The 115343-nt window shown below is 71.6% G+C and carries 97 protein-coding genes, 2 tRNA genes, 1 other RNA gene and 1 pseudogene (2 of these 101 running past the window's edge); 42 read left to right on the plus strand and 59 right to left on the minus strand.

The genetic code is table 11. The features are described from left to right. Together bcp and IE97_RS0119225 are read left to right on the plus strand one after the other, a co-directional pair. A protein-coding gene (bcp, locus tag IE97_RS0119220; RefSeq protein WP_030241661.1) for a thioredoxin-dependent thiol peroxidase crosses the window boundary here: on the plus strand, positions 1-202 show its end. It extends 266 nt beyond the left edge of the window; only the last 202 of its 468 coding nucleotides appear in the window; its start codon lies off the left edge, out of view; it ends in the stop codon at positions 200-202. Positions 203-241: 39 nt separating this feature from the next. Then, a tRNA-Leu gene (locus IE97_RS0119225) sits at positions 242-328 on the plus strand. A 4-nt stretch (positions 329-332) separates the two neighbouring features. Here the strand turns inward: IE97_RS0119225 and rdgB are convergent. From rdgB to IE97_RS0119245, 4 genes are all read right to left on the minus strand, one after another. Then, positions 333-935: an RdgB/HAM1 family non-canonical purine NTP pyrophosphatase gene (rdgB, locus tag IE97_RS0119230; RefSeq protein ID WP_030241663.1), complete on the minus strand. Its 603-nt coding sequence runs from the start codon at positions 933-935 to the stop codon at positions 333-335. 127 nt (positions 936-1062) lie between these two features. Further along, positions 1063-1461 carry a hypothetical protein gene (locus IE97_RS0119235; protein WP_030241665.1) on the minus strand — a complete coding sequence of 133 codons (399 nt, stop codon included), beginning with the start codon at positions 1459-1461 and terminating at the stop codon, positions 1063-1065. A gap of 145 nt (positions 1462-1606) precedes the next feature. Next, complete coding sequence (rph, locus tag IE97_RS0119240) at positions 1607-2344, minus strand: ribonuclease PH (RefSeq protein ID WP_030241668.1); 738 nt, start codon at positions 2342-2344, stop codon at positions 1607-1609. A gap of 92 nt (positions 2345-2436) precedes the next feature. Continuing rightward, complete coding sequence (locus tag IE97_RS0119245) at positions 2437-2670, minus strand: glucose PTS transporter subunit EIIB (RefSeq protein WP_030241682.1); 234 nt, start codon at positions 2668-2670, stop codon at positions 2437-2439. A 272-nt stretch (positions 2671-2942) separates the two neighbouring features. Here IE97_RS0119245 and IE97_RS0119250 point away from each other — a divergent pair, with 272 nt between their 5' ends. Further along, positions 2943-4205 (plus strand): PTS transporter subunit EIIC, encoded by a 1263-nt coding sequence (locus IE97_RS0119250; RefSeq protein WP_030241685.1) that lies wholly within the window; start codon positions 2943-2945, stop codon positions 4203-4205. Between the two features lie 83 nt (positions 4206-4288). On the opposite strand, the gene IE97_RS0119255 is transcribed toward IE97_RS0119250, so the two are convergent. Further along, positions 4289-5041 carry an MBL fold metallo-hydrolase gene (locus IE97_RS0119255; RefSeq protein WP_030241688.1) on the minus strand — a complete coding sequence of 251 codons (753 nt, stop codon included), beginning with the start codon at positions 5039-5041 and terminating at the stop codon, positions 4289-4291. 212 nt (positions 5042-5253) lie between these two features. On the opposite strand from IE97_RS0119255, the gene IE97_RS0119260 reads away from it, so the two are divergent. Beyond that, entirely contained in the window at positions 5254-5697 is a 444-nt protein-coding gene (locus IE97_RS0119260) for a type II toxin-antitoxin system PemK/MazF family toxin (protein ID WP_030241691.1), read from the plus strand. A 58-nt stretch (positions 5698-5755) separates the two neighbouring features. Here the strand turns inward: IE97_RS0119260 and IE97_RS0119265 are convergent, their stop codons facing one another. From IE97_RS0119265 to clpS, 7 genes are all read right to left on the minus strand, one after another. Further along, positions 5756-6706 carry a PLP-dependent cysteine synthase family protein gene (locus IE97_RS0119265; protein ID WP_030241694.1) on the minus strand — a complete coding sequence of 317 codons (951 nt, stop codon included), beginning with the start codon at positions 6704-6706 and terminating at the stop codon, positions 5756-5758. 6 nt (positions 6707-6712) lie between these two features. Beyond that, the gene (locus IE97_RS0119270) at positions 6713-6991 is read right to left on the minus strand and encodes a MoaD/ThiS family protein (protein WP_030241696.1); all 279 of its coding nucleotides are present in this window, start codon (positions 6989-6991) and stop codon (positions 6713-6715) included. Positions 6992-7106: 115 nt separating this feature from the next. Then, positions 7107-7202, minus strand: a complete 96-nt coding sequence (locus IE97_RS43620; protein WP_324605807.1) for a putative leader peptide — start codon at positions 7200-7202, stop codon at positions 7107-7109. Positions 7203-7322: 120 nt separating this feature from the next. Next, entirely contained in the window at positions 7323-7745 is a 423-nt protein-coding gene (locus IE97_RS0119280; RefSeq protein ID WP_030241699.1) for a Mov34/MPN/PAD-1 family protein, read from the minus strand. 134 nt (positions 7746-7879) lie between these two features. Further along, entirely contained in the window at positions 7880-9304 is a 1425-nt protein-coding gene (locus IE97_RS0119285; protein ID WP_030241702.1) for an amino acid permease, read from the minus strand. Positions 9305-9669: 365 nt separating this feature from the next. Next, positions 9670-10278: a DUF2017 domain-containing protein gene (locus IE97_RS0119290; protein WP_030241706.1), complete on the minus strand. Its 609-nt coding sequence runs from the start codon at positions 10276-10278 to the stop codon at positions 9670-9672. Between the two features lie 39 nt (positions 10279-10317). Beyond that, the gene (gene clpS / locus IE97_RS0119295) at positions 10318-10635 is read right to left on the minus strand and encodes an ATP-dependent Clp protease adapter ClpS (RefSeq protein WP_030241710.1); all 318 of its coding nucleotides are present in this window, start codon (positions 10633-10635) and stop codon (positions 10318-10320) included. 107 nt (positions 10636-10742) lie between these two features. Here clpS and IE97_RS0119300 point away from each other — a divergent pair, with 107 nt between their 5' ends. After that, positions 10743-12089: a nicotinate phosphoribosyltransferase gene (locus tag IE97_RS0119300; protein WP_030241714.1), complete on the plus strand. Its 1347-nt coding sequence runs from the start codon at positions 10743-10745 to the stop codon at positions 12087-12089. 115 nt (positions 12090-12204) lie between these two features. Next, the gene (locus IE97_RS0119305) at positions 12205-12795 is read left to right on the plus strand and encodes a nicotinamidase (protein WP_030241717.1); all 591 of its coding nucleotides are present in this window, start codon (positions 12205-12207) and stop codon (positions 12793-12795) included. Positions 12796-13017: 222 nt separating this feature from the next. Here IE97_RS0119305 and IE97_RS0119310 read toward each other — a convergent pair whose 3' ends face one another. Together IE97_RS0119310 and IE97_RS0119315 are read right to left on the minus strand one after the other, a co-directional pair. Next, a complete protein-coding gene (locus IE97_RS0119310) occupies positions 13018-13359 on the minus strand; it encodes a hypothetical protein (RefSeq protein ID WP_030241720.1) in 342 nt (113 codons plus the stop codon). A gap of 134 nt (positions 13360-13493) precedes the next feature. Further along, positions 13494-15848 carry an immune inhibitor A domain-containing protein gene (locus IE97_RS0119315; protein ID WP_030241723.1) on the minus strand — a complete coding sequence of 785 codons (2355 nt, stop codon included), beginning with the start codon at positions 15846-15848 and terminating at the stop codon, positions 13494-13496. 403 nt (positions 15849-16251) lie between these two features. On the opposite strand from IE97_RS0119315, the gene IE97_RS0119320 reads away from it, so the two are divergent. Next, positions 16252-16530 carry a hypothetical protein gene (locus tag IE97_RS0119320; protein WP_030241726.1) on the plus strand — a complete coding sequence of 93 codons (279 nt, stop codon included), beginning with the start codon at positions 16252-16254 and terminating at the stop codon, positions 16528-16530. Positions 16531-16576: 46 nt separating this feature from the next. Here the strand turns inward: IE97_RS0119320 and IE97_RS0119325 are convergent, their stop codons facing one another. Then, positions 16577-17263, minus strand: coding sequence for an RDD family protein (locus tag IE97_RS0119325; protein ID WP_030241729.1), 687 nt, complete (start codon positions 17261-17263; stop codon positions 16577-16579). A gap of 81 nt (positions 17264-17344) precedes the next feature. Further along, positions 17345-18982, minus strand: coding sequence for an RDD family protein (locus tag IE97_RS0119330; RefSeq protein ID WP_030241733.1), 1638 nt, complete (start codon positions 18980-18982; stop codon positions 17345-17347). Positions 18983-19238: 256 nt separating this feature from the next. Between IE97_RS0119330 and IE97_RS0119335 the strand changes: the two genes are divergently transcribed. Beyond that, on the plus strand, positions 19239-19649 hold the full coding sequence (locus IE97_RS0119335; RefSeq protein ID WP_030241738.1) for an SsgA family sporulation/cell division regulator: 411 nt from the start codon (positions 19239-19241) through the stop codon (positions 19647-19649). Between the two features lie 11 nt (positions 19650-19660). On the opposite strand, the gene IE97_RS0119340 is transcribed toward IE97_RS0119335, so the two are convergent. Beyond that, positions 19661-21076, minus strand: coding sequence for an FAD-binding oxidoreductase (locus IE97_RS0119340; protein ID WP_030241741.1), 1416 nt, complete (start codon positions 21074-21076; stop codon positions 19661-19663). Between the two features lie 92 nt (positions 21077-21168). On the opposite strand from IE97_RS0119340, the gene IE97_RS0119345 reads away from it, so the two are divergent. After that, positions 21169-22608 (plus strand): tetratricopeptide repeat protein, encoded by a 1440-nt coding sequence (locus IE97_RS0119345; RefSeq protein WP_030241745.1) that lies wholly within the window; start codon positions 21169-21171, stop codon positions 22606-22608. 87 nt (positions 22609-22695) lie between these two features. Here the strand turns inward: IE97_RS0119345 and hppD are convergent, their stop codons facing one another. Then, entirely contained in the window at positions 22696-23841 is a 1146-nt protein-coding gene (gene hppD / locus IE97_RS0119350) for a 4-hydroxyphenylpyruvate dioxygenase (protein WP_030241749.1), read from the minus strand. A gap of 122 nt (positions 23842-23963) precedes the next feature. On the opposite strand from hppD, the gene IE97_RS0119355 reads away from it, so the two are divergent. The 7 genes from IE97_RS0119355 to IE97_RS0119385 are packed head-to-tail and all read left to right on the plus strand — an operon-like array spanning position 23964 to position 29043. Continuing rightward, the gene (locus tag IE97_RS0119355) at positions 23964-24434 is read left to right on the plus strand and encodes an Lrp/AsnC family transcriptional regulator (protein ID WP_020277695.1); all 471 of its coding nucleotides are present in this window, start codon (positions 23964-23966) and stop codon (positions 24432-24434) included. A 19-nt stretch (positions 24435-24453) separates the two neighbouring features. Beyond that, the gene (locus IE97_RS0119360; protein WP_030241759.1) at positions 24454-25101 is read left to right on the plus strand and encodes an ABC transporter permease; all 648 of its coding nucleotides are present in this window, start codon (positions 24454-24456) and stop codon (positions 25099-25101) included. Then, entirely contained in the window at positions 25094-26353 is a 1260-nt protein-coding gene (locus IE97_RS0119365) for a betaine/proline/choline family ABC transporter ATP-binding protein (protein WP_030241763.1), read from the plus strand. Before IE97_RS0119360 ends, IE97_RS0119365 begins: the two co-directional genes overlap by 8 nt. Next, positions 26350-27258, plus strand: a complete 909-nt coding sequence (locus IE97_RS0119370) for an ABC transporter permease (RefSeq protein WP_063752204.1) — start codon at positions 26350-26352, stop codon at positions 27256-27258. The genes IE97_RS0119365 and IE97_RS0119370 overlap by 4 nt, the downstream gene beginning before the upstream one ends. Then, on the plus strand, positions 27255-28217 hold the full coding sequence (locus IE97_RS0119375; RefSeq protein WP_030241773.1) for a glycine betaine ABC transporter substrate-binding protein: 963 nt from the start codon (positions 27255-27257) through the stop codon (positions 28215-28217). The genes IE97_RS0119370 and IE97_RS0119375 overlap by 4 nt, the downstream gene beginning before the upstream one ends. A 54-nt stretch (positions 28218-28271) precedes the next feature. Next, entirely contained in the window at positions 28272-28856 is a 585-nt protein-coding gene (locus IE97_RS0119380; protein ID WP_030241775.1) for an ArsR/SmtB family transcription factor, read from the plus strand. Position 28857: 1 nt separating this feature from the next. Beyond that, positions 28858-29043, plus strand: coding sequence for a hypothetical protein (locus IE97_RS0119385; RefSeq protein WP_030241778.1), 186 nt, complete (start codon positions 28858-28860; stop codon positions 29041-29043). Here the strand turns inward: IE97_RS0119385 and IE97_RS0119390 are convergent. The 4 genes from IE97_RS0119390 to IE97_RS0119405 form a co-directional block, all read right to left on the minus strand. Next, the gene (locus tag IE97_RS0119390; protein ID WP_030241781.1) at positions 29040-29831 is read right to left on the minus strand and encodes a S16 family serine protease; all 792 of its coding nucleotides are present in this window, start codon (positions 29829-29831) and stop codon (positions 29040-29042) included. The genes IE97_RS0119385 and IE97_RS0119390 overlap by 4 nt on opposite strands. Positions 29832-30000: 169 nt before the next feature. After that, positions 30001-30642 carry an IclR family transcriptional regulator gene (locus IE97_RS0119395; protein WP_030241784.1) on the minus strand — a complete coding sequence of 214 codons (642 nt, stop codon included), beginning with the start codon at positions 30640-30642 and terminating at the stop codon, positions 30001-30003. A gap of 360 nt (positions 30643-31002) precedes the next feature. Further along, positions 31003-32802, minus strand: a complete 1800-nt coding sequence (locus tag IE97_RS0119400) for a DEAD/DEAH box helicase (RefSeq protein ID WP_030241788.1) — start codon at positions 32800-32802, stop codon at positions 31003-31005. Positions 32803-32978: 176 nt separating this feature from the next. Then, positions 32979-34439, minus strand: a complete 1461-nt coding sequence (locus IE97_RS0119405; RefSeq protein ID WP_030241792.1) for an MFS transporter — start codon at positions 34437-34439, stop codon at positions 32979-32981. A 193-nt stretch (positions 34440-34632) separates the two neighbouring features. Here IE97_RS0119405 and IE97_RS0119410 point away from each other — a divergent pair. From IE97_RS0119410 to IE97_RS0119445, 8 genes are all read left to right on the plus strand, one after another. Beyond that, a tRNA-Cys gene (locus IE97_RS0119410) sits at positions 34633-34704 on the plus strand. Positions 34705-34878: 174 nt separating this feature from the next. Further along, entirely contained in the window at positions 34879-35547 is a 669-nt protein-coding gene (locus IE97_RS0119415) for an HAD family hydrolase (RefSeq protein WP_030241796.1), read from the plus strand. A gap of 270 nt (positions 35548-35817) precedes the next feature. Continuing rightward, the gene (locus IE97_RS0119420) at positions 35818-36660 is read left to right on the plus strand and encodes a helix-turn-helix domain-containing protein (protein WP_234310508.1); all 843 of its coding nucleotides are present in this window, start codon (positions 35818-35820) and stop codon (positions 36658-36660) included. A gap of 147 nt (positions 36661-36807) precedes the next feature. After that, on the plus strand, positions 36808-37014 hold the full coding sequence (locus IE97_RS0119425; RefSeq protein WP_030241806.1) for a hypothetical protein: 207 nt from the start codon (positions 36808-36810) through the stop codon (positions 37012-37014). 118 nt (positions 37015-37132) lie between these two features. Continuing rightward, positions 37133-37789 carry a MauE/DoxX family redox-associated membrane protein gene (locus IE97_RS40495; protein ID WP_324608017.1) on the plus strand — a complete coding sequence of 219 codons (657 nt, stop codon included), beginning with the start codon at positions 37133-37135 and terminating at the stop codon, positions 37787-37789. Then, entirely contained in the window at positions 37698-38249 is a 552-nt protein-coding gene (locus tag IE97_RS0119435) for a TlpA disulfide reductase family protein (RefSeq protein ID WP_030241810.1), read from the plus strand. The genes IE97_RS40495 and IE97_RS0119435 overlap by 92 nt, the downstream gene beginning before the upstream one ends. Beyond that, positions 38246-40099: an ABC transporter ATP-binding protein gene (locus IE97_RS0119440; RefSeq protein ID WP_051705040.1), complete on the plus strand. Its 1854-nt coding sequence runs from the start codon at positions 38246-38248 to the stop codon at positions 40097-40099. Before IE97_RS0119435 ends, IE97_RS0119440 begins: the two co-directional genes overlap by 4 nt. Continuing rightward, positions 40096-40635 carry a S26 family signal peptidase gene (locus IE97_RS0119445; RefSeq protein WP_078603299.1) on the plus strand — a complete coding sequence of 180 codons (540 nt, stop codon included), beginning with the start codon at positions 40096-40098 and terminating at the stop codon, positions 40633-40635. The genes IE97_RS0119440 and IE97_RS0119445 overlap by 4 nt, the downstream gene beginning before the upstream one ends. 27 nt (positions 40636-40662) lie before the next feature. Here IE97_RS0119445 and IE97_RS0119450 read toward each other — a convergent pair whose 3' ends face one another. From IE97_RS0119450 to IE97_RS0119500, 11 genes and pseudogenes are all read right to left on the minus strand, one after another. After that, positions 40663-41838 (minus strand): SUKH-4 family immunity protein, encoded by a 1176-nt coding sequence (locus IE97_RS0119450; RefSeq protein WP_030241818.1) that lies wholly within the window; start codon positions 41836-41838, stop codon positions 40663-40665. Positions 41839-42010: 172 nt separating this feature from the next. Then, a pseudogene (locus IE97_RS38570) lies at positions 42011-42428 on the minus strand (phosphotransferase). Further along, positions 42425-44743, minus strand: a complete 2319-nt coding sequence (locus IE97_RS0119460) for a xanthine dehydrogenase family protein molybdopterin-binding subunit (protein ID WP_030241823.1) — start codon at positions 44741-44743, stop codon at positions 42425-42427. Before IE97_RS0119460 ends, IE97_RS38570 begins: the two are co-directional and overlap by 4 nt. After that, on the minus strand, positions 44740-47166 hold the full coding sequence (locus IE97_RS0119465) for a 2Fe-2S iron-sulfur cluster-binding protein (protein ID WP_030241827.1): 2427 nt from the start codon (positions 47164-47166) through the stop codon (positions 44740-44742). Before IE97_RS0119465 ends, IE97_RS0119460 begins: the two co-directional genes overlap by 4 nt. Then, on the minus strand, positions 47163-48056 hold the full coding sequence (locus tag IE97_RS0119470; RefSeq protein WP_030241831.1) for an FAD binding domain-containing protein: 894 nt from the start codon (positions 48054-48056) through the stop codon (positions 47163-47165). Before IE97_RS0119470 ends, IE97_RS0119465 begins: the two co-directional genes overlap by 4 nt. A 262-nt stretch (positions 48057-48318) precedes the next feature. Next, positions 48319-49941: a beta-N-acetylhexosaminidase gene (locus tag IE97_RS0119475; RefSeq protein WP_030241835.1), complete on the minus strand. Its 1623-nt coding sequence runs from the start codon at positions 49939-49941 to the stop codon at positions 48319-48321. A gap of 1 nt (position 49942) precedes the next feature. After that, positions 49943-50788 carry a carbohydrate ABC transporter permease gene (locus IE97_RS0119480; protein WP_030241840.1) on the minus strand — a complete coding sequence of 282 codons (846 nt, stop codon included), beginning with the start codon at positions 50786-50788 and terminating at the stop codon, positions 49943-49945. Further along, the gene (locus IE97_RS0119485; RefSeq protein WP_051705044.1) at positions 50785-51783 is read right to left on the minus strand and encodes a carbohydrate ABC transporter permease; all 999 of its coding nucleotides are present in this window, start codon (positions 51781-51783) and stop codon (positions 50785-50787) included. Before IE97_RS0119485 ends, IE97_RS0119480 begins: the two co-directional genes overlap by 4 nt. Before the next feature lie 5 nt (positions 51784-51788). Continuing rightward, positions 51789-53087 carry an extracellular solute-binding protein gene (locus IE97_RS0119490; RefSeq protein WP_030241849.1) on the minus strand — a complete coding sequence of 433 codons (1299 nt, stop codon included), beginning with the start codon at positions 53085-53087 and terminating at the stop codon, positions 51789-51791. 211 nt (positions 53088-53298) lie between these two features. Continuing rightward, the gene (locus tag IE97_RS0119495) at positions 53299-53580 is read right to left on the minus strand and encodes a DUF3039 domain-containing protein (RefSeq protein WP_030241853.1); all 282 of its coding nucleotides are present in this window, start codon (positions 53578-53580) and stop codon (positions 53299-53301) included. Positions 53581-53609: 29 nt separating this feature from the next. Next, on the minus strand, positions 53610-54182 hold the full coding sequence (locus IE97_RS0119500; protein WP_030241855.1) for a YqgE/AlgH family protein: 573 nt from the start codon (positions 54180-54182) through the stop codon (positions 53610-53612). A 252-nt stretch (positions 54183-54434) separates the two neighbouring features. Here IE97_RS0119500 and murA point away from each other — a divergent pair, with 252 nt between their 5' ends. Further along, positions 54435-55775 carry a UDP-N-acetylglucosamine 1-carboxyvinyltransferase gene (gene murA, locus IE97_RS0119505; protein ID WP_030241858.1) on the plus strand — a complete coding sequence of 447 codons (1341 nt, stop codon included), beginning with the start codon at positions 54435-54437 and terminating at the stop codon, positions 55773-55775. Between the two features lie 164 nt (positions 55776-55939). On the opposite strand, the gene IE97_RS0119510 is transcribed toward murA, so the two are convergent. The 18 genes from IE97_RS0119510 to ftsE all read right to left on the minus strand — a co-directional run bounded on the left by IE97_RS0119510 (position 55940) and on the right by ftsE (position 76550). After that, positions 55940-56221: an HU family DNA-binding protein gene (locus IE97_RS0119510; RefSeq protein ID WP_003990598.1), complete on the minus strand. Its 282-nt coding sequence runs from the start codon at positions 56219-56221 to the stop codon at positions 55940-55942. 340 nt (positions 56222-56561) lie between these two features. Further along, the gene (locus IE97_RS0119515; RefSeq protein WP_030241861.1) at positions 56562-57995 is read right to left on the minus strand and encodes an NAD-dependent malic enzyme; all 1434 of its coding nucleotides are present in this window, start codon (positions 57993-57995) and stop codon (positions 56562-56564) included. Positions 57996-58328: 333 nt separating this feature from the next. Continuing rightward, positions 58329-60614: a HelD family protein gene (locus IE97_RS0119520; RefSeq protein ID WP_030241865.1), complete on the minus strand. Its 2286-nt coding sequence runs from the start codon at positions 60612-60614 to the stop codon at positions 58329-58331. A 60-nt stretch (positions 60615-60674) separates the two neighbouring features. Then, a complete protein-coding gene (locus tag IE97_RS0119525) occupies positions 60675-61508 on the minus strand; it encodes an anti-sigma factor family protein (protein ID WP_324605804.1) in 834 nt (277 codons plus the stop codon). Then, positions 61508-62029: a sigma-70 family RNA polymerase sigma factor gene (locus IE97_RS0119530; protein WP_019056398.1), complete on the minus strand. Its 522-nt coding sequence runs from the start codon at positions 62027-62029 to the stop codon at positions 61508-61510. The genes IE97_RS0119525 and IE97_RS0119530 overlap by 1 nt, the downstream gene beginning before the upstream one ends. Before the next feature lie 394 nt (positions 62030-62423). Next, positions 62424-63017, minus strand: a complete 594-nt coding sequence (locus IE97_RS0119535) for a CGNR zinc finger domain-containing protein (RefSeq protein ID WP_030241877.1) — start codon at positions 63015-63017, stop codon at positions 62424-62426. Between the two features lie 338 nt (positions 63018-63355). Next, entirely contained in the window at positions 63356-64507 is a 1152-nt protein-coding gene (locus tag IE97_RS0119540; protein WP_030241881.1) for a uroporphyrinogen-III synthase, read from the minus strand. A gap of 194 nt (positions 64508-64701) precedes the next feature. Then, entirely contained in the window at positions 64702-66087 is a 1386-nt protein-coding gene (locus IE97_RS0119545) for a nitrate/nitrite transporter (RefSeq protein ID WP_030241886.1), read from the minus strand. A 188-nt stretch (positions 66088-66275) separates the two neighbouring features. Continuing rightward, positions 66276-67478: an acyltransferase family protein gene (locus tag IE97_RS0119550; protein ID WP_030241890.1), complete on the minus strand. Its 1203-nt coding sequence runs from the start codon at positions 67476-67478 to the stop codon at positions 66276-66278. 2 nt (positions 67479-67480) lie between these two features. Then, positions 67481-69682, minus strand: coding sequence for a bifunctional polysaccharide deacetylase/glycosyltransferase family 2 protein (locus tag IE97_RS0119555; protein ID WP_030241895.1), 2202 nt, complete (start codon positions 69680-69682; stop codon positions 67481-67483). Between the two features lie 285 nt (positions 69683-69967). Beyond that, positions 69968-71002 carry a hypothetical protein gene (locus IE97_RS38575; protein ID WP_234331833.1) on the minus strand — a complete coding sequence of 345 codons (1035 nt, stop codon included), beginning with the start codon at positions 71000-71002 and terminating at the stop codon, positions 69968-69970. Positions 71003-71239: 237 nt separating this feature from the next. Then, positions 71240-72145 (minus strand): hypothetical protein, encoded by a 906-nt coding sequence (locus IE97_RS0119565; protein ID WP_030241901.1) that lies wholly within the window; start codon positions 72143-72145, stop codon positions 71240-71242. Between the two features lie 12 nt (positions 72146-72157). Then, a complete protein-coding gene (locus tag IE97_RS0119570; protein ID WP_030241903.1) occupies positions 72158-72403 on the minus strand; it encodes a hypothetical protein in 246 nt (81 codons plus the stop codon). A 215-nt stretch (positions 72404-72618) separates the two neighbouring features. Continuing rightward, positions 72619-73023: a transfer-messenger RNA gene (ssrA, locus tag IE97_RS39630) on the minus strand. Positions 73024-73137: 114 nt separating this feature from the next. Further along, a complete protein-coding gene (gene smpB, locus IE97_RS0119575) occupies positions 73138-73617 on the minus strand; it encodes an SsrA-binding protein SmpB (RefSeq protein ID WP_030241905.1) in 480 nt (159 codons plus the stop codon). A 46-nt stretch (positions 73618-73663) separates the two neighbouring features. Then, on the minus strand, positions 73664-74833 hold the full coding sequence (locus IE97_RS0119580) for a S41 family peptidase (RefSeq protein ID WP_199807012.1): 1170 nt from the start codon (positions 74831-74833) through the stop codon (positions 73664-73666). Between the two features lie 68 nt (positions 74834-74901). Beyond that, complete coding sequence (gene ftsX / locus IE97_RS0119585; protein WP_030241910.1) at positions 74902-75819, minus strand: permease-like cell division protein FtsX; 918 nt, start codon at positions 75817-75819, stop codon at positions 74902-74904. 41 nt (positions 75820-75860) lie between these two features. Continuing rightward, the gene (gene ftsE, locus IE97_RS0119590) at positions 75861-76550 is read right to left on the minus strand and encodes a cell division ATP-binding protein FtsE (protein ID WP_003990615.1); all 690 of its coding nucleotides are present in this window, start codon (positions 76548-76550) and stop codon (positions 75861-75863) included. Positions 76551-76861: 311 nt separating this feature from the next. Between ftsE and IE97_RS0119595 the strand changes: the two genes are divergently transcribed. Beyond that, positions 76862-77053 (plus strand): hypothetical protein, encoded by a 192-nt coding sequence (locus IE97_RS0119595; RefSeq protein WP_030241916.1) that lies wholly within the window; start codon positions 76862-76864, stop codon positions 77051-77053. Positions 77054-77148: 95 nt separating this feature from the next. Here IE97_RS0119595 and IE97_RS0119600 read toward each other — a convergent pair whose 3' ends face one another. The 4 genes from IE97_RS0119600 to IE97_RS0119615 all read right to left on the minus strand — a co-directional run bounded on the left by IE97_RS0119600 (position 77149) and on the right by IE97_RS0119615 (position 82649). Then, the gene (locus tag IE97_RS0119600; RefSeq protein WP_030241920.1) at positions 77149-77805 is read right to left on the minus strand and encodes an LPXTG cell wall anchor domain-containing protein; all 657 of its coding nucleotides are present in this window, start codon (positions 77803-77805) and stop codon (positions 77149-77151) included. 289 nt (positions 77806-78094) lie between these two features. Next, positions 78095-79201: a peptide chain release factor 2 gene (prfB, locus tag IE97_RS0119605; RefSeq protein ID WP_030241923.1), complete on the minus strand. Its 1107-nt coding sequence runs from the start codon at positions 79199-79201 to the stop codon at positions 78095-78097. 348 nt (positions 79202-79549) lie between these two features. Beyond that, a complete protein-coding gene (locus IE97_RS0119610; protein WP_030241928.1) occupies positions 79550-80797 on the minus strand; it encodes a serine/threonine-protein kinase in 1248 nt (415 codons plus the stop codon). 169 nt (positions 80798-80966) lie between these two features. Then, positions 80967-82649 (minus strand): serine/threonine-protein kinase, encoded by a 1683-nt coding sequence (locus IE97_RS0119615; protein ID WP_030241931.1) that lies wholly within the window; start codon positions 82647-82649, stop codon positions 80967-80969. Between the two features lie 361 nt (positions 82650-83010). Between IE97_RS0119615 and IE97_RS0119620 the strand changes: the two genes are divergently transcribed. From IE97_RS0119620 to IE97_RS0119660, 9 genes are all read left to right on the plus strand, one after another. Next, a complete protein-coding gene (locus IE97_RS0119620) occupies positions 83011-86868 on the plus strand; it encodes an FtsK/SpoIIIE domain-containing protein (protein WP_030241935.1) in 3858 nt (1285 codons plus the stop codon). A gap of 185 nt (positions 86869-87053) precedes the next feature. Then, complete coding sequence (locus IE97_RS0119625) at positions 87054-88466, plus strand: ABC transporter substrate-binding protein (protein ID WP_030241939.1); 1413 nt, start codon at positions 87054-87056, stop codon at positions 88464-88466. 5 nt (positions 88467-88471) lie between these two features. Continuing rightward, on the plus strand, positions 88472-89818 hold the full coding sequence (locus IE97_RS0119630) for a carbohydrate ABC transporter permease (protein WP_030241943.1): 1347 nt from the start codon (positions 88472-88474) through the stop codon (positions 89816-89818). Further along, positions 89815-90729 (plus strand): carbohydrate ABC transporter permease, encoded by a 915-nt coding sequence (locus IE97_RS0119635; RefSeq protein WP_030241947.1) that lies wholly within the window; start codon positions 89815-89817, stop codon positions 90727-90729. Before IE97_RS0119630 ends, IE97_RS0119635 begins: the two co-directional genes overlap by 4 nt. 142 nt (positions 90730-90871) lie before the next feature. Next, positions 90872-93169 (plus strand): bifunctional glycosyltransferase/CDP-glycerol:glycerophosphate glycerophosphotransferase, encoded by a 2298-nt coding sequence (locus IE97_RS0119640; protein WP_030241951.1) that lies wholly within the window; start codon positions 90872-90874, stop codon positions 93167-93169. A gap of 93 nt (positions 93170-93262) precedes the next feature. Next, on the plus strand, positions 93263-95464 hold the full coding sequence (locus IE97_RS0119645) for a bifunctional glycosyltransferase/CDP-glycerol:glycerophosphate glycerophosphotransferase (protein WP_030241956.1): 2202 nt from the start codon (positions 93263-93265) through the stop codon (positions 95462-95464). 8 nt (positions 95465-95472) lie between these two features. Next, positions 95473-97713, plus strand: coding sequence for a bifunctional glycosyltransferase/CDP-glycerol:glycerophosphate glycerophosphotransferase (locus IE97_RS0119650; RefSeq protein WP_030241960.1), 2241 nt, complete (start codon positions 95473-95475; stop codon positions 97711-97713). Continuing rightward, positions 97710-99515 (plus strand): hypothetical protein, encoded by a 1806-nt coding sequence (locus tag IE97_RS0119655; RefSeq protein ID WP_030241964.1) that lies wholly within the window; start codon positions 97710-97712, stop codon positions 99513-99515. Before IE97_RS0119650 ends, IE97_RS0119655 begins: the two co-directional genes overlap by 4 nt. 115 nt (positions 99516-99630) lie before the next feature. Beyond that, positions 99631-101250, plus strand: a complete 1620-nt coding sequence (locus tag IE97_RS0119660) for a hypothetical protein (RefSeq protein WP_051705041.1) — start codon at positions 99631-99633, stop codon at positions 101248-101250. Here the strand turns inward: IE97_RS0119660 and IE97_RS0119665 are convergent. Then, positions 101240-101653, minus strand: coding sequence for an organic hydroperoxide resistance protein (locus tag IE97_RS0119665; protein WP_030241972.1), 414 nt, complete (start codon positions 101651-101653; stop codon positions 101240-101242). The genes IE97_RS0119660 and IE97_RS0119665 overlap by 11 nt on opposite strands. 122 nt (positions 101654-101775) lie before the next feature. On the opposite strand from IE97_RS0119665, the gene IE97_RS0119670 reads away from it, so the two are divergent. Continuing rightward, positions 101776-102264, plus strand: coding sequence for a MarR family winged helix-turn-helix transcriptional regulator (locus tag IE97_RS0119670; protein WP_234310505.1), 489 nt, complete (start codon positions 101776-101778; stop codon positions 102262-102264). Here the strand turns inward: IE97_RS0119670 and IE97_RS0119675 are convergent. Then, positions 102194-103816: a glycosyltransferase family 39 protein gene (locus IE97_RS0119675; RefSeq protein WP_063752205.1), complete on the minus strand. Its 1623-nt coding sequence runs from the start codon at positions 103814-103816 to the stop codon at positions 102194-102196. The two genes, IE97_RS0119670 and IE97_RS0119675, sit on opposite strands and share 71 nt — an antisense overlap. Before the next feature lie 157 nt (positions 103817-103973). Here IE97_RS0119675 and IE97_RS0119680 point away from each other — a divergent pair, with 157 nt between their 5' ends. Both IE97_RS0119680 and galE read left to right on the plus strand, forming a co-directional pair. Beyond that, entirely contained in the window at positions 103974-105692 is a 1719-nt protein-coding gene (locus tag IE97_RS0119680; protein ID WP_051705042.1) for a glycosyltransferase family A protein, read from the plus strand. Between the two features lie 62 nt (positions 105693-105754). Further along, positions 105755-106735 (plus strand): UDP-glucose 4-epimerase GalE, encoded by a 981-nt coding sequence (galE, locus tag IE97_RS0119685; RefSeq protein ID WP_030241983.1) that lies wholly within the window; start codon positions 105755-105757, stop codon positions 106733-106735. A gap of 43 nt (positions 106736-106778) precedes the next feature. Here galE and IE97_RS0119690 read toward each other — a convergent pair whose 3' ends face one another. Then, entirely contained in the window at positions 106779-107405 is a 627-nt protein-coding gene (locus tag IE97_RS0119690; protein WP_030241987.1) for a TetR/AcrR family transcriptional regulator, read from the minus strand. Positions 107406-107597: 192 nt separating this feature from the next. On the opposite strand from IE97_RS0119690, the gene IE97_RS0119695 reads away from it, so the two are divergent. The 4 genes from IE97_RS0119695 to IE97_RS0119710 all read left to right on the plus strand — a co-directional run bounded on the left by IE97_RS0119695 (position 107598) and on the right by IE97_RS0119710 (position 113292). Continuing rightward, positions 107598-108524, plus strand: coding sequence for an ABC transporter permease (locus IE97_RS0119695; protein WP_030241992.1), 927 nt, complete (start codon positions 107598-107600; stop codon positions 108522-108524). Continuing rightward, the gene (locus IE97_RS0119700) at positions 108517-109341 is read left to right on the plus strand and encodes an ABC transporter ATP-binding protein (protein WP_037834206.1); all 825 of its coding nucleotides are present in this window, start codon (positions 108517-108519) and stop codon (positions 109339-109341) included. The genes IE97_RS0119695 and IE97_RS0119700 overlap by 8 nt, the downstream gene beginning before the upstream one ends. Before the next feature lie 103 nt (positions 109342-109444). Further along, complete coding sequence (locus IE97_RS0119705) at positions 109445-111649, plus strand: CDP-glycerol glycerophosphotransferase family protein (RefSeq protein WP_030241996.1); 2205 nt, start codon at positions 109445-109447, stop codon at positions 111647-111649. Further along, positions 111646-113292: a glycosyltransferase family 2 protein gene (locus IE97_RS0119710; RefSeq protein WP_030242000.1), complete on the plus strand. Its 1647-nt coding sequence runs from the start codon at positions 111646-111648 to the stop codon at positions 113290-113292. The genes IE97_RS0119705 and IE97_RS0119710 overlap by 4 nt, the downstream gene beginning before the upstream one ends. 91 nt (positions 113293-113383) lie before the next feature. Here the strand turns inward: IE97_RS0119710 and IE97_RS0119715 are convergent, their stop codons facing one another. Beyond that, a protein-coding gene (locus IE97_RS0119715) for an NAD-glutamate dehydrogenase (protein WP_030242002.1) crosses the window boundary here: on the minus strand, positions 113384-115343 show its end. It continues 2996 nt past the right edge of the window; the window shows 1960 of its 4956 coding nt (coding positions 2997-4956); its start codon lies beyond the right edge, outside the window; its stop codon occupies positions 113384-113386.

The following is a 115343-nucleotide window of genomic DNA, read 5'->3' on the forward strand; positions in this document are numbered from 1 at the left end:
GGTCACCCTCCTCGCCGACCCGGACAAGCAGGTCCTGGAGTCCTACGGCGCCTTCGGCGAGAAGAAGCTGTACGGCAAGACGGTCGTCGGCGTCATCCGCTCCACGATCGTCGTGGACGAGGACGGCAAGGTCGAACGGGCCCTGTACAACGTCAAGGCCACGGGCCACGTCGCCAAGATCATCAAGGATCTGGGGATCTGAGAACGCTGCCCGACCAGTAGCATGGCCGGGCAGCATCAGGCGGCCGTGGTGGAACTGGCAGTCACGCTGGGTTTAGGTCCCAGTGGGGTAACTCCCGTGAGGGTTCGAGTCCCTCCGGCCGCACCAGAACTCAGCCCAACAGCTCCCGCACCACCGGCACCAACGCCCGGAACGCCTTCCCCCGGTGGCTGATCGCGTTCTTCTCCTCGGGGGTCAGCTCCGCGCACGTGCGGGACTCCCCCTCCGGCTGGAGGATCGGGTCGTAGCCGAAGCCGCCCGAACCGGTCGGCTTGTGGCGCAGGACGCCCCTCAGCTGTCCCTCGACCACGCGTTCCGTGCCGTCCGGGAGGGCCAGGGCGGCCGCGCAGGCGAAGTGGGCGCCCCGGTGTTCGTCGGCGATGTCGGAGAGCTGGGCGAGGAGGAGGTCGAGGTTGGCCTTGTCGTCGCCGTGGCGGCCGGACCAGCGGGCGGAGAAGATGCCGGGGGCGCCGTTCAGGACGTCGACGCAGAGGCCGGAGTCGTCGGCGACGGCCGGGAGGCCCGTCGCCCGGGCCAGGGCGTGCGCCTTCAGCAGCGCGTTCTCGGCGAAGGTGACGCCGGTTTCCTTGACATCGGGGATGTCCGGGTAGGCGTCGGCGCCGACGAGTTCGTGGGGCAGGCCGGCTTCGGCGAGGATCGAGCGAAGTTCGGTGATCTTTCCGGCGTTGCGGGTGGCGAGGATCAGGCGGGTCATGGCCCCCAGTATGGCCGGGGCGCGCCCCGTCAGGGGCGCGGGGAACTGCGCGAGCGACCACGACGCACCCGCCCCCGGCCACCCGCGCTACCCGGCAGACGAGAAGCCCTGCCCGGCCGGCGCGGCGCTACGGCGTGCAGACCTTGGTCAGTTCGCCCGCCGCGTCCGTGACCGGGCTGATGTCGGGCGTCTCGTCGCCGTTCTTGATCGACGTGCGGACGTTGTCGACGGCCTTGTTGAGGTCGTCCACGGCCTTGTTGACGTCCGTGTTGTCGGTCTTGTCGCCGATCTCGGTGAGGTTCTTGTCGATGGTGTCGAGGGACTCGTCGAGCTGCGTCGGGTCGTTGGAGGCGCTTTCCACGGCCTGCTGGAGTTCCGTGACGCTGTCGGCGATGGCGTCGGCGGTCTGGACGCAGTCCAGTGCCTTGTCGACGGCGGCGCAGCCGGTGGTGAGTCCGGCGGTGAGCGCGACGGCCGCCAGGGTGGCGGCGGCGGCTGCGGTGCGGCGTCGGCGGCTCGCGGCCATGGAGTGGTCCCTCTCGTTCGGCGGGCCGGTCCGGGCCCGTGTGGCTGGCCGGGAGCACGGGGATGAGCCGTGCGCCCGTATTCCTTCAGACGCGAGGGTGCTCGGCGCGGTTGCCCGTGCCGAGCACCTGTTTTTTGTGCGCCCTTTACTTTTCGAGGACGGTGTCGAGCGCGGTGCGCTGGTGGGCGGCGAGTTCGGCGCAGCCGGTGACGGCGAGGTCGAGGAGGGCGTTGAGCTCGTCGCGGGCGAAGGGTTCGGCTTCGGCGGTGCCCTGGACCTCGACGAAGCGGCCGTCGCCGGTGCAGACGACGTTCATGTCGGTGTCGGCCTTGACGTCCTCCTCGTAGCAGAGGTCGAGGAGGGGGATGCCGCCGACGATGCCGACGGAGACGGCGGAGACGGTGCCGGTGAGGGGCTGGCGGCCGGCCTTGATGAGCTTCTTGCGCTGGGCCCAGGCGACGGCGTCGGCGAGGGCGACGTAGGCGCCGGTGATGGCGGCGGTGCGGGTGCCGCCGTCGGCCTGGAGGACGTCGCAGTCGAGGACGATGGTGTTCTCGCCGAGTGCCTTGTAGTCGATGACGGCGCGGAGGGAGCGGCCGATGAGGCGGCTGATCTCGTGGGTGCGGCCGCCGATGCGGCCCCTGACGGATTCGCGGTCGCCTCGGGTGTTGGTGGAGCGGGGCAGCATGGAGTATTCGGCGGTGACCCAGCCTTCGCCGCTGCCCTTGCGCCAGCGGGGGACGCCTTCGGTGACGGAGGCGGTGCAGAAGACCTTGGTGTCGCCGAAGGAGACGAGGACGGAGCCTTCGGCGTGCTTGCTCCAGCCGCGTTCGATGGTGATGGGGCGGAGCTGCTGGGGGGTGCGGCCGTCGATTCGAGACATGGCGCTGAGCCTATCCGTACCCGCGGAAGGGGCCCCTCCCGCGGTGGGGAGGGGTCCGTTCAGGGTGTGAAGCCGGGGATGATGCCCGCTCTTCAGAGCATGTCTTCGATGTCCGCGGCGATGGGGTCGGCGTCGGTGCCGATGACGACCTGGATGGCGGTGCCCATTTTGACGACGCCGTGGGCGCCGGCGGCCTTCAGGGCGGCCTCGTCGACCTTGGCGGGGTCCACGACCTCGGTCCGCAGGCGGGTGATGCAGCCTTCGACCTCTTCGATGTTGTCGATGCCGCCGAGCCCGGCAACGATCTTCTCAGCCTTGGTGGCCATGTTCGTTCTCCCTGATCCGAACCGCTGTGTCGCAGTAGCCGTTTCCGACTGGTCTACACCACGGATCCACCTCTCGACAAAGCATCGAGGTCTGATCGTCGGTGTGGGTGGAATTGGCGGGTTCCACTCGTTCGGCCTACCGTGCTACAACTGGTCTACACCACTCCCCGGTGGAGGTCGCGCGGTGGAGACCGCGTTCCCCTTTCTTTTGAGACGCCGCCGCTCCCCGTCGCATTCTTCCCGGGCGGCGCCGTGCCCCCTGGAGGAAGCCCATGTCCACAGCCACTGACGCGCCCGCGAGCCCTAAGAAGGGGTCTGCGGTGATGGCGATCCTGCAGCGTATCGGCCGCAGCCTCATGCTGCCCGTCGCCGTGCTGCCGGCCGCCGCCCTGCTGGTCCGCCTCGGCAACACCGACATGCTGGGGCGGGAGTCGTTCCCGGGGTTCATCACCAAGATCGCGAGCTTTATGACCGCGGGCGGCAACGCGCTGCTCGACAACATGCCGCTGCTGTTCGCCGTGGGCATCGCGATCGGCTTCGCGAAGAAGTCGGACGGCTCGACCGCGCTCGCCGCCGTCGCCGGCTACCTGGTCTTCAAGAACGTGCTGGCCACGTTCACCGATCCGACCCTGCCCAAGGTGGCGGCTGCCGTCGACGGCAAGGCCGTCATGGTGGAGGCTCCCGCGGACGCCAAGGTGCTGGGCGGTGTCGTCATGGGCATCGTGGTGGCTCTGCTCTACCAGCGCTTCTACCGCACGAAGCTGCCCGACTGGGCGGGCTTCTTCGGCGGGCGGCGGCTGGTGCCGATCCTGTCCGCCTTCGCGGGCCTGGTCATCGGCGTCGTCTTCGGTTACATCTGGCCGGTCCTCGGCACGGCCCTGCACAACTTCGGCGAGTGGCTGGTCGGCTCCGGGGCGGTCGGCGCGGGCATCTTCGGTGTCGCCAACCGTGCACTGATCCCGGTGGGCATGCACCACCTGCTGAACTCCTTCCCCTGGCTGCAGGCCGGCTCCTACGAGGGGAAGAGCGGCGACATCGCGCGCTTCCTGGCCGGTGACCCCACCGCGGGGCAGTTCATGACCGGCTTCTTCCCGATCATGATGTTCGCCCTTCCCGCCGCGTGCCTCGCGATCGTGCACTGCGCCCGTCCCGAGCGGCGCAAGGTCGTCGGCGGCATGATGTTCTCGCTCGCCCTGACCTCCTTCGTCACCGGTGTCACCGAGCCGATCGAGTTCACCTTCATGTTCATCGCTCCGGTGCTGTACGCGCTGCACGCGGTGCTCACCGGTGTCTCCATGGCGCTGACCTGGGCCCTCGGCATGAAGGACGGGTTCGGTTTCTCCGCCGGGGCGATCGACTTCCTGCTGAACCTGGGCATCGCGACCAACCCGTGGGGCCTGGCCCTGGTCGGTCTGTGCTTCGCGGCGGTCTACTACGTGGTCTTCCGCTTCGCGATCACCAGGTTCAACCTGCCGACACCGGGCCGCGAGTCCGACGAGGAACTCGCCGAGCTGCAGAAGGCGGAGGCGAAGTAGCCCGTACGCGGTGAAGCAGCCCTTACACGGTGAAGGCCCCGGAACCTCTCCTCGGGTTCCGGGGCCTTGGCGCGCGTAGATGTTCAGATGTCGTACGTCTGCCTGGGTGCGGCCAGGTCCACCGGACCGTCGTAGACCGCGCGGGCGTCGGTCAGGTTGGCCTGGGGGTCCGTCCACGGCGGGATGTGGGTGAGGACCAGGCGGCGGGCACCGGCCCGGGCGGCGGTCTCGCCCGCCTCGCGGCCGTTGAGGTGCAGGTCGGGAATGTTCTCCTTGCCGTGCGTGAACGCCGCCTCGCACAGGAACAGGTCGGCGTCCCGGGCGAGTTCGTCGAGGGCGGGACTCACGCCGGTGTCGCCGGAGTACGTCAGGACCTTGCCGTCGTGCTCGATGCGGATGCCGTACGCCTCCACGGGGTGGGCCACCCGCTCGGTGTGCACCGTGAAGGGGCCGATCTCGAAGGTGGACGGCTTGACCGTGTGGAAGTCGAAGACCTCGCTCATGGAGGAGGCGGTGGGAGTGTCCGCGTAGGCGGTGGTCAGCCGGTGCTCGGTGCCTTCGGGGCCGAAGACGGGGAGCGGGTCGCAGCGGCCGCCGTCGTGGCGGTAGTAGCGCGCGACGAAGTACGCGCACATGTCGATGCAGTGGTCGGCGTGCAGGTGGCTGAGGAAGATCGCGTCGAGGTCGTAGAGACCGCAGTGGCGCTGCAGCTCGCCCAGGGCACCGTTGCCCATGTCGAGAAGCAGCCGGAAGCCGTCGGCCTCGACGAGGTAGCTCGAGCAGGCCGATTCCGCGGACGGGAACGACCCCGAGCAGCCGACGACGGTGAGCTTCATGAAGCAGAAACCTCCGCTGGCGGGAATGTCTTTGAGGGGCGTCGGGGGTCGTGCGGTTCGTCGAGCGTAAGGCGCAAAACCTCCGGTAGCTCCTCCGCCAAGGCCTGTTGTGGGCGAACTCACCTGTGGTGTCACCGGTTCGGGCGGCAGGGCCGGGTGTGATCCTTGCGAGGAGGGGCGCGCGGGAGGCGTGGCGCCGGTAACGTCTCAGTATGGACACGTCCTGGTGGCTGGCGCTTGCCGCGGTGGTATTGCTCGCGCTCGTCGCCACGCTCGTCGACGGCTGGGGGCGGCGGTCGCCGGTGCGGCGCTCCCCCGCGGGGGCACCGGCCGCCGTGCTCGCGGGCCGGCCGCAGCCCGCGGAGATCTGGTGGGCGGAGGTCCCTTACGAGGGCGAGGCCGGCGCCAGGGACCGGCCGTGTCTGGTGCTGTCGGTGCGTGGGGAGCGGGCGACCGTCGCCAGGATCACCACCCGGTTCCGGCACGAGCGCCCTGGAGTGATTCCGCTGCCCCCGGGTTCGGTCGGTGACGCCCGGGGCCGTGCGAGTTTCCTGGAGACGGACGAGCTGCGCGAGGTCCCCGTGTGGGGCTTCCGGCGGCGGGTCGGGGTGGTGGATCCGGCGTTGTGGAACCAGGTGCGGTATCTGGCGGGGTGAGAACCGAAAGGGCTGGGGTCACGCCCCCAGCCCTTTCTCTGTGCGTGCTCGCCGTCGGCTACGCCCAGAGCTGGCCCTGGAGCGTCTCGATGGCCTCCTCCGTCGTGGCCGCCGTGTAGACGCCCGTCGAGAGGTACTTCCAGCCGCCGTCGGCGACGACGAAGACGATGTCGGCCGGCTCGCCGGCCTTGACGGCCTTCTTGCCCACGCCGATCGCGGCGTGCAGCGCCGCGCCCGTGGAGACGCCGGCGAAGATGCCCTCCTGCTGGAGCAGCTCGCGGGTGCGGGTGACCGCGTCCGCGGAGCCGACCGAGAAGCGGCTGGTGAGGACGGATGCGTCGTACAGCTCGGGCACGAAGCCCTCGTCGAGGTTGCGCAGGCCGTAGACCAGGTCGTCGTAGCGCGGTTCGGCGGCGACGATCTGGACGTCCGGCTTGTGCTCGCGCAGGTAGCGGCCGACGCCCATGAGCGTGCCCGTGGTGCCGAGGCCGGCCACGAAGTGGGTGACGGACGGCAGGTCGGCGAGGATCTCGGGGCCGGTGGTCGCGTAGTGGGCGCCCGCGTTGTCCGGGTTGCCGTACTGGTACAGCATCACCCAGTCCGGGTGCTCGGCCGAGAGTTCCTTGGCGACGCGTACGGCGGTGTTGGAGCCGCCGGCGGCCGGGGAGGAGATGATCTCCGCTCCCCACATGCCCAGCAGGTCCCGGCGTTCCTGCGAGGTGTTCTCCGGCATCACGCACACGATGCGGTAGCCCTTGAGCTTGGCTGCCATGGCGAGGGAGATGCCGGTGTTGCCCGACGTCGGCTCCAGGATGGTGCAGCCCGGGGTCAGGCGGCCGTCCTTCTCCGCCTGCTCGATCATGTGCAGGGCGGGGCGGTCCTTGACCGACCCCGTCGGGTTGCGGTCCTCCAGCTTCGCCCAGATGCGGACGTCGGCGGACGGCGACAGCCGCGGCAGGCGCACCAGGGGGGTGTTGCCGACCGCGGCCAGGGGTGAGTCGTAACGCATGAGTGATCAGACCATGCCGCCGGCCACGGCCGGCAGGATCGTGACGTTGTCGCCGTCCGACAGCTTGGTGTTGATGCCGTCGAGGAAGCGCACGTCCTCGTCGTTCAGGTACACGTTGACGAAGCGGCGGAGCTGGTCGCCGTCGACGATGCGGGCCTGGATGCCGGGGTGCCGCGTCTCGAGGTCGTTGAAGAGTTCGGCGAGGGTGTCGCCCTTGCCCTCCACCGCCTTCTGACCGTCGGTGTAGGTGCGGAGGATGGTCGGGATGCGGACCTCGATGGCCATGGCTTCAGGGCTCCTGTCGGGAGTAGTCAGTCGGGGCGCGCGGCAGCGCAGGAACAGCGGGGTGGTGCCTGTGTGCAACGCCGCGGCTCACGGCCGTACGGCGGCAGGGGTCGCGTCAACAGATGGCGCTGGCGAGCCTGCACAGGTCGACGTGCAGCCGCGCCACGAGCATCTCGCCCGGCGTCTTGTCGCTCACGTCGTGGAAAACCATGGGGTCATCGTATCGATTCCCGGTCCGGGTTCTGGAATGTGATCCCACATCGCGGACGGTTTCAGGTCGGGGAGTGAGACCGCGCTGCTCAGACAGGCTCAGTACCGACTCGGTGTCGCCTCAGTACGCCTCGACGACGGTGACTTCTTCCTCCGTGACCTCGCCCTCCACGATCCGGAACGAGCGGAACTGGAACTCTCCGGCCCCGTCGGTGTCGGCGGTGGAGACGAGGACGTAGTGCGCGCCCGGCTCGTTGGCGTAGGAGATGTCGGTGCGGGAGGGGTAGGCCTCGGTGGCCGTGTGGGAGTGGTAGATGACCACCGGCTCCTCGTCGCGGTCGTCCATCTCGCGGTAGAGCTTGAGCAGGTCGCCGGAGTCGAATTCGTAGAACGTGGGCGACATGGCCGCGTTCAGCATGGGGATGAAGCGCTCGGGGCGGTCCGAGCCCGCCGGGCCTGCGATGACGCCGCACGCCTCGTCGGGGTGGTCCTTGCGGGCGTGGGCGACGATCTGGTCGACGAGGGCCTGGGTGATGGTCAGCATGCTCGTCAGGATAAGCAGATGGGCCGTTCCGTACCGATGGCTGGTACGGAACGGCCCATATGCCGGACGCCCTGAGCGGCAGCCGCGGGGAGTGCCACGAGTAGTCCCTGCGGCTGGGCGTCCTGGCCGGTTGGTCAGCCGACCTTCTCGAGGTCCGGGTCGCGGCGCTCGGCGATCTGCGGGTTGCGGCTCTTGAGGACCGCCCAGCCGACGGCCAGGGCGACGGCCCAGCCGGCCGCGACGTACAGGCAGATCCGCGCGTCCTTGTCGTACGCGATCATGCAGGTCACGCCGACGAGGAAGAGGAGCGCGACCCAGCTGAAGAGCGCACCGCCGGGGGCGGGGAAGGACGAGGCACGCAGCCGGCCGGCGTCGACGGCGGCGCGGTAGCGGATGTGGCTGACGAGGATCATCATCCAGGTCCAGATGCCGGCCGCGGTGGCGACGGAGGTGACGTAGAGGAACGCCTTCTCCGGGACGACGTAGTTCAGGACGACGCCGATGCCCATGAGTGCCACGGAGACCGTGATGCCGACGGCGGGCGTCTTGCGGGCGTTGAGCTTGCCGAAGGCCTGCGGGGCCTCGCTGTTGGAGGCGAGGTCGCGCAGCATCCGTCCGGTGGAGTACATGCCCGAGTTGCAGGACGACAGGGCCGCGGTGAGCACCACGAAGTTGACGATGCCCGCGGCGAGCGGGATGCCGATCTTGCCGAACGCGTGGACGAAGGGGCTCTCGCCGGCGGAGAACTCGGTCCACTTGACGACGGAGAGGATCACCAGCAGGGCGCCGACGTAGAAGACGATGATGCGCCAGGGCAGGGTGTTGATGGCCTTGGGCAGGGTCTTCTCGGGGTTCTCGGACTCGCCCGCGGTGACGCCGACGAGCTCGACGGCGAGGTAGGCGAACATGACGCCCTGGAGCGTCATCAGGCTGGAGCCGATGCCGTTCGGGAAGAAGCCGTCGTGCGCCCAGAGGTTGGAGACGGCGGCGGTGTCACCGGCGTCGGAGAAGCCGAGGGTGAGCACGCCGAGGCCGATGACGATCATGCCGATGATGGCCGTGACCTTGATCATCGAGAACCAGAACTCGACCTCGCCGAAGATCTTGACGGAGATCAGGTTCACGCCGAAGAGCACCACCAGGAACACCAGGGCGCTGACCCACTGCGGGATCTCGGGGAACCAGAAGTGGATGTAGATGGCGGCGGCCGTGAGCTCGGCCATGCCGGTGACGACCCACATGAGCCAGTACGTCCAGCCCGTGACGAACCCGAAGAACGGGCCGAGGAACTCACGGGCGTACTCGGCGAAGGAGCCGGAGACGGGCCGGTAGAGGAGCAGTTCGCCCAGGGCCCTCATGATGAAGAAGATGACGACGCCCGCGAGGGCGTACATGAGGATGATGCTGGGGCCGGCCTTGGCGATGTTCGCCCCGGCACCCATGAAGAGGCCGACGCCGATGGCGCCGCCGATCGCGATCATCTGGACCTGGCGGCTGCCGAGTCCGCGCTCGTACCCCTCTTCAGGGACGTTTTCCGTGTCGACCTGCGCAGAGGTCATGTGTGGTGCGCCTTTCTCCATGCCGACCCGGACCTGTTGTCGGCCTCGGATCGGGTCTCGATCCCCCCGGATGATGGAGTCGAGCGGGCCTCGCGGGCCCGCTCCTGCCTGTCCGACGATCCGCCGGACACATGGCGCACCCGGCCGAACATTCGGGTGGTGTTCGCCGGGCGGTCGTGAAGATTTATCACGGCCGCAAGACTGATCACATGGCTGATATGTGACGCACCGCACAGGGAGATTTGGACAAAGCGCACCCGAAAGGCCCATAGATGGCGGGCGCGGTGACGCGATCGTTATCCGGATTTGAGTGTCCTCTGAGCGAACACCGATCGATCACCCGGGGGTCACACAACCTGCACGGGTCAGGGCATAAGGGTTTCGACCAGCGTCTCCTGGAGTCCGCCCAGCCACAGGTAGGCCATCACCATCGGCTTGCGCGGGTCCTCGTCCGGGAGGCGGTACAGGAGGTCGGTGTCGTCCTCGGCGGTGATCTCCAGCCGGGAGCCGATCGCGAGCCGCAGGTCGTTCAGGGCGCCGAGCCACTGCTGGGACTCCGCCACCGACAGCTTGAGCACCGCGCCGCCCTCGCCGGCCGAGGCCGAGGCGAGCGCGTCGAGGGAACGGATCACCGCGAGGGCGTTGTCCCGCTTGCCGGCCCGCAGGTCGTTCTCGGTGTAACGGCGGAACTCGGCCGAGTACGCGCGCCGCTCCTCCTCGCCCCGGGACGTGGCGGACTGCTCCGGGTCGCTGTAGGCGTCCGGGAAGAGCCGCTTGAGCACCGGGTCGGAGGGCGGCTCGCTGGGGCCCTCCGCGAACAGCTCGGCGAGCGGGTCGTCGGTGGCGTCCTCGGCGGGGCCGGGCCCGATGAGTTCCAGGAGCTGGACGGCCAGCGACCGGATGATGGAGATCTCGACGTCGTCGAGGGCGACGGCCGCGCCGCCGCCGGGAAGCGGTTCGAAGGTTCCGGGCATGTACGTCTTTTCGCTGCTGGGCGGGCTGCTGGCTACTGGCTACTTGCGGTCCTGCTGGAGGGTGGCCCACAGGCCGTAGCCGTGCATGGCCTGCACGTCGCGCTCCATCTCCTCGCGGCTGCCGCTGGAGACGACCGCCCGCCCCTTGTGGTGGACGTCGAGCATGAGCTTGGTGGCCTTGTCCTTGGAGTAGCCGAAGTACGTCTGGAAGACGTACGTCACGTAGCTCATGAGGTTGACCGGGTCGTTGTGGACGATGGTGACCCAGGGGAGGTCCGGCTCGGGTACGGCGAAGACCTCCTCCGCCGACTCGGTGCGTTCGATCTCCAGGGGTGCGGGTGACGTCACAGTGCCCATGCTGCCACCCGAGGGGGGTAGTCGCACAAACAGGCCTGGCCGTAAGGCGATCGCGTCCCCCGGGACTGCAATCGTCAGATTGACGAAATGGGGGTAGCATCCCGCTCATGAACACAGCGGACCTTGGGCTGCCGGTGGATGTTCCGTCGACGGCGCTCTTCACGGACCAGTACGAGCTGACCATGCTGCAGGGCGCCCTGAAGGCGGGCACCGCCGAGCGGCGGAGCGTGTTCGAGGTCTTCACCCGGCGGCTGCCGAACGGGCGGCGCTACGGCGTCGTGGCGGGCACTGGGCGGGTGCTGGACGCGGTGGAGAACTTCCGGTTCGACCCGGGCGTGCTCAGCTTCCTGCGCGAGCGGGAGATCGTCGACGAGGAGACCCTGGAGTGGCTGGCCGGTTACCGGTTCAGCGGGGACGTCTGGGGCTATCCCGAGGGCGAGGTGTACTTCCCGGGCTCGCCGATCATGCGGGTGGAGGGCACGTTCGCCGAGTGCGTGCTGCTGGAGACCGTGATCCTGTCGATCCTCAACCACGACTCGGCGATCGCCGCGGCCGCCTCGCGCATGTCGGCGGCGGCGGGTGACCGGCCGCTGATCGAGATGGGCGCGCGGCGCACCCACGAGCTGGCGGCGGTGGCCGCGTCCCGGGCCGCGTACGTCGGCGGTTTCGCGACCACCTCCGACCTGGCCGCCGGGTTCCGGTACGGGATTCCCACCGTCGGCACCTCGGCCCACGCCTTCACCCTGCTGCACGACAGCGAGCGGGACGCCTTCCGGGCCCAGGTGAACACGCTCGGTCGGGGCACCACGCTGCTGGTGGACACGTACGACGTCGCCGAGGCGGTTCGCACGGCCGTCGAGGTCGCGGGGACCGAGCTGGGCGCGGTGCGGATCGACTCCGGTGACCTGCTGCTGGTGGCGCACCGGGTGCGGCAGCAGCTGGACGAGCTGGGCGCGACCGACACGAAGATCGTCGTGACCTCGGACCTGGACGAGTACGCGATCGCCTCGCTGGCGGCGGCGCCGGTGGACGCGTACGGCGTCGGCACCCAGCTGGTGACCGGATCCGGGCATCCGACGTCCTCGATGGTCTACAAGCTGGTCGCGCGAGCCGAGTCGCCCGGGGCGAACGCGCCGCTGGTGCCGGTGGCGAAGCGGTCCACGGGGGGCAAGACGTCCGTGGGCGGGCGCAAGTGGGCCGCGCGGCGGCTGGACGCCCACGGGGTGGCCGAGGCCGAGGTGGTGGGCACCGGGCCGGTGCCGGGTGAGCTGGCGGACCGGCAGTTGCTGGTGGAGCTGGTCAAGGGCGGTGAGGTGGTCGCACGTGAGCCGCTGGACGCGGCGCGCGAACGGCACGCGGCCGCTCGCGCGGGGCTCCCGATGTCGGCCACGCAGCTCTCGCGCGGTGAGCCCGTTCTTCCGACGGAGTACCTGGACGGCCCCTCGGGTAGCTAACTGCGGTGTGCCGTGACGCGCCGACCCGTGCCCCCTCCCGACCCCGCAACCAAGGCAATAGGCTCGGAAGTTCACCGGCCGGGCTTGCCGACCTCAGAGCCGAAGGACACCGACCATGCGCCGCGCCTTGATCGTCGTTGACGTGCAGAACGACTTCTGTGAGGGGGGCAGCCTCGCGGTGTCCGGCGGTGCCGATGTGGCCGCCGCCATCACCGAGCTGATCGGACAGGCCGCCGGGTCCGGCTACCAGCACGTCGTGGCCTCGCGCGACCACCACATCGCCCCCGGCGGCCACTTCTCCACCAACCCCGACTACGTCCGCTCCTGGCCCGCGCACTGCGTCGCCGGCACGGAGGGCGTCGGCTTCCACCCGAACTTCGCCCCGGCCGTCGCCTCCGGCGCGATCGACGCCGTGTTCGACAAGGGAGCGTACGAGGCGGCGTACAGCGGTTTCGAAGGCACCGACGAGAACGGGACGAAACTGGCCGACTGGCTCCGGTCCCGCGAGGTCACCGAGGTCGACGTCGTCGGCATCGCCACGGACCACTGCGTGCGCGCCACGGCCCTGGACGCCGTGCAGGAGGGCTTCCGCACGCAGGTCCTCCTTGACCTCACGGCGGGTGTGTCCCAGCACACCACGGAGCGGGCGATCGAGAAACTGCGGGAGGCGGGCGTGGAGCTCTCCGGGAAGCCGGTCGTGCAGTAGGGCGGAGGCGGCGGGGCAGAGCTGCCGGAGAGCGGGCGCCGCCGGTCCGGCCGGGCGCGCGTCCGACCGCCGGGGACGGCGGGGCAGGGCTGCCGGAGAGCCCCTGGTCGAGGAGGCGCTGGGTGGCGCCCTGCCGCCGAGGTGCGCCGTGGCGGTCGGAACGGCCGGACACCGACAGCGCGACGTGTTCCGCGTGCCGGCCGAACCCGGCCGCGCACCGGATCAGGTCTGAGTCGTCGGGCGCCTCAGGAGGGACCTGATCGGGCGCCACAGCTCCGTGGTGAGGTCCGGGGACAGGACACCGTTGTCAGGCGCCGTGCGCCATATCAGGCCGTCGGGGTGGTGCAGGACGGCGGTGACCTCGTCGGGGGACGGCGGGGCGGTGTTGCCTCGCAGGTAGACCGATCGCAGGCCCAGGTTGCGCAGCCTGGTCAGGGCGCGTGCCCGGTTCTGGGCGTGTACGAGGACCCGGACGCCGCCCGGCCCGTCGGCGGCGGGGCTGGGCAGGTTCAGTGCCACCACCACCGTGCCGTTCGGCAGCTTGCAGAAACCTCCTGCGGCCATGTGGTCATACCCCCGTGTCGGTCGGTGTGTCGGTCGGTGTCAATAAGCGAGCCACAGGACGCACCTAAACACGGATCGGCGGTGACCCGCCAGGGGGTCACCGCCGATCACGCTCTGACCTGCAAGGATGCGGATTACCTACCCGCGGGGCCGACCTCCAGCTCGATCGTCGAGCCGTCCTTGGCCTCCTTGAGGATCTTGATCTTCGTGTTGGTGTCAGTGATCTTGACGCCCGCCCTCGGGTTCGACTCGTCGTAGTAGTCGTTCGTCCGGTCGTTGAAGACCGAGACGCCCTTCGAGCCCGGGATGTACTTCGCCACGTCCGCCTTGTGCAGCGTCATGCCGTCCGTGCGGTACTTGCTGAACGGCGCGTCGTAGCTCTGGATGCGGTTGCGCATCAGCGTGCCGTCGGCCCACTTGAGTGCGGTCGGGTGCGAGTCGATCGGCAGGACCAGGCCGGTGCCCTCGTGCTCGCTGGTGTTGTTGTCCGCCTGGGAGGTGTCCCACTTCCAGATCAGCAGGCCGTTCTGGTACGCGTAGTGCTCGACCCAGTCCGGGCGCTCGGTGAAGCCGAAGTTGTACGGGCCGGTCTTCAGCGTCTTGTCGTACGACACGTACTGCCGGTTCTCGGCGATGTAGTACTGCGCGTAGTCCTTGGTGAAGGACGCGCCCATACGGGAGAAGCCGTTCGCCGTCCAGGCCGCGTCCGCGGACTCGGCGTCGTCGGAGAAGACGGTGGTGCCGTCGGCGGTCACGGCGATCCGGTCGGCCACGAAGCCCTTCATCGCCAGGCCGCCGTCGGTCTGGTAGCGGAAGCGCAGGTCGAACTTCTTGCCCGCGTAGGCGTCCAGGGAGTACGCCAGCTTCTTGTAGCCGTCGACCGTGCCGCTCAGGGCCGGCTTGTCGCTGCCGTCACGCGGGATCGGCTTGCCGTCCACGGTGCCGTCGAGCGCGGTCCAGTTGGCGCCGCCGTCGGTCGAGGCCTCGGCGTAGAGGTGGTCGTAGTTGGCCTCGATCTCGTACCAGCCGTCGAGGGTCAGCGACGCCGACTTCTTCCCGGTCAGGTCGACGGAACGGGTCAGCGTGTTCTTCAGGTTGTTGCCGCTGCCGCTCCACCACTGGGTGGCGCCCTGGGCCGGGGTGACGAGCTCGGTGGTGACGGCCTTCTTCGGCAGCTCCACCACGAGGGCCTGCTTGTGCTTGGTGTTGTACGCAGCGAGGCCCAGCTTGTGCCAGGAGTTCACGCCGGCCTTGGCCTTGTCGTAGTTCAGCCAGCCGAGCTGCATCTTGTCCCAGGCGGTCATGTCGCCGGGCAGGTCACCGATCTCGTTCTTGCCCTTGCCGAGCCAGGAGCCGGAGGACATCAGGGTCCAGAACCCGGTGGAGTTCTCGCCGCCGGCGGTGTCGTAGTGGTCCGGCAGGCCGAGGTCGTGGCCGTACTCGTGGGCGTACACGCCGAGTCCGCCGTTCTCCGGCTGGACGGTGTAGTCGCCGACCCAGATGCCGGTGTCGCCGATCTTCGCGCCGCCGAGCTTGTTGTCCGCGGGGCCGGTGGCGCCGGCGTCGGTGCCGAAGGCGTACCAGCGGTGGGCCCAGATCGCGTCCTCGCCCTGGGCGCCGCCGCCCGCCGACTCGTCCTCACCGGCGTGCACGACCTGGAAGTGGTCGATGTAGCCGTCGGACTCGTTGAAGTCGCCGTCGCCGTCGAAGTCGTAGCGGTCCCACTGGTCGTACTGCTTGACGTCCGCCTTGATCTGGGCGTCGGTCTTCCCGGCTGCCTTCTGCTGGGCGACCCACGCGTTCAGACCGTCCTTGACGACGTTCCACACGCTCGGGCAGTTCTTGTCACCACAGGCGTTGTTGCCGTAACGCGCCTCGTTGTAGGGGACCTTGACCCAGTCCGAGACCTTGCCCTCGACCGAGTAGCGGCCCGAGGACTGCTTCTCGTAGTACGTCTTGACCGAGTCGACGCCCTTGCCGGTGCCGAAGTAGAGGTCCTGGAAGTACTTCTGGTCGTAGTCCGCGCGCCAGGCCGTGGAGTTGTCCTTCTTGCGGTCCGGCTTGGGTATCTGGTTGTGCAGCGGGCCGGGCGTGCCGCCGAACTCGCTGATCCGGTCGCCGAACTCGACCAGGATGGTGAAGATCTTGTCGGTCTTCTCCCGGCCGAGTTCGACGTACTTGCTGTCGCCCTTCTTGCTCTTGAGCTGGACGACCTTCGAACCCTCGCGGTTCTTGACCTTGGTCTTGCCGGATATGACCTGCTTCAGGGCCTCTTCGCGCTGGGCCTCCTGGGTCCTGCTCAGCGGACCTTCGAGATTGTGCTCGTCCTGGTGACGATCCGCCGGGTCGTGCCGGTCCACGGTGGTGGGCCTGGGGGCGGAGGTGTTGTCGTCGGCCTGCGCCACACCGTACGCCGAGACGGTCGCGGTGGCCGCCGCGAGCGCCACACCGATGGCGGCCGCCCTGAACGTCCAGGGTCTACTGGTCACTTGAGTTCCTCCCCCGCGTTCGCGCGCGCGGAGGGAAGGGTCCTGGTCAGGTGAGGTTCCGCGCGCGCGTGATCAACGCGTGTAGTCAAGTGACGACATTTGACTAGAGGTTCAGCAGAAAAGACAGACCTTGACTTGCACAAGTGAAGTGCACTATGCGGAGCGCGCGTTCGTTTTGCGGACGGCCAACGGGATGCCCACCCGGCAGTGGGCGCGTGCATATGTCCACTACGTGGACGCCATGACTCCGTGCGCCCCCTGTGCTCCGGCCGTGTCGGTTAGGTCACGCTTACCGCTCGTTCCCGTCGGGCAGCCTGCCCGTGAGAATGTCGTGTGGCGGAACGCCGAAAGCCGGCGGAAAGCCAGGCTGACACCCCCGTGGACCCCCACTTCCGAGGACATGATGGCCATGCCCCGTCCGACCGCCGCACAGCTCGCCTACGGTGCGTGCACCGTGATCCTGTCGACCCTCGCCATGCTGCTGCTGTCACAGACGAGTTCGGGCGTGGGCATCGCGATGATCGCCGTCGCGGCGCTCGCCCTCGGGCTGCTGGTCGCCATGACGGTACCGCTGTCCGGGCAGCGCCGGGCCGCGGCGGCGCAGCCCACGCCCGCGGAGCCCGTACGCGCCGCGGTCGCCGCGCCGGCCCCCGAGCCGGTGCGCGAGCGGGTCATCTCCTGACCGCCCGCTGATCTCCCTTTCCCGTCGGCTGATGCTCTGACGTGCCTCAATCGGTGCTGACCACGACCGTCTTGGCCGCCTTGTCGTGCAGGCCCTGTTTGTAGGGCCGGTCGAAGAAGCTCCAGCCACCCGAGATCGCGGTCCAGACGCAGGCGCAGCAGAAGGCGAACGGGAGCCACAGCACCGCCGCGCGCAGCAGTGCGTTCTGCACGGAGGGCGTCGCCCCGTTGTCCAGGTTGGCCACGCGCATGTGCAGCAGCTTCTTGCCGAGGGTCTGGCCGGTCCTGGCGGTCAGGATGGTGTCGTAGGCGATGTAGAGGACCGCGGCGACCACCGACTGCCAGAGGGAATCGCCGACCTCGACGCGGTCGGTGTCCACGTCGTACTCGCTGACACCGGATCCCCAGGTGATCAGCCAGACGACGACACCCACCAGGATCATGTCGAGGATGCGGGCGAGTGTGCGCTTGCCGCTGTCGGCGAGCGGGGGCATGCCGGCGAGGGGGTCGGTGGGGTAGGAGTCCCCGCCGTACGGGGAACCGCCGTAGGGGCCGCCCCCCTGGGCGCCGCCGCCTTGGCCGCCACCGCCTTGGCCGCCGCCCTGGTACGGCGGGGGTTCGTCGCCGTGGGGCGAGGCCGTGCCCTCGCCGGGCGGCTCGTTCGAGGGCCGCTTCCTGAACGGGTCGTCTTCCGGGGGCTGCTGACCGGAGCCGGGGGGCGGTTCACTGCTCATGGCCCGAGTCGACCGCGAACGCCCCGGCTCCGCATCCGGCAGACGGCCGTCCGAGGTACCGGTCCCGCCCGCTCAGCCCGCTCAGCCCGCCACGAAGGTGTGGGCGGCCTTGTCGTGCCAGCACTGGCGCCACGGCTTGTCGAAGACGCACCAGACGACGCCCACGATCCCGACGACGAGGAGTCCGGGCACGCTGTAGACCAGCCAGCGGCGCAGGGCCGCGCCGAACTCCGGGGCTTCGTGGCCCTCGATGTCCCGGACTTCGAGACCCATCACCTTCTTGCCGAGGGTGCGACCCCACTTGACGGTGGGCAGCACCTCGGCGACGACGCCGACGAGCAGCAGCACCGCCAGGACGATGCCGAGGTACACCGACGTGGTGCCGTCGAGCAGCCAGACGGTGACGGTCTCGCCGGAGAGTCTGGCCGCCTCGATCTTCTCGTTGACATGGTCGACGGCCTTGATGCCGAGCGGTACGGCGGCCCCCGCTGTGAGGCCGGCGAGGACGACGGTGTCCAGCAGCCGGGCGGCCAGCCGCTTGCCGAGCCCCGCGGGGCGGGCCGCCGCCTGACGCCGGGCCGCCGCCTGGAACGGGTCCTCGACCGGCGGCTTCCACGGTGCGACGGGCTGCCCGTCACCGTCGTCGGCTCCGGCGAGCCGGTGCACCTGCTGTGCCCAGGAGGACTGGCCACCGCCGGGGCCGGCGCTGAGGGGGGTGGCGGCGGAGGCGGCACCGGGCTGAGGTCCGCCGGCCGCGCCGGCCTGCGGGGGTACGGCGGCGGCCGACCGGGAGCCTGACAACGCCGTCGGGGCGGCCGCGGAAGCCTGGGCTCCGCCTGCCCCGGCCGTCCCGGGCGGCGCCGTGGCGGCACGGGCGGCGGCCGCCTTGCCGGCGCCGAAGCCGGGACGGTTCGAGGCGTCGGGGGAACCGGCCGTGCCGGGCTGCGCACCGGAGGCGGGTCCCGCCGGGCCGCCCGGGCCGGCCTGAGCACCGAAACCGGAGCCGGAGCCCGCGGAGCCCGGTGCCCCGAAGCCCGGGGCACCGGAGCCGCCTGCCCCGTTCTGTGCGCCGAAGCCGGAGCCCGCCGGGCCGCCGCCCGGGCCACCGGCCGGCTTCGAGCCGCTGCCCGGTGCCGCGTCCCCCGAGCCCGGACGCGGAGCGACCGCGCGGAACGTCATCGTGCCCTCGTCAGGAGCCTCGGCCGGGGTAACGCCCCCGGGGGCCGCCGTCGGGCGGCGGAACATGAACGTGTCGCCGGCGTCCGCCGCGTCGGCCTCCTGTTCCGCGGCACGGGCGGACTCGCCGTCCGGCTGCCGGTCGGCCTGCTGCCCTCCCGGTGCGGCGCCCTGGGCGCCCTGCGCCCCCTGCGGCGCGCCCCAGGAGACGCGGTCCTGGCTGCCGAAGCCGGACTGGCGGGAGCGGTCGGCGCCCCAGGCGGAGGCGGGTTCGGGCCGGCTGCCGTGCTGGGAGTCGGCGGCGGACGGCTGCTCGACCGGGTCCTCGTCGAAGAAGTGCGGGCCGGTCTCCTCCACCGAGGCCGTGGCGGCTCCGGCACCGGGCGGCGGCGCGAGCGTCTCGCCCTCCTCGGGTGCCGGACGGCTGGTGCCCGGCACCCAGGAGGCACCGTTCCAGTACCGGACATATCCAGGAATGGACGGGTCCGGGTAATACCCTTCGCGGGGCCTGTCGTCACCCGGGGCCGGGGTTGGGGCGCTCATCTCCGTCGTCCCGTATCTGCTCGAGGGCCAAATGAGGGCCTCCACATCTATCAGACGAGGGCACCCGGCACCGCCGCTCCCACCGGACCCACCCCTTTCGAGCACCGATGTGCTACGCGCCGTGCGGCCCCGCGCGCGGCCTCCCCGCGGAAAAACTTCCCCGACGCGCGTAATGCCGGGGCCCTCACCCGCTCTCTGCTCCTGACCGGCCCTCGCGGGCTGCCGTTCAGCCGTTCGGGAAGAAGGGAACATCGCCATGCGCACCGTGGTGGAACGTGAACTGGAGCTGAAGCTCGTCCTGTCGCCGGAGCACCGGATCCCGGTGTCCGCCCGGCTCGAGTACGTCACCGACGACCCGTACGCCGTGCACGTCACCTTCCACGTCGGCTCGGCGCACGCCGTGACCTGGACGTTCGCCCGTGACCTGCTGGTGGAGGGGGTGTTCCGGCCGTGCGGGCGGGGGGACGTGCGGGTGTGGCCGGCGAAGAGCGAGGGGCGGTGTGTCGTGCTGATGGCGCTGAGTTCACCCGACGGTGACGCCGTGCTGCAGGCCCCGGTGGCGCACGTGTCGGCCTGGCTGGAGCGCACGCTGCGGCTGGTCCCGCCGGGGACGGAGGCCGAGCGGCTGGGGCTCGACGACGAGCTGGCCCGGCTGCTGGCCCGGTGAGCGTGCCGACCTCAGAACAGCTTGCCCGGGTTCAGGATGCCCAGCGGGTCGAAGGCCTGCTTCACGGCCCGCTGCATCTCCATCCCCACGGGGCCGATCTCGCGCGCCAGCCACTCCTTCTTCAGGACGCCGACGCCGTGCTCGCCGGTGATGGTGCCGCCGAGCTCCAGGCCGAGGGCCATGATCTCGTCGAAGGACGCGCGGGCGCGGCGGGACTCGTCCGGGTCCGCCGGGTCGAAGCAGACCGTCGGGTGGGTGTTGCCGTCCCCCGCGTGGGCGACGACCCCGATGGTGAGCCGGTACTTCCCGGCGATCCGGTCGACCCCCGCCAGCATCTCGCCGAGCCGGGAGCGGGGCACGCACACGTCGTCGATCATCGTCACGCCCTTCACCGCCTCCAGCGCGGTGAGCGACAGCCGGCGCGCCTGGAGGAGCAGTTCGGACTCGGCCGCGTCGCCGGCCGGTACGACCTGGGTGGCGCCTGCGGCCTCGCACAACGCGCCGACGGCGGCGAGGTCGGCGGCCGGGTCGGTGCTGTCGAACGCGGCGAGCAGCAGCGCCTCGGTGCTCTCCGGGAGGCCCATCCGCGCCAGGTCGTTGACGGCCTTGACCGTCGTACGGTCCATGAGTTCGAGGAGGGACGGGACGTGGCCGCCCTCCATGATCCGGCACACGGCGTCGCAGGCGGCGGCCGCGGAGGCGAACTCGGCGGCCAGCACCAGCTGCGCGGGCGGCTTGGGGCGCAGGCCGAGCACGGCCCGTACGACGATGCCGAGGGAGCCCTCGGAGCCGACGAACAGGCGGGTCAGGTCGTAGCCCGCGACGCCCTTGGCGGTGCGGCGGCCGGTGGACATCAGCCGGCCGTCGGCCAGCACCACGTCGAGGCCGAGGACGTACTCGGCGGTCACCCCGTACTTCACGCAGCACAGGCCGCCCGAGGCGGTGCCGATGTTGCCGCCGATGGTGCACATCTCCCAGCTTGAGGGGTCCGGCGGGTAGTACAGGCCGTGTTCGCCGACGGCCCGGGACAGGGCGGCGTTGATCACGCCGGGCTCGACGACGGCGACGCGGTCGACCGGGCTGATCTCCAGGATCCGGTCCATCTTCGTCAGGGAGAGCACGATGCAGCCCTCGGAGGCGTTCGCGGCGCCCGACAGTCCCGTGCGGGCGCCCTGCGGGACGACCGGGACGCGCAGGGCGGTGGCGGTGCGCATCACGTGCTGGACCTGTTCGACCGTGCGGGGCAGCACGACGACGGCGGGCGTGCCGGCCGGGCAGAAGCTGGCCATGTCGTTCGCGTAGGAGGCCGTGACGTCGGGATCGGTGAGGACCGTCTCCGCGGGGAGGCCGCTGAGCAGCAGGTCGACGAGGTTGCCGGTCGTCGCGGTGTCCTCGGAGCTGGGCGCTTCGATACGGCTCATGATCAAAGGGTCGCACCCGGGGCCATCGGTGTGAACCCCGTCGGCGGCACCCTTGGTCTGCCCGGGTGTGGTCGTCGTACTGACGCACAGTGAGCGCCATGGAGAACCAGCAGGAGGGCCTGGACGGGCAGGAGAGCGGTGGGCAGGCACGCCGCTTCCGCGGTCGGCGGGTGGTGCTCGCCTCGGTCGTGGGGTGTGCCGTGCTCGGCGGGGTGCTGGTGCTGCTGCCGTGGGAGCGATCCGCCGGGCCGGCCGGGCCGTCGCCGGGAGCGGTCGCGATGGCGGCGGTCAGTGCCGGGGCGCCGGCCGCGCTGCCCGACCTGGCGGAGCTGATCGACGAGCGGGAGAAGCGGCTGCGGACGCACCCGAAGGACGCGCGCTCCTGGGCGGTGCTCGGGATGGCCCATGTGGAGCAGGGGCGGCGGCTGGCGGACCCGGCGTACTACCCGCGCGCGGAGAAGGCGCTGCGCGCGTCGCTGCGGGTGCGGCCGGAGCGGAACACGGAGGCCCTGGCCGGGCTGGCCACACTGGCCAATGCGCGCCGGGACTTTCCCGCCGCGCGCCGGTGGGGCGAGGCGGCGCTGAAGCTGGAGCCGCGCAGATGGACGACGTATCCACTGCTCATCGACGCGTACTCCGGGCTCGGTGACCACGCGGCGGCCAAGCGGACGCTGGACCGGCTGACGGAGCTGCGCTCGGGTCCGGCCGTGCTGGCACGGGCCGCGGCCGTCTACTGGGAGCTGGGCTGGCGCGAGGACGCGGCGGCCTCCCTCGCGGACGCGGCGGCGGGCGCGCGGGCCCCGGCGGAACGGGCCGCCTACCTGGAGCGCGCCGGGCAGCTGGCCTGGGAGCGCGGTGACCTCCAGGACGCGCTGCGGCACTTCCAGGAGGCGGTGCGCCTCGACCCCGACCAGCGGGCGGCGCAGGCAGGGCAGGGCAGGACACTGGCGGCCCTGGGCCGGACGACGGAGGCGCTGAACGTGTACCGGGTGGCTCTCGCCAAGCAGTCGTGCCCCCGGTACGCCCTGGAGCTGGGTGAGTTGTACGAGTCACTGGGGATGCCGGAGGCCGCCCGGGTGCAGTACGACCTGCTGCGGGAGCGGGTGCGGGAGGCTGCCGCGGGCGGGGCCGACGAGGAGCTGGTGCTGGGGCAGTTCGAGGCGGATCACGGCGATCCGCGGGCCGCGGTGCGGCGGTTGCGTGCGGAGTGGCGGCGGCAGCCCGGGACGGAGGTGGCCGACGCGCTGGGCTGGGCGCTGCACCGGGCCGGGGAGCACGAGGAGGCGCTGCGGTTCGCGGTACGGGCGACGGAGGCGGAGCAGGGGGGCGGGGTGCGCAGCGCGCTGTACGCGTATCACCGCGGCATGATCGAGCGGGAGCTGGAGCGGTACGGGGCGGCCCGCCGGCACCTCGCGGAGGCGCTGCGGATCAACCCGCACTTCTCGCCGTTGCACGGGCGTGCGGCCCGTACGGCGGCGGAGGCACTCGGGGAGCCGCCGGACGAGGAGGTGCCGGAGATGGACGGTGAGCAGGGGTGAACGGGCGGCCGGGGTTCTCCCGGGCGTCGTCCCCGGGGTCGTGCGGGTGCCCCGTGACACCCGCACGACCGAGGCCGGCGATCCGGATCAGAGGTTGCCGCGGCGGGCCTGCTCCCGCTCGATCGCCTCGAAGAGGGCCTTGAAGTTGCCCTTGCCGAAGCCCATCGAGCCGTGGCGTTCGATGATCTCGAAGAAGACGGTCGGGCGGTCCTGGACCGGCTTGGTGAAGATCTGCAGCAGGTAGCCGTCCTCGTCGCGGTCGGCGAGGATCTTCAGCTCGCGCAGGGTGTCGATCGGGACCCGGGTCTCGCCGACCCACTCCCCCAGCGTGTCGTAGTAGGAGTCGGGTGTGTTGAGGAACTCGACGCCGGCCGCCCGCATCGTACGGACCGTCTGCACGATGTCGTTGGTGTTGAGCGCGATGTGCTGCACGCCCGCGCCGCCGTAGAACTCCAGGTACTCGTCGATCTGGGACTTCTTCTTGGCGATGGCCGGCTCGTTGATGGGGAACTTGACCTTGAGGGTCCCGTCCGCGACCACCTTGGACATCAGCGCGCTGTACTCGGTGGCGATGTCGTCGCCCACGAACTCCTTCATGTTCGTGAAGCCCATCACCTTGTTGTAGAAGCCGACCCATTCGTTCATCCGGCCGAGTTCGACGTTGCCGACGCAGTGGTCGATCGCCTGGAAGGTGCGCCGCGCGGGCGGTTCCACCATCGGCTTCGCCGCGACGTAGCCGGGCAGGTAGGGACCGTCGTAGCCGGAGCGTTCGACGAGGGTGTGGCGGGTCTCGCCGTACGTGGCGATGGCGGCCAGGACGACCGTGCCGTGCTCGTCCTTCCGCTCGTACGGCTCGGCGACGGAGCGGGCGCCGTGCTCGAGGGCGTAGGCGTACGCGGCGCGGGCGTCCGGCACCTCGATGGCGAGGTCGATGACGCCGTCGCCGTGTTCGGCCACGTGCTTCGCGAGGAAGTGGCCCCACTCGGTGGCGGGCTTGATGACCGAGGTGAAGACGAAGCGGGCGGAGCCGTTCTCCAGGACGTAGGCAGCGGTCTCGCGGCTGCCGTTCTCCGGTCCGGAGTAGGCGACCAGCTGCATGCCGAAGGCGGTGGAGTAGTAGTGCGCCGCCTGCTTGGCGTTGCCCACGGCGAAGACGACCGCGTCCATTCCCTTGACCGGGAAGGGGTCGGCCTGCCGGGCGGTGTCGGGAGTGTGGTGTGTGGTCTGCGTCATAGCGGCAGGGTCTCCCCGCTCGGCAAGGTGCGCAATAGTTTGCGATTTGGCTGGGCAATCTGTTCAGCGGAACGGGCGCGTCCTCGGCCTTTCTGTACATGATGACCACTCGGGAGGCTGCTGTGGCGATCGATCATCTGGACGGCCGGATCATCCTGCTGCTGGCGCGGGAACCGCGGATCGGGGTGCTGGAGATGTCGCGGCGGCTGGGGGTGGCCCGGGGGACCGTGCAGGCGCGACTGGACCGGCTTCAGTCGAACGGAGTCATCCGCGGATTCGGTCCGGAGGTGGACCCGGCGGCGCTCGGCTACCCGGTCACCGCGTTCGCCACGCTGCAGATCCGGCAGGGGCAAGGCGCGGACGTACGGGCCCACTTGGCGACCGTGCCCGAGGTGCTGGAGCTGCACACCACCACCGGCAGCGGGGACATGCTGTGCCGGCTGGTGGCCCGCTCGAACGCCGATCTCCAGCGTGTGATCGACCGGGTCGTCGGTTTTGATGGCATCGTCCGGGCCTCCACGGCGATCGTCATGGAGAACCCCGTTCCGCTGCGGATCATCCCGCTCGTGGAGCAGGCCGCGGAGGAGACCTGACGCCTTGGGGTGAGCGCGTGTGAACTTCTGGGAGTACGTGGACAACCGGCACCAGCAGCTGCTCACGGACGCCTACCAGCACGCGAGCGTCGTCTTCCAGTGCATGGTCGTGGCGACCGCCCTCGGGGTCCTGATCGGGGTCGCCACCTACCGCAGCGAGTGGGCCGGGAGCCTCGCGACCACGACCACCGCCACCACCCTGACCATTCCGGCGCTTGCCCTGATCGGTCTGCTCGTCCCGGTCGTGGGCCTGGGAGTTCCGCCCACGGTGATCGCGCTGACGCTGTACGGACTGCTGCCGGTCGTGCGCAACGCGATCGTCGGGCTGCGCGGGGTCGACCCGTCGCTGGTGGACGCGGCCACGGGCATCGGGATGTCCGGGACGGCCCGGCTGCTGCGGATCGAGCTGCCGCTGGCCTGGCCGCCGATCCTGACCGGGATCCGGGTGGCGACCCAGATGCTGATGGGCATCGCGGCCATCGCGGCGTACGCCTCCGGCCCGGGCCTCGGCAACGTCATCTTCCGCGGCCTCGCCTCGCTGGGCAGCGCGAACGCGCTCAACCAGGTCCTCGCGGGCACGCTCGGGATCATCGTCCTCGCGCTGCTGTTCGACGCCGCGTACGTGCTGATCGGACGGCTGACCATTCCCAGGGGGATCCGTGCCTGAGACCGGCGACCACGGTGCCTCCATCGAGCTGGAGAGCCTGACCAAGTCCTTCCCCGGCAGCGCACGGCCGGCCGTGGACGACGTCAGCATGGAGATCAAGGCGGGCGAGGTGGTCGTGCTCGTCGGCCCGTCCGGCTGCGGCAAGTCGACCACGCTCAAGATGATCAACAGGTTGATCGAGCCGACCGGCGGCCGGATCCGGATCGGCGGCGAGGACGTCACCGACATGGACCCGGTCGAGCTGCGCCGCGAGGTCGGCTACGCGATCCAGTCCGCCGGGCTCTTCCCGCACATGACGGTCGCGCAGAACATCGCGCTGGTACCGAAGCTGATCGGCTGGCCGAAGGCCCGGATCAGGGAGCGGACCGAGGAACTGCTCGACCTGGTCGGCCTCGACCCGGGCGAGTTCCACGGCCGCTACCCGCGTCAGCTCTCCGGCGGTCAGCAGCAGCGCGTGGGGGTGGCACGGGCCCTGGCCGCCGATCCCCCGGTGCTGCTGATGGACGAGCCGTTCGGGGCCGTGGACCCGATCACCCGCGACCACCTGCAGGACGAGCTGATCCGGCTGCAGCACGAGCTGCACAAGACGATCGTCTTCGTCACGCACGACTTCGACGAGGCGATCAAGATCGGCGACCGGATCGCCGTCCTGCGCGAACAGTCCCGCATCGCCCAGTTCGACACCCCGGAGGCCATCCTCACCAACCCGGCGGACGACTTCGTCTCCGGGTTCGTGGGCGCCGGGGCGGCGCTGAAGCGGCTGAACCTGACCCGCGTCCGGGACGTGGAGATCACCGACTGTCCGACGGTCACGATCGACGACCCGTGGCAGCAGATCTTCAACCGGCTGCGGGCCGGCGGCACCAACGAGGTCCTGCTGCTCGACCGGCGCGGCCGCCCCTGCAAGTGGCTTCGGCGGGGCGACCTGATGCGGGCCCGGGGCTCGCTGGCCCGGGCCGGGACGCCGGTGCACGACACGGTCACCCGGGACGCCACCCTGCGGGACGCACTGGAGGCGGTGCTCACCGACAGCGCGGGGCGGGTGGCGGTGACCGGGCGGCACGGCGAGTACACGGGCGTCGTCGACATGGAGACGCTGCTGAACTCCGTGCACGCCCTGCTGGAGACCGACCGGCTCGACGCGGTGGAGCACCAGCACGAGCTGGAGGAGCTGCGGGCGGCACGGAGGCACGCGGAGCAGGAGGGCGGCGAGCAGGTCACCGGCGTGGGCGGTCCCGGAGGGGCGCGGTGACGGCGTTCGAGGTGGAGGGGACCGAGGGGGCGCAGGCCGAGGGGGCGCAGGCCGAGGGGGCGCAGGCCGAGAGGACGCAGACCGACAAGGCGCAGACCGAGAAGGCACCACCCGAGAAGGCGCGAACGGTCTCCGGGCCGACGCGGGAGGCGCCGCCCCGGACGTCACCACGGCCCCGCATCGGCCGGCAGAAGCTGACCGTCCTGCCCACCGTCCTGGTCGCCGTGCTGCTCGCCACCTGGCTCTGGTTCGAGCAGGCGGACCTGGACGCGCTCACCCGGAACGCCCTGTCCGGCGGCCAGGTCACGAAGGCGCTGTGGCAGCACGTCCAACTGACCTTGATCTCCACGTTCTTCGTGCTGGTCATCGCGATCCCGCTGGGCATCCTGCTGACCCGCGGGACGTTCAGCAAGGCCGCCCCGGTGGTGACGGCGTTCGCCAGCACGGGCCAGGCGACCCCGGCGATCGGACTGCTGGCGCTCCTCGTCATCTGGCTGGGCATCGGCCGCAGCGCCGCCCTGATCGGCATGATCATCTACGCCGTCCTGCCCGTGCTGTCGAACACGATCACCGGCTTGAAGGCGAACGACCCGACCCTGCTGGAAGCGGCACGGGGCATCGGTATGTCCCCCGTGGGCGTGCTGGCCCGGGTCGAACTCCCGCTGGCGGTCCCGCTGATCCTCGCGGGCGTGCGCACGGCCCTCGTCCTGAACGTCGGTACGGCGACCCTGGCGGTCTTCGGCGGGGGCGGCGGACTGGGCGTACTGATCACGGCCGGGATCACCAACCAGCGGATGCCGGTGCTGGTGCTGGGCTCGGTCCTCACGGTCGCCTTGGCGCTGCTGGTGGACTGGCTGGCCTCGCTGACGGAACTGCTGCTGCGGCCACGGGGGTTGCGGGCATGAGGGCCCGGGCGGGCCTTCTCGCGATGGGGCTGCTGACGGTGTCCGGTTGCGGTCTGACCAGCGGCTCCCCGATGGCCGACGCCGTACGCCCCGGTTCCGTCGGGCGGGGCGAACCGCTCAGGGGCGCGAGTCTGACGGTGACGTCCAAGTCGTTCACCGAAGGGCTGATCCTCGGCGCGATCATGGGCATCGCCCTGGAGGCGGCCGGGGCGGAGGTGCTCGACCGTACGGGCATCCAGGGCTCCATCGGCAGCCGCGAGGCCGTCCGGAAGGGCGACGCCGACGGCGGGTACGAGTACACGGGCACGGCCTGGATCACGTACCTGGGGCACAGCGAGCCGATCGCCGACCCGCACGAGCAGTGGGAGGCGGTGCGGAAGGAGGACGCGGCCAACGGACTGACCTGGCTGCGGCCGTCCTCCCTCGACAACACGTACGCCCTCGCGATGAGCCGGGAGAACGCGAAGAAGTACGGCACGAGGACCATGTCGGACGTGGCGAAGCTGGCGAAGTCCGACCCGGGGGCCGTGCGGCTGTGCGTGGAGGTGGAGTTCGCGAACCGGGCGGACGGCTTGCCGGGCATGCAGAAGCGATACGGGATGGATCTGCCGGCGCGGAACGTCACCCAGATGGACACGGGGATCATCTACACCCAGACCGCGAAGGGAGACTGCGCGTACGGAGAGGTGTTCACGACCGACGGGCGCATCAAGTCCATGAACCTGCAGGTCATGGAGGACGACAGGAAGTTCTTCCCCCACTACAACGCCGCGCCGATGATCAACACGAAGACGCTGAGGGAGTGGCCGGCGATCGCGGACGTGCTGGATCCGGTGACGGCGCGGCTGAACAACGCGGTGGCGCGGACGCTGAACGCGAGGGTGGATGTGGACGGGGAGGATCCGCATCAGGTGGCGTTGGAGTGGATGGTGCAGGAGGGGTTCGTCCGGGAGGGATAGGCAAGTTGCAAAGAAACCCTTGCAAGGATTCCTTTGCAAGGATAGCTTTGCATCGTGACCGAATCCCAGAACCCACAGGTACGGCAGCTCGACGCCCGATCCCTGCGCGGACTCGCCCACCCCCTGCGGATGCAGCTGCTGGACGCCCTGCGCTTCGGCGGCCCGGCCACCGCCTCACAACTGGCAGCCAAGCTGGGCGAGTCCAGCGGCGCCACCAGCTACCACCTGCGCCAACTCGCGGTGTACGGCTTCGTCGAGGACGCACCCGAGCGGGGCAAGGGACGCGAGCGGTGGTGGAAGGCGACCCACCACGGGATTCGCTTCGACGACGCCCTGCTCACCGACTCGGACCCTGCCGTACGCGGGGCAGCGGACCTCTACCTGCACGAGGTCGCCACCACGCAGACCCGGGACCTGTCGACGTGGCTGGGCAACCGCGACTCATGGCCAGAGGAATGGAGTCGCGTCTGGGACATGAGCAGCGCGACGCTGCGACTGACGCCTGAACTGACGCAGGAACTCGTCGAGAAGATGCACGCGCTCGTCGATACCTACCGCGACCGCGCGGCCTCCGAGGACACCCCCGGCACCGAGCAAGTCCGCCTCCACACCCACGCCTTCCCGATCAGGACGGACTGAGATGCACCCCGACATCCACCTCGCCCTGCACCACTCCCGCGCCGCCGAACTGCGCGCCGAAGCGGGGGCCCACAGCCCCGTCGCCGACACCCGGCGTCCGCGGCTCCGGGCCCGTCTCGGCTGGACCCTCGTAGAGGTCGGACTGCGGCTCGCCACCCGCCCGGGGGCGGCCGCCCCCGCCCACTAACAGCTCGGCACGGAGCCCTTCCCCGTCTCCAAGGCCGCCAGTGAACTCACCGTGCTCTTCAAGTCGGTCACCGGAATCAGCCGCAGCCCCTTAGGGAGCTCCGCTCGCGCGTCCGCGCACTCCGCCTTGGGGACGAGGAACACCGTCGCGCCGTCCCGCCTCGCGGCCTGCGTCTTGAGGGCGACGCCGCCCACCGCCCCGACCGTGCCGTCCGCGTCGATCGTGCCGGTACCGGCGATGACCCGGCCGCCCGTGAGGTCACCGCCCGTGCCGTCGCCGTCCAGCTTGTCGACGATGCCGAGGGAGAACAGCAACCCCGCGCTGGGCCCGCCCACGTCCGCGAGCTTCAGGCTGACCTTGACGTCCTTGGCGTCGAGGCCGAGGTAGCCCAGCGCGGCCTCGGTCGCCGCGTCCTGGGACTCCTTCATCTGTGCCTCGTTGTGCCGCTCGATCTCCTTGACGGTGTCCCCGCTCGGGTAGATCGCGTCGCGCGGCATGACGGCCTCGTCGGTGCGGAACCAGCCGTCGACGACATCCGGGAGCGAGACGCGGGTGTCCGGTGACGTCGCCACGATGGTCGTCATCCGCAGCTGCCCACGGGTGTCCCGGACCGGCGCCCCCGAGATGCTGATCACCGGCGTGCCCTTGTGATCGCCGAGCACGTTCGCCGTCTCCCCCGGCTGCGCCACCGAGAACGGCAGCGGCGCGAACACCGCCGTGGCGAGCAGGGCCACGACGGGCAGGGCGCAGACGGCGATGGCCTGGGGGCGTGTGAGGCGAGAGAACACGGGATCAATCTAACGCGGGGGCGGGACGCGGCCAGGGCCAGGTGCGCCGGGGGCCGCCCCGGCGACCTCGGCCCAGGCCGGCGCAGCGGCTCGACCCAGACCAGCACAGCACCTCGACCCAGACCAGCACAGCACCTCGGCTCAAGCCAGCGCAGCGCCTCGGCTCAGGTCAGCGCAGCGCCTCCGCGACCTCCCGCGCCGCCTCCACGACCCGGCCCCCCACCCGCTCCGGCACCACGTCGGCCAGCATCACCACACCCACGCTGCCTTCGACGCCGGTCACCCCCAGCAACGGTGCCGCCGCCCCGCACGCCCCGGCCTCCAGCTCCGCGTGCGTCAGGGTGTACCCCGGGCCCTCCATCGGGTGCTGCCGGGCCGCGAGTATCGCCTTTCCCGCGGCGCCCCGGTCCAGGGGGTGCCGGAAACCGGCCCGGTAGGCGACGTGATAGTCCGTCCAGGTCGGCTCCACCACGGCCACCGCGAGGGCGTCCGCCCCGTCCACCAGCGTCAGATGCGCCGTCGCTCCGATGTCCTCGGCCAGCGACCGCAGCGCCGGCATCGCGGCCTCCCGTACCAGCGGATGGACCTGCCGCCCCAACCCCAGCACCCCGAGCCCCACCCGGGCACGTCCGCCCAGGTCACGGCGGATGAGCGCGTGCTGTTCCAGCGTGGCGAGCAACCGGTACACCACGGTCCGGTTCACACCCAGCTTGAGGGAGAGCTCGGTCACGGTCAGCCCGTGGTCCGTGTCGGCGAGCAGCTTGAGGACACGCAGTCCCCTGTCGAGCGTCTGAGAGGTCTCCGCGGTCACGACGCCCACTCCTTAGTGGTGAGGTCGGCGGCCCTCTCGCGGCGGATGCGTCACCGAGTCCCGTCGGCAACGCGCTTCAGAGGCCGCCGATCGGCCGGCGACCCGGCCTGTCCGGGCCGCGTCGCTTCACGGCTGCGCTCCGCGGCGGCGCTGCCACGGGGCGTGTGCGTAGCGGGACATTAGCGAGACAGTTCGCTGAGCGGAAGGCTCCGTCCAGAATCCGGGCAGTGAGCGGGGAACACTGCTCGAATTTGCGGCGGTATGAGCCCCCCCCCCAGGGGCGCGGGGCTCTGCCGATGTGCGGCTCCGCCGCGTGGGCGCGACCAGCCACACACAAGCCGCGGCCGAAGCGACGGGAACTCACTTCATCCGGGTCGCCCACTCCTGCACCTTGGCGATCCGCTGCCGCAACTGCCCCGCCGTCGCCTCGGCCGCCGGAGGCCCCCCGCACACGCGCCGCAGCTCCGTGTGGATCACGCCGTGCGGCTTGCCGCTCTGGTGGACGTACGCGCCGACCATCGTGTTGAGCTGCCGGCGCAGCTCCATCATCTCCTTGTGGGAGACCACCGGCCGCCGCTCGGCGGGCACTTCGAGCAGGTCGGCCTCCGCGTCCGGCTTCTTGCGGCTGTGCGAGATCTGCTTGGCCTGCCGCTTCTGGAGCAGCAGCTGCACCTGGTCGGGCTCCAGCAACCCGGGAATGCCGAGGTAGTCCTGCTCCTCCTCGCTGCCCGGGTGGGCCTGCATGCCGAACTCGGCGCCGTTGTACATGACCCGGTCGAAGACGGCGTCGGACTCCAGCGCCTCGAACGGCAGCATGTCCTGCTCGCCGGTGTCCTCGTCCTGCTCCTTGTTCGCCTCCTCCATCTCCTTCTCGGATTCGGCGTACGGGTCCTCCTCGCCCTCCTTCTTGGGCTTGTCGAGGACGTGATCGCGCTCGCGCTCCATCTCGTTGGCGAAGGAGAGCAGGTCGGGCACCGTGGGCAGGAACACGGAGGCGGTCTCGCCGCGCCGCCGGGACCGTACGAAACGGCCCACGGCCTGCGCGAAGAAGAGCGGCGTCGAGATGGTGGTGGCGTACACCCCGACCGCGAGCCGCGGCACGTCGACGCCCTCGGACACCATCCGCACCGCGACCATCCACCGGTCGTTGTTCCCGCTGAACTCGTCGATCCGCTCGGAGGCGCCGGAGTCGTCCGACAGCACGAGGGTCGCCTTGTCGCCGGTGATCTCCCGGATGAGCTTGGCGTACGCGCGCGCCGAGTCCTGGTCGGAGGCGATGACGAGCGCACCGGCGTCCGGGATGGCCTTCCGTACCTCGGTCAGCCGCTGGTCGGCGGCCCGCAGCACGGCCGGCATCCACTCACCGCGCGGATCGAGCGCGGTCCGCCAGGCCTGGCTGATGGCGTCCTTGGTCATGGGCTCGCCGAGCCGCGCGGCGACCTCGTCACCGGCCTTGGTGCGCCAGCGCATGTTGCCGCTGTAGGAGAGGAAGATGACCGGCCGGACCACGTTGTCGGCGAGCGCGTTGCCGTACCCGTAGGTGTAGTCGGCGGCGGACCGCCGGATGCCGTCCTGTCCCTCCTCGTACGTCACGAAGGGGATGGGGTTGGTGTCGGACCGGAAGGGCGTACCCGTCAGGGCGAGCCGCCGGGTGGCCGGTTCGAAGGCCTCGAGACAGGCCTCGCCCCACGACTTGCTGTCACCGGCGTGGTGGATCTCGTCGAGGATGACCAGCGTCTTGCGCTGCTCCACGCGATTGCGGTGCAGCATGGGCCGGACACCGACACCCGCGTACGTCACGGCCACCCCGTGGTACTCCCGGCCGAGCGGCCCGGCGCTGTACTCGGGGTCGAGCTTGATGCCGATCCGGGCGGCGGCCTCGGCCCACTGCTTCTTCAGGTGCTCGGTCGGGGCCACCACCGTCACCTGCTGGACGACGTGGTGGTGCAGCAGCCAGGACGCCAGCGTCAGCGCGAAGGTCGTCTTGCCGGCGCCCGGGGTGGCGACCGCCAGGAAGTCCCGGGGCTGCTCCTGGATGTACTTGTCCATCGCGCCCTGCTGCCAGGCGCGCAGCTTGCTGGCGGTACCCCAGGGGGCGCGGCCGGGGAACGCCGGGGACAGGTGGTGCGAGGCAGTGCTGGTGCCGGCGGTGGTAGTCACGGTCTCCGTCGGGGGTCGGGCGGCTCTGTTCGAGCGAGCCTGACGGCTCGGCTCCGTATGACAACCGGGCCACCCTACCGGCGTCCCGGGCGTGTCAACGGGGGGACCGGGCCGGGTCACCCCTGGGTGGGATCCACATCACAGCACACTCGGCACCGCATCCGAGGTCGGCCGTTCTACGGTCGTCGCTCCCTCAAGCGCGTCGACACCCACGCCCCCACCAGCGCCACCGCCGCCATCGGCAGGAACACCGCGGCGAACGCGGCCGGATGGGATCCGGAGGTGTGGGCGGCGGTCGCGTGGGACACCGTGCCGCCGCCGAGGGCGGCGAAGGCGGCGCCACCGGCCGACAGCAGGACGACGTTGGAGAGGCCGTCGGAGATCTGGAGCGCGGCGGAGTTGGTGCCGGCCTCCTCGGGAGCGGAGAGCTTCAGCAGCAGCACGCTCGTGGAGGAGATGACGAGCCCCATGCCGAAGCAGCCGAAACCCCAGGCGGCCGCCACGGTCCAGACGGGCACGGAGTCGATGAGCACACTCGGTGCCGTGGCGACGGCCGCCGCCACCAGCAGCATCCCGACGGTCGTCAGCCGCTCCCGGTACGGCTCCACCCGCGGCCGCGACTGCACCCACGATCCCAGCGCCCACGTCCCGCCGCCCGCGGCGAGCGAGAACCCGGCCAGCGTCGGACTGAGCCCGCGCTGGGTCACGAGCATCAGCGGCACGAACGACTCCGCGGCGATGAAGGACCCCGCGGCGACGCCGCGCAGCAGTACGACGGAGGGCAGCCCGCGGGCGGCCCGGTACGTGCCCTTCGGCAACAGCCCGAGCACGGCGGGCACGATGAGGGCGAGTCCCGCCGCACCGGGCAGGAGCGAGAGCGGGCGCAGGTCCTGGGCGGCGTACTGGAGCAGGCCGGCGCCGAGGGAGATGCCGAGGGCCAGGCGGATGCGGCGGCGGTCGAGGGAGTGAGCCTTCCCGTCCGGCGTCGCCACCGGCCCGGAGGCCCGGCGCCGTATCTGCGGCAGGGCGAGTGCCAGCGGGAAGACGACGAGCACGGGTATCCCGACGAAGACCCACCGCCACCCCAGCTGCTCGGTCACCGCGCCGGCGGCGAGCGGGCCGACGATCGACGGCAGGATCCAACTCGCGGCGAACGCGGCCATGATGGCGGGCCGCAACCGCTCCGGATAAGCCCGCCCGACGACGACGTACAGCGCGACGATCACCAGCCCGCCGCCGAGCCCCTGCACGGCCCGCCCCAGGATGAACACCCACATCGCCCCGGCGGTCCCCGACAGCAACAGCCCCGCGCCGAAAGAGGCGATGCCGGTGGTCAACGGCCCGGTCGGCCCACGCCGGTCGGACCACTGACCCGAGAGCACCATGCCGAACAGACTGGTCGTGAAGTACCCGGAGAACGCGAACGCGTACAGCGACACCCCGTCCAGCTCCCGCGCCGCGACGGGCATCGCGGTCCCGACGGCCGTCGCCTCGAAGGCGACGAGCAGCACGACGGACACGATCCCGACACTCAACGCCCGGTACGCCCGCCCGAGCACGGTCTCATCCGCCCTGGCGACCGAGGGCGATCCGGCGGCATCCACGACATCTGGGTCACGCGACTTCGGGGCGGTCATGCCCGTGAGCGTAAGGCCCACACGAGGCCTTGACCCCTGTCGAGGGTCGGTCGACCGCCACGACCTTGGTCCTAGTCCCAGAGCCGCGCGCCCCTTCCATGAACGGCGTATGGCAGTCCCGTTGCAGCCCGGCGGCTGCCCTTGAACACCGCTTCGCCCCCGGCCTACGGTCACTGCACCGGTTCAAGAACACGGCCGTGTGCCCGAGTGGTTGAGGGGCTCGCCTGCAAAGCGAGTTACGCGGGTTCGAATCCCGCCACGGCCTCTGGTATCCGACCAGGCAAAGGGAAGGGCGGCACTCCTTCGGGGTGCCGCCCTTCCAGTCGTTCCGTCTCTGTCTCCGTCTTGCTTCACGACCGCCGCAACCGGACCGTGGCGCGGAGCCACGTTCCGCACATCGATCAAGCCTCGCGATCGAGGCTCCTGGCATGATCGCAATGTGACGAGTGAGCTTGTGCGGTCCGGCCCCAGAAAGTGCGTTCTCTTCGATGTCGACGGCACGTTGATCGACGCCGTGGAGAACCAGCGCCGAGTCTGGGCAGCGTGGGCGGGGCGGTACGGACTGGACGCAGATGAGGTCTATCGGGTGGCGCTGCGGACGCGGCCGATGGAGACCTTCGCGGTAGTGGCTCCGGACCAGGATCCAAGGGAGTGTCTGGCTGCGCTGCACGAACTGGAGGACGAGGACGTCCGGTCCGGCGTCTACGCTGCATTCGACGGTGCGTCGGAGCTGCTGGGCGCCCTGCCGTTGGGGGCGTGGGCTCTGGTGACCTCGAACTACGAGAACCGGGTGCGTGGGCGATTCGCTCGGACTGCTCTGCCGGTCCCACGCGTCATTGTGGACGCCGCCGCAGTGACGGAAGGTAAGCCGTCGCCCGTGCCCTACCTGCTGGCCGCCGAACAGCTCGGCGCCCAGCCCGAGAACTGCCTGGTCATTGAGGACGCTCCGTCCGGAGTCGAGGCAGGACTGCGGGCCGGCATGACGGTGTGGGGGGTCAACGCCGCGGCTGCGGTGACCGGCGTGCACCGCCACTTCACGAGCCTGCGCGAGGCAGTCCCCGACGTCCTCGCCTTCGCCCGGCTGGAGGGGTCAGCCGGAGTGGAATGATCACGACGTGGCTGCTGGTGTGATCACGGCGTCGGAGTCGTCCTGGATAGCCCCGTTCACCTGCTGCCGCCCCGGGCGTGCCGGTGACGGACTAGCCGGGGCGTCCGGCGAGTTCTCTGCGCCCCCTCTTCGGCCACCTTGGGGTTGACTGAAAGCACGGGTCTCAACCTGCCCCCCTGCGAGGAAGGATCCGGACTCCCAGTCGTCTCGGACGAGAAGAGGGGGAACACAATGCAGCATTCGGCGTGCCCCGCAGGGGCATGGGAGAGCGTGGGGGCCCGCCCTGATGCCCGGCTGCGTCCCGGGGTACGGGAGTACCGGGGATTCCGTCTGACGCTGGACCGGCCGCGCCGGCGACTCGAGGTTCCCGACGGCGCCGTGACCTTGATGCTCAACCTCGAGGACGAGCCCTTGGTGATCCGTGCCGCCGACGAGCCACGGTCGGCGGCTTCCCACACCTCCGTCCTGGCCGGTCTGCACACCCACGCCACGCTCGGCGAGCACAGCGGCCGCCTGACCGGCCTGGAAGTCGTCCTCGCTCCCTGGGCGGCGTTCTCACTGCTCGGCCTCCCGATGTACGAACTGGCCGACAGCATCGTCGACCCCGGCGAGGTCCTCGGACGTCGCGTCCGCACCCTGACCGAAGCGCTGACCGCCACCCCCGGCTGGCCCGAGCGGTTCGCACTGCTGGATTCGGTGCTGCTGCAATGGGCAGCCACCGGGCCGCCGTGCGACCCCCGCGTGATCTGGGCGTGGCGCCGGCTCGTCCGGACCGCCGGCACCGTCCCGGTCCGCCGGCTGGCCACCGAGACGGGGTGGACCCCGCGGACCCTGGCCGGGCGCTTCCGTGAGCAGATCGGCCTGACGCCCAAGTCGGTGGCGCGCGTGCTCAGACTGCGCCGAGTGCTGCGTCTGCTGACCGAAGGGCACCAGCCGATCCGGATAGCAGGCGAATGCGGCTTCTACGACCAGGCGCACCTGGCCCGGGACTTCCGGGGAATGACCGGCTGCACCCTGCGGGAGTTCCGCGCTCGCCGTGCTGCGGCGCCGGCCGCGCCGCCGGCACCGGACCGGATCAGCGGGCAGGTCACCAGCATTCTGATGGCCACCTGAGGATCCGACGCGAAGCCGGTCAGTCTCGGCCGCTCACGTCGACTTCGGCGTCGGTGCACCTTTTTTACAAGACGCACCGCGGGAGCCGGCGCCAAGGTGTCCGGTGCACAGCCAACCATTCCGCTCAGCCAGGTGAGGAGTGTGGACGTGTTCGGAAAGCTCGAAGCGCTGGGGAGCAGTCTGCTCGAACGGTTCGTTCCCAAGGTCGACGCCTCGGCGGGGGCTCAGTGGTGCCAGTGGATGACCTTCGGGGCCTGCTGGCAGTGCAAGGACATCTGCGGCTACAACGCGGGCTGCAAGGCCTACTGCTGTGACAGTGCCTACAACTGCGGACGCGTCAGCTGCTACTGCTGACACCCACGCGGAGGAGCCTCCCGGCCCGGGGCGGGAGCAGGTGCGACCGTCATCGGCCGCCCCCTTCCGGGCCGGCGGGGCATCGTGGCGACAGGGGAGATGCCCGGTGCGGTACCTGGTGACAGGAATGCACGCCCTCGTGGGAATGGTGTTCCTGACCTCAGCCCTCAGCAAGGTGCTCGGCAAGGGTGCCTTCGGCGCCTTCACCGCGTCCCTGGGGGAGATGCGGCTCCTGCCACCGGCTCTGACACGGCCCGCCGCGCTGTGCGTGCTGATCGCGGAGACCGCGGTGTGCGGGTTGCTGGCCGTGCCGTCGGCCCTCGCCACCCGCATCGGATTCACTGTGGCGGCCTTGTTGTTGACGGCGTTCACGGTCGGCGTGTCCCTGGTGGTACGCCGGGGTGTGGGTGCCTCGTGCCGGTGTTTCGGCACGTCGGCGACCCCGCTCGGCGCCCGGCACGTCGTACGCAACGTCCTTCTCACCGCCGTCGCGGCCACCGGTGCGGCCACCGGCACGACGGCGGCCGCCGCACATCCGGGCGGGACGGCCGTGGCGGTCGCCGGCGGCCTGCTGCTGGGTGGACTCGTGGCAGTGCTGGACGACCTCTTCGCCCTGTTCACCTCCGTCGACAAGGGCCCGGGCAACCGCCCCGGGCCTCCAGCGAGCAAAGAGGAGACGCACCATGGCCTTCCTGATCGCAGCCGTCGTGCTCGTGGGAATGCTCTGCACCCTGGATCTGGTCCTCACCCTGGGGGTGATCAAGCGACTGCGTGAGCACACGGACCAGCTGTCGGAACTCAGGGGCCTCGGTGCAGCCCCGGTGATCGCGACGGGTGAACAGGTCGCCGACTTCTCGACGTCGACCGTGGACGGCGAGGAACTCTGCCGGGAGACGCTGGACGGCGAGACCCTGGTGGCGTTCTTCTCTCCCACGTGCGAGCCCTGCAAGAAGAAGATGCCCGCCTTCGTGGAGTACGCACGGACCTTCCCCGGCGGGCGGAAACGCGTGGTGGCCGCGGTGGTGGGCGACTCCGGCCTGGCCGGGCCGTTCGTGGCCGAACTCGCGCCGGTGGCCCGTGTCGTGGTGGAGGAGGACACGGACTCCGCGCTGAGCGCCGCGTGCCAGGTCGCCGCCTTCCCCACCGTGCTGCGGGTCGCACCGGACACCACCGGCCGCCTCGTGGTCACGGCGAACGACGTGGAACTGGACCAGCCCGTCGCCGCGCCGGCATGACCGAGCCTCATGCCTCCCCGCTGTGGCGCCGGATCACCACCGCCTGCTCCCTCGCGGCCCGCGCCGCACCCGGCCGACTCGCCCTCTACGTGGGGATCACGCTGGTCGCGGGCGTCCTTCCGGTGGCGGCCGCCTGGCTGACCAAGCTCCTGGTGGACGCCCTGGTCCGCGGCGCGGAGCTGGGTACGCTCCTCGGGCTGGGCTCGGCCCTCGCCGCGGTCGGTGTCGTCGGCGGGGTGACGCCACAGGTCAACCAGTACCTGCGGGCCGAGATGGACCGCGAGGTCGGACTGCTCACGCAGGACCGGCTGTTCACCGCGGTGGAACGCTTCGTCGGGATCGGCCGCTTCGAGGACCCCCACTTCCTCGACCGGCTCCGCCTCGCCCAGCAGACCGGGTCCGGCACGCCGAACCAGACCGTCGACGGGGCACTCGGCATCATCCGCGCCACCCTCACCGTCTCCGGATTCATCGGCTCGTTGCTGCTGCTCAACCCGCTGATGACCACCCTGGTCCTGGCCGCGGGCCTGCCGACGCTGGCCGCGGAGATCGTCCTGTCCCGCCGGCGAGCCCGCATGCTGTGGGACATCGGACCCGCCGAACGGCGCGAGCTGTTCTACGGGCAGCTGCTGTCCAGTGTGGAAGCCGCCAAGGAGGTACGGCTGTTCGGCATCGGCGGCTTCCTGCGCGGACGCATGCTCACCGAGCGGCGGACCGCGAACGCCGCCAAGCGGGCCATGGACCGCCGGGAGGTGCTGCTCCAGGCGGGACTCGCGCTGCTGGCCGCACTGGTGTCGGGCGGCGGACTGCTGTGGGCGGTGAGCGCGGCGCGGGCCGGGGCCCTGTCGGTGGGCGGCATCACGATGTTCGCCGCGGCGGTGGCCGGCGTGCAGGCCGCCCTGGCCACGCTCGCGGCCGAGGTCGCCCGCTCGCACCAGGCCCTGCTGATGCTCGACCACTACCTCACCGTGACCACGGCCGAGCCGGACCTGCCGACCGCCGGGCGCCCTGCGGCCCTGCCTCCGCTGCGGCAGGGCATCGAGCTGCGCGACGTCTGGTTCCGGTACTCCGAAGACCACCCGTGGGTGCTGCGCGGCGTGTCCCTCCGCATTCCGTACGGCACGACCGTCGCGCTCGTCGGCCTGAACGGAGCGGGCAAATCCACGCTGGTGAAACTGCTCTGCCGGTTCTACGACCCCACCCGCGGCGCCGTCCTGTGGGACGGTGTGGACATCCGCCACGTCGACGCGGCCGAGCTGCGCCGTCGGATCGGCGCGGTGTTCCAGGACTACATGCACTACGACATGACCGCGGCGGAGAACATCGCCATGGGGGACCTGAGCGCCCTCGACGACCGCCGGCGGATCGAGCTCTCCGCGGGGCGGGCAGGCATCCACGACACGCTCGCGGGGCTCCCGCACGGCTATGACACGCTGTTGTCCCGGATGTTCCTCATGGAGTCGGACCGGGATGACCCGAGCACCGGCGTGGTGCTCTCCGGCGGCCAGTGGCAGCGGCTGGCGCTGGCGCGCGCGTTCCTCAGGGCCCGCCGCGACCTGATGATCCTCGACGAGCCCTCCGCCGGTCTCGACGCAGAGGCGGAGCACGAGATCCACACCGCCCTCGCGCGGCACCGCGGCGGACGGACCAGCCTGCTCATCTCGCACCGGCTCGGAGCCGTACGGGAGGCCGACCTCATCGTCGTCCTCGCCGAAGGGCGCGTCGTCGAACAGGGACACCACACCGAACTCATGGCCGCGGGCGGGCGCTACGCCCGCCTCTTCAGCCTCCAGGCCGCCGGTTACGGGTCCGAGGCCGAAGGAGAGCCGGCGCACCTGGGAGGGACATGACGACCACGCCATCACCCCGGCACAGGGCGGACGCCGGGACCAGGGCGGCGCCGCGGGGATGGCTGCTGGTGGGCGGTGGCGCCGCGGCACTGGCCGCGGGCCTCGGCGCGACCGCCGTCCTGCTCGGACGCCGGCTGGTGGCCGTCACGGTGCGCGGCACCAGCATGGAGCCGACGTACCGCGACGGAGACCGCGTCCTCGTCCGCCGGGACTCCCGATTCACGCCCGGCCAGGTGGTCGTGGTGGAGCGACCGGTGCCCGGGCGGGGCTGGCACCGGCCGCCGCTGGCGCGTGACTCCGCCGCGCACGCGGTGACCGGACGCGACTGGCTGATCAAGCGCGTGGCCGCCGCGCCGGGCGACCCCGTGCCGCACGAGCGGATTCCCGCGCTCGCGCACGTCCCCGAGACTCGTGTACCGCCGGGCAGACTGGTCCTGCTGGGTGACAATCCCGCCGTCAGCTTCGACTCGCGCCGCGTGGGCTACTTCCCGGCGGAGCGGGTCCTGGGAGCGGTGCTCCGCCCGCTGCCCCGGTGACACCGGTTCTCGAGCACCGGCCGCCTCCTACAGCACCCCACCCGCCTCGTCCTGGAACGCGTCCGTCCAGTAGTGCCGGCCCGGCCCGCCCGCGCTGATGCCCGTCGGGTCGACCGCCGCCAGGACCTGGAGCATCGTCATGGCCAGCTGGTCGTACGTGTCGGTCGTCAGCTCGTGGGACGAACCGGCGTCTATCGCCCGCTCGCGGTGCAGCAGCCAGAGGGTGAAGGCGAGGGTCGATACGTCCGTGTTCAGGGGGTGCAGTGTCGCGTCGGGTTCGCTCCAGTTGAGGACCGCGCCCGTCTCGCCGTCGATGACCAGGCTGTTGTCCTCGACCAGGTGGCCGAGGCGTATCAGGCGGTGGGCGCCGGAGGGGAGCTGCGTCAGGTCGTCCGCCTCGGCGTAGTACTCGGCCAGCGTCGCCAGGGGGACGTCCGTGTCGAGGGAGAAGACGTGGGCGTCCTCCGGGAGGCCCACCTCGCGCAGGAAGCGGCGGGTCGGCTCGTGGGTGAGGGTCGTGGGGAAGTCGACGTCCTCGAAGCGGGCCACCTTGCCGGGGCCGAACTCCTGGTCCAGCAGGCGGTGGGGAAGGTCCAGGGCCAGGCCTGACACGCCGCCCCGGCCCGCCACCAGGGACAGGGGGCGGATCAGGGCCGCCATCTTCCAGAACGGGGCAGGTTCGCCGTCCGTCCCGTCGCGGAAGACCGAGAGCAGGTGCTGTGAGGCCTCCGCGACAGCCTTCGGGCCGTAGCGGCCGGCGTAGGAGGCGAACTGGCCGCGCAGACCCGCCAGTTCGTCCGTCGCCTCGGCGAAACGGACCAGCGTCCGCAGGGAGGGCGCCAGGGGGCGGCGGTCCATCAGGTCCAGGTCGGGGCGGTCGTGCAGGAGGTACGTCGTCGAGATCTCGCCGGTCGCGCCGTCCAGCAGGACCGACTCCGTCTCCAGACCGCCGGGTCCCAGCAGTCCGCCTATCACCAGCTGCTCGCGCAGCTCCGCCGACAGCCGGTCCGACGACGCTTGGCCCGTCGAGTCCGCCACGCTCCGCAGACCCTCCCGGCGCAGCTCGGTGAAGCTCACGACACCGTTGTCGGAGGGCAGTCCGGGGCCGGTCAGCCAGTGCCGGGTCGACGCGTGCGTCACCCACGGGTCCAGCTCGGCCTCGGTCAGGGTGATCACCGCGGTACCGGCGTCGGTCGTACTCATGGGCTCCCCCGCATGTGCTTGCTCACCGTCCCCTGGCGGGGCACGGCAGACCGCCCGGCCAGGTCCGGCAGCCGTCCCCCAACTGCCCAGAACACTACGCCCCACCACTGACAACGCCCCGGAACAGCGACGCGCGTCCCGTGACTGGGAAAGCGCTCACTTCAGATGACGCTCAGAGGACCCTCGCGCGTTCCCTTTCCGCCAGAATCGCCTTCACCGTCTGTCCCACCGTCAGCTCCGCGGTGTCCAGCCACAGTCCGATGCGTGGGGTCCGCGTGCGCAGTACCCGGTCCAGTGCCCCGACCGTCCAGCCCGCGCCGTAACCCGTCTTCGAGCGGGCCGCTTCCCGGGTGGCCACCGCCTCGGGGCTCGGCGCGAGGACGACCACGTGCAGCGGGCGGGTGCGCACCAGACCGACGTACGTGGTCAGGTCCTCGCCGAGCACCACGTCCTGCAACGCAGGAGGAGCTGGGACCGCGCCTCGTCGTCCGCGCCGGGGACGTACCCCTGCCGGCCGGAGACGATCATGCGCCGGAACGCGGCCCGCGGACGTGCGCGGCCCGCACGACCCCGTCCATCCGAGCGGTCAGGACCGTTCCGTGACCACCGCGGCCTGCGGGCGGATCGGCAGCCGGTTCACGGGGCGGCCCGTGGCGGCCCGTACGGCGGACGCGATCGCCGCCGGGGACGTCACCACCGGCACCGCGCTGACCGCCTTCGCCCCGAAGGGCGCGACCACGTCCCGTTCCTCGACGAGCCTGACGATGCGGATGTCGGGCGCGTCGAGGGCCGTGGGCAGGGCGTATCCGGTCAGGTCGGGGTGGCGGATCAGGCCGCGCGGCGTGCGGAGGTTCTCGGTGAGCGCGATGCCCACGCCCTGCGTCACGCCCGCCTCGATGCGGGCGGCCAGCTGGGTCGGGTTCAGGACCCGTCCCACGTCCTGGGCGACGGCCAGTTCCACGACCCGTACGGAACCGATCTCGATGTCGACGTCCACCACCGCGCGGATGGCGCAGAAGGCCATGCCGACGAAGGCGTCGCCCTGGCCGGCCTCGTTCAGCGGCTCGGTCGGGTGCGGGCGGCACTGCGCGGTGGCCCACAGTTCCTTGCCGTCCAGCGCCTCGGTGACGGTCGTCGAGAGGACCCCGTCGTACGAGGTGATCTTGCCGTCGGTGATCTGGAGGAGCTCCGTGGACATGCCGAACTTGTGGGCGAGCGGCTGGAGGAGCTGCGTACGGACCATCTTGGCCGCGCGCTCCACCGCGCCGCCCGACACCCAGGTGTGCCGGCCGCGGCAGCCCGGGCCCGCGGGGGGCTGGTCGGTGTCGACCGGCGCCACGTGCACCTCGTCTATGCCGAGGGTCTCCTGCACGATCTGCCGGGCGAGGGTGGTGAAGCCCTGGCCGGTCTCGACGGCCGCGCACAGCACCGTCGCCACACCGTCGTGGACCTTCACGGTCGCCGTGGAGACCTCGTCCGCGCCCTCGGCGCCGAGCATGTGCACCATGCCGAGGCCGTAGCCGACGCCCCGGCGCACCGCGCCCGGTTCGCCCGCGCCCTCGGGGCCGCCGGGCAGCAGCCAGTCCTCCTCGGGGGTGTCCTTGGGCAGCGGGGGGAGGGGGAAGTCCCGTACCGCCTGGAGGAGTTCGGCGACCGGGGCCGGGCACGTCACCGTCTGGCCGGTCGGGAGGACGTCGCCCGTCGCCATGGCGTTGATCAGCCGTACCTCGGCCGGGTCGAGGCCGAGCTTCTTCGCGATCTTGTCCATCTGCGCCTCGTAGGCGGCGCAGACCTGCATGGCCCCTTCGCCGCGTACGTGGCCGGACGGGGGGTTGTTGGTGCGGACGGCCCAGCCCTCGATGAAGGCGTTCGGGACGACGTACGGGCCGCAGGCGAAGCCGACGGCGGCGGCCAGGGCGTCGGCGGAGGTGTCGGCGTAGGCGCCCGCGTCGAGCAGGATCTGCGCCTCGACCTTGACGAGTCTGCCCTCGGCGTCGGCGTGGTGGCGGTAGCGCAGGAGGGTGGGGTGCCGGTGGGCGTGGCCGAGGAAGGACTCCTCGCGGGTGGCCGCGAGTTTCACCGGGCAGCCCGTGCGCAGCGCCAGAAGGCCGAGCGGGAGCTGGAAGCTCTGGTCCTCGCGGTCGGCCGTGGCGCCGGGGACACCGGTGACGACGACCTTGACGCGCTCGGGTTCCAGGGCGAAGGCGGCGGCGGCGGTGTCGCGGTCGGCGTGCGGGTCGGTGGAGGCGAGGTACAGCTCCACGCCGCCGTCCGGGCGCGGTACGGCCAGGCCCGCCTCGGCGCCGATGGGCGCCGGGTCCGCGCGGCCGATGCGGTACAGGCCCTCGACGACGATCTCGCCGGCCGCCTCCGGGTCGCCGTGGTGCAGCGGGATGTGCCGGATCAGGTTGCCGTCGGGGTGCAACGGCTCGGCCTCGAAGGCCTGTTCCGGGTCGGTCACCGGGTCGAGCACCTCGTACTCGACGATGACCGCGGCGGCGGCCATGCGCGCGGTGTCCGGGTGGTCGGCGGCCACGGCGGCGATGGGCTCGCCGTGGTGGCGCACGACCTCGGAGGCGAAGACCGGACGGTCGGCCTTGCCGCGGCCGTGCAGCGCGCGGCCAGGGACGTCCTCGTGCGTGACGACGGCACGGACGCCGGGCATCTCACGCGCGTGGCTGGTGTCGATGGAGACGATGCGCGCGTGCGGGTGCGGTGAGCGCAGCACGGCCGCCCACAGCAGGCCCTCGGCCCACAGGTCGGCGGCGTACGGGAAGGTGCCCTCCGTCTTCGCGCGGGCGTCGGCGGCCGGGAGGGAGGCGCCGAGGCCGTGCGGCAGCGGTTCGGGAGCGGGGGCGGCCTCCGCGGCCTGCGCGGCCTGCGCGGTGGCTGCTTCGTTGCTCACGCGGGGCCTCCGTCCTGGCCGTAGGGCTGGTCATGGGGGTCTGGGGAGTGCGCGTCCGGGGCGTGCGGGCCCGGGGAGTGTGCTTCCGGCGCGTGCGTTTCCGGGGGCGAACCGAAGGCCGACGGGTTGACGCCGCCCGCCCCCGGGCCCGCCTGGTGCGGGATACGGGGCTCGCCGGTGTCGCCGTCGGCGGGCGCGGCGTGCGCCTCGCGTTCGGCGACGACCTCCTTCACGGCGTCCACCACGCCCCGGTAGCCGGAGCAGCGGCACAGGTTGCCGCAGAGTGCCTGACGGGTCTCCAGCTCGGTCGGCGCCGGGTTGCCTTCCAGGAGGTCGTGCACGGTCATCGCCATGCCCGGTACGCAGAAGCCGCACTGCACGGCGCCGCAGCGCGCGAGCGCCCGCTGCACGTCCGACGGCTGCCCGTCCTCGGCCAGGCCCTCGACGGTACGGACCTCGCTGCCGGCGGCGGTCACGGCGGGGACCAGGCAGGACGCCACGAGCCGTCCGTCGACCTGGACGTTGCACGCCCCGCACTCCCCCTGCGAGCAGCCGTCCTTGGCCCCCGCGAGACCGAGCCGCTCGCGCAGCACGTACAGCAGGGACTCGCCGATCCACGCGTCGGTGACGGGGCGCTCGGTGTCGTTGACGCGCAGGACGTACGAGGCGAGGGGGTGCTCCTCCTGCGGCATCGTGGGAGGAGCGTCGTGGGGTTGGGCGGCCGGGTCGTCAGGGGTCCCGGGCTCGGCGTGCGAGGTCCCGGTCCCGTGGTGCGGGGTTCCGGTCCCCTCGTGCCGGGCGGCCGGCGAGTCGTCCGGGGCCGGGGCGTCCGCGTCGGCGTCGGCGGCCTCCGGTCCGGCGTCCGCGTCCGCCAGGGCCGGGAGGGGCCCCGGGGACGGCTCGGCAGGGCCTTCAGCGCCCTCTGCGGCCTCTGGGGCGTCCTCGACGGCCTCACTGGGCCCGAGGGCGGGCTGTGAGGATTCCTGGGCGGGCTCCGGCGGCACGACGGGGTCGGCCGAGGGTGCCTCGGATGCCCCGGGTGCGGGGTCGCCGGGGAACTCCCCGGGGGTTTCGGGGTCCGGCTGGGGCGACGCGGTGGGGGTGGGCTGCTCGGACCCGGCGTACTCGTGGGCGTGCGCGGCCGGAGCGGCGTGATCGGTCGGGTCACCGGCAGGGCCGGACGGCTCCTGCGGCTGATCGGGGGCGCCCGACGGCTCCGGCCCCTGGCCGGACAGGCCGGACGGTTCCGCTTCGTGACCGGCGAAGCCGGAGTGTTCCTCCCCGTCCGGCCCACTGTCGGCGAAGCCGGAGTGCTCCGGCCCGTGATCGGTGAAGCCGGAGTGCTCCGAGCCATGGTCGGTGAAACCGGAGGCCTCCGGCCCGTGGTCGGCGAACCCGGACGGCTCGGCCGCGTGACCGGCATCCTCGTACGGCTGCGGCGCGTAACCGCCGCCGTCGTCGTGGTCCTCCCCCGCGTGACCGGTGCTCTCGGGCGCTGCCGGGGCCTGACCAGCCGTCTGGTCCGCCTGGTCGCCCTGGTCGGCCTGGTCCGTCTGCTGCGGGAGGGCGGCGGGCGGCTGCTCCGGCGCGTATGGGAAGGCCGACGCGGCGGCGTCCTGCCGCCCGTGCTCCTGGTCGTGCTCGTGCGGGTAGGCCGGTGCCGCCGGGTCCTGGGCCGCCGGGTCCTGCTGCCCCCACGGCCGGCCCGCCGCCTGTGTCGCCCACGGCGCGGGGGCGCCGCCGGGCAGCGTGGGCGGCGGGGTGCCGCCCCACTGCTCGACCAGCGAGGAGGTGGTGAACTCGCCCGACTCGTCCGGAAGGTCACCCCCGGCGACGGGGATGGACCACTGCCCGGTCACGTCGTGGCCGGGCGTGGTCTCCGCCGCCGTTTCTTCGAAGTCCCACTGTCCGCCGGTGCCCGGGTTGTACGTGAACCGGTCGTCAGTGCCCTGCTGCCCGTGGTCCGGGCCCGAGCCGTACGGCGTGCCGGTGCCGTACGGCGTACCGGCGCCGTACGGGGTGTCGGAGCCGTAGGGGGCAGCGGAGCCGTAGGGGGTCTCGTACGGCTGCTCCCCCACGTCATGCCCGTGCTGCTGGTGCCCGCCGTGCTCGTGCTCGTAGCCCTGGTGGTGCGCCGCGTGCGGGTCGTGCCACTGGGCGCCGTCGACGGGTGCACCGGGCACCGGCCAGCCCGTGGCCGCCGGGTCGATTCCGGCGGTCATGGCGGGGTCGACCGCGATCTGCGGCGGTACGTAGCCGTGGCCGGGCGCGGCGAGGGGGCTGTCGGCGGCCAGCAGGGCGTCGACGCCCCCCTCGGGGAGTTCGACGAAGGCGGTGGCGCCGTCGTCGTACTCGCCCTGGGGCAGTGGGTCCCAGCGGCCCCCGCCCCGGGGCGTGCCCTCTCCGTGCTGGTCGTCGGTCACGACAGCGCCCTCCCCAGTGCTCGTCGGGCCAGCGCGGCGACGGTGCGCCGCAAGTGCAGTACGGCGGGCGGAAGCTGTGGTACGGAGCCGTCCTCGGCCGGGGCCGCGTCGGGGATGCAGGCCGCGGCGACGTACTCCCCGAAGGCGCCCAGCGCCTCCGGCACGATCGCGCGGTTGTTGTCCCAGTCGATGAGCCGGCCCACCCACTGCTCGGCCTCCAGGGGCCGCAGCGGCATCGGCGCTATGGCGCCCACCGCGCAGCGCACGCCCCGGCGTGCGGGGTCCAGGACCAGGGCGACGGACGCCACCGCGCGCCCCGGGCCGGTCCGGCCGGTCGCCTTCAGGAACACCTGCGGGGCGTGCAGCAGCGGCACGCGCACGTAGCCGATGAGTTCACCGGCGCGCAGCATGTCCATGCCCGCCAGCAGGTGCGACACCGGGATCTCCCGACGGGCTCCGCCCGGGCCCGCGACGATCAGGGTCGCCTCCAGGGCGGCCAGCACCGGCAGCGCGTCCCCGGTGGGGGCGGCCGATGCGATGTTCCCGCCGAGGGTGCCCGCGTTGCGGATGTGCGGCGGGCCCGCGGCGCGCGCGGCGGCGGCGAGCGCCGGGATCAGGGCCGCGAAGTCGGGGCGGCCCATGCGCGCGTGCGTGAGGCCCGCGCCGAGCAGCGCGTGACCGTCCTGGTACTGCCAGCCACGGATCTCGCTGATCCGGCCGAGTCCCACCAGCGCGGCGGGCCTGAGCTGGCCGGAGTTGACGGCGGCCATCAGGTCGGTGCCGCCCGCGACGGGCACGGCGGCGGGCACGGCGTGGAGTGCCGCCACGGCCTCGTCCAGCGTCGTGGGCAGCGTGACGGCCTGCGCCGCCTGCGGTGCGTGCGTGGTCAAACCGGCTGCCCCTTCCCGCTGCCCCACCTGGTCCCACCTGTGCTGCCGTACGGTACGTGCTGACAGGGCGGACGTGGCAACTCTGGCACATCTTGGCGAGAGCCGAAGACACGGGTCCACTAGGAGGCATTCGCCCACCTCGCTGGGGAGATGGTCCGTTTTCGGATGGGTTCGCCAGTGCATGCCGATTGGCACTTTCGGTGACCCTTGTGCGCATTTTCTGTTGCCTGTTCGACCTGTTCGGTCTCGACGGCGCCGGGTGCTACCGGTGGGGCGGCAGGCCGTCGATCGGGCGGCCCAGCACCCCGGGGCGCCGTTGCCAGGGCAGGGGGCCGGAGGGTGGCCGGTAAGCGACGCCCAGGGCGTCGAGCCGCCCGTAGTGGGCCGTCATGCGGCGCTCGAAACCCGCGAAGTCCCGTTCCGCCGGGGCGGGCAGGGCGCTCCAGGCGACCTCGGCGAAGGCCGCGAGCCGGGGGAAGGTCTGGTAGTCCACGCGCGACCGGTCCTCCATCACCTCGGTCCACACGTTGGCCTGGGTGCCCAGCACATGCCGGGCCTCCTCGGGTGACAACTCCGGTGGAACCGGCTCGAACCGGTAGACGTCCTCCAGGGTGCGCACCCACCCGATCGGTACCGGCTCCTCGGGGCCCGGGGCCTGACGGTGGTCCAGGTACACCTGCTGCTCGGGGCACATGACGACGTCGTGGCCGGCCCGGGCGGCGGCGATGCCACCGGCGTAGCCGCGCCAGGAGGACACGGCCGCGCCCTTCGCCAGCCCGCCCTCCAGGATCTCGTCCCAGCCGATGAGCCGGCGCCCGCGCGCGGAGAGCCAGTTGTCGAAGTGCCCGATGAACCAGGACTGGAGCTCGTCCTCGTCGGCGAGCCCGAGTTCCCTGATGCGGGCCTGGGCGGCCGCCGACCGCCGCCACTGGTCCTTGGGGCATTCGTCGCCGCCGATGTGGACGAACTCCGAGGGGAACAGCTCGAGTACTTCCTCGAGGACCCCCTCGTAGAAGCGCAGGGTGTCGTCAGTGGGGGCGAGTACGTTCGGGTTGATTCCCCAGGTGTCCCAGACGGAGAGGGCGGTCGTGTCGATGACGTCGGTGTTGCCGAGTTCCGGGTACGCGGCGATGGCGGCCTGCGAGTGACCGGGCACGTCGATTTCGGGGACGACGGTGATATGCCGCTCGGCGGCGTAGGCGACGATCTCCCGGATGTCGTCCTGGGTGTAGTGGCCCCCGTGCGGTTTCTCCTCCCACAGCGGTGACGCGCGGTGGCCGATTTTCGTCCGGGCCCGCCAGGATCCGATCTCCGTCAGCCGGGGATGCCGCTTGATCTCGATGCGCCAGCCCTGGTCGTCCGTCAGATGGAAGTGGAAGACGTTCAGTTTGTGCGCCGTCATCAGATCGAGGTAACGCAGGACGCCTTCCTTGGGCGTGAAGTGCCGGGCGACGTCCAGCATCAGGCCGCGCCAGCGGAACCTCGGGGCGTCCTCGATCGTGAGGTGCGGCACGGTCCAGACGCGGTCGCGGTCCACCGGGGCCCTGCGGTACGCGTCGGGGCCGAGGAGCTGCCGCAGGCTCTGGGCGCCCCAGAAGGCACCGGCCGCGCTGCCGCCCTCGATGAGGACGCCGAAGCCGTCGCTGACGAGGCGGTACTCCTCGGGGCCGAGTCCGGGGTCGAGGCGCAGCCCGATGCCGCCCTCGGCCTCGCCGAGCTCCCGCCCCTCGCGCAACGGCAGGCCGGTGGCCTGCCGGAGGGCGGCGCCGAGCCAGCGGCCGACGCCTTCCGTCACGGTGTCGGCGTAGAGCCGGGAGTGCCGCGTCAACCGCACCTCGCCGGAACCGGCGACGGCACTGCGGGGCGCCGGAATCAGTTCGGTCACGTCAGTCCTTCACCGCTCCGCCCAGTCCGGAGACCAGACGGCGCTGTACGAGTACGAAGAAGACCAGGACCGGGATCGTCATCACCGTGGAGGCGGCCATGACCCCGCCCCAGTCCGGGTCGTCGGGCTTGTAGAAGACGAGCAGGGCCATCGGCAGCGTCGACTGGGACGTGTCACTGATGATGAACGACTTGGCGAACAGGAAGTCGTTCCAGGCGGAGATGAAGGAGAACACGCTGGTGGCCACGAGGCCCGGCAGGACGAGCGGGAAAAGGATCTGCCACAGGAAACGCGCCCGGCTCGCCCCGTCGATGTACGCGGCCTCCTCCAGCGCCTCGGGAACGGCTTTCACGAACCCCCGCAGCATCCAGATCGCGAAGGGCAGCGAGAAGGCGATGTGGGGCAGGATCAGCGAACCCAGCGTGTTGAGCTGACCGAAGTCCCGCATGAGGAAGAAGAGGGGGATCGTGAGGGCTTCCACGGGCACCATCTGGGCCACCAGAAACATGATCAGCAGGGTGGTCCGCAGGCGGAACCGGAATCGTGTCACGGCGGTCGCGGCGAGAAACGCGATGAGCGCGGAGGCGATCACCACACAGCCGGCGACGACGAGGCTGTTGACGAAGTAACGGCCGAATTCCTGTTGCCCGAAGACGCGCCGGAAGGAATCCAGGGAGGGCGCGAGCGTCCACGGTCTCGGCCGGCTCGACTCGATCTCCCCGGCCGGTTTGAAGGCGCTGAGCACCATCCAGTAAAGGGGGAAGGCGACGACGACGGCGATCAGCAGGGCGGAGGCCTCGGCGGCCAGCCTCCCCGGGCGGCGCACCCGTACGCGTGGCAGGTTCACAGTTCCTCCCCCTGCCGACGCAGCAATCGCAGATAGACCAGCGTGACGGCGAGCAGGATCAGCAGCATCACGACGCCGATCGCCGAGCCGAGGCTGTACTGCGAGGACGCGAAGGCCTGCTGGTAGGCGTAGACGTTGAGGACGAGGTTCTGGCCGGCGATGCCGCCGCCGTTCGTCATGACGTAGATCTGGGTGAAGACCTTGAAGTCCCAGATGACCGACTGGATGGTGACGACGACCAGGATCGGCCGGAGCATCGGGGCGAGCACGGAACGCCAGATGCGCCACTGCGAGGCGCCGTCGAGGGAGGCGGCCTCCAGGACCTCGGTGGGTACGGCGCGGATACCGGCGTACACCGTCACCATCACGAACGGGAAGGAGCACCACACCACTTCGAGCAGGACGAGGAAGAAGGCGCTGAGCCGCCCGTACGTCCACGAGTGGTCGCCGAGGCCCAGCATCCGGTTCACCGGCCCGAAGTCCGGGTCGAAGAGGAACAACCACACCGTGGAGCCGGTCACGGCGGGGGTCGCCCACGCGCCCAGGGCGGCCAGCATCAACGCGAGCCGCGGCAGGACCCGTACGCGGGTGAGGAGGACGGCGAGGGCGCAGCCGACCGCGAGGGTGGAGACCACACAGGCCGCGGCGAACAGCACCGTGGCGAGCAGCACCTGCCAGAACCGCGGGTCCCCGAACAGCTCGGTGTAGTTCGCGAACCCGCGGAAGGTGGTCGGCTCCCCGCCGCTGACCTGGGCCTGCGTGTACTGGAAGAAGGAGATCAGGCCGAGCTGGTAGATGGGGTAGACGAGCAGTCCGCCGAGCACGACCAGGGCAGGCGCGAGATACAGCCAGGGCGTCCAGCCGCCACCCTCCCGCCCGGCCCGGCGCACGGTGCGACCGCCCCGTGCGTCACCGGCCGCAGGCGGGGGCTGGGGGGCACTCGCGGCCGGTGCCGCGACGGCCACGGGCGCCGGTACGGAACCGCGGTCGGTCATGCGGGTCACCCGGCGGAGCCGAACGCGGCGTTCATCTTCTTCGCGGCGTCCTCGGAGGCTTCGGGCACGTCCTTCTTGCCGCTGATGACCTCCTGGAACATCGTCGGCAGGACGAGGGAGGAGTCGATCTGGGCCCAGGCGGGCGACGCGGGGACGAATTTGGTGCCGGCGGAGAGGGTCCGCACGAAGGGCTTCACGAACGGCTCCTTCGCGGCGACCTGCTGCCGTACGTCCGTGAAGGTCGGCAGGAAGCCCATCGCGTCGAAGAGTGCGGACTGTGTCTTCTTCGAGGCGAGCTGTTCCATCAGGTCGACGGCGAGCGTGCGGTGGGACGTGCTCTTCAGGACGCCGATGTTGTTGCCGCCCGCGAAGGCGGGGGCGATCGAGCCGGGCTTCACGCCCGGCAGCGGGACGACGGCGTACTTGCCCTTGACCTTCCCGGCCTCGACGGCGGTGTGGCTGAAGTCGCCGCCGATCGCCATGCCCGCCTTGCCCGCGGCGAACGCGGAGATCGTGTCGTTGCCGCCCATGCCCGCGCACTTGGCTGCCGGGCAGTTGTCGTCGCCGAACAGGGACGTGTACGCCTTGATGCCCTTCTGCGCTTCGGGGCCGTCGATTCCGGAGGCGTACGAACCGCCCTTGCCGTTCGCGAGTTCCCCGCCATTGGCCCACACGAACGGCATCGCGCCGTAGGTGTACGCGCCGCCGACCACGAGCCCGTAGAGGCCGGGCTTCGCCGCGCGTATCTTCCGGGCGGTGGTGGCCAGCTCGGCCATGGTCTTCGGCGGTTCGAGGCCCAGCTCCTCGAAGACGTCGGTGCGGTAGTAGAGAGCGCGGACGCCGACGTAGAAGGGCGCGCCGTAGATCTTGCCGTCCACCGTCACGGACTGCTGCGCCGTCGGGTCGGTGTCCTTCGCCTCGCTCCAGTCCCCGAACTCCCCGGTGACGTCGAGGAGTCCGCCGTCCTTCACGTAACCGGCCGTGTCGGTGTTGCCGTACTCCATGACGTCCGGAGCGGAGTCCGGGTCGTTGAACGCGGCCTTGACGCGTTGGGCGCGGGTGTCGATGGGGATGTACTCGACGTCGACCTTGGTGCCCTTGTGGGCCTTCTCGAAGTCGGCGACGACCGAGTCGACGACCTTTTCCTTGGGTGCGTTACCGACCTCCTGGAACAGCCACACGCGCAGTGTGCCGGTCTGCTCGTCCTTGTCGGAGGAGGAGTTCGAGGAGGTCTGGGGCGCGCAGGCGGTGGCCAGGAGGGCGGCGAGCGCGGTGAGCCCGGCAAGACGGACGGACAGCTTCATGGAGTGCTCCTCCGATGGAGTGTTGCAACATGCGCAATGAATGTTTCGCTGTGCACAACACATCGGAGGCTAGGGACTGCATGAACCCGCCCACAAGAGGTCTCAACCACTCTGTGACCGGCAGACGCATCCTGCGCAACGCCCGGACAGCACGAAAGCCCCCAGGGCGCACAAAACGCACCCTGGAGGCCTCACGCCGCTCGGGCGGGCGTTACTGGTCGCCCTTGCCCTTGTCGTCGTCGCCGGAGCCCATGGACTCGTAGATCTCCTTGCACATGGGGCACACGGGGTACTTCTTCGGATCGCGGCCCGGCACCCAGACCTTGCCGCACAGCGCCACGACGGGGGTACCGTCGAGGGCGCTCGCCATGATCTTGTCCTTCTGGACGTAATGGGCGAAGCGCTCGTGGTCACCGTCACCATGCGAGGTCTGCGGCGTCGGCTCTACGAGGGTCCCCGTACCAGTCCCGCGCTCGGGCTCGAGAGTGCTCATAGGCACCAGGGTACTGAAGGTCACAGGCATCAGTTGAGCGACGGGTCGTCCGGGTACGTGGCCACCATCGCCAGCTCGTTGCGCTGGCGGCGCAGCACCTCCCGCCAGAGCCGCTCCGGGACCGGGCACGAGACGTCGCCGGGCTCCGACTCGACCACGTACCACGCGCCGTCCACCAGCTCGTCCTCCAGCTGGCCGGGGCCCCAGCCGGCGTACCCGGCGAAGATCCGCAGGGAGCCGAGGGCGGAGGCCAGCAGCTCCGGCGGGGCCTCCAGATCGACCAGGCCGATCGCACCGTGCACCCGCCGCCAGCCCAGCGGGGCGGCCTCCCCCGTCGTACCGCCGGGGACGACGGCGACCCCCAGGGCCGAGTCCAGTGACACCGGACCGCCCTGGAACACGACGCCGGGTTCGCCGGCGAGATCCCCCCAGCCTTCCAGGATGTCGTCGACGTCCACCGGCGTCGGACGGTTCAGGACGACACCGAGGGAGCCCTCCTCGTCGTGGTCGAGGAGCAGCACGACCGCGCGGTCGAAGTTCGGGTCCGCCAGGGCGGGCGTGGCCACGAGCAGCCGCCCTGTGAGCGAGGACACCTCGGTCATGCCAGACATGATCCCGCATCTTCCCTTTCCGTGGGGGGCAATGCGGGCGACCGGAGTGCGTGCAGCTCAGGGGAGACCGGCGCGTCCCAGGCGCACGAAGATGACCGTGACCGCATGTGCCCGGCACGAAACCGTTCGTGTTGTGACAGAGCTATGACGTGGCTGGGTCTGACTCAGGCTTACGGAAGGGGGGTGGAAGGCGATTACCCTTTCCCTCCTGACCCCTGCCCGACTCCACGGAACGCGAGATTCATGACCGTCAACGACGATGTCCTGCTTGTCCACGGCGGAACCCCGCTCGAGGGCGAGATCCGTGTCCGCGGTGCGAAGAATCTCGTACCGAAGGCCATGGTCGCAGCGCTGCTGGGCAGCGCTCCGAGCCGGCTGCGCAATGTTCCGGACATCCGTGACGTACGCGTCGTACGGGGTCTGCTGCAGCTTCACGGTGTGACGGTCCGTCCGGGTGACGAGCCCGGCGAACTGGTGATGGATCCGACGCGCGTGGAGAGCGCGAACGTCGCTGACATCGATGCCCACGCCGGTTCCAGCCGTATCCCGATCCTGTTCTGCGGCCCGCTGCTGCACCGTCTCGGCCACGCCTTCATCCCCGGCCTCGGCGGCTGCGACATCGGCGGCCGGCCCATCGACTTCCACTTCGACGTGCTGCGGCAGTTCGGCGCGAAGATCGAGAAGCGCGCGGACGGGCAGTACCTGGAGGCGCCGCAGCGGCTGCGCGGCACGAAGATCCGGCTGCCCTACCCCTCCGTGGGCGCGACCGAGCAGGTCCTGCTGACGGCCGTCCTCGCGGAGGGCGTCACGGAGCTGTCCAACGCGGCCGTCGAGCCGGAGATCGAGGACCTCATCTGCGTGCTGCAGAAGATGGGCGCGATCATCGCGATGGACACCGACCGGACCATCCGCATCACCGGTGTGGACAAACTCGGCGGCTACACCCACCGCGCCCTGTCGGACCGCCTGGAGGCCGCGTCCTGGGCGTCGGCGGCGCTGGCGACCGAGGGCGACATCTACGTCCGGGGCGCGCAGCAGCGCTCGATGATGACGTTCCTGAACACCTACCGCAAGGTGGGAGGGGCCTTCGAGATCGATGACGAGGGCATCCGCTTCTGGCACCCCGGCGGGCAGCTGAAGTCCATCGCGCTGGAGACGGACGTCCACCCCGGCTTCCAGACCGACTGGCAGCAGCCGCTGGTGGTGGCCCTGACGCAGGCCACGGGCCTGTCCATCATCCACGAGACGGTCTACGAGTCCCGCCTCGGCTTCACCTCGGCCCTGAACCAGATGGGCGCGCACATCCAGCTCTACCGCGAGTGCCTGGGCGGCTCGGACTGCCGCTTCGGCCAGCGCAACTTCCTCCACTCGGCGGTCGTCTCCGGCCCCACCAAGCTCCAGGGCGCCGACCTGGTCATCCCCGACCTCCGCGGCGGCTTCTCGTACCTCATCGCGGCCCTGGCGGCCCAGGGCACGTCCCGGGTCCACGGCATCGGCCTGATCAACCGGGGCTACGAGAACTTCATGGAGAAGCTCGTGGAGCTGGGCGCGAAGGTCGAGCTGCCGGGCAAGGCGCTCGGGTAGTCCCCGCCTGACCGTGCACGCCGAGGGGCGGCCACCTGAACCAGGTGGCCGCCCCTCGGCATGTCATGCGGCTCTCGGCGGGCTCGCGCCCCGAAGGGGCGCGGGGAACTGCGCGACCAGCCACAGGCGGCCCGCAGTTGCCCACGGCGCACGCGATGGAACGCTTACTTGCCCTTGGCGGCTTCCTTGAGCTTCGAGCCCGCCGAGACCTTCACGCTGTAGCCGGCCGGGATCTGGATGGGCTCGCCGGTCTGCGGGTTGCGGGCGGTGCGAGCGGCACGGTGGGTGCGCTCGAAGGTCAGGAAGCCGGGGATGGTGACCTTCTCGTCGCCCTTGGAGACGATGTCGCCGACGACGTCGGCGAACGCGGCCAGCACGGCGTCGGCGTCCTTGCGGGTCACCTCGGCGCGGTCGGCCAGCGCGGCCACCAGCTCACTGCGGTTCATGTTCTTACTCCCGTGTTCATCTTGCCGTTGAGGCGTCAGATCGAAGCCGATGCTGCCAGGGTCCTCACTGAGTCCCCGGACCGGGTCCGTCGTCAGACCCTCGCGCCCAGGGAGGCATCCTGCCTCTACCTGCGGCGGGAAAGCCAATCCGGCACCCGCGTGCGTCGTGAGAACACCCTTGGGAGTCACACGAAAAGAGGGCCTGAGCCTGGCCGACACGATAGGGCTCCCCTGGTGACAGGAGTCCTGCGACGCGCCGGGTTCCGGACCGCGTGGGGATCCTCACAGTCCGGGGGCTGCCGCCCCCGGACCCCTGCCACCGGCCCGAAGGACCGCGTTCTCAGACGCCGGACGGGCTGACCGCCGCCGCGCCGGCCGCCTTCGCGGCCTCGCGCACGGCCCCGGCCACGGCGCCCGCGACCTTGTCGTTGAAGACGCTGGGGATGATGTAGTTCGGGTTCAGCTCGTCCTCGGTCACCACGTCCGCGAGGGCGGTGGCGGCGGCCAGCATCATCTCGGTGTTGACCGTGCGCGACTGGGCGTCCAGCAGACCGCGGAAGACACCCGGGAAGACCAGCACGTTGTTGATCTGGTTCGGGAAGTCGGAACGGCCGGTGGCCACAACGGCCGCGGTCTGGCGGGCGATTGCCGGGTCGACCTCCGGGTCCGGGTTCGCGAGCGCGAACACGATCGCTCCGTCGGCCATGGCGGCCACGTCGTCGCCGTCCAGGACGTTCGGGGCCGAGACGCCGATGAAGACGTCGGCACCGTGCACGGCCTCCTTGAGCGTGCCCGTGAGGCCCTCGGGGTTGGTGTTGTCGGCGATCCAGCGCAGCGCCGACTCCGGGGCGGCGTCGACCAGGTCCTCGCGGCCCGCGTGCACGACACCGTGGATGTCGGCGACGACGGCGTTCTTCACACCGGCGGCGAGCAGCAGTTTGAGGATGGCCGTACCGGCGGCACCGGCGCCGGACATGACGACCCGGATGTTCTCGATGGCCTTGCCCGTGACGCGCAGTGCGTTGGTGAGCGCGGCCAGGACGACGATCGCGGTGCCGTGCTGGTCGTCGTGGAAGACGGGGATGTCGAGGGCCTCGCGCAGCCGGGCCTCGATCTCGAAGCAGCGGGGGGCGGAGATGTCCTCGAGGTTGATGCCGGCGAACCCGGGGGCGATCGCCTTGACGATCTCGACGATGGCGTCGGTGTCCTGGGTGTCGAGGCAGATCGGCCAGGCGTCGATGCCGGCGAACCGCTTGAAGAGGGCCGCCTTGCCCTCCATGACGGGCAGCGCGGCCTTCGGGCCGATGTTGCCCAGGCCCAGCACGGCGGAGCCGTCCGTCACGACCGCAACGGAGTTGCGCTTGATGGTGAGGCGGCGGGCGTCCTCGGGGTTCTCGGCGATGGCCATGCAGACGCGGGCCACGCCCGGCGTGTAGACCATGGACAGGTCGTCACGGTTGCGGATGGGGTGCTTCGACGCCATCTCGATCTTGCCGCCGAGGTGCATGAGGAAGGTCCGGTCCGAGACCTTGCCCAGGGTGACGCCCTCGATGCCGCGGAGTTCCTCGACGATCTCGTCCGCGTGCGCGGTCGACGAGGCCGCGATGGTGACGTCGATACGGAGCTTCTCGTGACCGGACGCGGTGACGTCGAGGCCGGTCACCGAGCCTCCGGAGGACTCCACGGCGGTGGTGAGCTGCGAGACGGCGGTTCCGCTCGCGGGCACCTCCAGCCGGACCGTCATCGAGTAGGAGACGCTGGGCGCCGTTGCCATGTCCGACTTCCTCTGCTTTCACCTGACGCTGAGTTGTGCCGTCCGATAGTCGCACCTACCGCTGGGTAGCGGGTAGCCGCCCTTGATTGCGAACGTTTTGTTCGCGGAACAGGCAAACAAAAGAGACCCACGTCACTGATCGACGTGGGTCTCTTCGGAAGTCAGGTGGCACCGACCCGCCATGCTCGCCTCGCGGCAAGTGGTCGCTCGTAGCGACGATGGTTGGGCCCGGGGGCTTGGATCGGGCCGGTGCCACATCCAGGCTAACAAAGAGATCCCGTAAGGCCATTCCCGTACCGGGAGTTCATTTCGCCGCTGAGTGGGTAACCCGGCTCAGTCCCTGAGCAGATCCGGGATTCCCGCCCCGTCGGGCTCGTCCCGCTCCGCCGAGACGACCGTGAGCTGCTGCGTGGCGCGGGTCAGCGCGACATAGAGAACCCGCAGGCCGGCCGGTGACTCGTCGGCGATCTCCGCCGGGGAGACCACGACCGTCGCGTCGTACTCCAGCCCCTTCGCCTCCAGGCTGCCGAGCGCCACCACCCGGTCGCCCAGCCCGGCGAGCCAGCGGCGGGCCTCCTCACGGCGCTGCATGGCGACGACCACGCCGACCGTGCCGTCGACCCGCTCCAGCAGCCGGGCCGCCTCGGCGCGGACGGTTTCGGCCAAAGTGTCGCCGACGACCGTGAAACGGGGCTCGACGCCCGTGGAGCGGACCGCCTTCGGGGACACGGAGCCGGGCATCGCGAGGGCCAGCACCTTCGAGGCCAGCTCGGCGATCTCGGCCGGGTTGCGGTAGTTCACAGTGAGTTCGAAGCGGCGGCGCGGGCGGGTGCCGAGGGCCTCGTCGCGGGCCTCGGCGGCCTCGTCCGGGTCGGACCAGGAGGACTGGGCCGGGTCGCCGACGACCGTCCAGGTGGCGTGCCGGCCTCGGCGGCCGACCATGCGCCACTGCATCGGCGTGAGGTCCTGGGCCTCGTCGACGATGACGTGCGCGTACTCGGTCCGCTCCTGGGCGAGGCGCTCGGCCCGCTCGCGCTGCGACTCCTCGCGCACCGGCATCAGCTCCTCCAGGCCGGTGAGCTGGTCGAGCGGGTCGAGGTCACGCTTCTTGCGGGGGCGGGCCGGGGCGCCGAGGATCGCCTGGAGCTCGTCGAGCAGCGCGATGTCGTGCACGGAGCGGCCGTCGCGCCTGAGGGAGCGGGCGACCTTGCGGACCTCGCCGGGGTTGAGGATCCGCCGGGCCCAGCGGCCGAGGCGGCGTTCGTCGGCCATGGCGTCCAGGACGGCGGCCGGGGTCAGCTCGGGCCACCAGGCGTCGAGGAAGTCGATGAAGGCGTCCTCGGAGGTGATGTCCTCGTCGAAGGAGGAGCGCAGCTCGGCGGCAAGCTCCGGGTCGGTGTGCCGGCCGGCCGCGCCGGACCGCTCCCACAGGGCGTCCAGGAGAAGCCTGCGGGCACGGGGGCGGAGCAGGTTGACGGGGGCGGTGCCGCCGAGGGCGGCGCGGCGGATGTCCGCCAGCTCCTCGGCCTCCAGCTCCAGGCGGCGGCCGAAGGCGACCACGCGCAGCCGGGTCGGTGAGCCGTTCAGCTCCAGGGCGCCGCGCGCGGCCTTGCGCAGCACCTTGAGCATGCGGGACGAGCCCTTGGCGCGGGCCGTGGACGGTGAGTCGTAGAGCGTGGCCTCGGCCCCGTCGACCAGGGAGCCGATGGCGCGGATGGCGACCTGGCCCTCCTCGCCGAGGGAGGGCAGCACTCCCTCGGTGTAGGCGACGAGCAGCGGGGTCGGCGAGACGATCAGGATGCCGCCCGCGTACCGGCGCCGGTCCTGGTAGAGGAGGTAGGCGGCGCGGTGCAGGGCGACGGCGGTCTTGCCGGTGCCGGGGCCGCCCTCGACGTAGGTGACGGAGGCGGCGGGGGCGCGGATGACCAGGTCCTGCTCGGCCTGGATGGAGGCGACGATGTCGCGCATGGTGTGGCTGCGGGCCTGGCCGAGGGCGGCCATCAGGGCGCCGTCGCCGATGACGGGCAGCTCGTGGCCGTCGTGGTAGGCCTTCAGCTCGGGCCGCATCAGGTCGTCCTCGACGCCGAGCACCCTGCGGCCCTTGGAGCGGATGACCCGGCGGCGGACGACCCGGCCGGGGTCGACCGGGGTGGAGCGGTAGAAGGGGGCGGCGGCCGGGGCGCGCCAGTCGATCACCAGCGGCGTGTAGTCCTGGTCGAGGACGCCGATGCGGCCGATGTGCAGGGTCTCGGCGATGTCGGCGGTGTTGTCCTCCCGGACCGCGCCCTCGGCGGGCTCGACCGCGGTGTACGCGCCGTCGGGGCCCTTCTTGCCGTCCTTGCCGAGGAGCAGGTCGATACGGCCGAAGAGGAAGTCCTCGAACTCGTTGTTGAGCCGGTTGAGGTGGATGCCCGCGCGGAAGACCTGCGCGTCCCGCTCGGCCAGCGCGCCGGGCGTTCCGACCTGGCCGCGCCGGGCCGCGTCGTGCATGAGGAACTCCGCCTCGTGGATCTTCTCCTCGAGGCGTCGGTACACCCGGTCCAGGTGCTCCTGTTCGACGCTGATCTCTCTGTCTCGCAGGGAGTCGAGCGCGGTTCCCTGTTGAGCCTGAGCGGCCACCGGGCCCCCTTCTGACGTGCTGGGCAGCCGTCTACCGTACGCGAAGGGGGCCCGCGAAGGCTACGCGTCGACCTCGACGAGCCGCTTGCCGTCGAATTCCACGACCTCGAAGCGGTCGATCTGGTTCGGGTCGAACGCGGCGCCGCCCTGGACGTAGAGGGGTTCCTTGGCCTTGTCGGTCTTGGCGTCCGGGATGCCGTAGCCCCACTCCGGGACGGACCAGGAGGCCAGGGTCTCCCGCTCGCCGTTCTTGCCGACCGCGACGAGAGCGCACTTCAGCGGGCCCTTGAGGTTCTTCAGCTCCAGGACCGCGCCCGTGCCCCAGTCCTTCTTCTGGAGGGCGACCGTCGCGGTGACCTTGCTGGTCGGGTCGGTCGCGGTGATCTTGTCGGTGATGCCGTCGAAGGCTTCCTTGGCGGGGCTCGACGCGAGCGTGCGGTTCTCCGCGCCGCCGCCACCGTCACCGCCGCTGTTGGTCGCGACCGCGACGAACGGACCGCCGATGATCAGCGCGCCGGCCGCGGCCACCATGTAGAAGCTGCGGCGGCGCTTCTGGGCGCGGCGTTCGGCGACCTCGTCGACCAGCTTCTCGACCAGGCGCGGCCGGGGCTTGGCCGACAGCGAGTCCCCGATCGCGGGGGTGCTGCCGGAGCCGGGCAGATCGGCGAGGGCGGCGAGCATCGGCTCCATGCCGGCCAGCTCGTCGAGCTGCTGGGCGCACCATTCACAGGTCGCGAGGTGGGCTTCGAAAGCGGTTGCTTCGGCGTCGTCGAGGATGCCGAGGGCGTAAGCGCCGACGGTCTCGTGCTCGTTCGGCACCGGAGACTCCTGCATGGGACCAGACATACCCATGCCTCCCGTACCGAACCCTTGGTTACCCCCGTAAACACTCATCACGCCGTCACCCCCCGCTCCTCCAGTGCGAGTTTCATCGAACGCAGGGCGTAGAAGACCCTGGAGCGGACGGTGCCGCTGGGTATGCCCAGGGTCTCGGCCGCCTCGTTGACGGTACGCCCCTTGAAGTACGTCTCGACGAGCACCTCCCGGTGAGCCGGGGTCAGGTCGTCGAGTGCGTCCGAGAGGGTCATCAGCCACAGCGCCTTGTCGATCTCGTCCTCCGCGGGGATGACCTCCAGCGGCGACGGGTCGACCTCCTGCGGCCGGGCCTGCCGGCTGCGGTGGCCGTCGATGACGATGCGCCGGGCGACCGTCACCAGCCAGGGGCGTACCGATCCGGTCGCCCGATTGAGCTGACCGGCGTTCTTCCAGGCACGGATGAGCGTCTCCTGGACGACGTCCTCGGCGCGCTGCCGGTCTCCGGCGACCAGGCGCAGGACGTACGCCAGCAGGGGGCCGGCGTGTTCTCTGTAGAGCGCACGCATCAGCTCCTCGTCGGGTTCCGAGGACTGGGACATGCGATGTCGGGCCCTCGGTGCTCGTTCATTGGCCACGACGGAATCCTTGCGCACGCCCACCTCCGATGTCCGGGGGTTCCCCCAGTCGGTCGCTCGACATGCCGTACGGAAGCGAGGCGTTGGGCGTTCAAAGAGGCGCGACAGTTTTCTTCGAAGTGACGTGACGAGGGGGACATGAGGTCACATTCCCACCCCGCGTTCTTTACATTTCCGCCACATCGGCACTATCAAGCCAGCGTTTCCCTACGGGAGCGTAGGTAAACGGCATGTAACGCAAATCACTTCGGCAGTGCGGCCGCAGAAGTCGCATTTAGGACAGGGGATTTGACTGCTGTGGGCACGCAAATCCTTTGCGTGGCCGGGCAAAAGGGAATTAGGGCCCTTCTGATGGGCCCTAAGTCCGCGCCAGTGCCGCGCGGCGGCGATGCCGGGCGACGCGTTCGCGGTTCCCGCAGACCTCACTGGAACACCAGCGCCTCCGGCGTCCCCGGGAGGTGTCGAGGTACACGATCGGGCAGTTGTCGCCCTCGCACTGGCGCAGGGCCGCGCGGGCGACGGGGTCGGTGAGCAGGTCTACGGCGTCCCGGGCGACGGCCGCGAGCAGGGCGGCGCAGTCGGGCGGGCCGTCCAACCGCCGTACGAGTTCACCGTCCAGGTCGCGGACGGCGCGCGGAGCGGGGGGCGCGGTACGGGCGAGGTCGTTGACGCGGGCGAGCGCGAAGTCGTCCGCCCGGGCGGCGGGCCTCGACCAGCCGCGCACCAACCGGTCCGTCTGGCCTCGCAGTTCGTGGAAGGCGGCCAGCCAGGCGGCGTCGACGTGGGTCAGCGCGGTGCCCGCCGGGACGAGCCCCGAGCCGGAGATCCAGGCGCGCAGCACGTCCACGGAGCCGAGGCGCTCCTCCGGGTGGGTGGTGGAGAGCAGATCCAGGCAGATCCGCCCGGCATCGAACCGCAGCTCGTAGGGGGCCGTGGCCGTACCCAGTGCCATGTGCCTGTCACCGCCTAGAGGTTCCCCTCGGACGCGAGAGGTTCGGTGAGATGCCAGTGAGAGGGCTGGGAAACCGTTCCCTCTTACAGTGCCTGCCCACCGCCGCGCCGGAAACCCCTCGCGCGGGCCGGGCCTGACGGGCCGCTCCGCGCGGGCGCGCGTTCCGGCCAGCGCCCGACGGCCCGCGATGGCGCGCGACCCGAGCCCCTGAGCGCTCGCGGCTCACACGCCCCCGGCGTCACACCCCGAGCAACACGCGGCTCACGCCCGGGCGTTGGCCGCCTCGGGCGCTCGGTGTGCCTCGTCGTGGCGGATTGTCGCCCAACCCGCGGGGCGCCTCACGCGTCCGCGTACTTCGACTCCGCCACCGGGTCCAAGGCCAGGCGGTACCCCCGCTTGACCACCGTCTGGATCAGTTTCGGGGTGCCGAGGGCCGTGCGGAGCCGGGCCATGGCCGTTTCCACCGCGTGTTCGTCGCGGCCGGCCCCGGGCAGGGCACGCAGCAGTTCCGCACGGGCGACCACCCAGCCGGGCCGGCGGGCGAGGGCGCGGAGCAGGGACATGCCGGCGGGCGGTACCGGCTTGAGGTCGCCGTCGACCAGGACCGCGTGGCCCCGGATCTCCACCCGGTGCCCCGCGATCGGCAGCGAGCGCGCCCGAGTGGGCAGTTCCTGGCAGAGGAGCTGGACGAGGGGGCCGAGCCGGAAGCGCTCGGGCTGGACCGTGTCGACGCCGTGTGCCTGGAGCGGCAGGGCGGTGACCGGGCCCACGCAGGCCGGCAGCACGTCGTGGCCCAGGGCGGCCAGGACGTCCGCGACGAGTCCGCGCTCCTCGGCCCGGGACAGCAGGGAGGCCGCCGCCGGGGCGCTGGTGAAGGTCAGCGCGTCCAGGCCCCGCGAGACCGTCGCGTCGAGAAGACGGTCCACCGGCCCGATGTCATCCGGCGGCATCCACCGGTAGACGGGCACGCCGACGACCTCGGCACCGCCCTCGCGCAGTGCCTCGACGAACCCGGGCAGCGGCTCACCGTGCAGCTGGACGGCGATCCGCTGACCGTCGACGCCCTCCTCCAGCAGCCGGTCCAGCACCTCCGCCATGGACTCCGACGACGGCGACCACTCCTCGGTCAGCCCGGCGGCCCGTACCGCGCCCTTGACCTTGGGCCCGCGAGCCATGATCCGTACGCGGCCCAGCCGTGACAGCAGGTCGTCGCCGAGCCCCCAGCCGTCGGCGGCCTCGACCCAGCCCCGGAAGCCGATCGCGGTGGTGGCCACCACGATGTCCGGCACCTGCCCGATGATGTCCTTCGTCGCGGCCAGCAACTCACTGTCGTCGGAGAGCGGCACGATCCGCAGGGCAGGGGCGTGCAGGACGGCGGCACCGCGTCGCTGCAGCAGCGCCCCGAGCTCATCGGCCCGGCGCGCGGCCGTGACACCCACGGTGAAGCCGGCCAGTGGCCCGTGGTCCGGTCGCTGTTCTTTCTGGTACATGGCTCTCGTCCCGCACTCGAGTCGTCGTACTTCATGGGTACGGCGTACCTACATGCCGATCGAGCCTGTCAACGGCTCGTGACAGGCTCGGATCGGCTTGATGTCGTCAGTGTTACCGATGCCGCCTTCCGCCGTGACCGACGGCTGTGGGCTCGGCCGCGGGGCCGGGGGTTGCCCCCCGGGTCAGCACAGCGTCACACCTCGGCGTAGCTGAGCTGCGGCTTCGCCTCCGACGTCGCCGTGGTCACGGGTACCCGCGGGGCCGTACGGCGAAGGTATACGGCCCAGGTGACCGCGAAGCAGACCGCGTAGAAGGCGAGGAAGGCGACGAACGCGCCGGTGCCGGAGCCGTAGGAGAGGAACGACTGGCGGAAGGCGAGGTTGATGCCGACGCCGCCGAGCGCGCCGACCGCGCCGATGAGTCCCATGGAGGCCCCGGAGAGCCGGCGCCCGTACGCCGCGGCCTCCTCGCCCTGCAGCCCCTTGGCCAGCGCCTTGTTCTGGAAGATGCCCGGGATCATCTTGAACGTCGAGCCGTTGCCGAGCCCGCTGAGTACGAACAGCACCACGAAGGCCACGGTGAACAGGGCCAGCGACTTCTCCATGGAGGCGCCGATCAGGACCGCCGTCGCGACGCCCATCGCCACGTAGTTCCAGAGGCTGATCCTCGCGCCGCCGTACCGGTCGGCGAGCCAGCCGCCGAGCGGACGGATCAGCGAACCGAGCAGCGGGCCGATGAAGGTGACGTACGCGGCCTCCAGCGGCGTACGTCCGAACTGGTTCTGCAGGACCTGGCCGAAGGCGAAGCTGTAGCCGATGAAGGAGCCGAAGGTACCGATGTAGAGGAGGGACATGATCCAGGTGTGGCCGTCCCGGGCGGCGTCCTTGGCGGCACCGGTGTCGTTCTTGACGTTCTCCAGGTTGTCCATGAAGAGCGCGGCCATCACGGCGGCCACGACGATCAGCGGGATGTAGACGCCGAGCAGCACGCGCGGACCGCCGCCGGCGCCGATGATCGCGAGCGCGGCGAGCTGGATCACCGGTACGCCGATGTTGCCGCCGCCCGCGTTCAGGCCGAGGGCCCAGCCCTTCTTCCGCAGCGGGAAGAAGGCGTTGATGTTGGTCATGGAGGAGGCGAAGTTGCCACCGCCGACACCGGCCAGCAGGCCGACGAGCAGGAAGGTGGAGAAGGAGGTGCCCGGCTCCATCACGGTGAACGCGGCGACGGTCGGGATCAGCAGCATGGCGGCCGAGATGATCGTCCAGTTCCGGCCGCCGAAGATCGCCACGGCGAAGGTGTAGGGGACGCGGACGACGGCGCCGACGAGCGTGACCACCGAGGTCAGCATGAACTTGTCGGCGGGGGTCAGGCCGTACTCCGGGCCCATGAAGAGCACCAGCACGGACCACAGGGTCCAGATCGAGAATCCGATGTGCTCGGACAGGACGGAGAAGTAGAGGTTCCGGCGGGCGACCTTCTCTCCGGTCTCCTTCCAGAAGGTCTCGTTCTCCGGATCCCAGTGCTGGATCCAGCGTCCGCCCTTGCTCGGGGGTGCTGGTGCCGTGCCAGGGCCTGTCATGACGCCTCCACTGTGCTCAGGGGCCGGATCGTACTTCGAGTGACTGACCCCGAAGGTAGGGAGGGCGCGTTTCGTAGCTGTACCAGCGGGTGACCGCAAGGGAACTTTGCTCTCACCCCGCGCTCGGGCGGGATGAGAGGTTCCGCAGCGGGTGCCGGGGGGACGTTGTTGCTCCCCGACGACGGCGCTCAGCCGTGGGACGCCCGCCGCCGGCCGCCGCGTGTCCTCACTCGAGGCGCATCCGTCGGCCACCACCGAGGCCGCTGCCGCGCCGCCAGGTCCTCCACCCAGCCGAACGCCAGGACGCAGCAGCCGATCAGCACCCACACCACGACCAGCACCGGCCAGACACTCTCCAGCAGCCCGGGCACGTTCCGCTCCAGCATCTCGAAGCCCCACAGCCGGTCCCACAGGGTCGCGGCGACGAGGATGCAGATGTTGTGCCACAGGTAGACCGTCACGGCCCGGGAGTTGAGCAGGGCGATCGTCCCGGACCAGCGGCGCAGCCGGGGCGGCCACTCGGACCAGGACGGGCTGACGTGCAGCAGCAGCGACACCGTGCCGAAGGACCACAGGGCCTGTGCCGGCGGCATGCTGTCCAGGTCGTTGCCGGGACCGAAGCCGTGGTGCAGGGCGTACCAGAGGCCGGCCAGTGCGATGAGGGGCGCCACGGACGGGACGACGTAGCCCGGCAGCCGCCGCAGGACGCCCTCCTGGTGGGCCATGCCGAGGATCCAGCAGGCGCCGAAGGTGGAGAAGTCGGTGAGCGCCGAGGGGATCCGCTCACCGGGCAGGGCGAGCCAGCCCTGCCCGAAGGCGACGGCCAGGGCGATCGGCGCGAGGATCGTGACGGCCGGCAGCGCGCGCAGGGCCTTCAGCAGCAGGGGGGAGAGCAGGACGTACCAGAGGTAGGCGCGGACGTACCAGAGCGGGCCCGCGAGCTCCGCCGCCCAGTTCTCGCCGACGAAGCCGTGCAGGCCGGGCAGGCCCTCGGCGTACGGCGGGTCGCTGAGCGGGACGATCCAGAAGGCGAGGTGGAGCCACCACCAGCCGGGGTGCCCGTCGGCGTCCGGCCCCCAGCCCTGGAGCACCATGCCGGTCACACCGACGACACCCAGCAGCCACAGCGGAGGCAGCAGCCGCCGCATCCGGCCCCGGATCACCCGCACGGCGGACCGCTTGAGCGAGCGGGCCATGAGGTTGCCGGCGAGGGCGAACATCACGCCCATGGAGGGGAACAGCAGCGGCAGCCAGGCCCAGCCCGTCAGGTGGTACAGCACGACACGGAACAGGGCGAGGGCGCGCAGCAGGTCGAAGTACCGATCGCGGGCGGGTGCGGTGCCGGAGACCCGCTCTTCCTTCGGAGCCTCGGCCACGGGCGTCTGCTGCATGGTCACGTGGCGGACCTCCCGCCCACCGGCTGCCGGGGCGTACCGCTGCCCGGCCCGGGCAGGCCCACCGCGCCGGTGCGCCGGAGCTTCTGCCAGCGCAGCCGGCCGCCGGTGAGCGCGGTGATCCAGGACTGGAGGAGAACGACGTACATGAGCTGGCGGTACAGGAGCTGCTGGAGCGGGAGCGAGATCAGATGGGTCATGCGTTCCTTGTCGAGGTGGAACGCGTAGGCCGCGCACACCGCTTGCACCGCGAGGACGCCCAGCCAGGCGCCGATGGTCTTCTCCGTCGGGCCGAACACCAGCCCGTACAGCAGGAACACGTCGATCAGCGGGGCCAGCAGCGGCGCCACGACCATGAACATCGACACCAGCGGCAGGCCCACGCGGCCGAAGCGTCCCGAGTGGCCCCGGTCGAGCACGGACCGCCGGTGCTTCCAGATCGCCTGCATCGTGCCGTACGACCAGCGGTAGCGCTGGGACCACAACTGCTGCACCGACTCCGGGGCCTCGGTCCAGGCGATGGCCTTCTCCGCGTACACCACGTGCCAGCCGTCGCGGTGCATGGCCATCGTGATGTCGGTGTCCTCGGCGAGCGTGTCGTCGCTCATGCCTCCGACGCGTTCCAGCGCGCTCCGGCGGAACGCGCCGACCGCGCCGGGAATGGTCGGCATACAGCGCAGCACGTCGTACATCCGGCGGTCGAGGTTGAAGCCCATGACGTACTCGATGTGCTGCCACGCGCCGATGAGTCTGTTCCGGTTGCCGACCTTGGCGTTGCCTGCGACGGCGCCCACGCGCGGGTCGCCGAAGGGCTGCACCAGTTCGCGGACGGTGGCCGGCTCGAAGACCGTGTCGCCGTCCATCATCACGATCAGGTCGTACTTGGCGTTGGCGATGCCCCGGTTGAGGGCGGCGGGCTTGCCGGCGTTGAGCTGGCGGACGACGCGTACGCCGGGCAGGTCGAGGTCCTCGACGATGCGCGCGGTGCCGTCGCTCGACCCGTCGTCGATGACCAGCACCTCGATGGGATGGTCGCTCGCGACCAGGGACCGGACCGTCTGCTCGATGCACTTGGCCTCGTTGTAGGCGGGCACCAGGACGGACACCGGTTCGGTGACGGGGTCACCCCAGCGGAAGTTCCGGCGCCGGACCCGGCGGGAATGCGCGACGGACAGGATCAGCATCAGCCCGAGCCGCGCGAAGACCAGCACGCCGACGACGGCGAGCCCGGCGACGAGGATGTCGGTCGTCTTCTCGGAGGCCTGTACGAGGAAGACCCACGCCTCGCCCTTCAGCGACTCCAGCCCGGCGACCGGGGTGTGCGCGCTGGGGGCGTCCAGGGCGGCGGTGAGGGTGTTGAAGCGGTATCCGGTGCCCTTCAGGCCGGTGATGTACCGGTCGAGCGCGGCCACGGTCTGGGAGCGGTCGCCGCCGGAGTCGTGCATCAGCACGATGGCGCCCTCGCCGTTCTTCGGCGTGGAGTTGCGGATGATCTGGTTGACCCCGGGCCTGCGCCAGTCCTCGCTGTCGGTGTTGTTGACGACGGTGAGGTAGCCCTTGCTGCCGATGTACCGGGTCACCGGCCAGGTGTTGTTGTCGATGTTGTGGGAGAACGAGGAGTAGGGCGGGCGGAACAGCGAGGTGCGGATGCCGGCCGCCCCGGCCAGCGCGAGCTGGTTCTGCGACAGTTCCCAGTCGATGCGGTTCCTGCTCTGCAGTGACAGGTCCGGGTGGTTGAAGGTGTGCAGCCCGATCTCGTGGCCCTCGTCGACCATGCGCTGGACGAGGTCCGGATGACGGGAGGCCATGGTGCCGGTGATGAAGAAGACGGCGTGGGCGTCGTGCTTCTTCAGCACGTCGAGGATTCTGGGCGTCCACATCGGGTCCGGACCGTCGTCGAAGGTCAGCACCAGCTCACGGTCCGGGAGGTCCAGGCTGGTCGCCCGTCCTTCCCTGGTGTCGATGACGGGTCCGCCCTCGAGGATGTCCTTGGGGACCCGGTCGCTCGACGCGGGAGGTCCGACCCGGTGGTCGGCCAGTATCTCGCTGTGCACGTAGCCGCGCAGCATGAGCATCGCCATGAGGGCGACCAGGACGAGCAGGGGCAGCAGCAGACGCAGGGGCAGACGGCGGCGCGAGCGGTTGCGGGAACCGCCCTGGGCTCGGGTCGCGCGGCCGGGGCGGTGGGAACGGGTTGCCATCAGGGGTGGTACTCCGGGGTGGTGCGGGGACGGTGTGCCTGCGGTGAGGCGGCGGCGGGCCTGGGCCGGGCCCGGCGGTCGGCCGAGCGGGTCGGACCGGGTGGTGGATGCCGTCGGCGGGTGCGGGCGGAGGTGTGGCGGCCCGCGAGCGGGGCCGGCACGGGTGGGCCGGTGGGGTTGAGGGCGCGGCCCGGTCGGGCGGCGTGTACGACAGTGGAACCGCCGGCCGGGCCGGCACACCTGACGACGTGTCTGAGCGAAAGCCCGCAGGTCGCGCCGGGGCGGCTACGCCGCCGGCGACTCGGTGACCGGCTGGGGTTCCGCCGGATCGTCGGCGACCGGCTGGGGATCCGCCGGGCCGTTGGCGACCGGGCCGGTGTCACCGCCGCCGTCGCCGGTGCCCGTGGTCACGGTGGGCTCGGGCGTGGGTTCGGTCGTCGGTGTCGGGGCGGTGGCGGGCGTGTTCGGCGGGGCCGCCGACTTGCTCGGGGTCGGGTCGGTGACGCCGGTGCCCGGGGCCGGTGCGGTCCGGGTCGCGGCCGGCGAGGGCTTGGCGGTGGTGCCCGGACGGCCGGGGTCCGCGGCGTCCGCGGGGGCCGCGGGCCGGCGGGGGCTCACGCCGGGCGAGGGTGCCGTGGCCTCGTCGGTGGCCGGCGTGCTGCCCGGGGTCGCGGCTCCGGCGGACGCGCTCGGTGCCGACTGCTCCGGCTGGGGCGGGGTGTCGACCTGCGCCGCCGGCTGGTCCTCCTTCTGACCGGGTACGGGCAGCCAGGGCGCGTTGGAGTTGCCCGACAGCAGCGTGGCGACGATGACGACGGCGTATACGCCGCAGGCCAGCGCGACGGCCATGCCGATCCGGCGGTAGCGGCGGCTGCGGCGGCCGGACTCGTCGACGAACACGGGCCGGTCGGCGGCGGCTTCGGGGCCGGCGCCTTCCTTCACCTGCCGGACGAACCCGTCACCGAGCAGTACGGCGTCGAGCTGGACGGTGACCTCGTGCGGGTCGTGGGTGTGCTCGGCGGAGTCGTCGTCGGGCGGGGTGGCCCCGGCCGGCTCGGCGTCCTCCAGCCAGGGGTCACGGACGGCGGGCCCGGTCGAGGCGTCGGGGGCGGGCGAGTCGGGCCCGCCCTCGCTCTGCCGGGGGATGCCGCTCAGTCTCTCCGTCCCGGCGGGCAGCCTGCTGCCGGTCGCCTGGACGTCGCTCCCGGCGAAGACCTGCGTGGCTCGGCGGTCCCGGGCTCTGCCGTCCGAGGGGAGCTCTCCGGTCGTCACCGCGGCCTGGGGCCACTCGGGTTGGGCGTCTTCTCGCCACTGTGTCACGCGCACGCACTTCCCCCCACGGGATGGTTCAGGTGCGCGTACGACCTGAGCACTCGTCGTCGGACCCGGGCCCCCACCCGTTCCGAGCGCCCCCCATTACCACAACGTGCTCAGGAGTCGAATGTAGCGCACGCGCAGGTTCTGTGCGGACCGCGTGCCGAATCGTGGCATCCGTGAGACGCCCTGGGGACATCGTCCGTGGCCGGAAAACCCGGCCCGGGCGAGGGCCGGGAACCGTCAGGCTCCGGCACCCCGCTGAGGCCCCTCGCCCTGCCCCGTCGCCTTCCCACCACCCGGGACCTCCCCACCGGCGAGGTCCTTCGGCGGCCGCTGCCCCAGGCGGTGCCGCGGCACCGTCCGTACGGGCGGGCGCGTCAGCGTGATCTGCCGGACGACCTGCTGGAAGCAGGCCAGCGCCGCCAGCCCCGGCAGGGCCGCCGCCACGGTGCCGAGGACCGTCCTCGGCGCCTGGGCGACGCACAGCAGCACGGCGACACACGAGAAGACCAGGACCACGCACCAGGAGTGCACGGCACGCCGCTGGTGGAGCGCGGCCCGCAGCACGGAGAGGGAGGACACCAGCCAGGGTCCGTACACCAGCAGAGGCCACCAGGCGCGGAGGCCTCTGCCCGCGGGGGACACGGCGACGAGGCGCAAGGGGTCGTAGGCGACCATTCCGCTCAGCAGGCTCACGGCGGAAGCGACCACGGCCGCCAAGGCGGCGACGACGAAACTGGTGGTGCGGAGCAGCCCCGGGGCTCTGCGGGTACGGACTCTGCGGTGTCGCCGTGGGAGCTCCCGCACGGGCGGCAGTTCCTCGGTGATGTCCTGGAGCCGCCTCATGTGGCCGTCGGCGACGAGGTCCGCCGTCCCGTTCCGCGTCTCGTCACGGGGGCCGGGAATCCTGGGCCCCTGCTCCTCGTCGCGGAACTGCCCGTATTCCCTGCGGGCCTGCCTGGGCTCTCCGCGGCCCTGCCACTGTTCTCCGCGTGCCTGCCTGTGTTCCCCGAGGGCCTCCTCGAGGATGAACGCCAGCTCCTCGGCCGGGTCCCAGGTCGGGTCCGGCGGCGTGAGGGGCGTCACGAAATCCCGTGTCGGGGCCCGGTGCCGCCCGGTGCCGCCCTCGATTCCTTTGTCGTACATATGCAGGCCCGACTATTCCGCGAGCGCGAGAGCGGGCCATTCCGTCGCACTGGTCCACCGTCGGGCGAGATCGTTTTGCAGCACGCTCATGGCGTCGAGGAAGTCGCACAGCACCGGCTCGGTCACCTGCAACGTGACCGGGCAACCGCCTTTAGTCAGTGTGCCGTTGACTGTGGCCGACGAGTGCGCCGGAGCGGGAATGTAGGTGTATGGGCCGAGCGTTACCGCCCACCCGTCTTTCCTGGTCGCCTCGGTCATGTACCGACTAACCGTCGGCCCACTTCACCGGATGCGCGGCAAACGAGTGAAGGATTTCCCTGTTGAGCATCTTTTCCATGCGGCATCAGGAATCTCCATATCTCTGTATGAAGAACAGCAAATCGAGCGGGACGACGCGCCGGAGGTCCCGGGCGCCGGCCGCATGACACAGGCCCCGCCGCTCGAAAGCGACGGGGCCTGTGCCCACATGGGATGAGTGGAGATGGCGGGAATCGAACCCGCGTCCAACGGTGCAGAACCAGGGCTTCTCCGTGTGCAGTCGGCTGTGCTTTTCTCGGCCCCGGAGATCACGCCGACAAGTCTCCGACGGGCCCAGTCACTGTGTGGTTTCCCTCTTCACCCCGTGACCGGGATCAAGGTTTAGTTCCCTAGCTGATGCCAGGATCCGGGTCGGGAACACCCCCGGGCTGACACTCCCTTTAAGTAGGGGAGCCGCTGCTCGCTACCTGAAGATCAGGCAGCGAGGGCGAGCTCGCCCTGGGAGACAGATCGCTTGGAATTGGCGATTATTTTTCTCGGCCTGTGGTTTACGAGATCATGGCCGCTTCCTCGACACGCTTCCCCTGCTTCGACAGCCGCTGTCGAAACCGATCATCCCCATGTTGATTTTTCAATCGTGCCCCACGCGGGGGCTCGCACCCGCTGTGAGGTGCAGGTGCCATCGTACGTGAACAACACCCGACCATGCCACCCTATTCCCCGTGCCGGGGACCTTACGCCCGGGCCTTCCGGCGTACCGCCGAGATCGCCCGCTCGGTCTCGCGCCGGTCCTGCTTCTCGCGGAGCGCCTGGCGCTTGTCGTACTCCTTCTTGCCCTTCGCCAGCGCGATCTCGACCTTGGCGCGGCCGTCCTTGAAGTACAGCGCGAGGGGCACGATGGTGTGCCCCGTCTCCTGGGACTTGGACTCCAGCTTGTCGATCTCGGCGCGGTGCAGGAGCAGCTTCCGCTTGCGGCGGGCGCTGTGGTTGGTCCAGGTGCCCTGGCTGTACTCGGGCACGTGCACGTTGTGCAGCCACGCCTCGTGCCCGTCCATCTGCACGAAGCCGTCGGCCAGCGACGCTCGTCCCTGGCGCAGCGACTTCACCTCGGTCCCGGTGAGGACCAGGCCGGCCTCGTAGGTGTCGATGATGAGGTAGTCGTGCCGCGCCTTCTTGTTCTGCGCGATCAGCTTGCGCCCTTTTTCCTTAGCCATAGTGCCGCCCATTTTCGCACTACGGAGGGGGCCTGCGGGAAGTCGATTACGAAGGGGCCGCGAGACCGCGCAGCACGGTCTCGGCTCGCTGGAGGGCTCCTTCGTCGGCCTCCAGGTCAGGGGTGATGCCCCGGCCGTCCACCCCGCGGCCCGAGGGGGTGCGGTAGTGCCCGACGGTCAGCTCCGCCACGGAGCCGTCGGGCAGCCGGCTCGGCATCTGGACCGAGCCCTTGCCGAAGGTCCGGGAACCCACGACGAGCGCCCGTCCGCGGTCCTGGACGGCGCCGGTGAGGAGTTCGCCCGCGCTCATCGTCCCGCCGTCGACGAGGGTGACCAGGGGCCTCGTCGTGTCGCCGCCGGGCTCGGCGTGCAGGGCACGCTGCTCGCCGTCGACGTCGTACGTGGCGACCAGACCGCCGTCGAGGAAGGCGGAGGCGGCGGTGACGGCCTCGGTGACCAGGCCACCGGAGTTGCCGCGCAGGTCGAGGACGACGCCGGCGCCGGGCGGGGCCTGCCGGACGGCCTCGCGGACCTGGTCACCGGAGCCCTTGGTGAAGGTGTCGACCCGGATGAGGGTGACCGGGCCCGGCAGCTCCCGGACGGTGACCGAGTCCGTGGACAGCTGGGCGCGGCGCAGGGTCTCGGTCCAGGTCCGCGTGCCGCGCTCCAGACCGAGGCGGACGGCGGTGCCGGCGGGTGCGTCGGTGGTGTCGCCGCGCAGTAACGAGACGACCTCGGTGACGGGCCGGCCGTCGGTCTTCCGGCCGTCGACGCTGCGCAGCAGGTCCCCGGGGCGGATCCCGGCGGTGGCGGCGGGCGAGCCGGCGCGCACCCTCGTGACCTCGATGCGGCCGTCGCCCGCACTGCGTGCCCACAGTCCGACGCCGGTGTACTGGCCGTCGAGGGTCTCCTCGAACTCCTCGTACTCACCCCGGGAGTAGACAGCACCCCAGCGGTCGCCACTGCGGCTGACGGCGCGCTTCGCGGCCTCCATGGGGGACTTGCCGTCGGCCATGGCCTCCTCGGCCGCCCTGGCGACGTCCGCCTGGTGCCCGGCGGGGACGGTCGAACGGGCCTCGTCCGGCGCGGACTTGCGGTCGGCCTGCGGGAGGGCTCCGGTGGCCGCGCCCGCGACGAGAACACTCGTGAACAGCAAGGTCAGGGCGGCCCCGCGGCGAATGTGGCGGGGCCGACAGAACGGGTCACGACCTGACATGCCGGTGAGTCTAGGACAGAGCGAAGGGCCGTACGGTCGCTTGTCCGTACGGCCCCGGTTGGGATGCGTCACACCTTCAAGTACTTGCGCAGCGCGAAGAACGCGGCCAACGCGGGCATCAGCAGGCTCGTCGCGAGGATGAGCGGCAGTTTCGTGAGAACGGCGTCCCAGCCGATGAAGTTGATCAGGTTCAGCTTCTCGGACAGCGCCAGACCGTGGTCGATGATGAAGTATCTGGCCATCAGCAGGAACCCGCACGCGAGCGTACCGCCGATGAGTCCGGCGACCGCGGCCTCCATGATGAACGGCGCCTGGATGTAGAAGCCCGAGGCGCCGACCAGGCGCATGATGCCGGTCTCACGCCGCCGGCTGAACGCCGATACGCGCACGGTGTTGACGATCAGCATCAGCGCGACCACGAGCATGAGTGCCATCACCGCCCGCGCGGCCCAGTTCATGCCGTTGAGAAGACCGAACAGATTGTCCAGGATGCCCTTTTGATCCTGCACGGACTGCACGCCGTCCCGGCCGTCGAAGGCGGTGGCGATGACCTGGTACTTCTGCGGGTCCTTCAGCTTGATGCGGTACGACTCCTGCATCTGGTCCGGCGTGAGGGAGCTGGCCAGCGGGGAGTCGCCGAACTGCTCCTTGTAGTGCTTGTACGCCTGGTCCTGCGACTCGTACGTGACCGTCTGGACGACGCCCATCTTGTCGAGGTCGGCCTTGATCTGCTGCTTCTGGTCGTCCGTCACGGCACCCTTGGCGCAGTTCGGGTCGGACTCGGCGTCGCTCTTGTTGCAGAGGAAGATCGAGACGTTGACCTTGTCGTACCAGTAGCCCTTCATGGTGTTGACCTGGTCGCTCATCAGGAGCGACCCGCCGAACAGGGCGAGCGACAGGGCGACGGAGACGATGACGGCGAAGGTCATCGTCAGGTTGCGGCGGAGACCGACGCCGATCTCCGACAGGACGAACTGGGCGCGCATGGCGGCTGGTTATGCCTTTCCGTGGATCTCGGGATGCGGTCTCAGTGCTGGTAGCCGTAGACACCGCGGGCCTGGTCGCGGACGAGGCGGCCCTTCTCCAGTTCGATGACGCGCTTGCGCATCTGGTCCACGATGTTCTGGTCGTGCGTGGCCATCACCACGGTCGTGCCCGTCCGGTTGATGCGGTCGAGCAGCTTCATGATGCCGACGGAGGTCTGCGGGTCGAGGTTGCCGGTGGGCTCGTCGGCGATGAGCAGCTTGGGCCGGTTGACGAACGCCCGCGCGATGGCGACACGCTGCTGCTCACCACCGGACAGCTCGCCGGGCATCCGGTCCTCCTTGCCGCCGAGCCCGACGAGGTCGAGCACCTGCGGCACGGACTTGCGGATCTCACCACGGGACTTGCCGATGACCTCCTGCGCGAAGGCGACGTTCTCGCCGACCGTCTTGTTCGGCAGCAGGCGGAAGTCCTGGAAGACCGTCCCCAGCTGACGCCGCATCTGCGGCACCTTCCAGTTGGAGAGGCGCGCGAGGTCCTTGCCCAGGACGTGCACCTGCCCGTGGCTGCACCGCTCCTCGCGGAGGATCAGCCGCAGGAAGGTGGACTTTCCGGAGCCGGAGGACCCCACGAGGAAGACGAACTCGCCCTTCTCGACCTCCAGGGAGACATCCCGGAGGGCGGGGCGGGTCTGCTTGGGGTAGACCTTGGAGACGTTGTCGAATCGGATCACGGATGCACCACGGGTCGCCGGGGGTAGATGAGCGTGACCATACGCGAAGCGGGTACGTGACCGCAGTCACCCGTGGTGGTTGCACATTGGATGTGCCGTTTTGTACGCCCCCGGAGTGGCGGCCGTGTCGATCTGCGGCCCCGCCGCAGCGCGCGACCAGCCTCCACCGCCGGGCAGCCGCGGGACAATGCACGACCACCTCTTTGGCAGCGGCCGCGCAGCCGCCGACGGAACCTGGCACAGTGGGGAGGGGAACATTCCCCTACCCACGGACGTTGAACACGTGGAACCGGCGCGAGGAGGGCGAGCGCATGACGTACGACCGGCTGGTGTGCGCGAACTGCGCGGCCCCCGTGAGCGAGGGCCGCTGCCCCGTGTGCCGCGCGAACCGTGAGCGGCTGCAGCAGGAGAGCTTCCTCGCGAACCTGAGCCCGCTGGCGTTGATCGCCCTGCTGACGGTGCTGGTCGCGGCCGTCGCACTGCTGGCCCACCAGACGGCGTAACAAGCAGCCCCCCGACACGGCCGAGGGCCCGGAGCGTGACGCTCCGGGCCCTCGGTGTTGCGCTGTGCACACGGTCCGTACGGACGCGGCTACCGTCAGGCGGCAGCTCCGCCACGGCCGCCCACGAGGCGCGGCAGGACGCGGAAGCCGACACCGCCGGCGATCATCGTGGCGGCGCCGATCACCAGGAAGGTGGTCTCCGTGGCACCGGTCTCGGCGAGCTCATCGCCACCGCCCGCGCTCTGGGCCTGCGGGGCCGGGGTGACGTCCGAGCCGGTGTCGGTGAGGGAGGAGGAGCCCTCCTGCTGCGGGGCGGTCCCGCCGTCGGGGTCGGTGACGTTTCCGCCGCCGTTGCCGCCACCGTTGGCATTGCCACCACCGTTGGCGTTGCCGCCACCGTTGCCGCCACCGTTGCCGCCACCGTTGCCGTTGCCCGGGTCGGTCGGCTGGACCGTCGGGTCCTCGGTCGGCTCGGTCGGCTCGTCCGTGGGTTCGGTCGGCTCGTCGGTGGGCTCCTCGGTCGACGGCGGGTCCGTCGGGAGGTCCGTCGGCGGGTCGGTCGGGATGTCGGTCGGCACCGGCGGGGTGGTCGGCGGCGTCGGGACCGGCGACTCCTTGGCGCACAGGATGCCGAGCAGGCAGTCCTCGGCCTCGGTGGCGGATGCGGCACCCGCGGCGGTCAGCGAGGCGCCTGCGGCGATCACGGCACCGGCCGCTATCCGCGCGACACGGATCCGCGTCTTCTTCGTCATGTGGTTGCTACCCCCAGTAGCTCATCGTCATTAGGCATCGCTCGGGGCTGTGCTCTACGGGGACAGCTGTGGTGAAAAGCCCCCCGGTTCACATGCGCCCCAGAGACACGCATGCCGCGCTTTACCCTTCCCATTTTTCAAAGGCACGTCAAGGGCGTTTGCGGGCGCCATGTCCAACTACGGGGCCAATGCCGGGAGTCTGAGTCTGTGAGTGTGATGTAAAACCCAGACATGCGGGCGCGAAAAAGGCAACTGCCGCACCGACGTGGGCAGTTGCCTTATCGACAAATTACTTCTCCTGCTGCTTGCGCCAGCGAATTCCGGCCTCGAGGAACCCGTCGATCTCGCCGTTGAACACGGCCTCCGGGTTGCCGACCTCGAACTCGGTGCGCAGGTCCTTGACCATCTGGTACGGGTGCAGCACGTAGGAACGCATCTGGTTGCCCCAGGAGTTGCCGCCGTCGCCCTTGAGGGCGTCCATCTTGGCCTGCTCCTCCTGGCGGCGCCGCTCCAGCAGCTTGGCCTGGAGGACGTTCATGGCGGTGGCCTTGTTCTGGATCTGCGACCGCTCGTTCTGGCAGGAGACGACGATGCCGGTGGGGATGTGGGTGATGCGCACCGCGGAGTCGGTGGTGTTCACGCCCTGGCCGCCGGGGCCCGAGGACCGGTAGACGTCGATCCGCAGGTCGCTCTCGTCGATGTCGACATGGTCGGACTGCTCGACCACGGGCAGGATCTCCACGCCCGCGAAGGAGGTCTGCCGACGGCCCTGGTTGTCGAAGGGCGAGATGCGCACGAGGCGGTGGGTGCCCTGCTCGACGGAGAGCGTGCCGTACGCGTAGGGCGCCTGGACGGCGAAAGTGGTCGACTTGATGCCGGCCTCCTCCGCGTACGACGTCTCGTAGATCTCGGTCTTGTAGCCGCGCTGTTCGGCCCAGCGCAGGTACATGCGCTGGAGCTTCTCGGCGAAGTCGGCGGCGTCGACGCCGCCCGCCTCGGCGCGGATGTTCACCAGGGCCTCACGGGCGTCGTACTCGCCGGACAGGAGGGTGCGGACCTCCATCTCGTCCAGCGCCTTGCGCACGGCGGCGAGCTCGGACTCGGCCTCGGCGCGGGTGTCCGGGTCGTCCTCCTCCTCGGCCATCTCGAAGAGGACGGCGAGGTCGTCGATACGACCGCGCAGGGCCTCGGCCTTGCGCACCTCGGCCTGGAGGTGGGACAGCTTGCTGGTGATCTTCTGCGCCTCGTCGGGGTTGTCCCACAGGGACGGCGCGGCCGCCTGCTCCTCGAGCACGGCGATGTCTGCCCTCAGCTTCTCGAGGTCCAGAACGGCCTCGATCGACTCCATGGTCGAGGAGAGGGACTTGAGCTCTTCGGATACATCGACGACTGCCACGCCCTCCAGCGTAACGGCTCCGCCCGGCGGCCAGCGCCGGGCCGCCGCGGCGGGCTTTGAAGGCGCGGGCCCCCGGGTGCCCCCTCCGGGGCTCCGGCGCGCCCCAGGGGGCGAGGCGAGTGCGGGGCGGAACGCCGGGCGTCCCGGCGCCGGCCCGGCGCCGGCGGACGGAACCGGACAGCGACCGCGGCCGCCGCCCCGCGTTCACGTGCGCCCGCTCACTCGACCACACCCACCGACCGGCCCGCGCGTGGACCGCGAAAGCCCGACCGCCACCCGCCGACCGGCCCACGCGTGGACCGCGAAAGCCCGACCGCCACCCGCCGACCGACCCGCGCGTGCGCAGGGTCAGGGGGACTGCGGGGCCGAGTTCTTCGTGTCCTGGGGTGGGGTGTCCGCGTCGTCGCCCGAGGTGGACAGCCACGCTCCGACGCCGAGGGCCGCGGCCAGGACGACCGCGCCCACTCCCAGGGCCACGCGGCGCCGCCGGACGGCGGCGCGGTTGCGGGCCGAGCCCGGCCGGGGCGTGCCCGACGCGCGCGGGGCCCGGGCCGTGCCGTGGGCGCCCCCGGCCAGCTCGTCGGGCGCGGGGACGCGCATGGAGGTGTGGGTGTCCCGGTTGGAGTCGGCCGGTTTCGCGCCCGGCACCAGCGGCACCGCGCCGCGTCGCCGGGCCCGCTCACCTGCCGGTGCCGGTCCGGCCGGCCGCTCCTCCCGGTCGGCCTCCTCGGCGGACTCGGTGTCCGGCTCGTCCACCTCCAGCGGCGGCATGCCCTTCAGCATCGGCAGCAGCTCGCGCAGCCGCGACCCGAGCTCCGAGGCCCGCAGCCGCGAGGCGGGTGCCTTGGCGAGGCACTGGACGAGCAGCTGCCACAGCTCGTCCGGGATGCCGGGCAGCGGGACGACCGTCTCCGTGACGTGCCGCCGCAGGACCGCGCCCGGGTGGCCGCCGCCGAACGGGGTGAAGCCCGCCAGCAGCTCGTAGAGGACGGTGGCGAGCGCGTAGATGTCGACCGACGCGCGCGGGGGCAGGCCCTCGACGATCTCGGGGGCGAGGTAGTCCGGCGTGCCGATGATCTTCGTGGCCTTGGTCCGGCGCGGGGTGTCGATGAGCTTCGCCACACCGAAGTCGGTGAGCAGCGCGCGGTGGGAGCCGCCGGGGCCGAGCGGGCCCTGCATGTCCAGGAGGACGTTCTCCGGCTTCACGTCCCGGTGCACGACGCCCGCGGCGTGCGCGGCCGCCAGCCCGTCGGCGATGTCGGCCGCGATGGCGACGGCGGCCTCGGGCGCGAGGCGCCGGTCCCGGTCCAGCCGGGTCCGCAGGTCCGTGCCCCGGACGAGGTCCATGACCAGGGCCAGGTCGTTGCCGTCCACGACCAGGTCGCGTACGGACACCACGTGCGGGTGCTCCAGCCCGAGCAGTGCCGTCCGCTCCTGGACGAAGCGGCCGACGAGTTCCTGGTCGGACGCGAGGTCCTCACGCAACAGCTTGATGGCGACGGGGCCTTCCGGTCCCTCGCCCAGCCACACCGTGCCGGCACTGCCTCGCCCGAGGATCTGGTGGGCGGTGTACCGGCTGCCGATCTTCCGTGCCAAGGCTGCTCCTACCGACGCGTGTTGTCGCTAAAACTACGCGTCCGAAGAGCCAACCTTCACCGCCGAGGCGGAAATCACCCGCCAGGTGTCGACAAATCACCAACACCGTAGGCGGGTTCCGGTCAGATCGGTCCCCGGGGCCGACGTGGTGCAAGGCCCCCGAGGGGTCCTAAGCGCCCCCGCTGCCGCCCAGCTTCTCGAACCAGCCGGTCACCGTGCCGAACCAGTCGGTGAGCTGGTCCCAGTAGCCCTTGCCGGTGCCGATCCACTCCTGGAGCGGGCTCAGTTCCCAGATCAGCCAGCCGGCGACGAAGAGGATGACGATCGTGAAGAGGCAGCCCTTCAGACAGCCGAGCCCGGGGATCCGCATCGGGTTGGCGCTGCGCTGCCGCGGCTGCCGTGGCTCGCGCTGGGGCCGCTGCGGCTGCTGGGGCTGGGGCGGCGGCGCGGGCGGGGCGTAGCGCTGCGGCGGCTGGGGCCGCTGGGGCTGGGGGGCGTACTGCTGGGGCTGCTGCTGCGGATGGCCGTAGCCGGGCCCGGGCGGGGGTGCCTGGCGGCGCGGGGGCTGCTGCTGCGGCCGGGCGACCTGCCGCTGGGGGCGGCGGCGCAGCGGGTCCTCGTTCGGGTCGAGGTACTGGACCTGCGTCTGCTCGTTGCGGTCGCGGGCGGCGCGGAGCTGGTTCTGCCAGGGGTGCGGGTCCTCGGGTCCGCCCTGGCCCTGCTGGCCCGGGTGGCCGGGTGAGCCCGGCGGGACCGGTGGCATGACGGCGGTCGGGTCGGCCGCGCCGCGGTTCGGCAGCACGGCGGTGGGGTCGGCGGCGCCCGGGCCGCCGGTGTGCGGCAGGACGCTGGTCGCGCCGTTCGGGTCGTACGAGCCGGCGCCCTGCGGGAGGACCTGCGTCGGGTCGGCCGCGCCGGACGTGTCCGGCACGGGTGCCGGCGCCGGGTCGGGCATCAGGAGCGCGCCGACGCCCTCGGCGGCGGCGATCTGCGTGGAGTTCGCGTGCACCCCGATGCCCTCGGCGACGACGCGCAGGCCACGGGCGAGGTTCACGGCGCTGGGCCGCTCGTCGGGGTTCTTGCGCAGGCAGCGCTCGATGACCGTCCACAGCGGGTCGGGGACCGTGGAGGGGCGGCGCGGCTCGGCGCTGAGGTGCTGGTGCAGCACCTCGAGGGCGGAGCTGCCGGCGAACGGCGGGCGGCCGGTGACCAGCTCGTACAGCAGGATGCCGGCGCCGTAGATGTCGACGGCGGAGGTCTGCGGGCGGCCCTCGGCGGACTCGGGGGCGACGTACGCGGGCGTGCCGACGAACTCCTGGGTGCGGGTCAGGCCCGGGGAGTCGGCGAGGCGGGCGATGCCGAAGTCGGTCAGCAGCGGGTGCATCCGCCCGTCGTACTGCTGGAGCAGCACGTTCGCCGGCTTGAGGTCGCGGTGGACGACGCCGTCGGCGTGGCTGGCGGCGAGCGCGTCGGCGATCTGGGCGGTGAGCAGCGCCGCCGCGACGGGCGTGAAGGGCCCGTTCTCGCGGAGGTAGCGGTGCAGGTCGGGACCCTCGACGAGGTCCATGACCAGCGCCAGCAGCTCGCCCTCGACCACCAGGTCACGGACCCGGACGATGTTCGGGTGGGTGAGCCGGAGCAGGACGGAGCGCTCCCGGAGGAACCGCATGACGATGTCCGCGTCGCTGGCCAGCTCCTCCTTGAGGACCTTGATCGCGACGGTCTCGCCGGGCTGTCCCGGCACGGCCGCCTCGGCGCCCGCGGTCTCGCGCTGGCGGGCTCGCCAGACGGTGCCCGTGGCGCCGCGTCCGAGCGGCTCCTCGAGCAGGTACTTGCTGCCTACCGGCCGCACGTCATGCGCTCCCTGGTGCTTGCCTTGCCTGCTGGCCTGTCCGACCCACTGTAGTGCCGTGCGCCCGGGACCGGAGTGTCGTCATTCTGTGGGTCTTACGTATCCGCGCCCGCGCCTGTTCGAAGAAAAGACGCTCACCTCGGTCTCGTGGTTGCCGAGAGTGAACGTGACAGATCTCAAGTGATCGCGGGTGCGGCATTTCTCAGGCACTTTTACGGGCAGAGCCGACCAATCAAGATCACTTGTCCCTGAGCGAGGGGCGCGCTGTCAGTGGCAGGTGCGAGGATGCGTGCAGTACTGGCCGACGTGCTGGGGCGGGGTGGGGGACTCCGCGCCTGAGCAGAAGGGACCGCTGACGGCGATGCAGATCCGGCTGACCGTCGTAGACCCGCAGGGCCCGACGGTGCCGGGGCGGGACCGCGCCCCACGCAGCGACGTGCTGGTCACGGCGCCCGCCGGCACGGCGCTCGCGGCGGTGGCCTCGGCGCTCGCCCAGGTGGTCCAGGGCGGCGACGGCTCGGGCTCTCCCGTGCTGTACGCCGGGGAGCAGCGGCTGGACACCCAGCGGTGCACGCTCGGCGAGCCTCCGCTGACCGACGGCGCCGTGCTGTCCGTGGGCGCTCCGGGCGAGCCGGAGCCGCATCCGGAACTTGAGGACGCCCCGGCCCAGCTCCAGGTGGTGGCCGGCCCCGACGCCGGCGGCGTCCACCTCCTGCACGGCGGCGAGATCCGCATCGGGCGCTCCGCCGACGCCGATGTGCCGCTGGACGACCCCGACGTCTCCCGGTTGCACTGCGCGGTGACGGTCGGCGCGGACGGCCGCGTGTCGGTCGCCGACCTCGACTCCACGAACGGCACGACGCTGGACGGCACACGGGTGGGCACCCGCCAGGTCCACTTCGCCCCCGGGGCGCTGCTGCGGATCGGCGAATCGGCCCTGCGGCTGGCTCCCGCCGGGGGGCCGGGTGGCCGGGTGGACACGACACCGGACGGGGAGGGGCACGTCCGCGTGCCGGGCCCCGTCCCCCGCGTCGGTGGCGCGGAGACGGACGCGCGCGTGCCGGACCCGGCCGCCGCCGGTCCTTCGGGGCCCGCCCGGCACATGTACGGCTCGGTGTCCTGGGGCACGCAGGGCACCGCGGGCCGTGGATCCGGCGACTCGGCCGTGGTGCCCGGGCAGGGCGGGGCGCCCCGGGTCGAGGGCAGGAGGGTGAGCGCGGCCGCGCAGGCCGCACGGGTGGGTGACACCCGCCCAGAGGACAGCGGGGGCCAGGTCCACCCGGGGGGCGGTGGGCGTCCTGGGTCCGCCGGGGGCGGGACACCGTCCGGAACCGGTGGGCGGGGGCCGTACCCGGAGCCCGCGGAAGGCGAGTCCGGCAGCGGACTCGGGGCCCCGGGGACGCGTGCGTCCCAGGCCCGGGGAGACGCGGCCGCCGTCGGCTCTCCGGACGACTCGACGCGCTCAGCAGCGCCGGACGGCGAGATCCGGACTCCGCGGCAGCGTGGCGCCGCCGGGGATCCGCCGGCCGTGACGTCCCCCTACGGCATCACCAGCACTCCGCAGCGACGCGATGGGACGCAGTCCGGTCTCGGAGCCGGGGACACGCACGCGGTGCACGCCGTGGGCGGGGCGTTCGGCGGCGGAGGTGAGGACGGCTCCGGTCGGCGGGGCGGAGCAGCGGACGGCCTCGCGGCCGGCGCCGGCAGCCCCGGGCGCCGCGCCGGATCCGACGGCCGTCCTCCCGGTGCCGACAGCCCCGGACGCCGTGCGGGGACGGACGGCCTCGCTCCCGGTACGGACGGCTCCGGTCGGCGGGGCGGAGCAGCGGACGGCCTCGCTCCCGGTGCCGGGAGCGGGCGCAAAGGGACGCCCCTCCGGGGCACCGATCTGCCGCAGGGCACGCGCAGGCGGGGCGGGCTCGGGGCGTGGGCGCGGCGGCTGGCCGGGGGGCGTGGCGAGCAGGACACCGCGCCCGCGCGCGGGGCGTACGAGGACGAGCCGGCCGGGGTCGCGGCGGAGCGGCCGGCCGTCGCGCCGGCGGTGCCGGAGACCTGGCCGGACCCGGCCGCCGTGCTGCTGACGGCACTGGGGCCGGGGCCCCGGCTGTGGGAGCGCGGACCGGGCCACCCGGAGGCGCTCGCGGTGCGCCTCGGTACGGCCGACCGTGCGGCGCCGGACGGCTCGGGCCTGTTGCCCGCGGTGCCGGTGACCGCCGGGCTGCGCGAGGTCGGCGCGCTGGGACTGGCCGGGCCGCGGGCGCGGCTCACCGGGCTGGCCCGTGCCGTGCTGGCCCAGCTCGCCGCGCTGCACTCCCCCGACACGCTGGAGATCGTCCTGATCGCCGCGGACCGCTCCCGCCCGCTGGAGGAGCGCACCGCCGAGTGGTCCTGGCTGGGCTGGCTGCCGCATGTCCGCCCCGGGCACGGCCAGGACTGCCGTCTGCTCCTCGCCCACGACCGTGAACAGGCCGCCGCCCGCACCGACGAGCTCCTCCGCCGTCTGGAGGACGAGCTGGCGGAAGCGGGACCGGCGGCCGGCGACGCCCCGGCGAGCACCGTCCGGCCCGGTGGAGTTCCCCGCCGTCCCTCCTGGGCCCAGGACGACCCCGCCGCGGATGCGACGGACGGCTTCCCCGGCCCGTACACCGTCCTGGTCGTGGACGGCGACCCCGGCGGTGCCGGCCTGCGCGACGCCGTGGCGCGGCTCGCGCTGGAGGGCCCCCGGGCCGGTATCCACGTGGTGTGTCTGGCCGAGACGGCCGCCGCCTCCCCGGCGTCCCCGGTGACGGAGACCTACGAGGCGGCCTGCTCGGTGTCGCCGACGTTCCGGCAGTGCGGTGCGGTCGCCCTGCTCAGCGGGGACGTGGCGACAGCCCTGCGGCTGATGCGCGTGGCCCGGGTCGGCGCCGGTTCCGCACCGGCCGGGCCTGTGGGCCACGGCACGGTCGCCACCGTCGACGCGGTTTCGGCCGCCTGGGCCGAGCGGTTCGGGCGGGCGCTGGCGCCCCTGCGTACGGACGGCGCGTCGAGCGAGCGGCAGCCGCGCGTCTCCGCACCGCTGCCCCAGGCGGCCCGGCTGCTGGACGAGCTGGGCCTGGCGCGGGCGACCCCGGCGTCACTGATGGCGCGCTGGGCGGACGCGGCCGACGACAGTGAGGCGCTGGGCGGGCGGGTGCGCGCGGTGCTCGGCGCCGGGCCGCGCGGCCCGGTCTGCGCGGACCTCGTGGCCCAGGGACCCCATCTGCTGATCGAGGGCCCGCCGGGCAGTGGCCGGACGGAGCTGCTGCGGGCGGTCGTCGCGTCGCTGGCCGCCGCCGAGCGGCCGGATCGCCTGAGCGTCGTGCTGGTCGACGGCCGGGGCGGCCCCGGAGCGGGCGGCGGGGCCGGTGAGGGGCTGCGCGTGTGCACGGACGTACCGCATGTCACCACCTACCTCACCGCCCACGATCCGGTCCGCATGCGGGAGTTCGCGCAGTCGCTGAGCGCCGAGCTGAAGCGGCGCGCGGAGTTGCTGGGACGGTCGGACTTCGCCGAGTGGCACACCGGGCGCGAGGTGTCGGGCCGTATGGTCGCGCAGCGCACGGCGATATCCCGGGGCGGCGCCCCGGTGGAGGCCGCCTCCGGTGCCGGGGACCTCGACAGCCCGCCCAGTTCCACCATGCGGCTGCGGCCAGGAGCGGCCCGGCGGCAGCAGGAAGCGGCGCCGCCGCTGCCCCGGCTCGTCGTGGTCGTCGACGACCTGGACGCGCTGGTCTCCCCCGCGCTCGGTTCGACCGGACGGCCCGCGGCCGGATCGGTGATGCGCGCGCTGGAGGCCGTGGCCCGGGAGGGTGAGCGGCTGGGCGTGCACCTGGTGGCGGCCACCGGCCCGTGCCCGCGTACGGCGGAGACGGAACCGGCGCGCCGGGCCACCCTCCGCGTGACCCTGGACGCCCCGGCGGAGGGGCCCGACGAGCCCGCTCCGGGCCGTGGGCGCCTCGACCGCGCGGACGGGCGGAGCACCCCGTTCCAGGGCGGGCGTGTCACCGGCCGTATCCCCCGGACGGCGACCCTGCGCCCCACGGTCGTCCCCCTCGAATGGCACCGCATGGGTGACCCTCCGGCCCGGCGTCCGGTGCGGGAACTCGGGAACGGCCCGACCGACCTGGCACTGTTGGCCAGCGCGCTGGAAAGGGCGGCGCGGGAGGTCGCGGCGGCCAAGGTGCCGTCACTTCTGTAGCGGTCCGCAGCACTGGCCGAATGCCGACCACGTCCGTTGATCAGGGACGAGTCCCTGGTCACGACGGGGTCACGATCCCCCGCTTGACAGCCGACGCCATCTTGCCGCCCCCGCACACCGGGCGTAGACCAGATCGCACGGGAGCGCGCTCGACGTTCGACGAGGGAACGAAGAACGGGGCAGTCATGCGCATGACGAGCAGCACCATCCGGAAACGTTGGTCGCCCGAACGGAACAAGGCGACCCCTCACAGCCGCAGGGCCACCAGAGCCGCGGCGGCCGTCGCCGCGGGAGCGCTCGCGCTCTCGCTCACCGCCTGCGGAGGCGACGACAACGGCAACAGCGGAAACACGGGCAACAGCGAGGAGACCGCCAGCCAGGTCACCCTGCCGAAGCTGGACGGGACGAGCCTGGAGATCGCCGCCGTGTGGAGCGGTACCGAACAGGCCAACTTCAAGAAGGTCCTGGAGGAGTTCGAGAAGCGCACGGGCGCCACGGTCACGTTCGTGCCCGCCCAGGACCCGATCATCAACTTCATCGGCTCGAAGGTGGCCGGCGGGCAGCCGCCGGACATCGCGATGCTGCCGCAGCCGGGCGCCATCAAGCAGGCCGTCGACCGCGGCTGGGCCAAGCCGCTCGGCTCCGAGGCGCAGAAGGAGCTCGGCGAGAACTACTCGCAGGGCTGGCAGGACATCGGAAAGGTGAACGGCAAGCAGTACGGCGTCTACTACAAGGCCGCCAACAAGTCCCTGATCTGGTACAACAACCAGGTCTTCGAGAACGCCGGGGCGAAGGAGCCCGAGACCTGGCCGGATCTGCTCAACACGGCGCAGACGGTCTTCGACTCCGGCGTCACCCCGTTCTCCGTCGGCGCGGCCGAGGGCTGGACGCTGACCGACTGGTTCGAGAACGTCTACCTCTCCCAGGCCGGACCGGAGAAGTACGACCAGCTGGCCAAGCACGAGATCAAGTGGACGGACCCGTCCGTGAAGGACGCGCTGACCACCCTCGCGCAGGTCTGGGGCAAGCCGGACTACATCGCGGGCGGGGCGAACGGGGCGTTGCAGACCGACTTCCCGGCCTCCGTCACCCAGGTCTTCACCGGCGGGGACCAGCCGAAGGCGGCGATGGTCGCCGCGGGTGACTTCGCGCAGGTCAACATCCCGTCGAGCATGAAGATCGGCACGGACGCGAAGGTCTTCCCGTTCCCGGCCGTGGGTGACCAGGGTCCGGTGGTCTCGGGCGGCGACGCGGCCGTGATCCTCGAGGACTCCAAGGGGTCCCAGGCCCTGGCCACCTGGCTCGCCTCGCCGGACGCGGCGCAGATCCAGGCCAAGCTGGGCGGCTACCTGTCACCGAACAAGAACGTGCCGAACTCCGCGTACCCGAACGCGGTGCAGCAGAGGATCGCCAAGGCGCTCATCGACGCCGGTGACGACTTCCGTTTCGACATGTCCGACCAGGCCCCGCAGGCCTTCGGCGGCACGCCCGGCAAGGGTGAGTGGAAGATCCTCCAGGACTTCCTGAAGAACCCGAAGGACATCGCGGGTACGCAGGCGAAGCTGGAGGCCGAAGCGGCCGCGGCCTTCGGGAACTGACGGAGATGACGTCGGCCACGGCGGCAGGGGGCGCCAAGCCCCCTGCCGCTCCCAAGTCGCGCAAGAGCGTGACCGGCACGCGCAGGATGGTGGCGGCGCTGTTCCTGCTGCCCGCCCTCGTCCTGCTCGGCGCGCTCGTGGTGTACCCGATCGGGTACTCGGTCGTACGCAGTTTCTACGACCAGTCCGGTGACGGCTTCGCCGGAATAGACAACTACAAGGCCCTCTTCACCGACGAGGGCATCCGCACCGCGCTGAAGAACAACATCATCTGGGTGGTGTTCGCGCCGACGATCGCGACGGCGCTCGGCCTGATCTTCGCGGTGCTGACCGAACGGGTGCGCTGGGGCACGGCCTTCAAGCTGGTCGTCTTCATGCCGATGGCGATCTCGATGCTGGCGGCGGGCATCATCTTCCGCCTGGTGTACGACCAGGACCCGGACAAGGGCGTGGCGAACGCGGTGTGGGTGGGCGTGCACGACACGTTCGTCCAGTCGTCGGCGTTCCCGAAGGCCCACCCGGGCCGCCAGTCGCCGCTGGAGCCGGCCGGCGGCGGCGCGTTCATCACCAAGACGCCGGTCAGCGCGGGCGAGGCCGTCTCACTGCCCCTGGTGGGTGTCGCGCCCGACCAGATGCCCGACGACGCGAAGCCCGCCGTGGCGCCGAAACCCGAGCCGGACGAGATCACCGGCACGACCTGGCAGGACTTCACGCGTGGCCAGGGCGTCGGCAAGCTCAACGGGGTCGATCCGTCGGAGCTCGGTTATGCGGGCATGAGGATCGAGGCCGTGAAGGACGGCAAGGTGGTGGCGTCGACGACAGCCGGCGACGACGGCACCTTCACGCTGCCCGCATCGGCCGACGGAGCCCAGCTCCGGCTTCCGGCGAGCAACTTCAAGGAGCCGTACAACGGCCTGGACTGGCTCGGCCCGTCCCTGGTCACCCCGTCCATCATCGGCTCGTACATCTGGATGTGGGCGGGCTTCGCGATGGTGCTGATCGCCGCCGGGCTCGCGAGTGTGCCGCGTGAACTGCTGGAGGCGGCCCGGGTCGACGGGGCGTCGGAGTGGCAGGTGTTCAGACGGGTCACGGTGCCGTTGCTGGCACCGGTCCTCGCCGTCGTCACCGTCACCCTGATGATCAACGTGCTGAAGATCTTCGACCTGGTCTTCATCATCGCCCCCGGCTCCTCCCAGGACGACGCGAACGTCCTCGCCCTGGAGCTGTACCGCAAGGGCTTCTCCGAGGACCAGCCGGGCATCGCCAGCGCCATCTCGGTGTTCCTGCTGCTGCTCGTGATCCCGGTGATGTGGTTCAACGTGCGTCGGCTGAGGCGGGAGGTGCGGCGATGACGGCGGACGCGGGCAGTCTGCCCGGCAAGGCGGCGCGGCCCTCCGGGCCGGTGAAGGCGAAGCACTCGCTGGCGTCCCGGCTGGTCGAGGGGGTCAGCGGCGGACTCGTGCGGGTGTTCCTCATCCTGGTGGGCCTTTTCTGGCTGGTGCCGACCATCGGCCTGCTGTTGTCCAGTCTCCGTTCGCCGGAGGACATCGCGGCGAGCGGCTGGTGGAAGGTGTTCACCGAGCCGTCCCAGATCACCTTCGACAGCTACTCGAAGCTGCTGCAGAACGAGGACATCACCAGCAGCCTGCTGAACACCGTGTGGATCACCGTCCCGGCGACCCTGCTGGTCGTGATCATCGGCTCGCTCGCGGGTTACGCCTTCGCCTGGATGGAGTTCCCCGGCCGGGACTGGTGGTTCCTGGGCGTGGTCGGCCTGCTGGTCGTACCGGTGCAGGTCGCGCTGATCCCGATCGCCGAGCTCTTCGGCTCCATCGGCATCTTCGGCTCGGTGCTCGGCGTGGTGCTCTTCCACGTCGGCTTCGGCCTGCCCTTCGCCGTGTTCCTGCTGCGGAACTTCTTCGCGGAGATCCCGAGAGAGCTGCTGGAGGCCGCGCGCCTGGACGGGGCGGGTGAACTGCGGCTGTTCTTCCGTGTCGTGATGCCGCTCGGGGCCCCGGCGATCGCGGCTCTCGGCATCTTCCAGTTCCTGTGGGTGTGGAACGACCTGCTGGTGGCGCTGATCTTCTCGGACTCCGGGAGCCAGCCGATCACGGTCGCGCTGCAGACGCAGGTACGGCAGTTCGGCAACAACATCGACGTGCTGGCACCCGGCGCGTTCATCTCGATGGTGGTCCCGCTGGCCGTCTTCTTCGCGTTCCAGCGCCAGTTCGTGTCCGGCGTGATGGCGGGCGCGGTGAAGTAGCTCTCAGTACACGGCAGTTGAGGGGGCGGGCCGGTCGCGGTGCGCCCCCTCGGCGTTCCCCCGGATGCCGTAGCCGCCGTAACCAAGTCGGCCCACCGGCCGTTCCCGGGCCGAACGCCCGCGCCGACCGATGGATGGCCTCTTGCCCAGGTTCAGTGTGATTGTCCCCGCGTACCAGGTTCAGGCGTACCTGCACGAGTGCCTCGAGTCGGTGCTCTCCCAGTCCTGTCCCGATCTGGAACTGATCGTCGTGGACGACTGCTCGCCGGACGCGTGCGGCGCGATCATCGACGAGTTCGCCGCCCGGGACGCGCGGGTCCGGCCCGTCCACCTGCCGCAGAACGTCGGCCTGGGCCCCGCACGCAACGCCGGCGTGGCGCACGCGAGCGGCGACTACCTGCTGTTCCTGGACGCCGACGACACCTTCACACCTCATGCGCTGCGGTCGATCGCGGACCGGCTGAAGGAGACGGGCGACCCGGAGGTCCTGGTCTTCGACTACGCGCGCACCTACTGGACGGGCGAGGCGGTCCGCAACCAGGTGGCCCGCCAGCTCACCGAGCAGGGCCCGGCCCCGTTCCGCCTGGAGGACCGGCCGGGCCTGCTGCGGCTGCTGATGGTCGCCTGGAACAAGGCGTACCGGCGGGAGTTCATCGAGGAGAAGGGGTTCGTCTTCCCGCCCGGGTACTACGAGGACACCCCGTGGACGTACCCGGTGCTGATGACCGCGGAGTCGATCGCCACCCTCGACCGGGTCTGCGTGCACTACCGGCAGCGCCGGCAGGGCAGCATCCTGCGCACCACCAGCGAGCGGCACTTCGACGTCTTCGAGCAGTACGACCGGGTGTTCGCGCAGCTCGACGAGCGTCCGGAACTGGCCAGGTGGCGGCCGGCTCTCTTCCACCGCATGGTCCACCACCTGGCGATCGTGTACTCCCGCCGGGACCGGCTGCCGCACGGTTCGCGCGCGGACTTCATGCGCCGGGCCCGCGCCCATTACCGCCGTTACCGCACGCCGGGCGCACCCCTCCCTCCCTCGCTGCCGGCTTCGCTCGAGCGGGGGAACCCCCACCGCTGCCGGATCCAGCACGTCCTGATCCGCTTCGGCCTGCACCGCACCTACCGCACGCTCCAGCTGGCGTCGGCCCTGCACCGCGCCACCGTCCGGGCCGCCGGGGGGCTGCTGCGGGGCCTGAGGTCCGCCGCGCTCAGGTGTCACTACCGCGTGCAGCGCTGTCTCCCGCTGCGCGCCGACCGGGCCGTCTTCACCGCCTACGACGGCCGCGGCCACAGCTGCAACCCGGGTGCGCTGGAGTCGGCGTTCCGCGACCTCGCGCCGCACATCCGCACGGCGTGGATCGCCCGTCCCGAGTACCACCACACGATCCCGCCGGGCACGCGCCGCCTCGTCCCCGGCACGGCCGCCTACTGGGCGGCGCTCGCCCGGTCCGCCTACCTGGTCAGCAACACCGACTTCGACCACCGCCTGGTCAAGCGCCGGGGCCAGGTACTCATCCAGACCGGGCAGGGCACCCCACTGGGGCACATCGGCCTCGACCTGCAAGAACGCCCGGCGGCCGCCCGCGGCCGGGACTTCGCCGGGCTCCTCAGGGGCGTCGACCAATGGGACTACGTGCTGTCCGCCAACCGCCACACGACCCTCATTCACGAGCGCGTCCACCCGGGCCGCTACACGACTCTGGAATACGGCAACCCCCGCAACGACGTGTTCCGGACGGCGACCGCGGCGGACGTGACCCGGCTGCGTGCCTCGCTCGGCATCCCCGAGGGCACGGTGGCGATCCTGTACGCGCCGGCCCACCGCGACTACCGCCGCTCCCAGCGCCGCAGCCTCGACCTGGAGCGGATCGTGCGCCGCCTGGGCCCCCGCTTCGTCGTGCTGACCCGCTCCCACCACGCCTACGCCGCCCCGCCGGCCGGCACCTGCGGCCGGGTCCTCGACGTCAGCGACCATCCGAGCGTCCAGTCGCTGTGCCTGGCCTCGGACGCCCTGGTCACGGACTACTCGTCCCTCATGTTCGACTACGCCGGCCTGGACCGGCCGATCGTGATCCACGCCGATGACTGGGAGGCGTACGAGGCGGCCCGCGGCACCTACTTCGACCTGCGGTCCTTCCCGCCGGGCGCGGTCGCCCGCGGCGAGGACGAACTGATCGACATCTTCGCCACCGGCCACTGGCGCGGCTCCCGGTCGGCCCAGTTGCGCTCGGCGTTCCGCGAGCGGTTCTGCGCCTACGACGACGGCCGGGCCGGCGAACGGGTCGTCCGCCGGGTCGTCCTCGGGGAGTCGGACCTGCCGCCGGTCGTACCGCCCGCCGAGCGCCGTCCGGTGCCGTCGGCGGTGGCGTCCATGGCGCGCGAGCCGCTCGCCACGATTCCGCTGCCGACCGGCACCGCCGTCGTCGCCGACAGCGCATGAACGCGTCTCGCACTGCGGGGAGCCCGCCGCCGCGCCGTGTGAGGCCGCCCCGCTCCTGAAGATCTCCGACGGATCTCCGACAGAAAGAGCAGAATGCCCCGCTTCAGCATCGTCGTTCCGTCCCATGGGGTGGCCGGCCGGCTGTCCCAGGCGCTGGACTCGATCCTCGGCCAGTCGTTCGGCGACTTCGAGCTGATCCCGGTGTGCGACGCCCCCGACTCACCCGCGGCGGACGTCGTGGCCGGGTACGCCGAGCGGGACCACCGGGTGACGCCGGTGGACTCCCCGCCGTCGGCCGGCCTGGCCGGGGCGCGCAACGCCGGGCTGCGGGCGGCGGTCGGCGGCCATGTGCTGTTCCTCGACGGGGACGACGTCCTGGCCCCCGGGGCGCTGGCGGCTCTGGACACCCGGCTCGGCGACACGGGCGACGTGGACGTCCTGTACTTCGAACACGAACGCACCCCCTGGTGGGAGGGCGAGCCGGCCAACCCGGCCGCGCTTCTCCTGGCCGGGGCGCCGGACGGGGCCTTCTCACCCGGCCGGGCCCCGCGGCTGACGGGCGTGGCGCTGCCGGCGTGGAGCGCGGCCTACCGCCGTTCCTTCCTCACGGAGCGGGGCATCACCTTCCCCGGGGACCACTTCACCGACGTCGGGTTCGGCGGGCTGGTGGCCCTGCGGGCGGAGCGGGCGGCGGTCCTGCGCACGGTCGTGGTCCGGCACCTGCTGCGCCGGCAGGGCAACCGCCTCAACCTCCCGGGCGAGCACCATGCCGAACTCCTCGACCAGACGGAGCTGGTACTGACGCGGGCCGGGGAGCTCGGGCTGCCGCCGGACCGGCTGACGCCGCTGTTCGAGCAGCTCTTCGCCGCCGTACTGAAGACGGCCGCCCACCCCCGGCGCCTGCCGGCCGGACGCCGCGCGTTCTTCCGGCGGGCGAGTGGGCTCTACCGGCGCCACCGCCCCGCCGGCTACCGGCCGCCCGGCGGTAGCCTCGGCGTCCAGCACCGGCTGCTGGCGGCCGGGTCGTACGCGGCGTTCCGCACGCTGCGCGCCGCCAACCGGAGGGCGGTGCGGGCCGCCGCGCTGCTCCCCCGCCCCCGGGGGCTGCGCACCCGCCTGTGGTACGCGGCGCAGCTCCGCCGCCCGCTCGACGAGAACCTCGTCGTGTACTGCGCGTACTGGGGCCGCGGCTACGCCTGCAGTCCGGCCGCGATCCACGCCAAGGCCCGCGAACTCGCCCCGCACCTGCGCTCGGTGTTCCTGGTGGAGCCGGAGGCGGTGCACAGCATGCCGAAGGACGTGGCGTACGCGGTGATCGGCAGCCGCACGTACTGGCAGGTGCTGGCCCGCGCCAAGTACCTCGTCAACAACGCCAACTTCGCGGACGCCGTCGTCAAGCGCCCGGGCAGCGTGCACCTCCAGACCCAGCACGGCACCCCGCTGAAGAAGATGGGGGCCGACCAGGCGACGTACCCGGTGGTGGCGGCGGCGACCGGAAGCATCGGCCGGCTGCTGGCCCGGGTCGACCGCTGGGACTACAACCTCACCTCCAACCGGCACTCCACCGAGATGTGGGAACGGGCGTTCCCCAGCGCCCACGAGATCCTCGAGTACGGCTATCCGCGCAACGACGTGTACTACACCGCCTCCGGCGAGGACGTGGCCCGCGTGCGCAAGGAACTGGGCGTCCCGGAGGGCAAGAAGGCCCTGCTCTACGCGCCCACGCACCGCGACTACGCCACCGGCTTCTCCTCGGTCCTGGACCTGGCCGAGTTCTGCGAGGCGATCGGCGACGACTACGTGGTGCTGCTGCGCGCCCACTACTTCTACGACCAGGGGAAGGTCCGGGGCGGCGGCCGGATCATCGACGTCACCGGGCACCGCTCCTCGGAGGACGTGTGTCTGGCCGCGGACGCGCTGATCACCGACTACTCGTCGATCATGTTCGACTACGCCAACCTGGACCGGCCGATCGTCGTGTACGCCGACGACTGGGACGTCTACCGGGAGCTCCGGGGCGTCTACTTCGACCTGATGCGGCTGCCGCCCGGCCGGGTCGCCCGTACGCCCGGGGAGCTGGCGGCCGTCTTCCGCGACGGTACGTACGCGGACGACTCCGCCGAGGCCCTGCGCGCCGTGTTCCGGGAGCGCTTCTGCCAGTTCGACGACGGGCGGGCCGCCGAGCGCGTCGTGCGCCGGGTGCTGCTGGGGGAGCCGCCCGAGTCGATCCCGCCCGTGGTCCCGCTCGCGGAGCGCGTCCCGGCTCCCGCCGCCGTCCCCCTCGTAAGGAGCTGACCGAAGACGTGCCCCGCTTCAGCATCATCGTCCCCGTCTACAAGGTGCAGGGCTTCCTGCGCGAGTGCCTCGACTCGGTGCTCGGCCAGTCGTACGGCGACTTCGAGGTGATCGCCGTGGACGACCGGTCGCCCGACGGCAGCGGCGCGATCCTCGACGAGTACGCCGCCCGCGACGCCCGGGTGCGGGTGCTGCACCTGCCCGAGAACGTCGGCCTGGGCCGGGCCCGCAACGCCGGGCTCGATCAGGCGGCCGGCGACTACGTCCTGTTCCTCGACAGCGACGACCACTACACGCCGGGCCTGCTGGCCGCGGTCGCCGCGCGGCTGGAGACGACCGGCGACCCGGACCTCCTGGTCTTCGACCACGTGCGCACCTACTGGTGGGGCCGGGGCGGGCGCAGTGAGGCGGCGGACCTGCTGGACGCGGCGGGCCTGGAGACGTTCCGGGTCCGGGAGAACCCCGAGTACCTGAACCTGTTCCTGGTCGCCTGGAACAAGGCCTACCGGCGGGCCTTCTTCCAGGAGCACGGCCTGAGGTACGCGCCGGGGCTGTACGAGGACGCGCCGGTCACCTACCGGTCGATGGTGCTGGCGGACCGGATCGCCTGCCTGGACCGGATCGGCGTGGAGTACCGGCAGCGCCGGCAGGGCGCGATCACCAGGACGCCGGGACGCCGGCACTTCGAGATCTTCCCGCAGTACGAGGGGCTGTTCGCGTTCCTGGAGCAGCGACCCGACCTCGACTGGGCGCGGCCGCTGCTGCTGGAGCGGGCGCTGGACCACATGCTGTTCGTGCTGGCCCGCGAGGACCGGGTGCGGCCCGCAGACCGGGGCGACTTCTACCGCGAGATCCGTTCCTTCCACCGCCGCCACCTCCCCGAGGGCGGTTTCGAGGAGCCCGGCGGCTGGCGCGGGGTCGAGATGCGGCTGCTGGCCTCGGCGCCGTACGCGTCGTACGCGGCGGTGCGTGGGCTGCGGGACCTGCGCGCGACCGCCCTGGGCGGGAAGCGGCGGGTGGTGGGGAAGGTGTCGGAGACGGCACAGCGCACCTGGTACCGGGGCCAGTCGAGGCGTCCCCTCGACCCGCACCTCGCCGTCTACTCCGCGACCCACCACGGGGGCGTGTCCGGCGATCCGGCCGCGATCCACGCCAAGGCCCGCGAGATCGCCCCGCACATCCACGGCGTGTGGGTGGTCCGGGAGGACGCCGTGGGCGCGCTGCCGCCCGGCATCGACCATGTGACACCGGGCTCGCGCCGCTACCACGAGGTCATGGCCCGGGCCACCTACTGGGTGAACAACGTCAACTGGCCGGGCACCCTGGCCAAGCGGCCCGGCAGCGTGCACATCCACACCCACCAGGGCACGCCGCTCAAGTACATGGGCGCCGACCTGCTGACCAAGCCGGGCGCCCGGCACGGCTTCGACGTGCCGCAGATGCTGCGCCGGGCCGACCGGTGGGACTACAGCCTGGTCGCCGGGCGGCACGCGGAGCTGGCCTGGGAGCGGGCCTACCCGTGCCACTTCACCTCGCTGCGCACCGGCAGCCCGCGCAACGATGTGCTGGTGGGCGCCGGTCCGGAGCGCGGCGCGGCGGTACGCGAGCGGCTCGGTGTCCCGGCCGGTGACACGGTCGTGCTGTACGCGCCGACCCGCCGCGACTACCGGCGCGGCGGCCACGTCGACCGGTTCGACCTGGCCCGGTTCGCGGCCGACCTCGGGCCCGGCCACACCCTCGTCGTACGCCTGCACCCCGCGCTGGCCGGGGGTGTGGCGCGCCGCCTCGGGCTGACCGACCTGCACCGGCGGGGCGTGCTGGTGGACGCGACGGACGAGCCGCACGTGGCGGATCTGATGCTCGCCTCCGACGTACTGGTCACCGACTACTCCGCCCTGATGTTCGACTACGTCCTCCTCGACCGGCCGGTCGTGGTCCACGCCGACGACTGGGGCGCGTTCGCGGCCAGCCGGGGCGCCTACTTCGACATCACGGCCGACGCGCCGGGGCACGTGTCGCGTTCCTACCGTGAGCTGACCTGGCTGTTCGCGTCCGGCACGTGGCAGGACGCGGAGGCGGCGCGGCTGCGGGCCGCCTTCCGGGAGCGGTACTGCGAGTTCGAGGACGGGCAGGCCGCCGAGCGGGTCGTGCGGCTGCTGATGCTGGGCGAGGGCAGTGGTGCGCCGCTGCCCGCGGCCCGCCGGACCCCGGGCGTGCGTGCCCGGTCCGGAGCGCTGGTCGAGCGATGAGGACTCCCGCCACCCCCGAGGCCGTACCGTCCCTGCCCGGCCAGCGGGCCTCCTCGGCACCACCGCCGGCCGCCGTCGAACGGCTGGGGCCGGTGCACTGGTGGCACGCGGCGCTGGTCGCCGTGCCCACCGCGGTGCTGTTGGTGCTGGGCTACCGGCGGCGCTGGATCTGCGACGACGGGCTCATCTACCTGCGTCCGGTCCGGCAGATCCTGGCGGGCAACGGGCCCGTGTTCAACGTGGGGGAACGGGCGGAGAGTTCCACCGGCACCCTGTGGCAGTGGCTGCTCGCGCTCGGCACCTGGCTGACCGGCGAGGACCCTGCCTTTCTCGCGGTGGGGCTGGGGCTGCTGCTGAGCACCGCCGGATTCGGACTCGCCCTGTACGCCACCTGCCGGCTGCACCGGAGCGCGCGGCTGCTGCTGCCGGCGGGCGTGTTCGTGCTGCTGGCCGTGCCGCCGTTCTGGTCGTACATGACCTCGGGTCTGGAGAGCGGCCTGGGCACCTGCTGGACCGGCCTGTCGTGGTGGCTGCTGACGTGCACCCGGCGCGGCCGGCGGACCCGGGCGACGTACACGGCCGCGTTCGTGTTCGGGCTGGGTCCGCTGGTCCGGCCCGATCTCGCGGTGGTCACGGTGTGCTTCCTGGCGGCGCAGTGGTGGGTGCTGCGCCCGCCCCGGCGGGGCGTCGCCGCGATGCTGGCCTCGGCGGTGGCGCTGCCGCTGGCGTACGAGGTGTTCCGGGCGGGGTACTACGGGGTCCTGGTGCCGCTGCCCGCCATCGCCAAGGAGGCGAGCGCCAGCGACTGGGGCCGGGGCGCCGGCTATCTGCAGGAGACGTTCGGGCCGTACTGGCTGTGGCCCGTCGTCCCCGTGCTCGGCGCGCTGGCCGCCGCGCTGGTACGGCGCACACGCACGCGGCGGCGGGCCCGGAATCCGGAACGGGCCTCGCTCGCGGTGCTGCTGGCGCCGCTGGCCGCGGGCCTGCTGCTGGCCGGGTACGTCGTCCGTGTCGGCGGCGACTACATGCACGCGCGCATGATCCTGCCGGCCCTCCTGCTGCTGCTCCTGCCGGTCCTGGTGGTCCCCGCGACCAGGTTCACGGGCGTGGCGAGCGCGCTGCTGGTGGTGTGGCTGTGCGCGGCGGTCAGTCCGCTGCGGGAGCCGTTCGACGTACGCTCCACGCCGACGACCTTCAACGTGCGCAGCTCCGACGTGGAGGGCCTCGGCGACCACAACCCGGTACGCACGGCGACCTGGGTGGACAACTGGCCGGCGCTGCCGGAGGGGCGCGGCATGCTGGCCCGGGCCGTCGCGGCACCCCGGCCGACGCTGCTGTACTTCGACGCCGGGCGCAGGCTGCACGCCACGCCGATGCGGGCGGACTCCCCGTACCACGTGGTGATCGTCGGACGCCATCTCGGGGTCACGGGAGCCGCCGCACCGCTCGACGCCTACGTCAACGACGCCTGGGGGCTGGCCAGTCCCGTCGGCGCGCACCTGGCGCTGGAGCGGTGGAGCTGGCCCGGGCACGAGAAGTTCCTGCGCAACCACTGGGTCTTCGCGGAGTGGGCGGCCGAACGCCCGCCCCGGGGCGACCTGCTGCGGGCGGGGACCTCGCGGGAGGCGGTCGAAGCGGCCAGAGCCGCGCTGGACTGCGGTGAGCTGGCCGAGCTGAAGGAGTCGGTGCGCGCGCCGCTCACCGCCCGGCGGTTCTGGGACAACCTCACGGGCGCCTTCGAGCGGACCGGGTTCCGGTTCGCGCGCTGGCCGGCCGCGGCCGAGCGGGCGCTGTGCGACTGACGGGAGCACGACGTGCTCCTGGCCGTTCCGGGTGAGGTGGCAGGTGGGCGTAGCCGCCTCACCCGATGAAGTGACCCGGGGTCAGGCCTGTGGCAGGGGCGGGAACATTCGGCGCATGCCCGAGTCCCTCCCCCTTCCCAGCAGTCCGGCGGGCGCCGGAGTCCTTGTCCGGCGGACCGTGCGGGGTGCGACGGCGCTGCGCGGCGGCCGTCCCGGGCGGCCCACGCCGTACCAGTTCTACGGCGCCCTGTTCTGGCTGGTGATGACGCTGGCGTACTGGCGGATCCCGCTCTGCTGCGACGCCGGACAGCACGCGGCGGTCGTCGAGCGTCTGAAGGCCGACCTGCTCCACCCGGCCCACACCATGGCCGACCTGCCGGGCGAGGGCAGCCCCTACTACGGGCCGTACGCCGTCGCCCAGGGCGCGCTGGCGCGGCTGACGGGGCTGTCCGGCTGGGAGGTCGTGAAGCTGGCGGGGCCGGTGCACCTGCTGGTGCTGCTGACGGGGATCGGCCGGTTCGTGAGGACCCTCACCGCGCGCCCCTGGGCGCCGGTCCTGGCCGTGCTGTTCATGACGCTGCTGTGGGGCACCGCGCGGATCCTGTGGAGCGGCTACCTCGGGCTGATGTCGATGACGACGAACCTGGGGTATCCGTCGGCGGCCGCGATCGGGCTGACGTTCTGGGCGTGGGCCTGGACCTGCGGGCTCGCGCGTGCGGACACACCGGCCGTGCGGTTCGTCGGCCCGAGCGGGCTGGGCGGCTGGTGGGGGTTCGCCGCCGTCGGCGTCCTGTACGGCCTGATCCTGCTCGTCCACCCCGTCACGGCGGCCTCGACGCTCGTGGGGGCGGCGGCGATCGTGGCGGCGCGTCAGCGGGGGTGGCGCCGGCCGGTCGTGGCGCGCTGGGCGTTCGGTGTGGTGGTATGCGCGGCGGTCGCCGTGTCGTGGCCGTACTACGACGTGCTGGCGCTGGTGGGCGACACCGGCATGGACGCGATGCACCTGCGGCTGTACGAGGGGATGCTCGCCAACTCCTGGCTGGCACTGATCGGCCTGCCCGCGCTCTGGGTGCGGGCCCGCCGGTCGGTGCGCGACCCACTGGTGCTGATGTTCCTGCCGGTGTGCCTGCTGGTGGCGTACGGCTGGGTGAGCGGGCACTTCACCTATGCCAGGACGCTGTGGGCGGCGCTGGTGCCGCTCCAGTTCGCGCTCGCGGTGGAGCTGGCGGCACCCCGGCCGTGGCGATGGGGCCGGAGGGTGCTGGGCGGGGCGGCGGCGGCCGGGGTGTGCGTCGGGTTCGTCACCGTGCACGCCGGGGCGGTCGTGCCGCGCTCGGTCGACCCGGTGGGGTTCACGCAGCCGACGCGCTGGCCGTCGTACGACTGGGCGGCGCGGCACATCGGGCCGGGCGAGGTGGTGATCACCGACGGGTACTTCGCCAGTCATTCCATCGCCGGGTACGGGCCCAACCTCGCCGCGCCCATCTGGCCCGACCCGGCACTGGAGGAGGGGGAGCGCAGACGCCGGGCGGCCGACGTCCGCGCCTACCTCGCCCCCGGCTCGACCCGCGCCGAGCGTGCCGCCGTCGTCCACCGCTACCACGTGCGCTGGCTGCTGCTGACGCGCTGGCACCCGGTGCCCGAGGAGGCCGTGGTGGTGGCGTGGAGCAGACGGACGGGGGAGGTGCTGGCGCGGGTCGGGGGTGAGGCGCGCGGCCGGGTGCCTACTCGATGACGAGGTCGACGTCGATGTTGCCGCGGGTGGCGTTGGAGTAGGGGCAGACCTGGTGGGCCTGCTCGACCAGCTTGCGGCCGGTCGCCTCGTCCACGCTGTCCGGGAGCTCCACGCGGAGGGTGACGGCGAGCCCGAAGCCCTCGCCCTGCTTGCCTATCGAGACCTCGGCGGTCACGGCGGCGTCGCTGACGTCGACCTTGGCCTGGCGGCCGACGAGACCGAGGGCGCTGCCGAAGCAGGCGGCATAGCCGGCGGCGAAGAGCTGCTCGGGGTTGGTGCCCTGGCCGTTGCCGCCCAGTGCCTCGGGCATGCCCAGGGCGAGGTCCAGCACGCCGTCGGAGCTGACGGCCCGGCCCTCGCGGCCGTGGGTGGCGGTGGCGACAGCGGTGTAGAGCGCGTCCATGGAAATCCTTCCCTCTCACGTCAACGTTCGACGGCCCGCTTCCGGGCCGTCCGACAGCCACGATTAGAGCACACAATTAAGTTGTGCGCAATTAAATGGTGAGCGGGAGCTACCCTGGATCCATGAACACGCCGGACGACGACTGGCTCCGCCTGGACCAGCAGATCTGTTTCTCCCTGCACGCGGCTTCCCGCGCCTTCAACGGTGTCTACCGGGTGATCCTCAAGGACCTCGGGCTCACCTACCCGCAGTACCTGGTGATGCTGGTGCTGTGGGAGCACGACGAGCTGCCCGTGAAGAAGCTCGGGGAGCATCTGCGCCTGGACTCGGGCACGCTGTCGCCGCTGCTCAAGCGGCTGGAGGCGGCCGGTCTCGTCCGCCGGGAACGCAGCGCCCGCGACGAGCGGTCGGTCGAGGTGCGGCTGACCGAGGAGGGCATCGCACTGCGGCAGCGGGCCCTTCAGGTGCCGCGCCGGATCGCCGCCTCGACCGGCTTCGGGCCCGACGAGGTCCGGACTCTGCGCGCCCGCCTCGACGAGCTCACGACCGCACTGGACGCGGCCGCGCTCTCGGAGACTCCGGGCGAATCGCCGGCAGCCGGGCCGTCGTAGCGGCGGGTGGCACGTCGGCCTGCTCCCGCCGGACAAGGAGACGCAGCACCGCCCCGCCCCGCACGTGGTGCTCCTGGACGGTGAACTCCTCCGCCAGCACGGCGAGCTTCGTCCGCTCGACCGGATCGGACGGAGACCAGCGCGGATCCAGCGCGTACGGCTCGGCGACGACCCAGACGCGGTCCACCGAGGCGAGCCTGCGCCGCAGCTCCCCGGGGGCCGCCTCAAGGCCCCACAGCGTCCCGGACCGGGGTGCGGACTCCCGCAGCGCGATGTCCCGCACCCGCCGGAACCCCTTCGGGTAGGCCAGCGCGGCGAGCCTCCCGACGGACGGCACGAACAGCACCGGGTCGCCCTGGCGCATCTGCCGGACGGCGAGCGCGGAGACGGCGGCGAGGTTGTCGGGGCGGTGGGCGGCGGAACGGTCCCGGCGGTGGTCGGGGAGCTGATGGACGAAGGTGGCGAGGACGGCGAGAACGCCGGCGGCGCCCAGCAGCGCCCGCGCCCGCCGGCCGCCGAACCGCAACCGCCGGCCGCCGAACCGCAACCGCCGACCGCCGAACCGCAACCACCGCCCCTCGCACCGCACGCGTCGCCCCTCGATCCGCACACGCCCCAGTACATCTGCCACCCGCTCGGCCCCCGCGGCCACCAGCAGCGGCGCTCCGGCCAGCGCGTAGAGCACGTAACGGTCATGGAACAGCGGCCGGACCTGCGACACCGTCAGCAGGATCCCCGGCGGCACGAGCAGCAGTGGGAGCGCGACCGCCGCCGGCCTCCGCTCCAGAGCCCCTACGGCCATCAGCAGCAGGGCCGCCCACAACACCACCCCGGCCGGGCCGGGAGAGAAGTGCCGCACCAGCAGCTCGACCTTGTCCCACCCCGGCCTCACCAGCCACGCCACCTGCCCGGCCTGCCCCCGCGACACCCACACCAGCGGCAGCAGGAGCAGCACCACCGCCCCCGCCGCACCGCCCCAGCCGGACCACACCCTCCTCGGCACCCGCAGCACGGCCAGCGTCACCGCGTGTGCGCAGAGCACCAGCACCGCCAGCTCGTGCAACAGGCAGGTCAGGGCGACGACGGTGCCGTACGGCCACCAGGCCCGGACGGTGGCCTGGACGGTGGCCCGGACGGTGGCCGCCTCCACAGCCCTCAGGAGCAGCAGCGTCGCCCCGGCCACCCCCGCCGCGACGAGCGCGTACGACCGTCCTTCCTGGGCGTAATGGCCGGTCATCGGCGTGATCGCGTAGAGGAGACCGGCCCACAGACCGACCCGCGGCCCGGCCAGCCGAACGCCGAGGGCCGCCACCAGGCCGGCGGTGGCCGTCGCCGCGCACACCGACGGCAGACGCAGGACGACCTCGCCCGGGTGGACGGTGAGCACGGCGTGCATGAACAGGTAGTACAGGCCGTGCACGGCGTCCACGTCGTGCAGCAGCCGCCAGATCTGCGGGACCGTGCGCTGTGCGACCAGGAAGGTGACGCTCTCGTCGCCCCACATGCCGCCGCGGTCCACGCCCCACAGCCCGATCGAGAGCATCGCAGCCATCGGGACCGCCACGGGCCCCACGCCCGTGCAGAACCGGCCGCTCCCCGTCGACTGCCTGATCGTCACGCCCAGATTCTGGGAGGTTTCGTAGCCAATACTTGGGCTTGGTGGTGTGTTATCACTTTCATGTCATTCGCCCGGCTTACGATCCGCCGTGATGAATGCCGTCGTGGATACCGCCGTGGATGCCGCCGTGAACGCCGAGAGGCCGGTCCCCGAGGTCGCCGTCGTGGTCATCGGCTACGACGACGCCGCCCATGTGACGGACGCCGTGCGCTCGGCGCTCGCCCAGGGCCCGGCCGTGCGCGAGGTCGTGGCCGTCGACGACTGCTCGACGGACGGCAGCGCCGTCCTGCTCGACCGGCTCGCGGCGTCGGAGCGGCGCCTGAGGGTCATCCGCCGCCGGGTCAACAGCGGAGGCTGTGGCACCCCGCGCAACACCGGCCTCGCCGCGGTGACGTCGCCGTACGTGATGTTCCTGGACAGCGACGACGTGCTGCCGCCCGGTGCGGTCGACGCGCTGCTCGCGGCGGCGAGGGGCGCGCACGCGGAGGTGGCGAGCGGCCTGTGCGTGCGCCGGGAACTGCCGTCGGGACGCGAGGTGCCCTGGCAGGCACGCCTGTACGCACACCACGCCGTGGTCCCGCACCCCGCGCGGCGCCCGGGCCTGGTCCACGACACGTTGTGCGTCAACAAGCTCTACCGCACCGGCTTCCTGCGCGAGCACGGCATCCGCTTCCCCGAGGGCCGTTTCCCCTACGAGGACGTCGTCTTCACCGCACGGGTGCTGGCCGCGGCACCGCGCGTCGCCCTGGTCCCGGACCTGGTGTACGTCTGGCACGTGCGCCGGTCCGCCGAGCGGCTGTCGATCTCGCTGGACCGGGCCGGTGCCGACAACTGGCGGGCCCGTACGGAGGCGTGCCGGCAGGCGTACGAGGTCCTGCTGGGCGCGGGTCAGAAGGAACTCGCCCGGGTGGCGCGCGCCAAGTTCCTCGACCACGATCTGCGGATGTACCTGCGCGAACTGGGGTTGCGTGACGTCACGTACCGGCGTGCGTGGTGGGAGCTCACGCGGGCGCATCTCGCGGAGTACGACGCGGCCGACTGGGCCCGCAACCCGGCCGCTCCGGGCCGGCTGGCCGGGCGGGTCGTCCTGGCCTCCCCGGAGCCGCGCGACCTGCCCCGGCTGCGGGAACTGGCGGCGCGCCCGGCCCGGCTGTACCCGCCGTACGCCCGCTCCGAGGACGGCACGCCCGTCTGGTCGGCGGACCTCCCGCAGATCTCCCTGGAGCCCCTGTTGACCCGGCCGGTGGCGGAACTGCCCCTCGCCGTCGACGCGGAACTACGACCACACGCACGCGGAACCCGGCTGCGGCTGCACCTGCACGAGCTGTACGGACGGCTGGCGCAGGCGGGTCCGAAGGCGGTGGAGGTGGAGTGGCGACACCGGGACGACGAGGACACGACGGTCCGCGGCACGGCCGCGCTCGTGTGGTCCGCGGGGCGCACGGGGGCCGCCGGATCCGCGGAATCCACCCAATTCACCGGGCCCGCCGACGACCGCTCGGCGGAGGCGGCCGGCGGCTGGTCGGCGGAGACGGTCGTGGATCTGGCCGCATTGGCCGCGCTCGGCATGAGCACCTGGGACCTGCGCCTTCGCATCCTGTTCCGGGAGGGCGTGAGCCGCGAGGTCACAGCGCACGCCCTCACGGGCGCCGGTCTGCTGCGCCGCGGAGCCGTCCCGAGCGCCCGGCACGGTCTGGTGCTCGTACAGCCGTACGCCACCCACTCCGGCGCGCTGGCGCTGCGCGTGGCGCCCGGTGTACGCGGTGCGCTGTCCGTCGTACGCGGAAGGCTTCGCCGCCTGGTTCACTGAGGACCAGCACAGCACGACCACGCGACACCGGCACGGGTCGACTGACGAGGGGACGGCCGCACATGACCTGGTTGATCACCGGCGGCGCCGGCTACATCGGGGCGCACGTCGTACGGGCGATGACCGCGGCGGGGGAACGGGCGGTGGTGTACGACGACCTGTCCACCGGTATCGCCGAGCGCGTGCCCGCCGGTGTGCCCCTGGTGGTGGGCTCGACGCTGGACGGCGAGCGGCTGGCGCGCGTCCTCGCCGAGCACTCGGTCACCGGCGTCGTCCACCTCGCGGCGAAGAAGCAGGTGGGAGAGTCGGTCGAGCAGCCGCTGCGCTACTACCGGGAGAACGTCGAGGGCCTGCGGACCCTGCTGGACGCCGTGACGGCGGCGAAGGTGCCGTCCTTCGTCTTCTCCTCCTCGGCGGCGGTGTACGGCATGCCGGACGTGGACCTGGTCACGGAGGAGACGCCGTGCCTGCCGATGTCCCCGTACGGCGAGACGAAGCTGGCCGGTGAGTGGCTGGTGCGCGCGACGGGACGGGCGACCGGGCTGTCGACCGCGTCCCTGCGCTACTTCAACGTGGCCGGCGCCGCGAGTCCGGAACTCGCGGACACCGGTGTGTTCAACCTCGTCCCCATGGTCTTCGAGAAGCTCACGCAGGACGCGCCGCCGCGCGTCTTCGGCGACGACTACCCGACCCAGGACGGCACCTGCGTACGCGACTACATCCACGTCGTGGACCTGGCCGAGGCCCATGTCGCGGCGGCCCGTGTTCTGCGCTCCTCCCCGGGCCGCGACCTCACCCTCAACATCGGCCGGGGCACCGGTGTGTCCGTCCGCGAGATGATCGACCGCATCAACGCGGTCACCGGCTACGACCGGCCACCGACGGTGGCCCCCCGCCGCCCGGGCGACCCCGCCCGTGTCGTCGCCTCCGCCGACCGCGCCGCCGCCGAACTGGGCTGGAAGGCCCGGCTCGACGTCCAGGACATGATCACGTCGGCGTGGGAGGGCTGGGTGCGACTCCATCCGGAGGCCGCGCGGAGCTGACCCGCGGTACCTGTTGAACCTCCCTGCGACGCCTTGAGCCTCCCTACAAGGCCTTCAACGCCTCCGCCGTGGCCCGGGTCAGCGATCCCAGATACCCCTTGGGCGGCTTCGGGCCGCGGATCACCACCGAGCGCCAGTAGAGCGGCCCGGAGATCAGGTCGAGGGCCAGGTCGTGGTCGATGTCCTGGCTGAGTTCGCCGCGCCGCACCGCCGCCGTGACGATGCCGGTGGCGACCCCGTCCTGCCCCTCGCGCAGGGCCTTCTGGAGGGCCTCGGCGATCTCGGGGTTGCGGGCCGCCTCGGCCTGGAGGTCCGGGATGATCTGCGAGGCGACGGGGTGGCGCAGGGCGCGGGACGTCACCTCGTAGAGCAGCCGCAGGTCGCCCTCCAGGGAGCCGGTGTCCGGCGCGGGCAGGCCCTGCACGGCGAGCGCCGAGACGATGTCCAGGACCAGGTGCAGTTTCGAGCGCCAGCGGCGGTACACCGCCGTTTTCCCGACACCCGCCCGGCGCGCGATCCCCTCGATGGACATCCGTGCGTAGCCGACGGCCGCCAGCTCCTCGAACACGGCCGCCCGGATGGCTTCCGTCACGTCCTCGCGCAGCACGGCGGCCCCCGCGGGGGCCCGGCGGCGCGGACGCGGCTGGGGCTCGTCGGCGTTCGTCGTCATGCCGACAGCATAGGGCGTCACGACGAAACGGTTGCGTTCCGACGTACGAGCGACGTACGCTCCCGTTGCGACGATACGGTCCCGTCCCGACGTAAGAGGTCGCGAAGAGTCCGGTAAGAGAGCCCCGCCCCTCCCCCGGCCCTCTCCGCGACGCCACAGGCCCCAGCCCTCCCCCGAACGAAAGCACCGGATGTGAGCCAGGTCCTCGACACACCGCCCCACACCCCGGCCCCGGTCCCGGTCCCGGCCGACGACGACCTCGCGGCCCTGGCCGCCCGCCACGGCCTCTCCGTCAGCGGCGCCCGCCCCTCCCTGCCCGAGTACGTCCGGCAGTTGTGGGCCCGCCGTCACTTCATCACCGCGTTCGCCACCGCCAAGCTCACCGCCCAGTACAGCCAGGCGAAGCTCGGCCAGCTCTGGCAGGTGATGACCCCGCTGCTGAACGCGGCGGTCTACTACTTCATCTTCGGCGTGCTGCTCGGCACCAAGCACGGCGTGCCGGACTATGTCCCGTTCCTGGTCACGGGCGTGTTCATCTGGACCTTCACACAGAGCTCGATCATGGCGGGCACCCGCGCCATCTCCGGCAACCTGGGTCTGGTGCGCGCCCTGCACTTCCCGCGCGCCGCGCTGCCCCTGTCGTTCTGCCTCCAGCAGCTCCAGCAACTGCTGTTCTCGATGGCCGCCCTGGTCGTCATCCTGCTCTGCTTCGGCGTACCGGTCGGGGTGTCGTGGCTGCTGGCGCTGCCGGCACTGTTCCTGCAGTTCACCTTCAACGCGGGCGTCTCCATGGTCATGGCCCGGATGGGCGCCAAGACCCCCGACATCGCCCAGCTGATGCCGTTCGTGCTGCGCACGTGGATGTACGTCTCGGGCGTCATGTGGAGCATCGACAAGCTGGCGGACAAGGACAGCCTGCCGCGCGTCGTGACGGTCCTGCTGGAGACCAATCCGGCCGCGATCTACATCGACCTGATGCGCTTCGCCCTGATCGACAGCTTCCAGGCGAGCCAGCTCCCCGCCCACGTGTGGGCGATCGCCGTCGGCTGGGCACTGCTCGCCGGTGTCGGCGGCTTCATCTACTTCTGGAAGGCTGAGGAGACGTACGGCCGTGGCTGAGCACCCGAGCGAGAAGATCCCCACCGTCGTCGCCGACGGCGTCGACATCGTCTACCGCGTCAACGGCACCGGCGGCGGACGCGGCTCCGCGACCGCCGCCCTCAACCGCATGCTGCGCCGCAAGCAGACCGAGAAGGCGGCGGGCGTACGCCGGGTGCACGCCGTGAAGAACGTGTCGTTCGTCGCGTACAAGGGCGAGGCGATCGGCCTGATCGGCACCAACGGTTCCGGCAAGTCGACCCTGCTGAAGGCCGTCGCCGGGCTGCTCCCCGTCGAGAACGGCCGCATCCACACCGACGGCCAGCCCTCCCTGCTCGGCGTCAACGCGGCCCTGATGAACGACCTGACCGGCGAGCGCAACGTGTACCTCGGCGGCCTCGCCATGGGCATGTCCCGGGAGCAGATCAGGGACCGCTACCAGGAGATCGTCGACTTCTCGGGCATCAACGAGAAGGGCGACTTCATCACGCTGCCCATGCGCACGTACTCCTCCGGCATGGCCGCCCGGCTGCGGTTCTCCATCGCCGCCGCCAAGGACCACGACGTGCTGCTGATCGACGAGGCGCTGGCCACCGGCGACCGCTCCTTCCAGAAGCGCTCCGAGGAACGCATCCGCGAGCTGCGCAAGCACGCGGGCACGGTGTTCCTGGTCAGCCACAACAACAAGTCGATCCGCGACACCTGCGACCGTGTGCTGTGGCTGGAGCGCGGCGAGCTGCTCATGGACGGGCCGACGGAGGAGGTCCTGAAGGAGTACGAGGCGTTCACCGGGGACAAGTCCGCGAAGCCCAAGCCCAAGGCCGCTGTTCCCTCGTGAGGCTCATCCCTGTTCCCTCGTGAGGCTCACCCCGACCGGCCCTTTTGTCACATTGATGGCACCATGACCGAATACGGTGCAGTGGCGAGAAGGAGTCCCCGTGATGGCCGAGCTCAGCGTCATCCTGCACGGGCCGAACGTCCAGGACCATCTGACGGAACTCCTCGATTCCCTCGCCGCACACCCGCTGCCGGACGCCGAGCTGATCGTGGCCGCGGTGGGCGACTGGGCCCGGGAGACGGCCGAGCGGCACACCCCGGACGTCCCCGGCCTGCGGGTCCTGCCGCTGCCTGACGGCACGGGCGACGCGGCGGCCCGGGCGGCGGGCGCGGCACGGGCTTCCGGACGCTGGCTGCACTTCGTCCACGCCAAGGACGGCCTGCCCGCCGGAGCCCTCCGCACGGTCGCCGAGCGGGTGGCCGAGCTCTCCGGTGAGGTGGACGTCCTGCTCCTCGACCACGTCCGCAGCACCTGGCGCGCCTCCGGCCTGCCCTCCCCGGACGGTTCCCTGCTCGCCCGGGCGGGCCGCGCCGACGTCCCCCTGGACGACTTCGCACCCCTGCTGCGTCTCACCCCGCTGCTCGGCACCCGCGTCCTGCGCGCGGACTTCTGGCGGGCGCACCAACAGCGGCTCACCACCGAGGACGAGCCGTACGCCGCCCTGGCCGCTCTGCTGCTCGCCGATCGCGTCGCCTGCCTTCCGCACGTCGCCTACGAGGACCGCAGGCTGCGCCCGGCGAGTCTGCCCCCGGTCACGCCCGAGCAGCGCTACGGCGTCGTCGAGCGCTACGAGTCCCTCTTCGATCTCGCCCGGGACCGCCGCGCCACCCACGCCGTGCTCTACGACGTGATGGTCCACGACTTCCTGCGCACCTTCGCGCGCGGCGGCATGACGGAGGAGGTCGCGCGGGAGTTCTTCCGCCGGGCGTCCCTGGCCGCCCTGCGCCGCCGCCCCGAGGGCTACCGGCGCCCCGCCGGTCTCGACGGGGTCCGCCGCTCCCTGCTCGAAGAGGGCGCCTACGCCAAGTACCGGGCCTTCCAGGCGGTCAACCGCACCCGCCGCACGGCCCAGTCGGCCGTACGGGCCCGGCGGCGCCAGGCCGGCGCCAGGCTCCGCGACCACCAGTACCGCAGGGCCCTCGGCCGCCCGGTCGATCCCGGCCTGGCGGTGTTCTCGGCGTACTGGAACCGCGGCGTCACCTGCAACCCCGCCGCGATCGCCGCGAAGCTCGGCGAACTCGCCCCGCGGATTCACCAGGTGTGGGTGGTCACCGCGGAGAACGCGGCCCTCCTCCCGCCCGGCACCGACCACGTCGTGCCCGGCACCCGCCGCTACTGGGAGGTGCTGGCCAGGGCCAAGTACCTCGTCAACAACGTCAACTTTCCCAACGCGGTGGTCAAACGCCCCGGCGCGATCCACGTCCAGACCCACCACGGCACGCCCCTGAAGCGCATGGGTCTGGACCAGATGGCGTACCCGGCGGCGGCCCAGGGCATGGACTTCCAGGCGCTGCTGGAACGCGTCGACAAGTGGGACTTCAGCGTCTCCGCCAACAGCCACACCACCCGCATGTGGCAGCGCGCGTACCCCTCGCACTACATCAGCCTCGACCACGGTTACCCGCGCAACGACGTCTACTACACGGCCGGCGCCGAGGACATCCGCGCGATCCGCGACCGGCTCGGCATCGCGCCGGGCCGCCGGGCGGTCCTCTACGCGCCGACCCACCGCGACTACGAGGCCGGCTGGACCCCGCGCCTGGACCTCGCCGCCCTAGCGGACCGCCTGGGCGACGGCACGGTCCTCCTCGTCCGCGGCCACTACTTCTACGGCGGCGCCGCCTCTCCCCTCACCAACCTGCGCCGCACGGGCCGGATCATCGACGTCTCCTCCTACGACCCGGTCGAGGAGCTGTGCCTGGCGGCGGACGCCCTGGTCACGGACTACTCCTCGATCATGTTCGACTACGCCAACCTCGACCGGCCGATCGTGATCCACGCCGACGACTGGGAGACGTACCGCACCACCCGCGGCGTCTACTTCGACCTCATGGCCGAGGCCCCGGGCCCGGTGGCCCGCAGCCAGCAGGAGCTGACGGAGATCCTCACCACCGAGGCCTGGCACGACGAGGGCGCGGCGAAGGCCCGGGCCGTCTTCCGGCGCCGGTTCTGCGAGTACGACGACGGACGCGCCGCCGAGCGCGTCGTCCGCCGGGTCTTCCTCGGCCAGGACGAGCGGGACCTGCCGCCGGTGCTGCCCATCGAGGAGCGCACCCCGGCCCCACCGCCGGAGGAGGCGACGGCATGAGCACACCCGACGTCACCGTGACGGTCATCGTCTACAACGACGCCGAGCGCCTCCCCCGCGCCGTCGCCTCGGTCCGCCGGCAGACCCACGCGAACCTCGAGATCATCATCAGCGACGACCACTCGACGGACGGAACCCCGGACGTGGCACGGCGTCTGGCGGCCGAGGACCCCCGGGTCCGCCACCTCCGGCTGGAGCGGAACAGCGGCGGCTGCGGCGTGCCGCGCAACCGCGCGATGGAGATCGCCCGGGCGCCGCTGCTGATGTTCCTCGACAGCGACGACGAACTTCCCCCCAAGGCCGTCGAACTGCTGCTCGCCGCGCACCGCGAACGCGAGATCGACTTCGCGATGGGCGCGGTGCGGCGGATCCGGGTGGACAACGGCCGCCGCTCGACATGGATGCCGCACCTGGTCGCCGAGCGCCGCACTCTCGACGGCATCGAGGCGGATCCGCGTCTGTTCTTCGAGCACCTGGCGACGAGCAAGATGTACGCCCGCGCCTTCCTCGACCGGCACGGCCTGCGCTTCCCCGAGGGCATCCACTACGAGGACCAGCTGTTCTCGGCTCAGGCGTACTGCCTGGCCGAAAGGTTCACGATCATCCCGGAACCGGTCTACCGCTGGTACGTCGCCCCGTACGCCGCCTCCGACGCGGCATCCATATCCAACCAGCGGCACAAGCTCGCCAACGTCCGCGACCGCATCCACGTCCAGCACCTCATCGACGCGTTCCTCGCCGAGAGCGGCCACGAGTCCCTCCGCGAGGACAAGGACCACAAGTTCCTCAAGCACGACTTCCGGATGTACGCCGGTGACCTGCCCTACCGGGACGAGGAGTGGCTGTCCTCCTTCGCTGACCTGGTCACGCCGTACCTCGACACGCTCGAGCCGGACGCGTACGCGCGCCTCCCCCGCGCCGAACGCGTGGTCCTGCAGCTGATCCGCGACCGCCGTCTGCCGGAGGCCCGCTCGGCGGCCCGGGGCCTGGGCCACGGCGTGGCCCCCCGGCAGGTCACGACGGACGCGGACGGCCGCGCCTACTGGGGCGGCGAGGTCCCCTCCTCCGCATGGTCCCGCCGGGAACTGGACCTCTCGGATCTGGAACTGGAGACCTGTCCCTTCCCGAGCGCCCAGTTCCGTCACGAGATCACGGAGATCACCAGAGGCCCGGGCGCTTCCATCGACCTGGCGATCCGCACGTACGACCCGGCGCTGCGCCTCCCCGTCGGCCCCCGGCGCGCGACGCTCCTCATCGCCCCCGGCGGCCGCCGCCTGCACGTCCACTTCCGGCTCTCCCCCGTCCGCCCCGGCATCTTCGAGGGCCGCGCCCGCCTGGACCTGGCCTCGGCCGCACTCCCCCTCCACGGCTTCGCGGGCATCCGCCACCCGCTGCTCCGCCTCCACCACCAGGGCCTGACCAACACCGGCCTCCTCCTGGCTCCCCTGGCCTTCCCGGCCCTGACGACCCAGGTGCCCTCCCACCGCGTGACGGTCGAACCGGAGGGCCACGGCCCCGGCCGATTGCAGGTCCGCTGGGAGCCGGTGGGAGTGACGGCGAGGGTGATCAGACCGGTGGTACGCCGGATGGCCGGACCGAGGGTGCAGAGAGCAGTGCGACTGGTGGCAAGCGCACTGAGATGAACCGATGCACCCCGGGCCGGTCATGGCCCGGGGCGCACCGGACGACATCGGCGCTATCAGACGCCGTACGCGCTACTTGGCGCCGTACGCGCTACGAGTGCTGCCGCAGCAGCGTCCTCATCGTCCGCATGGCCACCGACAGATTCGCGAGGTCGAACGCCTCGGACGTCTGGATCTCCTCCAGTGTGGTGCGGGCCCGGCCGAGGATCGCCGCGTTCTTCTGCTCCCACGCCTTGTAGCGCTGCTCGGGTGTCGAAGTGCCGTTGCCCACCGCCAGGACGTCGGCGGTCAGCGCCGCGTGCGCCGCGTACAGGTCCTCGCGGATCGCCGCGCGGGCCATGGACTGCCAGCGGTCGGCGCGGGGCAGCTCGATGATGCGGTCCATGAGCTGGGTGATGCGCAGCCGGTCGGCGAGGTCGTAGTAGACCTCGGCGACGTCGAGCGGCTCCCGGCCCATGCGGTCGGCGATCGAGACGATGTCGAGCGTCGGGAAGGCGGAGGAGAAGCCGGCCACCCGGGTGGCGAGTTCGTCCGGGACGCCGGCGCCCGTCAGCTCGTCGTAGATCTTCCCGTACCACTCCAGATCGGCACCCCGCAGCAGCTTCGGCAGCTGCGCCCAGACCTGCTCCACGCGGTCGGCGAAGAAGTCGACGGTCTCGGCCAGCTGCAGCGGCTGCGGCCGGTTGTTGAGCAGCCAGCGCGTACCGCGCTCCACCAGACGCCGCGCGTGCAGCCGGATACGGGTCTGGACCTCGGCCTCGACCTTGTTGTCGAGCGCCTCCACCCCGTCCCACACCGGGGACTGGCGGAAGATCGCCCGGGCCGCGGTCTGCGCCCGCACGATCTCCTCCAGCGACGCCCCGGTCTCCTCGCGCAGGCGGTGCAGATAGGTCGTACCGCCCGTGTTGACCGTGTCGTTGACCAGCACGGTCGTGGTGATCTCGCGGCGCAGCGGGTGGCTGACGAGGTATTCGGGGAACCGCTCGCGCAGCTCGGTCGGGAAGTACGCGTGCAGCAGGGTGCTCAGGTACGGATCGTCCGGCAGCGAGGTGTGCAGCAGCTCATCGGCGACCGTGATCTTCGTGTACGCCAGCAGCACGGCCGTCTCCGGGCCGGTCAGGCCCTGGCCCTGGGCGAGCCGCTCGCGGATCTGCCGGTCGGTGGGCAGGAACTCCAGCGACCGGTCGAGGTGGCCCTCCCTGACGAGGTGCTTCATGAAGCGCTGCTGGGCGTGGAGCATGGCGCTGGACTGGGCCAGGGCGTTGGCGATCGCCGTGTTCTGCGCGTAGTTGTTGCGCAGCACCAGCCGGCCGACCTCGTCGGTCATCTCGGCGAGCAGCTTGTTGCGCTGCTTGACGGTCATGTCGCCGTCCGCGACCAGGCCGTTGAGCAGGATCTTGATGTTCACCTCGTGGTCGGAGGTGTCCACGCCCGCGCTGTTGTCGATGGCGTCGGTGTTGATCCGGCCGCCGTGCAGCGCGAACTCGATCCGGCCCAGCTGGGTCAGGCCCAGGTTGCCGCCCTCGCCGACGACCTTGACGCGCAGGTCCTGGCCGTCGACGCGGATGGCGTCGTTGGCCTTGTCGCCGACATCGGCGTTGGACTCGGCCGAGGACTTGACGTACGTTCCGATGCCGCCGTTCCACAGCAGGTCGACCGGGGCGTGGAGGATCGCCTTCATCAGGTCGGCCGGGGTCAGCTTGGTGACCTTGGCCTCGATGCCGAGGGCCTCGCGGATGTGTGCGTTGACCGGGATCGCCTTGGCCGTACGCGGGAAGACGCCGCCGCCGGCCGACAGCAGCTCCTTGTTGTAGTCCTCCCAGCTGGAGCGCGGCAGCTCGAACAGGCGGCGGCGCTCGGCGTAGGAGGTGGCGGCGTCCGGGTTCGGGTCGATGAAGATGTGCCGGTGGTCGAAGGCGGCCACCAGCCGGATGTGCTCGGAGAGCAGCATGCCGTTGCCGAACACGTCACCGGACATGTCGCCGATGCCGACGACCGTGAAGTCCTCGGTCTGGGTGTCCACGCCCAGCTCCCGGAAGTGCCGCTTGACG

It is taken from the genome of Streptomyces sp. NRRL S-455, assembly GCF_000717875.1.
GTDB lineage: Bacteria > Actinomycetota > Actinomycetes > Streptomycetales > Streptomycetaceae > Streptomyces.

Excerpts from the sequence above, each read along its gene's own strand:
- rdgB (WP_030241663.1), bottom strand. The coding sequence starts at position 935 with ATGACCCGCCTGATCCTCGCCACCCGCAACGCCGGAAAGATCACCGAA.
- IE97_RS0119235 (WP_030241665.1), bottom strand. The coding sequence starts at position 1,461 with ATGGCCGCGAGCCGCCGACGCCGCACCGCAGCCGCCGCCGCCACCCTG.
- rph (WP_030241668.1), bottom strand. The coding sequence starts at position 2,344 with ATGTCTCGAATCGACGGCCGCACCCCCCAGCAGCTCCGCCCCATCACC.
- IE97_RS0119245 (WP_030241682.1), bottom strand. The coding sequence starts at position 2,670 with ATGGCCACCAAGGCTGAGAAGATCGTTGCCGGGCTCGGCGGCATCGAC.
- IE97_RS0119250 (WP_030241685.1), top strand. The coding sequence starts at position 2,943 with ATGTCCACAGCCACTGACGCGCCCGCGAGCCCTAAGAAGGGGTCTGCG.
- IE97_RS0119255 (WP_030241688.1), bottom strand. The coding sequence starts at position 5,041 with ATGAAGCTCACCGTCGTCGGCTGCTCGGGGTCGTTCCCGTCCGCGGAA.
- IE97_RS0119260 (WP_030241691.1), top strand. The coding sequence starts at position 5,254 with ATGGACACGTCCTGGTGGCTGGCGCTTGCCGCGGTGGTATTGCTCGCG.
- IE97_RS0119265 (WP_030241694.1), bottom strand. The coding sequence starts at position 6,706 with ATGCGTTACGACTCACCCCTGGCCGCGGTCGGCAACACCCCCCTGGTG.
- IE97_RS0119270 (WP_030241696.1), bottom strand. The coding sequence starts at position 6,991 with ATGGCCATCGAGGTCCGCATCCCGACCATCCTCCGCACCTACACCGAC.
- IE97_RS43620 (WP_324605807.1), bottom strand. The coding sequence starts at position 7,202 with ATGGTTTTCCACGACGTGAGCGACAAGACGCCGGGCGAGATGCTCGTG.
- IE97_RS0119280 (WP_030241699.1), bottom strand. The coding sequence starts at position 7,745 with ATGCTGACCATCACCCAGGCCCTCGTCGACCAGATCGTCGCCCACGCC.
- IE97_RS0119285 (WP_030241702.1), bottom strand. The coding sequence starts at position 9,304 with ATGACCTCTGCGCAGGTCGACACGGAAAACGTCCCTGAAGAGGGGTAC.
- IE97_RS0119290 (WP_030241706.1), bottom strand. The coding sequence starts at position 10,278 with ATGCCCGGAACCTTCGAACCGCTTCCCGGCGGCGGCGCGGCCGTCGCC.
- clpS (WP_030241710.1), bottom strand. The coding sequence starts at position 10,635 with ATGGGCACTGTGACGTCACCCGCACCCCTGGAGATCGAACGCACCGAG.
- IE97_RS0119300 (WP_030241714.1), top strand. The coding sequence starts at position 10,743 with ATGAACACAGCGGACCTTGGGCTGCCGGTGGATGTTCCGTCGACGGCG.
- IE97_RS0119305 (WP_030241717.1), top strand. The coding sequence starts at position 12,205 with ATGCGCCGCGCCTTGATCGTCGTTGACGTGCAGAACGACTTCTGTGAG.
- IE97_RS0119310 (WP_030241720.1), bottom strand. The coding sequence starts at position 13,359 with ATGGCCGCAGGAGGTTTCTGCAAGCTGCCGAACGGCACGGTGGTGGTG.
- IE97_RS0119320 (WP_030241726.1), top strand. The coding sequence starts at position 16,252 with ATGGCCATGCCCCGTCCGACCGCCGCACAGCTCGCCTACGGTGCGTGC.
- IE97_RS0119325 (WP_030241729.1), bottom strand. The coding sequence starts at position 17,263 with ATGAGCAGTGAACCGCCCCCCGGCTCCGGTCAGCAGCCCCCGGAAGAC.
- IE97_RS0119330 (WP_030241733.1), bottom strand. The coding sequence starts at position 18,982 with ATGAGCGCCCCAACCCCGGCCCCGGGTGACGACAGGCCCCGCGAAGGG.
- IE97_RS0119335 (WP_030241738.1), top strand. The coding sequence starts at position 19,239 with ATGCGCACCGTGGTGGAACGTGAACTGGAGCTGAAGCTCGTCCTGTCG.
- IE97_RS0119345 (WP_030241745.1), top strand. The coding sequence starts at position 21,169 with ATGGAGAACCAGCAGGAGGGCCTGGACGGGCAGGAGAGCGGTGGGCAG.
- hppD (WP_030241749.1), bottom strand. The coding sequence starts at position 23,841 with ATGACGCAGACCACACACCACACTCCCGACACCGCCCGGCAGGCCGAC.
- IE97_RS0119375 (WP_030241773.1), top strand. The coding sequence starts at position 27,255 with ATGAGGGCCCGGGCGGGCCTTCTCGCGATGGGGCTGCTGACGGTGTCC.
- IE97_RS0119385 (WP_030241778.1), top strand. The coding sequence starts at position 28,858 with ATGCACCCCGACATCCACCTCGCCCTGCACCACTCCCGCGCCGCCGAA.
- IE97_RS0119405 (WP_030241792.1), bottom strand. The coding sequence starts at position 34,439 with ATGACCGCCCCGAAGTCGCGTGACCCAGATGTCGTGGATGCCGCCGGA.
- IE97_RS0119435 (WP_030241810.1), top strand. The coding sequence starts at position 37,698 with ATGGCCTTCCTGATCGCAGCCGTCGTGCTCGTGGGAATGCTCTGCACC.
- IE97_RS0119440 (WP_051705040.1), top strand. The coding sequence starts at position 38,246 with ATGACCGAGCCTCATGCCTCCCCGCTGTGGCGCCGGATCACCACCGCC.
- IE97_RS0119445 (WP_078603299.1), top strand. The coding sequence starts at position 40,096 with ATGACGACCACGCCATCACCCCGGCACAGGGCGGACGCCGGGACCAGG.
- IE97_RS0119450 (WP_030241818.1), bottom strand. The coding sequence starts at position 41,838 with ATGAGTACGACCGACGCCGGTACCGCGGTGATCACCCTGACCGAGGCC.
- IE97_RS0119485 (WP_051705044.1), bottom strand. The coding sequence starts at position 51,783 with ATGACCGACCGCGGTTCCGTACCGGCGCCCGTGGCCGTCGCGGCACCG.
- IE97_RS0119490 (WP_030241849.1), bottom strand. The coding sequence starts at position 53,087 with ATGAAGCTGTCCGTCCGTCTTGCCGGGCTCACCGCGCTCGCCGCCCTC.
- IE97_RS0119495 (WP_030241853.1), bottom strand. The coding sequence starts at position 53,580 with ATGAGCACTCTCGAGCCCGAGCGCGGGACTGGTACGGGGACCCTCGTA.
- IE97_RS0119500 (WP_030241855.1), bottom strand. The coding sequence starts at position 54,182 with ATGACCGAGGTGTCCTCGCTCACAGGGCGGCTGCTCGTGGCCACGCCC.
- murA (WP_030241858.1), top strand. The coding sequence starts at position 54,435 with ATGACCGTCAACGACGATGTCCTGCTTGTCCACGGCGGAACCCCGCTC.
- IE97_RS0119510 (WP_003990598.1), bottom strand. The coding sequence starts at position 56,221 with ATGAACCGCAGTGAGCTGGTGGCCGCGCTGGCCGACCGCGCCGAGGTG.
- IE97_RS0119515 (WP_030241861.1), bottom strand. The coding sequence starts at position 57,995 with ATGGCAACGGCGCCCAGCGTCTCCTACTCGATGACGGTCCGGCTGGAG.
- IE97_RS0119525 (WP_324605804.1), bottom strand. The coding sequence starts at position 61,508 with ATGAGTGTTTACGGGGGTAACCAAGGGTTCGGTACGGGAGGCATGGGT.
- IE97_RS0119530 (WP_019056398.1), bottom strand. The coding sequence starts at position 62,029 with ATGTCCCAGTCCTCGGAACCCGACGAGGAGCTGATGCGTGCGCTCTAC.
- IE97_RS0119535 (WP_030241877.1), bottom strand. The coding sequence starts at position 63,017 with ATGGCACTGGGTACGGCCACGGCCCCCTACGAGCTGCGGTTCGATGCC.
- IE97_RS0119540 (WP_030241881.1), bottom strand. The coding sequence starts at position 64,507 with ATGTACCAGAAAGAACAGCGACCGGACCACGGGCCACTGGCCGGCTTC.
- IE97_RS0119545 (WP_030241886.1), bottom strand. The coding sequence starts at position 66,087 with ATGACAGGCCCTGGCACGGCACCAGCACCCCCGAGCAAGGGCGGACGC.
- IE97_RS0119550 (WP_030241890.1), bottom strand. The coding sequence starts at position 67,478 with ATGCAGCAGACGCCCGTGGCCGAGGCTCCGAAGGAAGAGCGGGTCTCC.
- IE97_RS0119555 (WP_030241895.1), bottom strand. The coding sequence starts at position 69,682 with ATGGCAACCCGTTCCCACCGCCCCGGCCGCGCGACCCGAGCCCAGGGC.
- IE97_RS0119565 (WP_030241901.1), bottom strand. The coding sequence starts at position 72,145 with ATGTACGACAAAGGAATCGAGGGCGGCACCGGGCGGCACCGGGCCCCG.
- IE97_RS0119570 (WP_030241903.1), bottom strand. The coding sequence starts at position 72,403 with ATGACCGAGGCGACCAGGAAAGACGGGTGGGCGGTAACGCTCGGCCCA.
- smpB (WP_030241905.1), bottom strand. The coding sequence starts at position 73,617 with ATGGCTAAGGAAAAAGGGCGCAAGCTGATCGCGCAGAACAAGAAGGCG.
- IE97_RS0119580 (WP_199807012.1), bottom strand. The coding sequence starts at position 74,833 with ATGTCAGGTCGTGACCCGTTCTGTCGGCCCCGCCACATTCGCCGCGGG.
- ftsX (WP_030241910.1), bottom strand. The coding sequence starts at position 75,819 with ATGCGCGCCCAGTTCGTCCTGTCGGAGATCGGCGTCGGTCTCCGCCGC.
- IE97_RS0119595 (WP_030241916.1), top strand. The coding sequence starts at position 76,862 with ATGACGTACGACCGGCTGGTGTGCGCGAACTGCGCGGCCCCCGTGAGC.
- IE97_RS0119600 (WP_030241920.1), bottom strand. The coding sequence starts at position 77,805 with ATGACGAAGAAGACGCGGATCCGTGTCGCGCGGATAGCGGCCGGTGCC.
- IE97_RS0119620 (WP_030241935.1), top strand. The coding sequence starts at position 83,011 with ATGCAGATCCGGCTGACCGTCGTAGACCCGCAGGGCCCGACGGTGCCG.
- IE97_RS0119625 (WP_030241939.1), top strand. The coding sequence starts at position 87,054 with ATGCGCATGACGAGCAGCACCATCCGGAAACGTTGGTCGCCCGAACGG.
- IE97_RS0119630 (WP_030241943.1), top strand. The coding sequence starts at position 88,472 with ATGACGTCGGCCACGGCGGCAGGGGGCGCCAAGCCCCCTGCCGCTCCC.
- IE97_RS0119635 (WP_030241947.1), top strand. The coding sequence starts at position 89,815 with ATGACGGCGGACGCGGGCAGTCTGCCCGGCAAGGCGGCGCGGCCCTCC.
- IE97_RS0119645 (WP_030241956.1), top strand. The coding sequence starts at position 93,263 with ATGCCCCGCTTCAGCATCGTCGTTCCGTCCCATGGGGTGGCCGGCCGG.
- IE97_RS0119655 (WP_030241964.1), top strand. The coding sequence starts at position 97,710 with ATGAGGACTCCCGCCACCCCCGAGGCCGTACCGTCCCTGCCCGGCCAG.
- IE97_RS0119660 (WP_051705041.1), top strand. The coding sequence starts at position 99,631 with ATGCCCGAGTCCCTCCCCCTTCCCAGCAGTCCGGCGGGCGCCGGAGTC.
- IE97_RS0119665 (WP_030241972.1), bottom strand. The coding sequence starts at position 101,653 with ATGGACGCGCTCTACACCGCTGTCGCCACCGCCACCCACGGCCGCGAG.
- IE97_RS0119670 (WP_234310505.1), top strand. The coding sequence starts at position 101,776 with ATGAACACGCCGGACGACGACTGGCTCCGCCTGGACCAGCAGATCTGT.
- IE97_RS0119675 (WP_063752205.1), bottom strand. The coding sequence starts at position 103,816 with ATGGCTGCGATGCTCTCGATCGGGCTGTGGGGCGTGGACCGCGGCGGC.
- IE97_RS0119680 (WP_051705042.1), top strand. The coding sequence starts at position 103,974 with ATGAATGCCGTCGTGGATACCGCCGTGGATGCCGCCGTGAACGCCGAG.
- galE (WP_030241983.1), top strand. The coding sequence starts at position 105,755 with ATGACCTGGTTGATCACCGGCGGCGCCGGCTACATCGGGGCGCACGTC.
- IE97_RS0119690 (WP_030241987.1), bottom strand. The coding sequence starts at position 107,405 with ATGACGACGAACGCCGACGAGCCCCAGCCGCGTCCGCGCCGCCGGGCC.
- IE97_RS0119705 (WP_030241996.1), top strand. The coding sequence starts at position 109,445 with ATGGCCGAGCTCAGCGTCATCCTGCACGGGCCGAACGTCCAGGACCAT.
- IE97_RS0119710 (WP_030242000.1), top strand. The coding sequence starts at position 111,646 with ATGAGCACACCCGACGTCACCGTGACGGTCATCGTCTACAACGACGCC.